The sequence below is a fragment of the Pseudoflavonifractor sp. genome, from assembly GCF_050943825.1.
GTDB lineage: Bacteria > Bacillota > Clostridia > Oscillospirales > Oscillospiraceae > Pseudoflavonifractor.
The window spans coordinates 114,306-226,880 of sequence record NZ_JBMNPX010000003.1 but is presented as its reverse complement, the minus strand read 5'-3'; the positions used below and the strand labels follow the sequence as shown (position 1 = coordinate 226,880).

General features: G+C 63.1%; 102 protein-coding genes, 1 tRNA gene, 3 riboswitches and 1 other annotated feature (1 of these 107 cut by a window edge). Of the genes, 42 read left to right on the top strand and 61 right to left on the bottom strand.

Translation table 11 applies throughout. From position 1 onward, the window contains the following. Window positions 1–79: 79 nt before the first annotated feature. The 20 genes from ACOX7T_RS05040 to ACOX7T_RS04945 form a co-directional block, all read right to left on the bottom strand. Complete coding sequence (locus ACOX7T_RS05040) at window positions 80–862, bottom strand: putative ABC transporter permease (RefSeq protein WP_433440495.1); 783 nt, start codon at window positions 860–862, stop codon at window positions 80–82. A gap of 217 nt (window positions 863–1,079) precedes the next feature. Beyond that, window positions 1,080–2,699, bottom strand: a complete 1,620-nt coding sequence (locus ACOX7T_RS05035) for a hypothetical protein (protein WP_433440493.1) — start codon at window positions 2,697–2,699, stop codon at window positions 1,080–1,082. Further along, on the bottom strand, window positions 2,692–3,405 hold the full coding sequence (locus ACOX7T_RS05030) for an ABC transporter ATP-binding protein (RefSeq protein WP_433440491.1): 714 nt from the start codon (window positions 3,403–3,405) through the stop codon (window positions 2,692–2,694). Before ACOX7T_RS05030 ends, ACOX7T_RS05035 begins: the two co-directional genes overlap by 8 nt. Before the next feature lie 43 nt (window positions 3,406–3,448). After that, window positions 3,449–3,886 carry a hypothetical protein gene (locus ACOX7T_RS05025; protein ID WP_433440489.1) on the bottom strand — a complete coding sequence of 146 codons (438 nt, stop codon included), beginning with the start codon at window positions 3,884–3,886 and terminating at the stop codon, window positions 3,449–3,451. Next, the gene (locus ACOX7T_RS05020) at window positions 3,864–4,070 is read right to left on the bottom strand and encodes a helix-turn-helix transcriptional regulator (RefSeq protein WP_433440487.1); all 207 of its coding nucleotides are present in this window, start codon (window positions 4,068–4,070) and stop codon (window positions 3,864–3,866) included. Before ACOX7T_RS05020 ends, ACOX7T_RS05025 begins: the two co-directional genes overlap by 23 nt. A 350-nt stretch (window positions 4,071–4,420) precedes the next feature. After that, complete coding sequence (gene ileS / locus ACOX7T_RS05015) at window positions 4,421–7,243, bottom strand: isoleucine--tRNA ligase (RefSeq protein ID WP_433440485.1); 2,823 nt, start codon at window positions 7,241–7,243, stop codon at window positions 4,421–4,423. Window positions 7,244–7,279: 36 nt separating this feature from the next. After that, window positions 7,280–7,546, bottom strand: coding sequence for a cell division protein SepF (gene sepF, locus ACOX7T_RS05010; RefSeq protein ID WP_148316211.1), 267 nt, complete (start codon window positions 7,544–7,546; stop codon window positions 7,280–7,282). Between the two features lie 49 nt (window positions 7,547–7,595). After that, window positions 7,596–7,825: a binding site (T-box leader), on the bottom strand. A 155-nt stretch (window positions 7,826–7,980) separates the two neighbouring features. After that, window positions 7,981–9,900: an S-layer homology domain-containing protein gene (locus tag ACOX7T_RS05005; protein ID WP_433440483.1), complete on the bottom strand. Its 1,920-nt coding sequence runs from the start codon at window positions 9,898–9,900 to the stop codon at window positions 7,981–7,983. A 116-nt stretch (window positions 9,901–10,016) separates the two neighbouring features. Then, on the bottom strand, window positions 10,017–10,814 hold the full coding sequence (locus ACOX7T_RS05000; RefSeq protein ID WP_433440481.1) for a DivIVA domain-containing protein: 798 nt from the start codon (window positions 10,812–10,814) through the stop codon (window positions 10,017–10,019). 87 nt (window positions 10,815–10,901) lie between these two features. Further along, on the bottom strand, window positions 10,902–11,387 hold the full coding sequence (locus ACOX7T_RS04995; RefSeq protein ID WP_006571878.1) for a cell division protein SepF: 486 nt from the start codon (window positions 11,385–11,387) through the stop codon (window positions 10,902–10,904). 19 nt (window positions 11,388–11,406) lie between these two features. Further along, complete coding sequence (locus ACOX7T_RS04990) at window positions 11,407–12,123, bottom strand: YggS family pyridoxal phosphate-dependent enzyme (protein ID WP_433440478.1); 717 nt, start codon at window positions 12,121–12,123, stop codon at window positions 11,407–11,409. A 32-nt stretch (window positions 12,124–12,155) separates the two neighbouring features. Further along, window positions 12,156–13,412 carry an HlyD family efflux transporter periplasmic adaptor subunit gene (locus ACOX7T_RS04985; RefSeq protein ID WP_433440476.1) on the bottom strand — a complete coding sequence of 419 codons (1,257 nt, stop codon included), beginning with the start codon at window positions 13,410–13,412 and terminating at the stop codon, window positions 12,156–12,158. Between the two features lie 82 nt (window positions 13,413–13,494). Further along, on the bottom strand, window positions 13,495–13,722 hold the full coding sequence (gene hfq, locus ACOX7T_RS04980) for an RNA chaperone Hfq (protein WP_433440474.1): 228 nt from the start codon (window positions 13,720–13,722) through the stop codon (window positions 13,495–13,497). Window positions 13,723–13,770: 48 nt separating this feature from the next. After that, entirely contained in the window at window positions 13,771–14,706 is a 936-nt protein-coding gene (gene miaA / locus ACOX7T_RS04975) for a tRNA (adenosine(37)-N6)-dimethylallyltransferase MiaA (RefSeq protein ID WP_433440472.1), read from the bottom strand. Between the two features lie 22 nt (window positions 14,707–14,728). Continuing rightward, window positions 14,729–16,747 (bottom strand): DNA mismatch repair endonuclease MutL, encoded by a 2,019-nt coding sequence (gene mutL, locus ACOX7T_RS04970; protein WP_433440470.1) that lies wholly within the window; start codon window positions 16,745–16,747, stop codon window positions 14,729–14,731. 17 nt (window positions 16,748–16,764) lie between these two features. Further along, complete coding sequence (locus tag ACOX7T_RS04965; protein ID WP_433440468.1) at window positions 16,765–17,475, bottom strand: lysostaphin resistance A-like protein; 711 nt, start codon at window positions 17,473–17,475, stop codon at window positions 16,765–16,767. A 267-nt stretch (window positions 17,476–17,742) separates the two neighbouring features. Further along, window positions 17,743–20,352 (bottom strand): DNA mismatch repair protein MutS, encoded by a 2,610-nt coding sequence (gene mutS, locus ACOX7T_RS04960; protein ID WP_433440466.1) that lies wholly within the window; start codon window positions 20,350–20,352, stop codon window positions 17,743–17,745. Window positions 20,353–20,561: 209 nt separating this feature from the next. Beyond that, the gene (miaB, locus tag ACOX7T_RS04955; protein ID WP_433440464.1) at window positions 20,562–21,977 is read right to left on the bottom strand and encodes a tRNA (N6-isopentenyl adenosine(37)-C2)-methylthiotransferase MiaB; all 1,416 of its coding nucleotides are present in this window, start codon (window positions 21,975–21,977) and stop codon (window positions 20,562–20,564) included. A 164-nt stretch (window positions 21,978–22,141) separates the two neighbouring features. Further along, on the bottom strand, window positions 22,142–22,762 hold the full coding sequence (locus ACOX7T_RS04950; protein WP_433440462.1) for a hypothetical protein: 621 nt from the start codon (window positions 22,760–22,762) through the stop codon (window positions 22,142–22,144). Between the two features lie 41 nt (window positions 22,763–22,803). Then, the gene (locus ACOX7T_RS04945) at window positions 22,804–23,271 is read right to left on the bottom strand and encodes a hypothetical protein (protein ID WP_433440461.1); all 468 of its coding nucleotides are present in this window, start codon (window positions 23,269–23,271) and stop codon (window positions 22,804–22,806) included. Window positions 23,272–23,463: 192 nt separating this feature from the next. On the opposite strand from ACOX7T_RS04945, the gene ACOX7T_RS04940 reads away from it, so the two are divergent. The 6 genes from ACOX7T_RS04940 (at window position 23,464) to ACOX7T_RS04915 (ending at window position 28,990) form a co-directional block, all read left to right on the top strand. Then, on the top strand, window positions 23,464–24,531 hold the full coding sequence (locus tag ACOX7T_RS04940; protein WP_433440459.1) for an alanine racemase: 1,068 nt from the start codon (window positions 23,464–23,466) through the stop codon (window positions 24,529–24,531). 28 nt (window positions 24,532–24,559) lie between these two features. Further along, window positions 24,560–25,003 carry a D-aminoacyl-tRNA deacylase gene (gene dtd / locus ACOX7T_RS04935; RefSeq protein ID WP_433440457.1) on the top strand — a complete coding sequence of 148 codons (444 nt, stop codon included), beginning with the start codon at window positions 24,560–24,562 and terminating at the stop codon, window positions 25,001–25,003. Between the two features lie 31 nt (window positions 25,004–25,034). Continuing rightward, window positions 25,035–25,640, top strand: coding sequence for an MBL fold metallo-hydrolase (locus tag ACOX7T_RS04930; RefSeq protein ID WP_433440455.1), 606 nt, complete (start codon window positions 25,035–25,037; stop codon window positions 25,638–25,640). 28 nt (window positions 25,641–25,668) lie between these two features. Further along, window positions 25,669–27,150 (top strand): coproporphyrinogen dehydrogenase HemZ, encoded by a 1,482-nt coding sequence (gene hemZ / locus ACOX7T_RS04925; protein WP_433440453.1) that lies wholly within the window; start codon window positions 25,669–25,671, stop codon window positions 27,148–27,150. A gap of 2 nt (window positions 27,151–27,152) precedes the next feature. Then, window positions 27,153–28,091, top strand: coding sequence for a uridine kinase family protein (locus ACOX7T_RS04920; RefSeq protein ID WP_433440451.1), 939 nt, complete (start codon window positions 27,153–27,155; stop codon window positions 28,089–28,091). A 77-nt stretch (window positions 28,092–28,168) separates the two neighbouring features. Then, window positions 28,169–28,990 carry a P-loop NTPase gene (locus ACOX7T_RS04915; protein ID WP_433440449.1) on the top strand — a complete coding sequence of 274 codons (822 nt, stop codon included), beginning with the start codon at window positions 28,169–28,171 and terminating at the stop codon, window positions 28,988–28,990. A gap of 342 nt (window positions 28,991–29,332) precedes the next feature. Here the strand turns inward: ACOX7T_RS04915 and ACOX7T_RS04910 are convergent, their stop codons facing one another. From ACOX7T_RS04910 to ytvI, 7 genes are all read right to left on the bottom strand, one after another. Next, on the bottom strand, window positions 29,333–30,085 hold the full coding sequence (locus ACOX7T_RS04910; protein WP_433440447.1) for an exodeoxyribonuclease III: 753 nt from the start codon (window positions 30,083–30,085) through the stop codon (window positions 29,333–29,335). Beyond that, the gene (locus ACOX7T_RS04905; RefSeq protein WP_433440445.1) at window positions 30,082–30,294 is read right to left on the bottom strand and encodes a DUF6440 family protein; all 213 of its coding nucleotides are present in this window, start codon (window positions 30,292–30,294) and stop codon (window positions 30,082–30,084) included. Before ACOX7T_RS04905 ends, ACOX7T_RS04910 begins: the two co-directional genes overlap by 4 nt. 4 nt (window positions 30,295–30,298) lie before the next feature. Next, window positions 30,299–30,529: a permease of phosphate ABC transporter gene (locus ACOX7T_RS04900; RefSeq protein ID WP_148316226.1), complete on the bottom strand. Its 231-nt coding sequence runs from the start codon at window positions 30,527–30,529 to the stop codon at window positions 30,299–30,301. A gap of 3 nt (window positions 30,530–30,532) precedes the next feature. Further along, window positions 30,533–31,009, bottom strand: coding sequence for a methylated-DNA--[protein]-cysteine S-methyltransferase (locus ACOX7T_RS04895; protein ID WP_433440442.1), 477 nt, complete (start codon window positions 31,007–31,009; stop codon window positions 30,533–30,535). 18 nt (window positions 31,010–31,027) lie between these two features. After that, complete coding sequence (gene lexA / locus ACOX7T_RS04890) at window positions 31,028–31,645, bottom strand: transcriptional repressor LexA (RefSeq protein ID WP_433440440.1); 618 nt, start codon at window positions 31,643–31,645, stop codon at window positions 31,028–31,030. 433 nt (window positions 31,646–32,078) lie between these two features. Then, entirely contained in the window at window positions 32,079–33,419 is a 1,341-nt protein-coding gene (locus ACOX7T_RS04885; protein ID WP_433440438.1) for a S1C family serine protease, read from the bottom strand. A gap of 203 nt (window positions 33,420–33,622) precedes the next feature. Further along, window positions 33,623–34,822, bottom strand: coding sequence for a sporulation integral membrane protein YtvI (gene ytvI / locus ACOX7T_RS04880; RefSeq protein ID WP_433440436.1), 1,200 nt, complete (start codon window positions 34,820–34,822; stop codon window positions 33,623–33,625). A 264-nt stretch (window positions 34,823–35,086) separates the two neighbouring features. Between ytvI and ACOX7T_RS04875 the strand changes: the two genes are divergently transcribed. The 3 genes from ACOX7T_RS04875 to ACOX7T_RS04865 all read left to right on the top strand — a co-directional run bounded on the left by ACOX7T_RS04875 (window position 35,087) and on the right by ACOX7T_RS04865 (window position 37,345). Next, window positions 35,087–35,554, top strand: a complete 468-nt coding sequence (locus ACOX7T_RS04875; RefSeq protein ID WP_433440434.1) for an RNA polymerase sigma factor — start codon at window positions 35,087–35,089, stop codon at window positions 35,552–35,554. Between the two features lie 2 nt (window positions 35,555–35,556). Beyond that, on the top strand, window positions 35,557–37,026 hold the full coding sequence (locus tag ACOX7T_RS04870) for a serpin family protein (RefSeq protein ID WP_433440432.1): 1,470 nt from the start codon (window positions 35,557–35,559) through the stop codon (window positions 37,024–37,026). Window positions 37,027–37,111: 85 nt separating this feature from the next. Continuing rightward, entirely contained in the window at window positions 37,112–37,345 is a 234-nt protein-coding gene (locus tag ACOX7T_RS04865) for a putative signal transducing protein (protein ID WP_433440430.1), read from the top strand. A gap of 71 nt (window positions 37,346–37,416) precedes the next feature. Here the strand turns inward: ACOX7T_RS04865 and ACOX7T_RS04860 are convergent, their stop codons facing one another. Further along, window positions 37,417–38,481, bottom strand: a complete 1,065-nt coding sequence (locus ACOX7T_RS04860) for a branched-chain amino acid aminotransferase (protein ID WP_433440428.1) — start codon at window positions 38,479–38,481, stop codon at window positions 37,417–37,419. 312 nt (window positions 38,482–38,793) lie between these two features. Between ACOX7T_RS04860 and ACOX7T_RS04855 the strand changes: the two genes are divergently transcribed. The 9 genes from ACOX7T_RS04855 (at window position 38,794) to ACOX7T_RS04815 (ending at window position 49,149) form a co-directional block, all read left to right on the top strand. After that, window positions 38,794–40,785, top strand: a complete 1,992-nt coding sequence (locus ACOX7T_RS04855) for a DHH family phosphoesterase (RefSeq protein WP_433440426.1) — start codon at window positions 38,794–38,796, stop codon at window positions 40,783–40,785. Window positions 40,786–40,821: 36 nt separating this feature from the next. Beyond that, window positions 40,822–41,268 carry a 50S ribosomal protein L9 gene (rplI, locus tag ACOX7T_RS04850; protein ID WP_433440424.1) on the top strand — a complete coding sequence of 149 codons (447 nt, stop codon included), beginning with the start codon at window positions 40,822–40,824 and terminating at the stop codon, window positions 41,266–41,268. 75 nt (window positions 41,269–41,343) lie between these two features. Then, complete coding sequence (dnaB, locus tag ACOX7T_RS04845) at window positions 41,344–42,693, top strand: replicative DNA helicase (RefSeq protein WP_433440422.1); 1,350 nt, start codon at window positions 41,344–41,346, stop codon at window positions 42,691–42,693. Between the two features lie 395 nt (window positions 42,694–43,088). Then, on the top strand, window positions 43,089–44,471 hold the full coding sequence (tilS, locus tag ACOX7T_RS04840; protein WP_433440420.1) for a tRNA lysidine(34) synthetase TilS: 1,383 nt from the start codon (window positions 43,089–43,091) through the stop codon (window positions 44,469–44,471). A 6-nt stretch (window positions 44,472–44,477) separates the two neighbouring features. After that, window positions 44,478–45,026 carry a hypoxanthine phosphoribosyltransferase gene (gene hpt / locus ACOX7T_RS04835; protein WP_433440418.1) on the top strand — a complete coding sequence of 183 codons (549 nt, stop codon included), beginning with the start codon at window positions 44,478–44,480 and terminating at the stop codon, window positions 45,024–45,026. 101 nt (window positions 45,027–45,127) lie between these two features. Then, the gene (gene ftsH / locus ACOX7T_RS04830) at window positions 45,128–47,131 is read left to right on the top strand and encodes an ATP-dependent zinc metalloprotease FtsH (protein WP_433440416.1); all 2,004 of its coding nucleotides are present in this window, start codon (window positions 45,128–45,130) and stop codon (window positions 47,129–47,131) included. Between the two features lie 161 nt (window positions 47,132–47,292). Continuing rightward, on the top strand, window positions 47,293–47,418 hold the full coding sequence (locus ACOX7T_RS04825) for a hypothetical protein (RefSeq protein WP_433440414.1): 126 nt from the start codon (window positions 47,293–47,295) through the stop codon (window positions 47,416–47,418). An 82-nt stretch (window positions 47,419–47,500) separates the two neighbouring features. Continuing rightward, the gene (locus ACOX7T_RS04820; protein ID WP_433440412.1) at window positions 47,501–48,418 is read left to right on the top strand and encodes a ribokinase; all 918 of its coding nucleotides are present in this window, start codon (window positions 47,501–47,503) and stop codon (window positions 48,416–48,418) included. A 152-nt stretch (window positions 48,419–48,570) separates the two neighbouring features. After that, window positions 48,571–49,149 carry a hypothetical protein gene (locus ACOX7T_RS04815; RefSeq protein ID WP_433440410.1) on the top strand — a complete coding sequence of 193 codons (579 nt, stop codon included), beginning with the start codon at window positions 48,571–48,573 and terminating at the stop codon, window positions 49,147–49,149. 58 nt (window positions 49,150–49,207) lie between these two features. Here the strand turns inward: ACOX7T_RS04815 and ACOX7T_RS04810 are convergent, their stop codons facing one another. Next, window positions 49,208–49,825: a TatD family nuclease-associated radical SAM protein gene (locus ACOX7T_RS04810; RefSeq protein ID WP_433440408.1), complete on the bottom strand. Its 618-nt coding sequence runs from the start codon at window positions 49,823–49,825 to the stop codon at window positions 49,208–49,210. Between the two features lie 15 nt (window positions 49,826–49,840). Beyond that, window positions 49,841–50,608: a TatD family hydrolase gene (locus ACOX7T_RS04805; protein WP_433440406.1), complete on the bottom strand. Its 768-nt coding sequence runs from the start codon at window positions 50,606–50,608 to the stop codon at window positions 49,841–49,843. Window positions 50,609–50,722: 114 nt separating this feature from the next. Further along, window positions 50,723–50,797, top strand: a riboswitch (Fluoride riboswitch). A gap of 55 nt (window positions 50,798–50,852) precedes the next feature. On the opposite strand from ACOX7T_RS04805, the gene ACOX7T_RS04800 reads away from it, so the two are divergent. Beyond that, window positions 50,853–52,034, top strand: coding sequence for a cation:proton antiporter domain-containing protein (locus ACOX7T_RS04800; RefSeq protein ID WP_433440404.1), 1,182 nt, complete (start codon window positions 50,853–50,855; stop codon window positions 52,032–52,034). A 64-nt stretch (window positions 52,035–52,098) separates the two neighbouring features. On the opposite strand, the gene ACOX7T_RS04795 is transcribed toward ACOX7T_RS04800, so the two are convergent. The 4 genes from ACOX7T_RS04795 to ACOX7T_RS04780 all read right to left on the bottom strand — a co-directional run bounded on the left by ACOX7T_RS04795 (window position 52,099) and on the right by ACOX7T_RS04780 (window position 57,944). Next, window positions 52,099–52,293 (bottom strand): DUF4177 domain-containing protein, encoded by a 195-nt coding sequence (locus tag ACOX7T_RS04795; protein WP_433440402.1) that lies wholly within the window; start codon window positions 52,291–52,293, stop codon window positions 52,099–52,101. A gap of 584 nt (window positions 52,294–52,877) precedes the next feature. After that, window positions 52,878–54,848: a methionine--tRNA ligase gene (gene metG, locus ACOX7T_RS04790; protein WP_433440400.1), complete on the bottom strand. Its 1,971-nt coding sequence runs from the start codon at window positions 54,846–54,848 to the stop codon at window positions 52,878–52,880. Beyond that, window positions 54,838–55,734 carry a hypothetical protein gene (locus ACOX7T_RS04785; protein ID WP_433440398.1) on the bottom strand — a complete coding sequence of 299 codons (897 nt, stop codon included), beginning with the start codon at window positions 55,732–55,734 and terminating at the stop codon, window positions 54,838–54,840. Before ACOX7T_RS04785 ends, metG begins: the two co-directional genes overlap by 11 nt. 611 nt (window positions 55,735–56,345) lie before the next feature. After that, a complete protein-coding gene (locus ACOX7T_RS04780) occupies window positions 56,346–57,944 on the bottom strand; it encodes an ABC-F family ATP-binding cassette domain-containing protein (RefSeq protein WP_433440396.1) in 1,599 nt (532 codons plus the stop codon). A 201-nt stretch (window positions 57,945–58,145) separates the two neighbouring features. Here ACOX7T_RS04780 and ACOX7T_RS04775 point away from each other — a divergent pair, with 201 nt between their 5' ends. From ACOX7T_RS04775 to ACOX7T_RS04760, 4 genes are all read left to right on the top strand, one after another. Next, the gene (locus tag ACOX7T_RS04775; protein WP_433440590.1) at window positions 58,146–58,505 is read left to right on the top strand and encodes a DUF1622 domain-containing protein; all 360 of its coding nucleotides are present in this window, start codon (window positions 58,146–58,148) and stop codon (window positions 58,503–58,505) included. Window positions 58,506–58,649: 144 nt separating this feature from the next. Beyond that, window positions 58,650–59,471 (top strand): putative RNA methyltransferase, encoded by an 822-nt coding sequence (locus ACOX7T_RS04770; RefSeq protein WP_433440394.1) that lies wholly within the window; start codon window positions 58,650–58,652, stop codon window positions 59,469–59,471. Window positions 59,472–59,543: 72 nt separating this feature from the next. Continuing rightward, a complete protein-coding gene (locus ACOX7T_RS04765; protein ID WP_433440392.1) occupies window positions 59,544–61,184 on the top strand; it encodes a potassium/proton antiporter in 1,641 nt (546 codons plus the stop codon). A gap of 43 nt (window positions 61,185–61,227) precedes the next feature. Then, complete coding sequence (locus ACOX7T_RS04760) at window positions 61,228–61,656, top strand: hypothetical protein (protein ID WP_433440390.1); 429 nt, start codon at window positions 61,228–61,230, stop codon at window positions 61,654–61,656. 43 nt (window positions 61,657–61,699) lie between these two features. Here ACOX7T_RS04760 and ACOX7T_RS04755 read toward each other — a convergent pair whose 3' ends face one another. Genes ACOX7T_RS04755 through ACOX7T_RS04745 form a run of 3 tightly spaced genes read right to left on the bottom strand, consistent with a single transcriptional unit; the run spans window position 61,700 to window position 64,514 of the window. Further along, window positions 61,700–62,182, bottom strand: a complete 483-nt coding sequence (locus tag ACOX7T_RS04755) for a GtrA family protein (RefSeq protein WP_006571840.1) — start codon at window positions 62,180–62,182, stop codon at window positions 61,700–61,702. Window positions 62,183–62,190: 8 nt separating this feature from the next. Further along, complete coding sequence (locus tag ACOX7T_RS04750; protein ID WP_433440388.1) at window positions 62,191–63,819, bottom strand: hypothetical protein; 1,629 nt, start codon at window positions 63,817–63,819, stop codon at window positions 62,191–62,193. Then, window positions 63,816–64,514 (bottom strand): glycosyltransferase, encoded by a 699-nt coding sequence (locus ACOX7T_RS04745; protein WP_433440386.1) that lies wholly within the window; start codon window positions 64,512–64,514, stop codon window positions 63,816–63,818. Before ACOX7T_RS04745 ends, ACOX7T_RS04750 begins: the two co-directional genes overlap by 4 nt. 266 nt (window positions 64,515–64,780) lie before the next feature. Here ACOX7T_RS04745 and ACOX7T_RS04740 point away from each other — a divergent pair, with 266 nt between their 5' ends. Next, on the top strand, window positions 64,781–65,983 hold the full coding sequence (locus tag ACOX7T_RS04740; RefSeq protein ID WP_433440384.1) for a DEAD/DEAH box helicase: 1,203 nt from the start codon (window positions 64,781–64,783) through the stop codon (window positions 65,981–65,983). A gap of 51 nt (window positions 65,984–66,034) precedes the next feature. Here the strand turns inward: ACOX7T_RS04740 and ACOX7T_RS04735 are convergent, their stop codons facing one another. Next, window positions 66,035–66,418 carry a hypothetical protein gene (locus ACOX7T_RS04735; RefSeq protein ID WP_433440382.1) on the bottom strand — a complete coding sequence of 128 codons (384 nt, stop codon included), beginning with the start codon at window positions 66,416–66,418 and terminating at the stop codon, window positions 66,035–66,037. A gap of 150 nt (window positions 66,419–66,568) precedes the next feature. On the opposite strand from ACOX7T_RS04735, the gene ACOX7T_RS04730 reads away from it, so the two are divergent. After that, entirely contained in the window at window positions 66,569–67,213 is a 645-nt protein-coding gene (locus ACOX7T_RS04730; RefSeq protein WP_433440380.1) for a DUF1847 domain-containing protein, read from the top strand. A 56-nt stretch (window positions 67,214–67,269) separates the two neighbouring features. On the opposite strand, the gene ACOX7T_RS04725 is transcribed toward ACOX7T_RS04730, so the two are convergent. From ACOX7T_RS04725 to ACOX7T_RS04715, 3 genes are all read right to left on the bottom strand, one after another. Next, window positions 67,270–67,599 (bottom strand): hypothetical protein, encoded by a 330-nt coding sequence (locus ACOX7T_RS04725; protein WP_433440378.1) that lies wholly within the window; start codon window positions 67,597–67,599, stop codon window positions 67,270–67,272. 16 nt (window positions 67,600–67,615) lie between these two features. Beyond that, window positions 67,616–68,398 (bottom strand): SDR family oxidoreductase, encoded by a 783-nt coding sequence (locus ACOX7T_RS04720; protein ID WP_433440376.1) that lies wholly within the window; start codon window positions 68,396–68,398, stop codon window positions 67,616–67,618. A gap of 350 nt (window positions 68,399–68,748) precedes the next feature. After that, window positions 68,749–69,789 (bottom strand): M42 family metallopeptidase, encoded by a 1,041-nt coding sequence (locus ACOX7T_RS04715; RefSeq protein WP_433440374.1) that lies wholly within the window; start codon window positions 69,787–69,789, stop codon window positions 68,749–68,751. Window positions 69,790–69,871: 82 nt separating this feature from the next. Between ACOX7T_RS04715 and ybaK the strand changes: the two genes are divergently transcribed. Then, entirely contained in the window at window positions 69,872–70,348 is a 477-nt protein-coding gene (ybaK, locus tag ACOX7T_RS04710; RefSeq protein ID WP_433440372.1) for a Cys-tRNA(Pro) deacylase, read from the top strand. A 53-nt stretch (window positions 70,349–70,401) separates the two neighbouring features. On the opposite strand, the gene ACOX7T_RS04705 is transcribed toward ybaK, so the two are convergent. After that, entirely contained in the window at window positions 70,402–71,286 is an 885-nt protein-coding gene (locus ACOX7T_RS04705; protein WP_433440370.1) for a putative ABC transporter permease, read from the bottom strand. A gap of 149 nt (window positions 71,287–71,435) precedes the next feature. Here ACOX7T_RS04705 and ACOX7T_RS04700 point away from each other — a divergent pair, with 149 nt between their 5' ends. Beyond that, a complete protein-coding gene (locus tag ACOX7T_RS04700; RefSeq protein ID WP_433440368.1) occupies window positions 71,436–72,272 on the top strand; it encodes a DUF4358 domain-containing protein in 837 nt (278 codons plus the stop codon). 68 nt (window positions 72,273–72,340) lie between these two features. Here the strand turns inward: ACOX7T_RS04700 and ftsH (ACOX7T_RS04695) are convergent, their stop codons facing one another. Then, window positions 72,341–74,206: an ATP-dependent zinc metalloprotease FtsH gene (gene ftsH, locus ACOX7T_RS04695; protein ID WP_433440366.1), complete on the bottom strand. Its 1,866-nt coding sequence runs from the start codon at window positions 74,204–74,206 to the stop codon at window positions 72,341–72,343. A 176-nt stretch (window positions 74,207–74,382) separates the two neighbouring features. On the opposite strand from ftsH (ACOX7T_RS04695), the gene ACOX7T_RS04690 reads away from it, so the two are divergent. From ACOX7T_RS04690 to ACOX7T_RS04665, 6 genes are all read left to right on the top strand, one after another. Further along, window positions 74,383–74,835 (top strand): low molecular weight protein-tyrosine-phosphatase, encoded by a 453-nt coding sequence (locus ACOX7T_RS04690; protein ID WP_433440364.1) that lies wholly within the window; start codon window positions 74,383–74,385, stop codon window positions 74,833–74,835. A 203-nt stretch (window positions 74,836–75,038) separates the two neighbouring features. Continuing rightward, the gene (locus ACOX7T_RS04685; RefSeq protein WP_433440362.1) at window positions 75,039–75,710 is read left to right on the top strand and encodes a hypothetical protein; all 672 of its coding nucleotides are present in this window, start codon (window positions 75,039–75,041) and stop codon (window positions 75,708–75,710) included. A 57-nt stretch (window positions 75,711–75,767) separates the two neighbouring features. Next, window positions 75,768–76,490, top strand: coding sequence for a zinc-ribbon domain-containing protein (locus tag ACOX7T_RS04680; RefSeq protein ID WP_433440360.1), 723 nt, complete (start codon window positions 75,768–75,770; stop codon window positions 76,488–76,490). A gap of 102 nt (window positions 76,491–76,592) precedes the next feature. Beyond that, window positions 76,593–76,898 carry a hypothetical protein gene (locus ACOX7T_RS04675; protein ID WP_433440358.1) on the top strand — a complete coding sequence of 102 codons (306 nt, stop codon included), beginning with the start codon at window positions 76,593–76,595 and terminating at the stop codon, window positions 76,896–76,898. 12 nt (window positions 76,899–76,910) lie between these two features. Further along, window positions 76,911–78,770 (top strand): hypothetical protein, encoded by a 1,860-nt coding sequence (locus tag ACOX7T_RS04670; RefSeq protein ID WP_433440356.1) that lies wholly within the window; start codon window positions 76,911–76,913, stop codon window positions 78,768–78,770. A 27-nt stretch (window positions 78,771–78,797) separates the two neighbouring features. Beyond that, the gene (locus tag ACOX7T_RS04665) at window positions 78,798–80,102 is read left to right on the top strand and encodes a type IV secretory system conjugative DNA transfer family protein (RefSeq protein WP_433440354.1); all 1,305 of its coding nucleotides are present in this window, start codon (window positions 78,798–78,800) and stop codon (window positions 80,100–80,102) included. Between the two features lie 78 nt (window positions 80,103–80,180). On the opposite strand, the gene ACOX7T_RS04660 is transcribed toward ACOX7T_RS04665, so the two are convergent. From ACOX7T_RS04660 to ACOX7T_RS04620, 9 genes are all read right to left on the bottom strand, one after another. Next, entirely contained in the window at window positions 80,181–80,570 is a 390-nt protein-coding gene (locus ACOX7T_RS04660; RefSeq protein ID WP_433440352.1) for a PRD domain-containing protein, read from the bottom strand. Window positions 80,571–80,583: 13 nt separating this feature from the next. After that, window positions 80,584–81,804 (bottom strand): phosphopentomutase, encoded by a 1,221-nt coding sequence (locus tag ACOX7T_RS04655; RefSeq protein WP_433440350.1) that lies wholly within the window; start codon window positions 81,802–81,804, stop codon window positions 80,584–80,586. A gap of 7 nt (window positions 81,805–81,811) precedes the next feature. Further along, window positions 81,812–82,966: an alanine racemase gene (locus tag ACOX7T_RS04650; RefSeq protein ID WP_433440348.1), complete on the bottom strand. Its 1,155-nt coding sequence runs from the start codon at window positions 82,964–82,966 to the stop codon at window positions 81,812–81,814. 3 nt (window positions 82,967–82,969) lie between these two features. After that, complete coding sequence (locus ACOX7T_RS04645) at window positions 82,970–84,085, bottom strand: aminotransferase class V-fold PLP-dependent enzyme (RefSeq protein ID WP_433440346.1); 1,116 nt, start codon at window positions 84,083–84,085, stop codon at window positions 82,970–82,972. A 46-nt stretch (window positions 84,086–84,131) separates the two neighbouring features. Then, window positions 84,132–84,269, bottom strand: coding sequence for a hypothetical protein (locus ACOX7T_RS04640; protein ID WP_433440344.1), 138 nt, complete (start codon window positions 84,267–84,269; stop codon window positions 84,132–84,134). A 53-nt stretch (window positions 84,270–84,322) separates the two neighbouring features. Then, window positions 84,323–85,186: a phosphotriesterase family protein gene (locus tag ACOX7T_RS04635; RefSeq protein ID WP_433440342.1), complete on the bottom strand. Its 864-nt coding sequence runs from the start codon at window positions 85,184–85,186 to the stop codon at window positions 84,323–84,325. A 66-nt stretch (window positions 85,187–85,252) separates the two neighbouring features. After that, entirely contained in the window at window positions 85,253–86,194 is a 942-nt protein-coding gene (gene yhfZ / locus ACOX7T_RS04630; protein WP_433440340.1) for a GntR family transcriptional regulator YhfZ, read from the bottom strand. 187 nt (window positions 86,195–86,381) lie between these two features. Beyond that, window positions 86,382–87,704 (bottom strand): YhfT family protein, encoded by a 1,323-nt coding sequence (locus tag ACOX7T_RS04625; RefSeq protein WP_433440338.1) that lies wholly within the window; start codon window positions 87,702–87,704, stop codon window positions 86,382–86,384. 71 nt (window positions 87,705–87,775) lie between these two features. Then, window positions 87,776–88,144, bottom strand: coding sequence for a DUF2620 domain-containing protein (locus ACOX7T_RS04620; RefSeq protein ID WP_433440336.1), 369 nt, complete (start codon window positions 88,142–88,144; stop codon window positions 87,776–87,778). Between the two features lie 627 nt (window positions 88,145–88,771). On the opposite strand from ACOX7T_RS04620, the gene ACOX7T_RS04615 reads away from it, so the two are divergent. Beyond that, complete coding sequence (locus ACOX7T_RS04615; protein ID WP_433440334.1) at window positions 88,772–92,965, top strand: serine hydrolase; 4,194 nt, start codon at window positions 88,772–88,774, stop codon at window positions 92,963–92,965. Between the two features lie 252 nt (window positions 92,966–93,217). Here the strand turns inward: ACOX7T_RS04615 and ACOX7T_RS04610 are convergent. Further along, window positions 93,218–93,294: transfer RNA gene (locus tag ACOX7T_RS04610), tRNA-Arg, on the bottom strand. 424 nt (window positions 93,295–93,718) lie between these two features. Here ACOX7T_RS04610 and typA point away from each other — a divergent pair. The 4 genes from typA to ACOX7T_RS04590 all read left to right on the top strand — a co-directional run bounded on the left by typA (window position 93,719) and on the right by ACOX7T_RS04590 (window position 97,342). Then, window positions 93,719–95,545: a translational GTPase TypA gene (gene typA / locus ACOX7T_RS04605; RefSeq protein ID WP_433440332.1), complete on the top strand. Its 1,827-nt coding sequence runs from the start codon at window positions 93,719–93,721 to the stop codon at window positions 95,543–95,545. Between the two features lie 127 nt (window positions 95,546–95,672). After that, on the top strand, window positions 95,673–95,888 hold the full coding sequence (locus ACOX7T_RS04600) for a hypothetical protein (RefSeq protein ID WP_433440330.1): 216 nt from the start codon (window positions 95,673–95,675) through the stop codon (window positions 95,886–95,888). 64 nt (window positions 95,889–95,952) lie between these two features. Next, window positions 95,953–96,453: a signal peptidase II gene (gene lspA, locus ACOX7T_RS04595; RefSeq protein WP_433440328.1), complete on the top strand. Its 501-nt coding sequence runs from the start codon at window positions 95,953–95,955 to the stop codon at window positions 96,451–96,453. Then, entirely contained in the window at window positions 96,428–97,342 is a 915-nt protein-coding gene (locus ACOX7T_RS04590; protein WP_433440326.1) for an RluA family pseudouridine synthase, read from the top strand. The genes lspA and ACOX7T_RS04590 overlap by 26 nt, the downstream gene beginning before the upstream one ends. Window positions 97,343–97,436: 94 nt before the next feature. On the opposite strand, the gene ACOX7T_RS04585 is transcribed toward ACOX7T_RS04590, so the two are convergent. Then, window positions 97,437–97,910 (bottom strand): GNAT family N-acetyltransferase, encoded by a 474-nt coding sequence (locus ACOX7T_RS04585; RefSeq protein WP_433440324.1) that lies wholly within the window; start codon window positions 97,908–97,910, stop codon window positions 97,437–97,439. Between the two features lie 118 nt (window positions 97,911–98,028). Next, window positions 98,029–98,146, top strand: a riboswitch (TPP riboswitch). Between the two features lie 69 nt (window positions 98,147–98,215). On the opposite strand from ACOX7T_RS04585, the gene thiT reads away from it, so the two are divergent. Together thiT and ACOX7T_RS04575 are read left to right on the top strand one after the other, a co-directional pair. Continuing rightward, the gene (gene thiT, locus ACOX7T_RS04580) at window positions 98,216–98,806 is read left to right on the top strand and encodes an energy-coupled thiamine transporter ThiT (RefSeq protein WP_433440322.1); all 591 of its coding nucleotides are present in this window, start codon (window positions 98,216–98,218) and stop codon (window positions 98,804–98,806) included. Between the two features lie 26 nt (window positions 98,807–98,832). Further along, entirely contained in the window at window positions 98,833–99,642 is an 810-nt protein-coding gene (locus ACOX7T_RS04575) for an HAD-IIB family hydrolase (RefSeq protein WP_433440320.1), read from the top strand. 88 nt (window positions 99,643–99,730) lie between these two features. Here ACOX7T_RS04575 and ACOX7T_RS04570 read toward each other — a convergent pair whose 3' ends face one another. The 4 genes from ACOX7T_RS04570 to ACOX7T_RS04555 all read right to left on the bottom strand — a co-directional run bounded on the left by ACOX7T_RS04570 (window position 99,731) and on the right by ACOX7T_RS04555 (window position 104,081). After that, window positions 99,731–101,203, bottom strand: a complete 1,473-nt coding sequence (locus tag ACOX7T_RS04570) for a M20/M25/M40 family metallo-hydrolase (protein ID WP_433440318.1) — start codon at window positions 101,201–101,203, stop codon at window positions 99,731–99,733. Between the two features lie 219 nt (window positions 101,204–101,422). Then, window positions 101,423–101,974, bottom strand: a complete 552-nt coding sequence (locus ACOX7T_RS04565; RefSeq protein ID WP_433440316.1) for a sporulation protein — start codon at window positions 101,972–101,974, stop codon at window positions 101,423–101,425. 137 nt (window positions 101,975–102,111) lie between these two features. After that, window positions 102,112–103,491 (bottom strand): MATE family efflux transporter, encoded by a 1,380-nt coding sequence (locus tag ACOX7T_RS04560; RefSeq protein ID WP_433440314.1) that lies wholly within the window; start codon window positions 103,489–103,491, stop codon window positions 102,112–102,114. 5 nt (window positions 103,492–103,496) lie between these two features. Continuing rightward, entirely contained in the window at window positions 103,497–104,081 is a 585-nt protein-coding gene (locus ACOX7T_RS04555) for a hydrolase (RefSeq protein ID WP_433440312.1), read from the bottom strand. 240 nt (window positions 104,082–104,321) lie between these two features. Here ACOX7T_RS04555 and ACOX7T_RS04550 point away from each other — a divergent pair, with 240 nt between their 5' ends. Next, a complete protein-coding gene (locus ACOX7T_RS04550) occupies window positions 104,322–105,743 on the top strand; it encodes a radical SAM protein (protein ID WP_433440310.1) in 1,422 nt (473 codons plus the stop codon). A 53-nt stretch (window positions 105,744–105,796) separates the two neighbouring features. Here ACOX7T_RS04550 and ACOX7T_RS04545 read toward each other — a convergent pair whose 3' ends face one another. Further along, window positions 105,797–107,128, bottom strand: coding sequence for an MATE family efflux transporter (locus tag ACOX7T_RS04545; RefSeq protein ID WP_433440308.1), 1,332 nt, complete (start codon window positions 107,126–107,128; stop codon window positions 105,797–105,799). 131 nt (window positions 107,129–107,259) lie between these two features. On the opposite strand from ACOX7T_RS04545, the gene ACOX7T_RS04540 reads away from it, so the two are divergent. Next, a complete protein-coding gene (locus tag ACOX7T_RS04540) occupies window positions 107,260–108,090 on the top strand; it encodes a MerR family transcriptional regulator (RefSeq protein WP_433440306.1) in 831 nt (276 codons plus the stop codon). A 91-nt stretch (window positions 108,091–108,181) separates the two neighbouring features. Here the strand turns inward: ACOX7T_RS04540 and ACOX7T_RS04535 are convergent, their stop codons facing one another. Beyond that, entirely contained in the window at window positions 108,182–111,319 is a 3,138-nt protein-coding gene (locus tag ACOX7T_RS04535) for a leucine-rich repeat protein (RefSeq protein WP_433440304.1), read from the bottom strand. A gap of 47 nt (window positions 111,320–111,366) precedes the next feature. Continuing rightward, a riboswitch (cyclic di-GMP riboswitch) is annotated at window positions 111,367–111,455 on the bottom strand. 210 nt (window positions 111,456–111,665) lie between these two features. Beyond that, on the bottom strand, window positions 111,666–112,575 hold the 3' end of the coding sequence (locus ACOX7T_RS04530; RefSeq protein ID WP_433440302.1) for a VWA domain-containing protein. It continues 3,053 nt past the right edge of the window; only the last 910 of its 3,963 coding nucleotides appear in the window; the start codon falls outside the window, past its right edge — the gene reads right to left on this strand; its stop codon occupies window positions 111,666–111,668.

Here is a 112,575-nt window from a genome sequence, read left to right as displayed (position 1 = left end):
TCTATCATATTTTGCCCACGCTGTAAAGGGAAAAATCACAATTTTCAGGGCTTTTGGCCCCGTTTTCCTCTGACAGGCATTACTGCCCGGGCAGGTCGTTGGGTTTGGGCACCCCGGCGGCCTCTCTGGCCTCGTCGGTGCCGATATAGGTCAGGTTGGTGAAGATGGCCTCCAGCTTCCGGTCGGGGTAGTGGGTATCCAGAAACTCCGCCACCGGCCCGGCGGCGGGCACATTGTGCTGCCGCTGGTTCATCCGGCCCAGAGCTGCGGAGGTGAGGGCCACGTCAAAGGCCATCAGCACCGCCAGCACCAGGGTGAGGGGGCGGCCGGCCCCGTTGGGGATTTTCCCAATCCAGCGGCACACCGCCGGATAGGCCCACTTGACCCACAGCACCGCCGCCACACCCCAGAACAGGGAGAACACCAGGTTCACCCGGCCGTTGATATTGAAGGGCAGATGGCTGTAATCCCAGAAGCAGGCGCCGAAGAGCACCTCCTGAAGCCAGGAACAGGCGTACTCGTACACAGCGCCCAGCACCGTGCCCGCCAGCAGGATGAGGAAGGAGCTGCGCCGGGCAAGGCGGTGGAAGCACAGGGTGAACAGTACCGCACCCAGACCCCACACCAGGGAGAAGGAGCCGTAAATGACCCCGCTGCGGTTCTGGAGCTCCCCACGGGTGAGGAGCATGAACACCGTCTCCACCAGACAGCCCAGGAAGGAAACGATGATAAACACCCAGAAGAGCTTGTAAAAGTTCACGCCCCGGGCAAAAAAGCCGGGGATATTCTCCGAAGAGACGGCCTCTGTCCGCTCCGCCCCGGAAAAGCCGGACTGCTGCCGTCCGTGCGCCAGTTCTGCCATAGGGTTCTCCTTTCTCTGTCCGTCACCTTGGAACAGTGGGTATCATACCACGGCACAGTGCACAATAACATGAAGGATATATTAAATTTTCATTTAACTTTTCCCCCCGAAATTCGAAATTTCGACCTCCGAAAGGGCTTCTTCCCACTGTCCGGCCGCAAAAAATGTCCCTGCCGCCCGAAATGGGCGGCAGGGACGGGCATTTTGACGGCAGGGTTTATTTAATGCGGAAGGTCTTCTCCGCCCGATTCCACACCACGGCCAGGGCGACGGCGCTGTACGCCACGGTGCATGCCACCACCAGCAGGGTGAACACGCTGGTGGGCTGCTTGATCTGGAGGCACATCCAGCACAGGAAGTAGACCACCCAGTTGAGGATGCCGAAGAAGGGGTTTTTCACCGCCAGCTGGGCGGTGTAGGGCTGGAAGATGTAGTAGAGGAACAGGGGATGGACCGAGAAGAACACCGCCAGGCTCAGCACCGCCAGGCAGAACAGGGCCAGGGCGCCGGTGAGGGGCGCGCCCGCGGCCAGGGTGACGGCGGCGGTGCCCACACAAATGGCGGCGGCCACCAGCAGGTTCCGCTTTGCCACCTCGCCCAGCCGGATGGTGAAGTTGCGCAGGAGCACCTTCCGCTCCCGGTACCAGCCGTACCGGAGGAGGGAGAGGTCGCAGTTGTAGAACATGGCCTTGCAGATGCGCTGACCCAGGCTGTTGCAGATGAGGTACATGATGAACACGAAGATGGGGAGGAACCGGACGGGGAACTCCGCCATCATCTCAGCCATGGTGTCCGGCACGAAGAGCACAGCTCCCAGGCCCAACAGCACCGCCGCGGCCACAATGCCCAAGGCGTACTTCACCGGCTTGTTGAGCAGCCGCCGGTGGCGCAGGAAGAACAGGCCGTTGAGATAGGCGTAGCCCTTCAGGGCGGCGATGCGGCCTCCGGCGTCCTCGGCGGCCAGGTCGGAGTCCTTCATCTGCACATCCCGGAAGGCGGCCTGAGCGGCGTTCTGCTTGGCGGCGGCGGTGGACACGTTCTCCGCCCGGCAGGTTTTCCACACCAGGGCCTGATAATGGGGATAACGGAGGAGCCAGATGCCCGCCCAGGCGCCGCAGCCCACCGACGCGATGTACACCGCCGGGTTGAACAGGAACCGCTCCATGGGCAGGGGGGTGGGCAGCAGCAAGGTGGCGTAGGCCCCCGCCAGGGACAGCACGGTGACTGCCATGATGTACCACACGCTCTTGCCCGGCTGCTTCTCCCAGCGGTCCCACACCCACACGTGGAACAGCTCGCCGATACACCGGACGGCGGCCAGCTGCATGGTAAGGAGCAGACCTTCCCACCAGCCGGGGCCGAAGAGGGCGGCAAAGACAATCAGAGCCGGGGTAAAGGTCACAAAGGACTGGAGGTGCTCACGCCCTGCGGTGGCCGCCAGGCTGGCCCGGGCGCTCATGCCCATCTGCCGCACACAGGTGTACTTGACCAGGCTGGCGGTGAGGATGTTGGACTGGAGAAAGGCCCCGCCGAAAAAGCTGAGGAAGAACAGGGCGGTGAGGAGGCTGAGCCACAGGGTCTCCCGGGGCGCGTCCTCCAGCAGCAGCATGGCGGGCAGCAGGCAGCAGAGGAACAGGTAGATGAACTTTCCGGCAAAGGCGCTGAGGATTTTCAGCACCTCCACCACGGCCATGAGCCGCTGCTTGGCCGCCGAGGCGGCGTACAGCCGGTCGGGGAACAGGCGGCGGATGAGGGGGATTTTTTTCAGCCAGAAGAGGAAGCGGTTGCAGCTCATGGCGGACTGCACCCGGAACACATTGCGCACGTCCTTAATCATGGCGTTCCTCTTCTTTCAGCAGCTCCACCACCCGGTTTTCAAATTCGGGCGTGTGGATGATGGACGGGTCCACCTCCTCCAGCTCGCCGTGATGGAGGAGGACAATCTCGTCGCACAGGTCGGCGGCCAGCTGGAGAATGTGGGTGGAGAAGAGGATGATGTGGTCCTCCTTCATCTCAATGAGCAGGTCCTTCATCTCCTTGGCGGCCACCACGTCGAAGGAGGTGAGGGGCTCGTCCAGCAGGATGACCGGCGGCCGGGCAATGAGGAAGCAGAGCATCTGCATCTTGTTCTTCATGCCGTGGGAGTAGTCCTTCATCAGGCGGTAGCGGTCCTCGGCGTCAATGCCCACCAGGTCCAGCCAGTCGTCGGGGGTGCGGCCGCTGGGGTCCTTGCCGGCGTTGATCTCCTGGAAGAACTTCACGAACTCCCAGCCCGTCAGGAACTCGGGCACCACCGGCGTGGACAGCACATAGCCCACGTCCCCCTCGGCCAGGGGACGGCGCTGGCCGTCCCCGTCCTCCACGCAGAAGGCGCCGCCGTCAGGCGGAAACTCTCCCGCCAGGCAGTTCATCAGGGTGGTCTTGCCCGCGCCGTTGCGGCCCAGCAGACCGTAGATCCGGCCTTGGTCAAAGGAGAAGGACGCCCCCTTGAGCACCTGCTTCTCCCCAAAATGCTTCTCGATTCCTTCCAAAATGAGCTTCATACGTCTCTCACTTTCCGCCGCCTTCCCGGGCGGCTTTCCCTTGTTACAGCTCCTTCTGGAGCCGCACCAGCTGATACATGTAAATCACGAAATGGGCCAGGTAGGCCAGCATCACCACAACCATCACCGCTATGGACACGTCCAGCGCCAGCAGGATGACCCACTGGATGATAAAGATGGGGGTGGTGGCCAGCAGACAGCGGTGGGCGGCGATACCCCGGAGCATCTGGTTGCGCTCGTCCTTCTCCTCCCGCTCCGCCGCCCTGCGGGCCTTCTCGTTGCGGCGGTAGTACCGGGCGAAGAGGGCCTTGACCGTCAGCAGCCCGCCCAGGGCACCCCCTGCGCCGGCCAGCAGGCCGCCCACCAGACGGGGCAGCTCCAGACCCAGCTTGTCCCCCACCAGCAGCAGAAGCAGCACCAGCCAGCTCACGCCTGCGCCGATCCAGTACAGAATTTCCTTACTCTGCTCCCTGTTCTTCATAGAGAAAGACCTCCTCAATGGTGGTTTCAAACAGCCGTGCAATCCTGAAGGCCAGCAGGATGGACGGGTTGTACCGCCCGTTCTCCAGGGAACCCACCGTCTGCCGGGATACCTCCAGCGCCTCGGCCAGCTCCTCCTGGGTCATGCCCCTGGCCTTCCGCAGCTCCTCCAGCCGGTTTTTCAAACCCTCGCCTCCTCCAAAATGGAAAGCTCGCTTTCCTTTCTGTGGCCCCAGTATAGTCCCACCGTCGCATTTTGTCAAGTTAACTTTCCATTAAAATCATCTTTACAAAAAAACAGGCGCCCGCAGAAGCGGGCGCCTGCTTGGCGGTGTTATGAGGATTTCTTACTGCTCCGCTTTCACAACAGCGGCGCAGCGGGGCAGCCCCACCGGGCCTTGGCCCGGCGGGGACCCCGGTTCTTTCATCTGCTCGGGGCAAGTGAATTGCCCCGGCATCAAGGTTTTGGGCCCATGGCCCAAAACGCTTGGACGCGCTGCCGCGCGGCCCCGCTTCGCGGGGGCTCTGCCCCGGGTTACTGCTCGGCTTTCACAACGGCTGCGCAGCGGGGGCAGAGCTCGGGGTGGTCGTGGTCCTCGCCCACGTGCTCGTTGTACATCCAGCAGCGGGCGCACTTGGCGCCGGAGGCCTGCTCCACCTGGACGGTCAGGCCGGGGACGGCCTCGCCCTTGTAGCCCTCGCCGGAGCCGATGACGGCGTCCACGTGGGAGACGATGCAGATGGTCTCCAGGTCCTTGGTGTCGAAGCCGCCCAGGGGGCCGCGCCACAGGGCCTGGGCCTCGTCGCCGTCAAAGTACAGCGTGACGGCGGCCTCCAGGCTCTTGCCGATGCGCTTCTCGCCGCGGGCAATCTCCAGGGCCTTGTTCACGTCGGTGCGCAGGGCCATGGCGGCGTCCCAGCGCTCGGCCTGGTCCTGGGGCAGGGCCAGAGCCTCGTCGAAGTCGGGCATCTCGTTGAAGAGGACGCACTCGGCATCGGCGGTCTTGTCGTGGGGCATGGCCTGCCAGATCTCCTCGCTGGTGAAGGCCAGGATGGGGGCCACCAGACGGGTCATGCCGTCCAGGATCCGGTACAGAGCGGTCTGGGCGGAGCGGCGGCCGGCCTCATCGCCGCAGTAGAGGCGGTCCTTGATGATGTCGAAGTAGAAGTTGGACAGGTCCACCACGCAGAAGTTGTACAGGCTGCGGTAGACGCCGTGGAACTCGTACTTGTTGTAGAAGTTACGCACGGTGCGGGCAAGCTCATTGAGGCGGGACAGGGCCCACTTGTCCAGGTCGGTCAGGTCGGCGTAGGCCACGGAATCGGCGTCCGGGTCAAAGCCGTTCAGGCTGCCCAGCATATAGCGGGCGGTGTTGCGGATCTTCAGGTAGGCGTCGGACAGCTGCTTCATGATCTCCTTGGAGATGCGCATGTCCTGGGTGTAGTCGGCGGAGGCCACCCACAGGCGGAGCAGGTCGGCGCCGTAGTCCTTGATGACCTCGTCGGGGGACACGGCGTTGCCCAGGGACTTGTGCATGGCCTTGCCCTCGCCGTCCACGGTCCAGCCGTGGGTGGTGATCTGCTTATAGGGGGCCACGCCGTTGACGGCGATGGAGGTGAGCATGGAGGACTGGAACCAGCCGCGGTACTGGTCGCCGCCCTCCAGATACAGGTCGGCGGGGTACTTCAGGTAGGGACGCTCGGCGGCCACAGCGGCCCAGGTAGAGCCGGAGTCGAACCACACGTCCATGATGTCGGTCTCCTTGGAGAAGTGGACCTTGCCGCACTTGGGGCACACGAAGCCCTCGGGCAGCAGATCCTTGGCCTCCCGCTCGAACCACACGTTGGAGCCGTGCTCACGGAACAGCTCGGCCACATGGGCGATGGTCTCGGGGGTGACGATATCAGCGCCGCAGTCGTCGCAGTAGAAGATGGGAATGGGCACGCCCCACACACGCTGACGGCTGATGCACCAGTCGTTGCGCTCCGAGATCATGGAGATCATGCGCTCCTTGCCCCACTCGGGCTTCCACTGGATCTCGTCGCAGGACTTGACGGCGGCGTCCTTGATGGCGTCCACGGAGCAGAACCACTGCTCGGTGGCGCGGTAGATGATGGGGTGCTTGCAGCGCCAGCAGTGGGGGTAGGAGTGGGTGATGGACTCCTTGGCAACCAGGAAGCCCTCGGCCTCCAGGTCGGCCACCACCATGTCGTTGCCCTTGGCGTAGAACTGACCGTTGTAGCGCTCGTCGGTCATGACGCCCTTGGCGTTGACGGGCACGGGGACGCCGATGTGGGTCAGGCCGGCCTTGTCGTACTGCTGGCAGATCTGGAAGTCCTCGGCGCCGAAGCCGGGAGCGGTGTGGACGCAGCCGGAGCCGGCGTCCAGGGTGACGTGCTCGCCGTTGAGGATGACGGACTCACGGTCGAACAGGGGGTGGGTGGCGGTCATCAGCTCGAACTCGCTGCCCTTCATCTCGGCCAGCACCTTGCAGGCGTCGTAGTCGATGTGGGCGGCCTTGCACACCTTCTCGGCCAGCTCCTTGGCCAGGACGTACACGTCGCCGGAGGGCACCTGGAGCAGGACATAGTCGAAGTCGGCGTTGAGGCAGATGGCGAAGTTGCCGGGGATGGTCCAGGGGGTGGTGGTCCAGATGACGAAATAGGTCTTGCTCAGGTCGGTGTACTGGGCCAGCTTGCCCTTGTCGTCCCGGACGGGGAATTTTACGAAGATGGTAGTACAGGGGTCGTCGGCGTACTCAATCTCGGCCTCGGCCAGAGCGGTCTGGTCGTGGGGGCACCAGTACACGGGCTTCATGCCCTTGTAGATGAGGCCCTTCTCGGCCATCTTGCCAAAAACCTCAATCTGCTTGGCCTCAAACTCGGGCAGCAGGGTGATATAGGGGTTCTCCCACTCGCCGATGACGCCCAGGCGCTGGAACTGGCCGGTCATCTTGGCGATATAGCCCTCGGCGTACTCCTTGCACTTGGTGCGGAACTGGGCGGTGGTCATCTCCTCCCGCTTCACGCTCTTGTCCTTGAGCACGGCGGACTCGATGGGCAGGCCGTGGGTATCCCAGCCGGGGACGTAGGGGGCGCACCAGCCGGTCATATTGCGGTGCTTGACGATCATGTCCTTGAGGATCTTGTTCAGGGCGGTGCCGATGTGGATGTTGCCGTTGGCGTAGGGAGGGCCGTCGTGGAGGACGAAGGTGGGCTTGCCCTCGTTCTTCTTGATCAGCTTGTGGTAGATGTCCTTCTCCTCCATGGCCTTGAGCATGTCGGGCTCACGCCGGGGCAGGCCGGCCCGCATGGGGAAGTCCGTCTTGGGGAGGTGGATGGTCTTGTTGTAGTCCATGGGTTGTTTCCTCCAGATATGATTGTTGTGGCCGGATCAGTCCTCCGGCGGGGTGATCAAATAGGTCCACGCAGACAGCTTGCGGATTCTGCCGCCGGCCAGCCAGACCGCGCCGCACAGGAAATCCAGGATACGCTGGGCAACCTCCGGTCCGGCCTCCTCCAGATCCGCCAGAAATGCGCCGCCGGCCCGGACCTGCTCCGCCAGTTCGGTTGCGTCCGAGAAGCCGCCGGCACGGTGCAGGGGCAGCTTGGCCAGCTCCTCCGGGTCGGGGGGCTCCAGCCAGTACAGTTCCTCTTTCATCCTGTCTCCTTTCCGGTGCCGAGGGAACAAAAAAGCGCCCCTGTCTCCAAAAAGAGACAAAGGCGCAAACCTCTGCGGTACCACTCTTCTTGCCGCAGGCATGCTGCGGCCACTCAAGCCGGCGGATAACGGCGCCGCCCGTCCCGGCTTAGTGGGGTCAGGCCCGTTCAGCCGGAGGCTCCGAGGTGATTTTCGTCCGTCCGCCTCTCCGCCTTTCACCAAAACGGCGGCTCTCTGGGCAGGTTGGGCCGGATTACTCTTCCTCTTCCTTGCGTTTGCTGTATGAAAAAAACACGGAGAAACACCTGTAAGGGCGTTTCTCCGTGTATCTTACCTGTTTTCCGCCAGTTTGTCAAGGGAGAGCGGGGCTCTTTCCCCCGCTTTCCTGCTTTTCAGCAATCTGTCAGGGGAAATGGCCCTTTTCTCCGCCCTGTTCAGGGATTGCGGGGCACAGTGAGGGAGAAGAGGGCCGCATGCTCCCGGCCGCCGTAGGTCTGGTAGAGCAGGCCGCCGTCATACATGACCCAATAGATGGTGTCACCCACCACCACCGGGTCGGCCACCGGAGCCTGGAATTCAGGCTTGGTCACGGTCTGGCCAATCTGACGGCCCGTGCCGTCAAAGACGGCATAGCAGAAGTCCCCAGGGGCGGAGTCCACCTGCTCACAGCTTTTGGCGCTCTGCCACATGGCCACAAAGGTGTTGTCATCCACCTGGACCAGCTTGGGGTTGGTCACCCATTCCGTCCCGCCGGTGAAGTGGGTCAGCTGCTGCACCTGGGGCGTGCCGTTGGGGAAGCCCGCCTTGGGCACCGAGATAAGCACCACGTTCTGGTCCTTCTCTCCCTCGCCGCTGCCCTGCTGGGGCGCCGAGCTGGCCAGGAAGAGGTAGTGGGTGGGGGAGACACCCAGTCCGCCCGGGTCGGCATTGGTGGTGTTGTCCCCCTCTGCGCCGGCAAAGGGGAAGATGTTCTGCCAGACCGGAATCTCGCCGGCCCCGCCCTTGGTGGAGAGAATGAAGCCTCTGGCCGGGTAGGCATCGCCCTGGTCCACATACACCATCTCCTCCCCGTCCCGGACCGCATACTGGGCGAAAGAGTGGCTCACATAGGTGGGCGAATCATTGGGCATGGATGCTGTCATGGTGGGGATATCCACCTCAAAGGTCAGGTTGGCCTGATGCCGGGTGCCGGCGGCATCGGGGTACATCTGGCGGGCGGTGTGGACGATCAGGGTGTCGCCCTGAATGGCCATGCCGGTATGGTTCAGCTGAGAGGGCGCGCTGGTATTGCTGGCTCCGCCGGTAACCGAGGCCGCGCCCAGCCGGTTCCACTGGTGGTCGTACTTTACCACCCGGTAGACCTCTTTATCGTCCTCCAGCTTCTGATTGGACTGGCTGAAGCAGATGAAATAGTACTCATCGCTCTGGCAGAAGGCGATGCAGTTCAGCAGCTCCTTGTCCAGCTGCCTGACCCCGGCGGAGGTGCCGTCAGCACGGAAGGTCTCCACCTTGGGTTTGGAGAAGAGGTAGAGCAGCTGGAGGCTGTCGCCGTCCATCAGGGGGTAGACCTCGGTGCCGTACACTCCGTAGGAGGGGGTGAGCTGCCCCTCCACGTCCAGCCAGCGGACACCCTCCTCAGCCGCCCGGTCCATCCGGGCCCGGTCGGCAGCCTGGTTGGCCCGGGCCGCCATAACGCAGGCCTCCTCCCAGGTCAGCTTGCCGGCGGGATTGAAGCGCTGGTTCTGGTCTCCCTTCATGATGCCGCAGGCGGAGGCCTTGGTCACCGATTCGGCCGCCCAGCTGCTGACCTGGTCCATGTCCGTGAAAGCAGTGGGCTCCCCCCGGGTATAGAGGCTCTGGCCGCTGTGCTCCTCCAGAAAATCCACCAGCGCGCACATCATCTTGGCCGCCTGCTCCCGGGTCAGCTCACTTCCGCAGTCGGCCACCCGGCCGCTGCCGTAGTCGGCGCCCTCCGTCAGGCCGTAGGCAGCGGCATAGTACATGTCGTATTCTCCGCCCGGCGTGTCCTCACTCACCGTGCGGGCAATATCCTGAAAATAGTCGGCGGGCTTGGGAGCAATGCTTTCAATAAGCGTCTGGGAGAACTCGCTCCGGGCCACGCCCACCAGCAGCTGGCAGAACTCTCCGCGGGTGATGGGGCTCTTGGAGTCGAGCCGTTCTGCATCAGGCAGCAGGTTGTACAGCAGCGCCTTGTGGTTGAGCATATCAATGCTGTCTGCCGCCCAGGAGGCCGGCTCGTTGCTGAAGGCCTGTCCTGCAGGGGTCAGCAGCAGCAGACCCGCCAGGCAAGCCCCGCCCATCCGGGCAAACGCCGTTTTTTCATCCCGATTCACCTTTCTTCTCTTTCTTTCCCTGAAAAATGCCCCCGGCCTGTGGCCGGGGGCATTCAGATCTGTTATTCCATGCAGGCATCCGAAGCTGGCTTGCGCGTAATAAGACTAACAGATATTTACTTGATCTCGTAATCCTTCCCGAACTTCAGGTTGCTGAAGTCGATGCGGCGGGTGGGGGAGTCGTCCTCATCCTCCTCGTCCGCATCGTGGCGGCGGGCCCGGCGGTCACTCCGGTCGCCCCGGTGCTCCCGGCGGGACTCAGGCTGCTCCTCCTTGTCCTTCCGGTCCATGCCCAGCAGCTCGGCGTACAGGCCGCCGTCCTCCTCCTGGACATCCTGCTCCGGCTCCTCCTCAGGCAGCTCGTCCTCCACCTGGGGCAGCTCACCGGTCTCCTCCTCCACAATCTTCTCCATGGAGGACTGGATGTCCCGGGCGGTCTGCTCAGTCTGGTTGGGGGCGGGCGCGGTCAGCTGGGACAGACCGTTGAGGTAGTCCATCTCGTGCTGATAGAGGTCCTTCAGCTTGGCCACATAGGCGGCGGTGGCCTCCTTGGCGGCGCTCAGGCGCAGCTGCTCATTCTCCAGCTCCTGGCGCAGGGCGTCAATCTTGGCACGGGCCTCACCCTCGGCGGTGCCGATGAGCTGGGCACGCTTCTCCTCCGCCTCGCGGACAATCTCATCCGCTGTCCGCTGGGCGGCCAGCAGGGCCTTGCGCATGCCCTCCTCGGTGGAACGGTACTCCTCCACCTTCTCCACCAGCACCTTCATCTTGCTCTTGAGCAGGGCGTTCTCCTTGTAGAGGGCGGTGTAGTCCTCGGTGAGCTGGTCCAGGAACTCGTCCACCATGGCCATATTGTAGCCGCCGAAGTTCGCCTTGGCAAACGCGTGCTGAGAGACTTCCTGTGGTGTCATCATATCCAATTCCCCCGTTTCTCTTTAAAAAAGGGCGCAAAAACCTTGTCCGCTACCCTGAGCTGGCGCTCAAGCGCGATTAAGTACAGCTTAGAAATACAGCCCGTTATTCTCCAGCTCGTCAATCAGGTCGCCGAGAATGTCCACGTTGTAGGGCGTGATGATGTAGGTGGAAATAGCCACCTTCTTGATCTTGCCCTCGTTGGCATAGGCCACGCCGGACAGGAAGTCCAGCAGGCGGCGGGCGATGTCCTTGTTGGTCTGCTCCAGATTGAGCACCACAGTGCGCTTCTCACGCAGGTGGTCGGCAATCTCGGCGGCGTTCTCGAAGCGGTCGGGCTTCACCAGCACCACCTGGAGCTGGGTGGTGGTGTGGATGTTGACCACCTTGTTGCTCCGGCGGGGCTCCTCCTGCTGGAAGATGCTGCCGGAATTGTCCATCTTGGCGGAGGCGCTCTTCTCCCGGCGCTCGGCCCGGTCGCCCCGGGTCACCGGCTCATAGTCCTCCTCATAATCCTCGTCATCCTCGTCCTCATAGGGACGGGCAAGGCGCTTCAGTTCGTCAATAAAACCCATGGTCGGTTACCCCCATTTATCAGCCTTGGCTCTGCTTTACCATGGGCGGCCGGGGGCCGAAAAGGGCGGTTCCCACCCGCACGTGGGTGGCACCCTCCCGCACGGCGTCCTCATAGTCGCCGCTCATTCCCATGGACAGGCAGTCCATATCAGTTCCATTATGGTCCAAAGCCGTTCTTATGTCAACATAAAGGTGATACATTTCTGCAAAAAAATGTCGGTTTTCTCCGGGAATCCGGGCAGCCGGAGGAATGGCCATCAGTCCCCGCAGGCGGATATGGGGCAGCTCCGCCGCCAGCCGGGCCAGCTCCATGGCCTCCTCCGGCGCCGCGCCGCTCTTGGACGCCTCGCCGCCCACGTTGATCTCCAGCAGGATGTCCTGCACGATACCCAGCTTGGCCGCCTGGGCCTCCACCGCCTCCAGCAGGCGGCGGGAGTCGATGGATTCTATCATATCCGCCCGGCCCACCACATACTTGACCTTATTGGTCTGGAGGTGGCCGATGAAGTGGAGGGCGGCGCCGTCATAGGCGTAGTCGTCCAGATGGGCGTTCATCTCCTGGACCCGGTTCTCACCGCACACCGTGATGCCCGCGGCAATGGCCTGCCGGATGGTATCCGAGGTCTGGACCTTGGTGGCGGCCACCAGGGTGACCTCCGCCGGGTCCCGGCCCACCTCCAAAGCGGCGGCGGCAATCTTTCTCTTTACAGCTTCCACACGTTCCGGCAGCGTCATCGCTCCGCACCTCCATATTCAGGCAAGGGGCCTCAGCCTCTTACCACTTTTCCGTCATACAGCTCTTCGCCGGAGAGGATAATCTCATCCCCGGCCCGGAGGGACCGCTTGGCCTCGTTGTTGTCTCCCGGCGCCACTGCCACCGCACGGACCAGGTAGTAGTCCTCCTCATCGTCCACAATGTCCACCGGCTTGAACTCCGCCCGGGCGCCTACAACGGCGTACACGCCCCACTGGCCTTCCTCATTCTGATAGAGGGCGTTCTTGGGGATGCGGATACCGGTGACACTGCTGTACACCAGGCTCACCGTCTGCTCCCGGAGCAGGGTGGTGTCCGACAAAAACTCCTTGCTGGAGAGCACCACCACTACCTTGCCGTTCTCCGGGTCGCTGATGCGCTCCACTGTCATGTCCACCTCTCCGGACCAGTCCCGGGAGAAGCGGACGGTGACTTTCTTGTTGGAGTCCCGCAGATTGGCCAGCTCTCCTGAGTCGGCCTCATCCATGACGCAGGCAAAGTACCACTTGGTGCTGGTAATGAGCTTGCCCACCGTCCCCTCCTCCGCTGTGACCGCAGAGCCCTCCAGCTGTGTCAGCTGGGAAGGGGTGAGAGTTTCCAACATGGCGGGGGTGAGCAGGCTCTCCCATCCGTCCACCATGCCGGAGAAGAGGCCGGACCTGTCGGCCACAACAGCGGTTGTATCCTGTCCGGCGGCGGTAGTCAGGGTCTGGAGCTGAGCCTCCAGCTCCGCTTTGGCGGTCTGGAGGGCGGTAATATCCCCGGTGGAGGAGTAGTCCCGCTTATAGACCAGGGTCCGCAGCTCCATGGTGTCGTCTTCCAGATTGGTGAAATCCCGGCTGGCCACGGAGGAGCGCAGGGCGGTAATCTGAGTGAGAATTTCCTCAGACAGCTTGGCATTGTCTGAGAGGTCATCACTGTGGCTCAGGGAGTAGTTAATCTGCTCCAGCTCCTGCGTGAGGGCGCTGATCTCCTGGCGACGCTCCAGGGCACCGGCGTCCTGGTAGAGATAGGCCACCGTCTGGCCCACGCCCACGCGTTCACCCTCAGCGGGCAGTACATCCGCCAGGCTGGACCGGGCGGGCAGCACATACTCGTCCCGCACCAGCACTCCCGTGGCTTCCATGGCCTGATCCAAGGTATAGGTATAGCAGGTCATGGTGACCATCCGGTTGGTAAAGCTCTTCCAGGCGTATACGAACAGATATGCCAGCACCGCGCCCAGCAGCACCAGCATGACCACTCGGTTGACGATTTTGCCCTCTTTCATGGGATGCTCCTCCAGGGAATTGAAAAATCTGTCTCTAACAATCGCATGGTGTCAAGGTAAGCCTTCCCCTATGGAAAGCCGCTCACTCCCCCTGGCTCATATCCACAGGCCGCTCGGGGGTAATGGTGGAAATTGCGTGCTTATAGATCATCTGCTGCTTGCCGTCGGTGATGAGAAACACCACAAAGGCGTCGAAGCCGGCCACCTGGCCCCGGAGCTGGTAGCCGTTCATCAAAAAGAAGGTGACATTGGCCCGGGTGCGGTTCAGGCGGGTGAGGAAGAGGTCCTGGAGATTGTTTGTCTTCTGCATACTAAGTACATTCCTTTCTCTCTGGTGGGACAGGCCCACGGAATGCCCTTATAGTAATCCAGTTTCTTCCAAATATGCTGTCGAATTTTGTAGTGCTATTGAAAAATCTGGTATTTTCTCCCAGGTGATCCACTTCACCGACGGCTCACGGCGGAACCAGGTCAGCTGCCGCTTGGCGTACTGCCGGGAGCGGAGCTTAATCTCCTCCGCGGCCTCGCTCACCGCTCGGCCCTCCCGCAGGGCGGCAACCATCTCCTTGTAGCCGATGGCCTGCATGGCGGTGCAGCTCTCCGGCACGCCGGAGGAGAGCAGGCCCTCCACCTCTTCCACCAGCCCGGCGGCCATCATTTGGTCCACCCGGCGGTCGATGCGCTCCCACATATCCGCCCGCTCGGCAAAGGTCAGGCCGATGCGCACCGCCTCATACCGGGGCGGCAGGGCGGCGGTGCGGCGGTCATGCTCGGTGATGGTCTCGCCGGTCTCGTGCCACACCTCCAGGGCCCGGATGATGCGCTTTTCGTCGGCCAGGTGGAGTTTGGCCGCCCGCTGGGGGTCCACCTGCTCCAGCTCCCGGTAGAGCACCTCGATGCCCTCCCGCTCGGCCCGGTCCTGGAGCTTCTGCCGCCACACTCCGGTGAAGGCGGCAAACTCCCGCCCGGCCAGCAGATTGTCGATATACAGCCCGGTTCCGCCCGCCACAATGGGCAGCTTTCCCCGGGAGAGAATGTCCTCCACGCAGGCGGTGGCATCGGCGACATAGCGGGCTACTGAGTAGTCCTCGCCGGGGTCGGCCACGTCCAGCATGTGGTGGGGTACCCCGTCCATCTCCTCCGCCGTGGGCTTGGCGGTGCCGATGTCCATGCGGCGGTAAATCTGCATGGAGTCGGCGCTCACCACCTCGCCCCCTGTCGCCTTGGCCAGCGCCACCGCCAGAGCGGTCTTGCCTGAGGCGGTGGGGCCGCAGATGACCAGCAGCTTGGCCACGGTCACAGCTCCTTTCTGTTTCTCATGCCCGCTTGAACTGCTTCTCCAGCTGTCCGCGGGTCATCTCAATGGCCACCGGGCGGCCGTGGGGACAGTACTTCACCTCTCCCCGCATCACCGCTCCGGCCACCTTCTCCAGCTCCTGGGGGCCGTTCTTCTGGCCGCCCTTGATGGCCGCCTTGCAGGCCATAGTGTGCATCAGCTCGTCCCGGGCGGCGTCCGGATTGGCCCGTCCGGTGGTCAGCAGCTTGGCCGCAATCTCCTCCAGGGTGGCGGGCACGTCCTCCGCGTCCACGTCCCCGGGGGCTGCCCGGACGATAATGGCCCCGCCGCCGAAATCCTCGGCGTCAAAGCCGAACTGGGCGAGCAGCGGCAGATTCTGGAGCAGCACTGCCCCCTCCTCGGCAGGCGGTGTGAACACCGCCGGGGTGAGCAGGTTCTGGACCATGGGCTGGTAGCCCTGGGCCTTGAGACGGTCGAAATTCATCCGCTCGTGAGCGGCGTGCTTGTCGATGAGCAGGACCTTGTCCCCCTGCTCCACGATGATATAGGTGTTGAGCACCTCGCCGGCCACCCGCCAGGGGATTTCCTCCTCCTGGGGCTGGACAGGGACGGGCTCAGGCTGAACCTCAGGCGCAGGAACCTTCTGAACCGGGGGAACCGGCTTCTCCTCGGGCAGCTCCACCGGCTCCGGGGGAATCATTTTCTCCTCCGGGACGGGCGCGGGTGTCCGCTCCGGCGCCGGAATGACTGTTTCCACAGGCTTTTCCGGTACAGGCCGTGGAATCTCCCGGACAGGCTCCCGGAAGACAGGCCTGCTCTCCGTGGGTCGCGCTTCCGGCTTGGGCCGGGAAATGGGGGCCGCAGGGGCGGCCGCTTTGGGAGCGGTAAAGTCGTGAAGCGGCAGCCCGCTCCGGGCACCGGCAGCGCTCTGGCGGTACTCCTGGGCCGTCATAGTGCGGAAGGTGGTCTGGTTGGGGGTGACGGTGTCGTGTCCGGCAGTGGGAGCCAGCCGCCCGGCGGGGCGGCCCACCTGGGCCTGGACGTGGCTCCTGTCCCCCTCCAGGGCGGAGAGGACGGCGTAGTACACGGCGGAGAACACCTGCCGCTCATTGCCGAACTTGACCTCCTGCTTGGTGGGGTGGACGTTCACATCCACGCTGCTCAGGCGGCAGGTCAGATGGAGCACGCAGGCGGGGAACTTGCCCACCATCTTCTGGTTCTGATAGGCCTCCTCCAGGGCGGCCATCATGGTGCGGCTCTTCACGTACCGGCCGTTGACAAAGAAGTGCTGGTAACCCCGGGTGGGGCGGCAGCAGGCGGGCAGGGAGGTGAAGCCGGTGACCGTCATGTCCTCCCCGGAGCCCTTCACCTCGATAAGGCCCAGGGCCAGGTCCCGGCCCAGCACCGAGTAGACGGCGCTTTTCATCTGGCCGTCGCCGGGGGTGAGCAGCTCCTGCTTGCCGTCCCGCAGGAATTTCACGGACACCTCCGGGTGGGCCAAAGCCAGCCGCTGGACCATGGCGAACACAGCGGCACCCTCGGCGGCGTCCTTTTTCATGAATTTGAGCCGGGCGGGGGTGTTGAAGAACAGGTCACGCACCACCATGGTGGTGCCCACGGGACAGCCCGCCTCTTCACGGCTGACCACCTCGCCTCCCTCCAGGCTGAGGGCGGCGCCCAGGTCCTCCTCCGCCGTGCGGGTGAGCAGGTCCACCCGGGACACGGCGGCGATGGCCGCCAGAGCCTCGCCCCGGAAGCCCAGGGTGCCGATGGCCTCCAGGTCGTGCTCGGTGCGGATTTTGCTGGTGGCGTGGCGGAGAAAGGCGGTCTCCGCCTCGTCGGCGGCAATGCCGCAGCCGTTGTCGGTGACCCGGATGAGGGACATGCCGCCCCGCTGAATCTCCACGGTGACGGTCTCCGCCCCGGCGTCAATGGCGTTCTCCACCAGCTCCTTTACCACGCTGGCGGGCCGCTCCACCACCTCACCGGCGGCAATCAGGTCGGCAACGTGGGGGTCAAGCTGTTGAATATGCGGCATAGAAAACTCCTTTTCCATCAGGACGATACCCCCCGGACAATGGTGATGAGCTGTGCGGCGTTGAGGACCATGTGCAGGCCCACGGCGCTCCAGATGGAGCCGCCGTTGTCGTAGCACCAGCACAGGGCCAGGGACATGGGCAGGTACTCCACCGCCAGCAACAGGTACCGCAGGTCCACCCCGGTGGGCTGGAACACATACCGCCACACGCAGGCAAGGGCGTACACCAGGACGGTGACCACATAGGCCAGCGCCCGGCTCTCCCGGCGGAGTGTGCCGAAGAGCAGTCCCCGGAACAGGGTCTCTTCAATAAGGGGCATGAGCACCACCAGCAGCACGGTGGTGGCGGTGGGGGAGAGCAGATACTCCTGGAGGTACTGGATGGGGATGGGGTTTTCCACCGGCATGGGCAGCAGGCCCGCCAAGAAGCCCAGCACCAGTGCCCCCACCAGGCCGGTGACAAAGGCGAAGCAGTTTTCCGGCAGCCAATCCACCAGCAGGGAGAGGCCGTGGCGCAGGAAGGACCAGAACACCAGCAGGGCCAGGGCGAAGAGAAGGGCGTAGTACACCACGTTGCTCTCCGCCGCCGGGGCCTCCGCGTCCCCCAGCAGCACCCGCTGGGCCCAGGCGTTGAGATAGGGGAACACCAGGAGGTACAGGGCGAAGAACACCCACCCCCGCTTCCGCTCGGAGCCGGTCATCTGGGGCCGCCAGGCTCTCTTTGTCACAATATGTCCCTCCTCTCTGCGGTTTGATAAACAAGCGGTACCAAAACCTTTCCCCTGCGGCGGCCCCATCTTCTCAAAAGCGCCTCGCAGAGTTCGCGCCCGCAGGCGCGAATAAAGTAAAATCTTTTTTCTCCGGCGACATGCGCGTCGGAGAAAACACTTCTCAGCCCGCAAGTGTGGAATCTGCCTGCCAATGGCGGGCAGATTATGCGCGCGGCGGGCTGCATCCTGCTCGAAAAAACGGCAAAGCCGTTTTTTCGACTGTTTTTACAGTTTCTGCTTGAGCTCGTAAATCAGGTTCATGGCCTCAATGGGGGTGAGGGTGTTGATGTCCACCATGCGCAGGCGGTCCAGCACCTCGCCGCCCCCCATGTCGGTGAGGGAGATCTGGCCGTCGTCCGCCTTGAGCGCGGCGGCAGGGGCGGCACAGGGGCCCTGGCCGCTCTCCAGCTCCTCCAGAATCTCCCGGGCGCGGGTGATGACCCGCTCGGGCACACCCGCCAGCTTGGCCACCTCCACGCCGTAGCTCTGGTCGGCGCCGCCCCGGACAATCTTCCGCAGGAAAATCACGTCGCCCTTCCGCTTCTTGGCGGCGATGTTGTAGTTCTTCACGCCCGGGATCTGTCCCTCCAGGCAGGTAATCTCGTGGTAGTGGGTGGCGAAGAGGGTCTTGGCCCCCAGCCGCTTCTTGTCGGCGCAGTACTCCAGCACCGCCCGGGCGATGGACATGCCGTCGTAGGTGGAGGTGCCCCGGCCAATCTCGTCCAGAATCAGCAGGGATTTGGCGGTGGCGTTCTTGAGCAGCTCGGCCACCTCGGTCATCTCCACCATGAAGGTGGACTGTCCGGCGGACAGGTCGTCGCTGGCGCCGATGCGGGTGAACACCCGGTCCACAATGCCGATATGGGCCGACTTGGCGGGCACAAAAGAGCCCATCTGGGCCATGAGGGCGATGAGGGCCACCTGGCGCATGTAGGTGGACTTGCCCGCCATGTTGGGGCCGGTGATGATGGCCACCAGGTTCTCCCCGCCGTCCATGTGGGTGTCGTTGGGGACAAAGAGGGCGTTTTTCAGCATCTTCTCCACCACCGGGTGGCGGCCCTCCTCAATGTCCAGCCGGTCGGACAGGTCCACCACCGGCATGCAGTAGTGGTTGTCCGCCGCCACGCAGGCGAAGGAGGTGAGCACGTCCAGGGCGGCCACGGCCCGGGCGGAGCGCTGAATCTCCTGGACCCGGGCCGCCGTCTTCTCCCGCACGTCGCAGAAAAGCTGGTACTCCAGGGCTACCACCCGGTCCTGGGCGGAGAGGATGGTGTGCTCCATGTCCTTGAGCTCCTGGGTGATGTACCGCTCACAGTTGGCCAGGGTCTGCTTGCGGATGTAGGTGTCGGGCACCTGGTCGTAGTAGGACTTGGACACCTCGATGTAGTAGCCGAAGACCTTGTTGTAGCCCACCTTCAGGCTCTTGATGCCGGTCTTCTCCTTCTCCCGGGCCTCCACCTCGGCCACCATGCCCTTGCCGTTGGTCATGATGTTGCGCAGGTAGTCCACGTCGGCGTTGTAGCCTGCCCGGATGAAGCCCCCCTCCCGGACGGAGAAGGGCGGGTCGTCGTCAATGGCGGAGGTGATGAGCCCCCGCAGGTCGGCCAGGTCGTCCAGCTCCTGGCGCAGAGTGGGCAGCAGCCCGGCGGAGAAGGGCTCCAGCAGGGCCCGCAGGTCGGGCAGATGCCCCAGGCCGGCCGCCAGAGCGGCCAAATCCCGGCCGCCGGCAGTGCCGTACACAATGCGGCCGATGAGCCGCTCCAGGTCGGTGATCTCCCGCAGGCACAGGACAATCTCGTCCCGGGCGATGGGGTCGTCCACCAGGGCCTTCACCGCCTCCAGCCGCCGGTTGATGGCCACAGGGGAGAGAAGGGGCTGCTCCAGCCAGGTGCGGATGAGGCGGTGGCCCATGGCGGTCCTGGTCTTGTCCAGCACCCAGAGAAGGCTGCCCCGCTTCTCCTTGCCCCGCATGGTCTCGGTCAGCTCCAGGGTGCGCCGTGCGGTCAGGTCCAGCTCCATGGAGGGCCGGGAGGCGGAGGAGTGGATGGTGAGGGCGGCGATGTGGGACAGGTCGGTCTTCTGGGTCTCGTAGAGGTAGGAGAGCAGGCCCCCAGCGGCCTGGACGGCCAGCTCCACCGTGGCGTCCCCATCAGGGGGCAGCTCAGCGATGGTGCGGGACAGGGTCTCCCGGGCCATGTCGGAGCGGAACCGGGCCTCTCCGCCGTTTTCACAGCGGCACTCCAGCTTTTTGGTCAGGAAGTCGGTGAGGGCGGCGTCGGCAAAGGCCCCGTCGGACAGCACTGCCTCCCGGGGCTTGTAGGCGCCCAGGTCGTTGAACAGATGCTCGGCCCGGGCGGAATCGGTGTAAGGGGTGGCGGAGAACTCGCCGGTGGACAGGTCGCACACCGCCAGAGCCGCGCCGTTGGAGTCGGCGTACACGGCGCAGATGTAGTTGTTGCGGCCCTCCTCCAGCATGGAGGCGTCCATGAGGGTGCCGGGGGTGACAATACGGATGATGTCCCGGTCCACCAGGCCCTTGGCGGTGGCGGGGTCCTCCATCTGCTCGCAGATGGCCACCTTGTACCCCTTGGCGATGAGCCGGGCAATATAGGCGTCGGCGCTGTGGTAGGGCACGCCGCACATGGGGGTGCGCTCCTCGGCGGGCTTGCTCCGGTCACGGGAGGTGAGGGTCAGCTCCAGCTCTTTGGAGGCTACCTTGGCGTCCTCGTTGAACATCTCGTAGAAGTCGCCCAGCCGGAAGAAGAGCAGGCAGTCCGGGTGAAGCTCCTTCATGCGGATGTACTGGCGCATCATGGGGGTGGTTTCAGCGGGCATGGGTACGCGCTCCTTTTCTCTCTGAGAGTTTCGCAGCAGCGGCAGAGCCGCCGCTGCGAGTGGGCTGCAGCCCGCCGCGCGCATGCTTTGGCCCAGAGAGCCAAAGCCCACACTTGCGGGCTGAGCTGTGTTTTCCCCGACGCGCATGTCGCCGTGGAAAACCGATTGCACTTCATTCGCGCCTGCGGGCGCGAACTCTGCGAGGCTGCTTACTCCGCCGTTTCTCCGAAGAGGGCCCAGGTGGAGCAGCCGGTGATGGTCAGATTCTGATAGGTGCCGATGAGCTTCTCGTCCCCGGTGAAGTGGACCAGCCGTCCGCCGGGCGTACGGGCGGTCAGGTTGTTGCGGGGGTCGTCGCTGCGGCCGTCCACCAGGCAGCGGATGGTCTTGCCCACATAGGCCTGGTGCTTTTTCAGGGAGATCTCGTTCTGCAGGTCCACCAGCCGCTGGAAGTTGGCCGACTTCTCCTCGCGGGTCTGCGGGTCGGGCATCTTGGCGGCGGGGGTACCCTCACGGGGAGAGTAGATGAAGGTGAACAGGGCGTCGTACTCCACCTCCCGCAGCAGGGACATGGTGTCCTCAAACTCCTCGGTGGTCTCGCCGGGGAAGCCCACGATGATGTCGCTGGTGAGGACGATATCGGGGATGCGGGCGCGGAGCTGGCGCACCTTTTCCAGGTAGATTTCCCGGGTGTAGACCCGGTTCATGGCCTTGAGCACCCGGTTGTTGCCCGCCTGGACGGGCAGATGGATGACGGGGGCCACCTTCTCGCACTCGGCCATGGCGTCAAAGAGCTTCTCGGTGGCGTCCTTGGGGTGGCTGGTCATAAAACGGATGAGGAAGTCGCCGGGGACGGCGTTCACCTTCCGCAGCAGGTCGGCAAAGTCTATGGGCTCGGGCAGGTCCTTGCCGTAGGAGTTGACATTCTGGCCCAGGAGGGTGATCTCCTTGTATCCGGCCCTGGCCAGCTCCTCCACCTCGGCGAGAATGACCTCCGGGTCACGGCTGCGCTCCCGGCCCCGGACGTAGGGCACGATGCAGTAGGAGCAGAAGTTGTTGCACCCGTACATGATGGACACCCAGGCCTTCACCCCGTTCTGCCGCACCACCGGGATGCCCTCGGCGATACTGCCGGGGTCGTCGGCGGTCTCAAAGATGCGGCCCCGGCGGGTGAGGATGCGGTAGAGGAACTCGGGGAACCGCCACAGGGCGTGGGGGCCGAAGACCATGTCCACATGCCGGTAGGAGGAGCGGATTTTGGCCGCGTTGTGGGGCTCCTGCACCATGCAGCCGCACAGGCAGATGATCTGGTTGGGGTTCTTCCGCTTGGTATGCACCAGGGCGCCCACGTTGCCCAGCACCCGCTGCTCGGCGTGCTCCCGGATGGCGCAGGTGTTGATGACGATGACGGCGGCCTCCTTCTCGTCCTGGGTGAAGCCGTAGCCCATCTCCTTCAGGTAGCCCCGGATGCGCTCCGAGTCGGCCTCGTTCTGCTGGCAGCCGTAGGTGTCCACGAAGGCCAGGGGGGCCTTGGCGAAGCGGGAATTGATCTCTCTGATGGCCCCGCAGTACTCCCGCTGGCGGGCGATGTCCTCGGGGGGGATATGGGTGGTCTTTCGCTCCACGGTACTTCCTCCAAATCATAGTGTCTGAATATAGAATTATAGCATTTTCCTGCCCTGAAAACAAGGACGCGCCCTGTTTTTTTACAAAGGGTACAGGAAAAGGGACCGCCTGCCGTTTCGTCAGGCGGTCCCCCATATTTCCTCTTCTCAGTGGATTTCTGCTGTCACCACTCCGGCGGCTGGATGCCGTACCGGACGGCCAGGTCCCGGATATACGCCACCAGCGGCTCCGCGCCGTAGACCCGGCTGTAGGCGCTCTCGATGCAGTGAATGCCGCCGTAGTCGCCAAAGCCCTTCTCCCCCAGGGCGCAGGTGACGGCCAGATCCGGCCCGTTGGGGCGGGAGATCCGCACGCGGATGTACTCATTTTCCGGCGAGGTGTACACGCCCGGTCTCACCGGCGGGAAGTTCAGGTCGCTGTCCCCGGAAATCTCGAACATGCTCCGGCGGAACAGCAGGCCGTTGCTCAGCTCCACAATCTCCCGGGCCTCCTCCTCGGTGATCTCCAGATCATCCCCGCCCTCCGGCGACACATCGACAAACACAGGCATCTGGTCCTCCGTGTAAACATTTTCTATCTGCACCCGCTCCGGGTCGGCGGGGAATCGGTAGGGAAAGTAGAACCAGACCAGGTAGGCCGCGCACAGGACCATGCACCCACCGGAGATGAGCCGCTTTTTCCTCTCCCCCTTGTGGAGCAGGAAATAGAGCAGGGCGATGCAGATGGCCACCACCGCGCCCATGGCGATGTAGACAATCATGGGGACGGAAGCATTGAGTGTCATTTCACATCTCCTCCTTCACAGCAGCTCGTACCTGCGCCGCCCTATCCGGCCGGCTCCAGGGGCAGACCCTCGGGCATGCCGCCCGGGGGGACCTCCTCCGCCGGGCTGACCAGCTCCGCCCACACCGCCTTCAGATCCAGGCCGGAGACCGCCAGCCACACCGTGCCGTCGGTGTAATACCCGCTGTCGCCGGCGGTCTGGCAGTAGGTGCACTGCCATGTCTCCCCGCTGTCCAGGGTGATGAACACGTCAAAGCTCTGCCCCCCGGTGGGAATACGCTGATATCCGCCCTCCGGCATAAGCCCGCCCAGCGCGCCGGTCAGCCGGGCCACATCTTCCGGGTCGGTGAGTGTCTTTTTCTGGAGCGCGTTGAAATAGCAGATCTCCGCATTTGAGACCTCCTGGGCGGAAAAGGGAAGGCGGTACCCCCGCCCGCCCCGCCAGAGGAGTAACACCCCACAGACCACCGTCAGCAGGACGGCCCCGCAGATAAGGACCCGTTTTTTCATTTTCTTTCCCTCTCCCCACTGTTTCTGCCGTTTTCTCCGGGGCTTTCTTCATAATTATAATACCATATTGCACAGCGGGCCTCAATAGCCCCGGACCCTTTTCTCCACCCCAAAGCCGCCCCTCCGGCGTTGACGCTTCCGCTTTTCAAGGGTATAATAAATTAAATATTATGTTGGAAAGGCGGCGCGGACATGAAAACCCTGGTGATAGAGAGACAGGCCGTCAAGCAGAACATCGCCGTGGTCAGGGAGCGGGCGGGCCGGGCCGCCGTCTACGCCGCCCTCACCGGGGACGCGGGGGGCGCCGGGCTGGTGGACATGGCCAAGCTCCTGCGGGACGAGGGCATTGGCCGTTTTGCCGTGTCCGAGCCGGCGGACGCCGCCGCATTGCGCAAGGCGGGCTTTGTGGACGAGGAGATCCTCATGCTCCGCTCCACCGCCGACCGGGAGGAGCTGGAGCAGCTGGTGGACGTAAACGCGGTGTGCACCATCGGCTCCATCGACGCGGGTCTGGCCCTCAACGGCCTGGCCGAGAGCCGCTCCACCGTGGCCGAGGCCCACATCCAGGTGGACACCGGCCTGGGCTTCGGGGGCTTTCTGTGCGCCGAGCCGGAGAAGGTGCTCTCCGCCTACCGCAACCTGCCCAACGTGGCCATTTCGGGCATCTACACCCAGCTCCACTCTGTAAAGGCCGACGGCAAGGAGGCCGCCGCTCAAATCCAGTCCTTCCAGAATCTTCTGGAGGCCATCCGCGCCGCCGGGTTTGAGACGGGCACCGTCCACGCCGCAGGCTCCTTCGCCCTGCTCCACTACGACGGCGCCCTGCTGGACGCGGTGCGGGCGGGCTCGGTGCTGCTGGGCCGGTGCCGCCGCACCAAGGGGGACGGCCTCCAGCGGGTGGGGTACGGCGAGGCCTCCCTGGAGGAGGTCCGCTGGCTCCCTGCGGGCCACACCGTGGGCAGCGAGCAGCCCGTCACCCTCAGGCGGCCCACCCGGGTGGGGGTGCTGCCGGTGGGGTACCAGAACGGCTTCGGCGTGGCCCGTGTGCGGGACCCCGGCTTCTGGGCCGCCATCCGCCGGTGGCTGCGGGGCAGGCGGATCACTGTCCGCATTGACGGGCAGAAGGTGAAGGTCATCGGCCGCATCGGCGCCATGGAGACCCTGCTGGACGTGACCGACATGAAGTGCTCCTCCGGCGACCTGGTCCACTTCGACATTGACCCCATGTACGCCCGGGGCTTTACTCGGGAGTACCGCTGATTTCAGATAAAGAGAGGATTTTGACGGCATGCGCGCAGTCGTTACCAGAGTACGAAACGCCTCGGTGGAGATCGAGGGAAAGATAAACGGACAGATCGGCCAGGGCTTTCTGGTGCTGCTGGGGGTGGCCCCGGAGGACACCATGGCCCAGGCCGAGAAGATGGCCGACAAGGTGTGCGGCCTGCGGATCTTTGAGGACGAGAACGAGAAGATGAACCTGAACCTGGCCACCGTGGGCGGCAGCCTGCTGGTGGTGAGCCAGTTCACCCTGTACGCCGACACCAGGAGCCGCCGCCCCGGCTTTACCGGCGCGGCCAGGCCCGACGTGGCCATCCCCCTCTACGAGGGCTTCATGGACGCCTGCCGCGCCCGGGGCTTTCATGTTGAACACGGCGAATTTGGGGCAGATATGCAGGTGTTCTCTCAGAACGACGGCCCCGTCACCATCCTCCTGGACACCGACCATATGTGACACCCCCATCAACCCAAGTGAGGTGCTGAACATGATTTTCAAACATCTGACCGTGCCCCCCATCGGCACAAACTGCTACATCTTCGGCGACGCCGCCTCGGAGCGCTGCGCCATCGTGGACCCGGGCGGGGATGCCGCCGGCATTCTGGCCGCCGTGGAGGAGCTGGGCCTGACGGTTTCCGCTATCTTCCTCACCCACGGCCACTACGACCACGTGGGTGCCCTGCCCGAGCTGCGCAGGGCCCTGTCCGACGTGCCGGTGTATCTCCACCCGGCGGACAAGGCCGCCCGGGACGGCGCCCTCATCCCCGACCCCGGCCCCACGGAGGACTACGGGGACGGGGACCGGATTCTGGTGGGCGGCCTGACGGTGGAGGTCCTCCACACCCCCGGCCACACCCCCGGCGGCGTGTGCCTGAAGGTGGGGGACACCCTCTTCACCGGGGACACCCTGTTTCGGGGCTCCATGGGGCGCACCGACCTGCCCGGCGGCAGCTACGACGCCATTATGAACTCCCTCAAGCGGCTGGCCGCTCTGCCAGGGGACTGCAGGGTCTGCCCCGGCCACGACGCGCTCTCCACCCTGGAGGCGGAGCGTAAGGGCAACTACTACATGCGGGAGGCCGCGGGCCAGTGACCCCCTCCCGCCGGAAAGGTACGCATCCATGAAACTCTATCTCACCGGCCACGATTACAAATACGCCTGCGAGCAGATTATGCTCACCCTGTTCCCCGGCCAGCGGCCCCTCTACCCGGAGGAGCCGGCGGAGGAGAGGGAGGACCAGGCCCACATCACCCTCTTCCGGGGGGAGCAGTGGGCCACCGGCCGCACCGCCCTCACCTGGGCGGGAAAATCTGCCGTGGGCTCCTGCCGGGTGAAGACCGTTGGCATCACCGGCCAGGTGGAGCTGGACCGGGCGCTGCAGAAGGCCCTGAAGCTGTCCTTCTACCGTGCGGCGGTGGCGGTGCTGGGGAAGGAGCCCCCCTGGGGCGCCCTCACCGGCGTGCGGCCGGTGAAGATTCCCACAAAGGCTCTGCTGCGGGGAGAGACCCCGGCCCAGGCCGAGGCTCTGCTGCGGGACACCTACCATGTGACCGCCGTCCGCCGCAAGCTGGCCATGGACTGTGCCAGGGCCAGTCTGGCCGCCCTGGACAGCCTGAAGGAGGACGAGATCTCCCTCTATGTGGGCATCCCCTTCTGCCCCACCCGCTGCGCCTACTGCTCCTTTGTGTCCGCCGACGTGGGCAAGGCCCTCAAGCTGCTGCCCCCCTACCTGGAGGCCCTGTTCCGGGAGGTGGAGGCCGCCGGGGACCTGCTGAAACGTCAGCGGCTGTATGTCCGCACGGTGTACATCGGCGGCGGCACCCCCACCACATTGTCGGCGGAGCAGCTCTCCGCCCTGATGGGCCACATCCGGGCACACATCGACCTGTCCCGCTGCACCGAGTACACCGTGGAGGCCGGACGGCCGGACACCATCACGGCGGAAAAGCTGGCCGCTCTGAAGGAAAACGGGGCCGACCGGGTGTCGGTGAACCCCCAGTCCATGAGTGACCAGGTACTCCGTGCCATGGGGCGCTCCCACACGGCGGCGGACATTCTCCGGGCCTATGAGCTGGTACAAAACTCCGGCATCCCCTGCGTGAACATGGACCTGATTGCCGGTCTGCCCGAGGACAGCCCGGCGGGCTTCCGCGCCACCCTGGACCAGGTTCTCTCCATGGACCCGGCCAACATCACCGTCCACACCCTGGCGCTGAAAAAGGGCTCCCGGCTCATGACCGAGGGGGGACACCTGCCCACGGCGGAGGATGTGGCGGACATGCTGGACTACGCCTGGACCACCCTGCGGGGCGCGGGCTATGTGCCCTACTACCTGTACCGGCAGAAGTACATGTCCGGTTCCTTTGAGAACGTGGGCTGGACCAGGCCCGGGTTTGAGAACCTCTACAACATCTGCATGATGGAGGAGCTGCACTCGGTGCTGGCTCTGGGCGGCGGCGGCGTCACCAAGCTGGTGGACCGGACTGCCGGGCGCATTGAGCGCATCTCCGACCCCAAGTACCCATATGAGTATATCAACACCATTGACAGGATTATCGCCGACAAGGAGAAGCTGGCGGACTTTTACGCCGCAAGGAGGTAACCATGGCATATTCCCTGCATGAGATCAACGACCGCATCCGGGCCGACGCCGCCGGATTCCTGGCCGAGTGCGACGAGAACTTCCACCGCCGGGTGGTCTCCGCCGCCGACACCATCGCCAAGCGGGCCAAGGTGAGCCCCATTGTGCTGCTGTCCGGGCCCTCCGGCTCGGGCAAGACCACCACTGCCCTCAAGCTGGAGGAGGAGCTGGAGAAGCGGGGTATCTCCACCCACACCATCTCCATGGACAACTACTTCAAGACCATGAACCCCCGCACCGCGCCCCGTACCCCCGAGGGGGATATCGACTACGAGTCCCCCCTGTGCCTGGACATGGAGCTGCTGGGGGACACCTTCACCAAGCTGTCCAAGGGTGAGGAGGTCATCATCCCCAAGTTTGAGTTCGCCCGCCAGATGCGCAACGACGCCCGTGGCCTGCCCCTGCGGCTGAAGGAGAACGAGATCGCCATCTTCGAGGGTATTCACGCCCTCAACGACGACATCGCCGGCCGCCACCCCCAGGCCACCAAGCTGTACATCTCCGCCCGCAGCAACGTGTGCGACGGAGACAAGCTGGTATTCAAGGGCACCTGGATGCGGCTGACCCGCCGTGCCGTCCGGGACTACAACTTCCGGGGCACCGACATCGCCGCCACCCTGGACATGTGGGCCAACGTCCGCCGGGGCGAGAAGCTGTACATCTCCCCCTTCAAGAACAAGGCGGACGTCATCATCGACTCCTCCCTGCGCTATGAGGTGTCCGTCATGAAGAACTACGCCCTGCCCATGCTCCAGGCCGTACCCGAGGAGAACCAGCGCCGGAGCGAGCTGCTGGACCTGATCCGGGCCTTTGACGCCTTTGAGGCGGTGGACCCGGCCATGGTGGCCAAGGACTCCCTGCTGCGGGAGTTCATCGGCGGCGGCAGCTACAAATACCGCTGAGCGGCAGCGGATTCCCGCTGTTTTCTCATATATCAACCGAGACAATGAACTTTTAAAGATGAAGGAAGGATTTTCCAATGTCTGAGTGTACGCACAACTGCTCCTCCTGCGGCGAGAACTGCGGGGAGCGCACCGCACCCCAGAGCCTGCTGGCGCCCGCCAACGCCCTGTCCAAGATCGGCAAGATCATCGCCGTGGTCAGCGGCAAGGGCGGCGTGGGCAAGAGCCTGGTGACCTCCTCCCTGGCTGTGGCCATGCGCCGCCGGGGCAAGAAGGTGGCCATCCTGGACGCCGACATCACCGGCCCCTCCATCCCCACCGCCTTCAACCTCCACGAGCGCGCCACCGGCTCCGACCTGGGCATCAACCCCGCCGTGTCCGAGACCGGCATTGAGGTCATGAGCCTGAACCTGCTGGTAGAGCACGAGACCGACCCCGTTGTGTGGCGCGGCCCCGTCATCGCCGGCACCGTGAAGCAGTTCTGGACCGATGTGGTCTGGGGCGACGTGGACTACATGTTCGTGGATATGCCGCCCGGAACCGGCGACGTGCCCCTGACCGTGTTCCAGTCCCTGCCCGTGGACGGCATCATCGTGGTCACCTCCCCCCAGGACCTGGTGAGCATGATTGTCACCAAGGCCGTGAAGATGGCCGGCCTGATGGACATCCCCGTGCTGGGTCTGGTGGAGAACTACAGCTACTTCAAGTGCCCCGACTGCGGCAAGGAGCACGCCGTCTTCGGTGAGAGCCGCATCAACCAGGTGGCCGACGAGCTGGGCCTGAAGGTGCTGGCCCGTCTGCCCATCGACCCCGCTGTGGCCGCCGCCTGCGACCGGGGCGAGATCGAGAAGTTCGAGCCCAACTATATGACCGGCGTGGCCGAGGCTCTGGACCAGTAAGTTTTCCACATCCGGCCGCAAAAATGGGGATAGCACCCCCATTTCCCGGGAAACAGAACACAAAACGCCCTGCTGTGATTTCCACAGCAGGGCGTTTTTGTCTGTCACAGCGGAGGTTGCCGCAGGAAGAGGACTGCCTCCGACCTGTAAAAGAGCCCTCGGCAGAGTTTTGCCGCCCGCAGGCGGCAAAATAGAGTGAAATCTGTTTTTCCGGCGACATGCGCGTCGGAAAAACACATCTCAGGCCGCAAGTGTGGAATCCGGCCGCCCTGCGGCCGGATTATGCGCGCAGCGGCCTGCAATCCCCCTCGAAAAAGGCGTCTCACGCCTTTTTCGAAGTTTTTAGAAAATATCCAGCTCCACCGGACAGTGGTCGCTGCCCATAATTTCGGGGTGAATAATGCTGTCGCCGATTTTGTCCGCAATGGACCTGGAGACAATAAAATAGTCGATACGCCACCCCGCGTTCTTCTCCCGGGCGTGGAACATGTAGCTCCACCAGGAGTAGGCGCCGGTCCTGTCGGGGTACAGGTGGCGGAAGGAGTCCACAAATCCGGCCTCCAGCAGCTCCGTCATCTTGGCCCGTTCCTCATCGGTAAAGCCCGCGTTGCCACGGTTGGACTTGGCGTTCTTCAGGTCGATCTCCTGGTGGGCCACGTTCAGGTCGCCGCAGTAGATGACCGGCTTTCTGCTGTCCAGCTCCAGCAGGTATGCCCGCAGGGCATCCTCCCACTCCATGCGCCAGTCCAGCCGGGTCAGCTCCCGCTGGGCGTTGGGCACGTAGCAGTTGACCAGGTAGAAGTCCTCAAACTCCAGGGTGATGGCCCGGCCCTCTCTGTCGTGCTCCTCGGAGCCGATGCCGTAGGTCACATTCAGGGGCTCCAGCCGGGTAAACACCGCCGTGCCCGAGTAGCCCTTCTTCTCGGCGCTGTTCCAGTACTGCTTATAGCCGGGCAGGTCCAGCTCCGCCTGGCCGGGCTGCATCTTGGTCTCCTGGATGGAGAAGATGTCCGCGTCCAGGGCGGCGAAGGACTCCAGAAAGCCCTTGCCCAGACAGGCCCGCAGGCCGTTTACATTCCACGATACCAGTTTCAATCCAGTTCCTCCAGAGGCTGGGCGCTGTCCCAGATCACCGGCCTGCCGTCCCGGTCCAGCAGGGGGGTGAGCCCGCCGCCGTACCCGTTGACCACCTGGAGGTAGAGCACGCCGGTGAGCGTGTCCAGCAAAATGACCGTCTCCATTGCAAAGCCGCCCGCCGGGGCCTCCCGGCGGATCACCTGAAACCGCTTGTCCGTTTTTGCCATTCTCTTATTCCTCCCCGTCCCCGGTCACGATGGCACGGAAGAACCGGCCCATCAGGGGCACATAGGTCAGGCAGAACACCAGCCCCGCCAGCACGCCGGCGCTTTTCCGGTGCTTTTTGGCGGCGCCCAGGCCGATGAGCACGCCCAGGGCACCCAGACACAGCTTGAGCAGGGCGATGTCAAACAGGTCCATCTTTTTCAGGTACAGATTTCCCGCCGCGATGAGCTTTTTCATGGCTTAATGCTCCTTTCCTTCCACCACCCCGGCCTCCAGCCGGAGCAGACGTTCCTTCAGGTCCAGCCCGCCGCCGTAGCCGGTCAGGCTGCCGTTGGCCCCCACCACCCGGTGGCAGGGGATGATGATGGGGATGGGGTTGTTGTGGTTGGCCTGCCCCACTGCCCGGACGGCCTTAGGCCGTCCCACCACCTGGGCAATGTCCCGGTAGCTCCTGGTCTCCCCGTAGGGGATTTCCTCCAGCGCCTGCCACACGGAGCGGTAAAACTCCGTCCCCTTCGGGGCCAGAGGCAGGTCAAACACCCGCCGTGCTCCGGCCAGGTACTCCAGCACCTGCCGTTTTCCCTCCGTGAGCAGCGGGGTCTCATGGCAGGCGATTCTGGGCACAGGCGCCCCCGGCAGCAGCAGCCGCACAATGGCGCCGTCCTCTTCCTCCAGCCCCATAAGGCCCAGGGGTGTGTCAAACAAAGTCAGGTTCATATCTGTATCTCATGGGCCTCAGTACTTGCGCACCACAGCCACAACCTTGCCCAGAATCTCGGCACCTGCGCCGTCGATGGGCTGGTAGTCCGGGTTCTCGGGCATGAGCCAGGGGTGTCCGTCCTTCCAGCGGAGGGTCTTGACGGTGGCCTCGTCCTCAAAGAGGGCCACCACAATCTCGCCGCTGTGGGCCTCGGGCTGGCGGTGGACCACCACCAGGTCCCCGGGCAGGATGCCCGCCCCCAGCATGGACTCGCCCCGCACCTTCAGGGCGAAGTGCTCACCGGACAGACCGCCGGTGTCAAAGGTCAGGTAGTCCTCAATGCACTCCTCGGCCAGGATGGGGGACCCGGCGGCCACGTTGCCCACCACGGGCACCCGGTTGGCGCTGGGATTCTCCTCCTCGGCGATGGACCGTCCGGCGGAGCCGCTGACGGTGATGGCACGGGTCTTGCCCTCGGCCTTGATAATGAGCCCCTTCTCCTCCAGCCCCTTCAGGTGGAAGTGGACCGTGGAGGGGGACTTGAGCCCCACCGCCTCGCCGATCTCCCGGACGGAGGGGGGATAGCCGTGGTCGGCCTGGAAGGACACGATATAGTCGTAAATCTGCTGCTGCTTGGGAGAGAGTACCCTCATTGCGAGCCCTCCTTGTCTGGCCTGCCGGCGGCAGGCGGGCGCGGCCCCATAAAGGGGACTGTACGCCGTTTTTTTCTCTCGGTCTCGGTGTACGCTATTATATCACACCCTCCGCCAAAACGCAAACATTCGTTCTAAAAACCCGCCATTTTTCTTTCTCCTTCGCACCGGCATAGAAAAAGGGCGCGGCAAGCAATTGCCGCGCCCGCTCAGACTATCGATAAGCCCTTCGGCCAAAGGTTTCGGAGGGAAAGATAGTGTGAAAGAAAACCGTCAGGGTTGTCTTTCGCGTGCAATCAAACCACTTTTTCGAGCTTTTCAAAGTTCGAAAAAGTGCGGCAGCCTGTCGAAAAGCCTTTTTCGACAGGCTGAGGGCGCGGCAAGCAATTGCCGCGCCCGTCCAGGCTGTCTGATGAATTTGTACCGGGTTGGTTTACCAGCCGAAGGGCCAGCCGTAGCCATAGCCGCCGTAGCCGTTGCCGTACTGCTGGCCGTACTGCTGGTTCTGCTCCTCCTCAAGCTGGTCATGGAGCTCCTGGGAGGCGGCCACCCGCTCGTCGGTGCGCTCGTCAAAGGTGATGGTCAGGGTCTGGGTCTGACCGGAACGGCTCACCGTCAGGGTGGCGGTGTCGCCGGCCCGGTACTCGGCCAGGGCGTTCTGAAGGTCATCGGAGGAGGTGATGTCGGTATCATCAATCTTGGTGATAATATCCTCCACCTGAAGGCCGGCCTTGGCGGCACAGGAATCCTCCACCACGCCCAGGACATAGGCTCCGGCGGACACGCCGTAGCGCTGGGCCTCGCCGCTGACGTTGGTGTTGATGATGCCCATATAGGGCTTGCCGGTGACGTAGCCGTACTCCATGATGTCGGTGATCATGCTCCACACGTTGTCAATGGGGATGGCGAAGCCGATGCCCTCCACAGAAGCCTCGGAGGAGTCGCCGTTGTTGGACAGCTTGGCGGACACAATGCCCACCACCTGGCCGTACTGGTCAAAGAGGGCGCCGCCGGAGTTGCCGGAGTTGATGGCGGCATCGGTCTGGATATAGTTCATACGGCGGCCGTCGCTCATGGTCACGTTCCGGTCCAGGGCGGAGACATAGCCGCCGGTGAGGGAGTAGGTCAGCTCGCCCAGGGGGTTGCCGATGGCGTAGACCTGATCGCCCACCACCAGATTGTCGCTGCTGCCGATGACCACGGTGGCCAGGCCGGTGGCATCAATCTTCAGCACGGCGATGTCGTTCTCCTCGTCGCCGCCCACCAGGGTGGCGTCGTAGCTCTTGCCGTCCACGAAGGTGACGGTAATCTTGCTGGCGTCCTCAATGACGTGGTAGTTGGTGACGATGTAGCCGTCCTGGCTGATGACAAAGCCAGAGCCGGAGGCGGCGGTCTGAACCACCTGGCCGTAGACGTTGGTGTTGATCTCGGTGGTGATACCCACGGTGGCGTTGACGTAGGTGGCGTAAATCTGAGCGGCGGTCAGGGGCTCCTTGGTGGTCACGTTGGACACGTTGACCACCGTGGGGGCGTGGTCGCCCTGGTAGACGGTGGTGCTGCCCTTCACGCCGCCGGTGAGGGCCATGACCCCCGCTCCGGCGCCGCCGCCCAGCAGAGCGCACACCAGGCACAGGGCGGTAATCTTGGGCCAAACCCGCTTCTTCTTTTTGGTGGGACGGACGTCGTCCTCAATGCGATAAGAGGTCGCCTCAAAGGTCTGCTGGGGCTGCTGCTCCTCGGGGCGGTTCTCAGGGTTAAAATCGCTGTAATACATAACTGTCGCTCCTTCTATCACGAGATACTCTCTCGGCGGGTTTCGTACCCGTTTCCTTTTTACGGGTCTAAGCATAACCGGAATTTATGTCCAAAGCGTGAAGAAAGATAAAATGAAATTTGAACTTTCACCGGGTGCCGTAATATTTTCCCCCGGAGCAGCAGCTTTTTCGCATCAGTCTTAAAAAAGTTTAAGAAAACCGCTCAGTCACGCCGTTCTGCATCTTTATCCTCACGTTTTGTTTCCAGTGCAGGACGGTTTTTCAGGATGGCAGTCAGGTCTCCGGCGGCCAGGCGCAGGTCGGAGAGCACCCCGTCCAGCACCCCCAGGCGGCCGATGTTGATGACCACCATGCACAGCACCGGGCCCAGAATCATGCCCGCCACACCGGCGATTTTCATGCCCACATAGATGCTGATGAGGGAGAGAATGGGGGACAGGCCGGTCTGGTCGCCCACCACCTTGGGCTCGGCTCCACGGCGGAACAGGGCAATGATGCCCCAGATGACCATCAGCTCCACGGCGTGGCGGTACTCACCCAGGAACAGGTCGGCCACCGCCCAGGGGACGATGACGGTGCCCGAGCCCACGATGGGGATAAAGTCCAGCACCGCCAGCAGGAAGGCCAGCAGCACCGAGTAGGGCTGGCGGATGACCACAAAGCCGACGAGCAGGATAAAGAAGATGACCACCGACAAAATCAGCTGGGCCTTCACATAGCCGCCGAAGGCCGCCACCGCCGTGCGCTTGACGCTGCCGAAGAAGTCCCGGACGCTGGGGGAGAGGCGGTCGGTGACCATGAGGCGGAGCCGGGGATAGTCGGAGGCGATAAAATAGGTGGCCATGACGAAGATGACCAGCGCCACCGCGAAGGAGGGGATGCTGAAGGCAAAGGAGCCTGCCGCACTGCCCGCATGGCTGAGCAGGCTGGGGATCATCTCATTGAGCCAGGCCACCAGCTTGTCCAGCGCGGCCGTGGCCCCCTGGCTCACCTGGTCCGGCAGGCCGATAAACAGGCCGGAGAGGAATTCCTCCAGGCCTACAATGGCGGGCTGTAAGCTGTCCGCCCAGATAGAGGGCCAGTTCATCACCAGGGAGGCCACCTCGCTGACAATGCTGTACACCAGCGCCGCCAGTATGCCCCCCGCTATGGTGAAAATCAGAATCAGCATCACCAGGGACAGCGCCTTTCGTGACCCGCCGAACCGCCGCTGTACCTTTACGATGGCCGGATTGAGAATCCAGGTGAGCACCAGCGCCAGCACAAAGGGCATCAGCAGCCCCAGTAAAGGCGGTGCGCCGTACACCAGAAACAGCACCACCAGAATCGTCCCGGCCAGCCGGATGCCCAGCCGCAGCCACAGCCGCCCCCGTTCCCGCCAGGTCAGCTCTTTCCCATTCACAGCAATTCCTCCCCGCGCATCTCCGGGTGCGCTCAATGCCGCCCCGTTTTTCTGCGCCGCAATTTATGATCATTGTAGCACGGGTCCGGTGGGATAGCATCAAGAATCCATGAATATTTTTAAAAATTCACAAAAGTTCCCCCGGCCCGCAACCTTCCTGCCTCTCTTCTGGTATTATAAATGCAAGAGGTCCCGGAGGGCGGCCCGCTGGGGGCATGGCAGGTGGTCTCCGGGACAGAGGATGCCCAAAAGAGGTGAGGGAATATGACGGACGAGAGGACCGCCCGGGCTCAGGTGGAGCGCTGGGGCGGCATGGTGTGGCGGCTGGCCCTGGCCCGCACCCGCCACATCCAGGACAGTGAGGACGTATTTCAGGAGGTATTCGCCCGCTTTTTCCGCCACGAGGGGGAGCTGAGCAGCGACGAGCACCGGAAGGCCTGGCTCATCCGCTGCACCCTCAACTGCACCAGGACTCTGCTCTCCGCCCCCTGGCGGAGGAGCCTGCCCCTGGAAGAGGCGCTGACCAAGGCCGTGCCGGAGGAGGACCGGACGGTATACCAGGCGGTACTGGCCCTGCCCAGGCCCTACCGGACCGCCATCCACCTCCACTACTGTGAGGGGTACTCGGTGGCGGAGATTGCCTCCCTGACCGGCGCCCGGGAGGGTACGGTGAAGAGCTGGCTGGCCCGGGGGCGGGGCAGGCTGGCCGCGGAATTGAAAGGAGACGATTAACCATGATGGACAGATATAAGGCGGCCAATGACGCCCTCCGGCCTTCGGCGGAGCTGGTGGAGCGGGCCGTGACAGGGGCAGGGCGCAAAAAGCGCCGCCGCCCCCTCATTCCCGCCGCGGCGGCTGCGGTGCTGGCTGCGGTGCTGCTCTTCACCGGCATTCCCGGCCTGACCGGCCCCGCATCGGGCGGCAGCGCCTACGCCCTGGCGGTGCCGGAGTATCCGGAGCTGGCCAAGGTCCCCGCCGAGCCCTCCATCCTGGCCGACCAGCAGGCCTGGGACGACTGGAACGACGCCTATGACGCCTATTGGGACGACTGGCGCACCTTCCGGGACGCCGCCCCGGCCCTGGAGGATCAGCCCGGCCTGCCGGAGGCATTGGCGGACTTCTCCGCCCGCAGCGCCGCCCTGGCCCTGGCGGGGGAGAACAACCGGATTTACTCTCCCATCTCCCTGTGGTTTGCCCTGGCCATGCTGGCCGAGACCACGGCGGGGGAGAGCCGCCAGCAGGTGCTGGCCTCCCTGGGGGCGGAGGACCTGGAGCAGCTGCGCAGCTGGGCGGACAGCCTGTGGCACGCGCTGTACACCGACGACGGCACCGCGTCCCTGCTGCCGGGCAGCTCCATCTGGCTGGGGGAGGGCATGGCGTTTCACCAGGACGTGCCGGACACTCTGGCGGAGGACTACTACGCCGCCTCTTACCGGGTGCCCATGGGCACCGACAAGGCGGACAATGCTCTGTCCGCCTGGGTGGCGGAGCAGACCAGGGGGCTCATCGGCGGGGACGGAAAGGTGCTGGAGACCACCCCGGACACCCTGGCGGTACTGGCCTCCACCCTGTACTACCAGGCGGGCTGGCGGGACGAGTTTCTCCCTGAAAACACCAGCGAGGACGCCTTCACCACCGCCGCCGGTGAAGAATTGACAGTGGACTTCATGCACCGCACGGACAGGAACGTGCATTTCCTGCGCCGGGAGGGGTATGAGGCCGCCGCCCTGTCCACCTATCTGGGGCAGATGGTCTTTGTGCTGCCCGAGGAGGGGGTCACCCCCAATGACCTGCTCTCCGACCCGGACTTCCTCTCCGGCCTGGACATGGACAGTGACGACGCCATCCAGGGCGAGGTCCGCTGGTCCGTGCCCAAGTTTGACGTCAGCTCCGACCTGGACCTGAAGCCCACCCTGGAGGGTCTGGGCATCACCGACGCCCTGGACCGGGAATCCGCCGACTTCTCCCCCCTCACCGACACGGAGCCGGTGTGGGTGGACCAGGTCAAGCAGATTGCCCGGGTGACAGTGGATGAGCAGGGGGTGGAGGCCGCAGCCGTCACCCTGATGCCCGCCGCCGGCGCCGGCGCCCCGCCCGAGGACCCCACCATCTGCGTCATGGACCTGGACCGGCCCTTCCTCTTCCTCATCAGGACGGGGGACACGGTGCTCTTTGTGGGCGTGGTGGAGAGCCCAAAGGCATAAATTTCCCGCTTTATTGACATCTTCTCCCCGTATTTTATATAATCAATACAGAAGGATATATCCAGCAGCGGGAGAGGAGGTCCCCATGATCGCCTTCTGGAACAGGAAAGAGGTGCTCTCCACCTACGACACCCCCCTCCAGGCCAAGGCACGCACCATTCTGGCCGGTGAGGGCATTCCCTATCAGGTCAAGCTCAAGGGCCTGGCCAGCATGGACCGGGGCGGCATCCCCGACCTGCCGGTACAGATGGTAATCTATGTGAAAAAGCAGGACTATGACCGGGCCTGCGGTGCGCTCTCCAGGGCGCTCTACCGATGAACCGCTTTTTATGAAAAATACCCCCCCGGGACAGTACATGGCGCTGTCCCGGGGGGTATTGCTTATTCTGCTCAGAGCTTGACTACCCAGCCGTGGGGATCGGGGATGGTGCCCCACTGGATACCGGTGAGGGTGTCGTACAGCTTCTGGGTCACGGCGCCAATCTTGCCGCCGTTGACCACAGTGTGCTTGTCCTCCCAGCCCATCTCGCCGATGGGGGAGACGACGGCGGCGGTGCCGGTGCCCCAGGCCTCCTCCAGCTTGCCCTCAGCGGCAGCGTCAAAGAGCTCCTGGGCGGTGATGAGCCGCTCCTGGACGGGGTAGCCCCAGTCACGCAGCAGCTCCAGGCAGGAGCGGCGGGTGATGCCGGGCAGCACGGAGCCGGTGAGCTCGGGGGTGATGATCTCGCCGTTCACCTTGAACATGACGTTCATGGAGCCCACTTCCTCGATATACTTCCGGTGCACGCCGTCCAGCCACAGGACCTGGGCGTAGCCCTGACCCTCGGCCCGCTCGCCGGCCCGGATGGAGGCGGCGTAGTTGCCGCCGCACTTGGTGTAGCCGGTGCCGCCGCGGACGGCGCGGACGTCCTCATTCTCCACATAGATGCGCACCGGATTAATGCCCTCGGCGTAGTAGGCGCCCACGGGGCAGCAGATGACGCAGAACAGGTAGGTGTGGGAGGCGTGGACGCCCAGGCTGGCGTCGGTGGCGATGATGAAGGGACGGATATACAGAGAGGTGCCGGGCTCGCTGGGCACCCAGTCGGCCTCGGTCTTGACCAGGGCCTTGATGCCGTCCAGGGCCAGGTCCTCGGGCAGCTTGGGGATGCACAGGCGCTCGCAGGAGTCGTTCATCCGGCGGACGTTGTCCAGGGGGCGGAACAGCTGCACGCCGCCCTCGGGGTTGCGGTAGGCCTTCATGCCCTCAAAGACCTCCTGGGCGTAGTGGAACACCATGGCGGAGGGCTCCAGGGCGATGGGGGCGTAGGGGACAATGCGCCCGTCGTGCCAGCCCTGCTCGGGGTTGTAGTTCATCAGGAACATGTAGTCGGTAAAGACCTTGCCGAAGGAAAGGGTCTTGGGGTCGGGCTTGGGCTTGAGCTGCGCGGCCCGGGTGATGGGAAATTCATGCATGGAGACGGCCTCCTTACCTCATAAAAGATATTGGGATACCCTTTAGTATAGCAGTCGGACGGGATGGCCGCAAGGGAAACGGACACCCGGGCTGTTTGCATTATTATGGCACGGCGGCCGGGGGAAGAATGTAACGTGAGATACAATTTCCTGGGAAAAGGAGCGGCAAAAAGGTCCGCAGCGCCCGGGAAAAAACACCGGACCGTCAAAAGCCCTTCTCTTCAAAAATTACCGTGCGGCTTGTATTGAAAAGGGTTTTTTGATATAATAATTTCTCTCATTATGTGCTGTGTGTGCCGAGGTGAGAACGCCGTGAAAAAGAAAAACAAGCTCAGCCATCTGCTGGAGCCCAGTCTGCGGCTCTATTTTATCGCCCTGGTGTGCTTCACCGTGGCCTCCGCCTTCTTCAACCTCTATCTGGGGCTGGCTGAGGCGGTGGTGGTGCTCATGCTCTACTGCTACTTCCGCCGGGCCAACAACCTGCGCCGCCGGGAGATCCTCAAGTATATCGACAACGTCACCTGCAACATCGACGTGGCCACCAAGGACACCATGGTCAACGCCCCTCTGCCCATGGTCATCTTCAAGCCGGAGACCGATGAGGTCATCTGGTCCAACGAGCGCTTCCTCCAGCTCACCGGCGAGCGGGAGCACCTGTTTGACACCAAGCTGTCCGCCGCGGTGCCCGACTTCAACTCCCGCTGGCTCATGGAGGGCAAGAGCCAGTGCCCCAACGAGGTGCGGATCGGGGACAGGCGGTTCCTGGTGTACGGCCATTTGGTGCGCACCGACGACCGGGGCCGTCAGAGCTTCCTGGCCACCACCTACTGGGTGGACGTGACCGAGTTCTCCAACGTGAAGGAGGAGTTCTACGACTCCCGGCCCGTGGTGGCCATCCTCCTGCTGGACAACTACGAGGAGATCCTCAAGGGCCTGTCGGACAACGCCAGCTCCGCCCTGCTCAGCGAGATCAACGCCAAGCTGGACGAGTGGGCAGCCCCGGTGGGCGGCATCTTCTGCCGCTACAGCCGGGACCACTACCTCTTCATCTTTGAGGAGCGCCACCTTCAGGCCTATCAGGACGGGAAGTACGCCGTGCTGGACGCGGTCCACGCCATCACCAGCCCCAACGGCATCCCCGCCACGCTGTCCATCGGCATCGGCAAGGACGGCGACAGCCTGGAGGAGCTGTTCCAGTTCGCCAACCTGTCCATCGATATGGCCCTGTCCCGGGGCGGCGACCAGGCGGTGGTGAAGAACAAGTTCACCTTTGAGTTCTACGGCGGCCGCTCCAAGGAGACCGAGAAGCGCACCAAGGTGAAGAGCCGGGTTATGGCCAACGCCCTCTCCGAGCTCATCAGCTCGGCGTCCATGGTGTTCGTCATGGGCCACAAGTACCCCGACCTGGACTGCATGGGCGCTGCGGCGGGCGTCATCTCCCTGTGCCGCAAGCGGGGCGTGAACGCCCACATCATCAAGGAGAGCGGCCAGAACCCGGCCAGCGGCATGGCCGAGCGGCTTGCCGCCCTGCCCGAGTACCGGGATGTGTTCCTCTCCGCCCAGGACGCCCTCATCATGGCCGACGCCAACGCCCTGCTGGTGGTGGTGGATACCAACCGGCCCGAGCAGGTGTCCGCCCAGGAGGTGCTGCTCTCCTGCAACAAGGTGGCGGTCATCGACCACCACCGCCGGGCCGCCACCTACATCGCCAACGCCGCCCTCAACTTCCACGAGCCCTACGCCTCCTCCGCCAGCGAGCTGGTCACCGAGCTGCTCCAGTACGCCATGGAGCCCGCCGACCTGCTGCGGGCCGAGGCGGAGGCCCTGCTGGCCGGCATTGTGCTGGACACCAAGCAGTTCACCATGCGCACCGGCGGCCGCACCTTTGAGGCGGCGGCCTACCTGCGCCGTGCGGGCGCCGACACCGGCGACGTGAAGAAGCTCTTCCAGAACGACCTGGAGGGCACCATCGCCAAGTACGACATCATCCAGAACGCCAAAATGTACCGCAACAACATCGCCGTGGCCCGGGTGGACCACACCGTGGGCCGTGTCACCGCCGCCCAGGCCGCAGACGAGCTGCTCAACATCGCGGGCATCGACGCGTCCTTCGTCCTCTTCCCCGACGGGGAGCGGGTCATCATCTCGGCCCGCAGCATGGGGGACACCAACGTCCAGGTGGTGCTGGAGAAGCTGGGCGGCGGCGGCAACGCCGCTACCGCAGGCGCCCAGGTGCCCGGTACGCTGGACCAGGTCACACGGGACCTCATCCGGTCCATTGACCAGTATTTTGAGGATGAATAAAACAAACACCTTATTTTCAGAAAGGAACGATATAACATGAAGGTTATTTTACAGCAGGACGTCAAGGGACAGGGCAAGAAGGGCCAGATGATTGAGGCCAGCGACGGCTACGCCCGCAACTTCCTCCTGCCCCGGAAGCTGGCCGTGCCCGCCACGGCGGAGAACATCAACACCATGAAGATGCAGGAGAAGGCCAAGAAGGCCCAGGAGGCCGCCGAAAAGGCCGAGGCCCAGGCCATCGCCGAGAAGCTCGCCGGCATCACCGTGAAAGTGGTGGCCAAGGGCGGCAACGGCGGCCGTCTCTTCGGTGCCGTCACCTCCAAGGAGATCTCCGACGCCCTCAAGGCCCAGTTCGGCCTGGACATCGCCAAGACCAAGATCGTCCAGGAGGAGCCCATCAAGGCCTTCGGCGGCTACAAGCTCAAGGTCAAGCTGGGTTATGAGATTACCGGCACCCTCAGCGTCATGGTGGTGGAGGAGTAAGGAAACCTTCTCCCTGCGAACAGCCTTTTCTCCCACGACAGAAAAGCGTTTGATTTTTACCCAGGAGGTGAGAATATGGATGAAGCGCTGCTGACCCGGCAGATGCCCCACTCGGTGGAGGCCGAGCAGGCGGTGCTGGGCTCCATGCTCATCGATTCACGATGCGTGCCCGAGGTGGTGGAGGAGCTGCGGGGTGAGGACTTCTACCTGCGGCAGAACCGGGAGATCTACGAGACCATCTACTCCATGTTCAACTTCTCCCTGACCATCGACCCGGTGACCGTGCTGGACCACATGCGCCAGAACGGCGTATATGACGAGAACACCTCCCGGAGCTATCTGCTCCAGCTGATGGAGATCACCCCCACGGCGGCCAACGTGAAGGAATATGTGTCCATTGTGAAGGACAAGTCCCTGCTGCGGCGCATCGCCGAGACGGCGGGGGATCTGACCGCCCTCATCCAGGAGGGCACCAGCACGGCCCAGAATGTGCTGAACGTGGCGGAGCAGCGGATTTACGCCATCCGCCAGGGCCGGGCCGCTCAGGGCCTGGAGCACATCTCCACGGTCATCCTCAGCGTGTACGAGCGGCTCAACGAGCTGGCCGCCCAGGACAGCGAGGTGCCCGGCCTGAGTACTGGCATGCCCGACGTGGACCGGGCCATCGCGGGTCTGAACAAGTCCGACCTTATCCTGCTGGCCGCCCGTCCCGGCATGGGCAAGACCTCCTTCGCCCTCAACGTGCTGCTCCACGCGGGCAAGTTCTCGGGCAAGACGGTGGTCTTTTTCTCCCTGGAGATGAGCCGGGAGCAGCTGGCCATGCGTCTGATCTCCGGCGAGAGCTTTGTGGACAACAAGAAACTGGTCACCGGCCGGCTCAGCGAGGAGGACTGGACCAAAATTGCCGCCGCCTCGGCCGCCCTCAACCGGACCCAGATTCTCATTGACGACAACCCGGCCCTGTCGGTGGCCGACATGAACGCCAAATGCCGCCGGGTGGACAACCTGGGGCTGGTGGTCATCGACTACCTGCAGCTGATGACCTCCGCCGGAGGCCCCCAGCGCAGCAGCGGCGAGAACCGGCAGCAGATTGTCTCCGACATCTCCCGCGCGCTGAAAATCATGGCCAAGGAGCTCAACGTGCCGGTGGTCTGCCTGTCCCAGCTGTCCCGTGGCCCCGAGAGCCGCAGCGACAAGCGCCCCATGCTCTCCGACCTGCGTGAGTCGGGCGCCATCGAGCAGGACGCCGACATCGTCATGTTCCTGTACCGCGACGACTACTACAACGACAACGACGAGAACCACAACCTGGCCGAGTGTATCATCGCCAAGAACCGACACGGCGAGACCGGCACGGTGGAGCTGCAGTGGCTGCCCGAGTACACCACCTTCTCCTCCATCGACCGGCGGCACGAGGAATATTAAGCGACCGAGCCGTCATGCGCCGCGCGGAGAAACCGGGGCCCCCGGGAAAGCGCGAAGCGCTTTTCTGGGGAGAGGACGAGCAGCGGAGTGAGCGAGCCCTGGCATTTATGCCGGGGCGAGTGATATGCAGCTTGCGAGGACGACGCGAGGCGTGATATCTTCCAGGGGGGACGCTGTCCCCCCTGGATACGCGGGCACCGCGCCGCTAGGGCGGCACAATGCCCGCGATACCCCCCTCACCCCCGCACGGCGGGGGTGGTTGCCCGCCGGTGGCGGAGCAAGCAGTGGTGTGCTGCGCAGGCCATGTCCTGTTCCGCACCTCCTTGAATTTTCTTTCCGCCGCACAGCGGCGGAAACTCTGCGAGGCTTTTCCCCTGTTTTCATAAGGAGAATCTATGACAGACGCCCTGAATACCCTTGCAATGGAATACGACATGCTCCCCCGTGGGGGCACGGTGCTGTGCGCCGTGTCCGGGGGCGCCGACTCGGTGTACCTGCTCCACCGGCTGTGGCTGCTGCGGGACATCCTGGGATTCAATCTGATTGCCGCCCACTACAACCACTGCCTTCGTGGTGAGGAGTCCGACCGGGACGAGGCCTTTGTCCGGGACTTTGTGGCCAAGTGGTGCGGCCCCCAGCGCTTTGACGGCCCCGACGGGGAACGCACTCTGCCCGCCGTGGAGCTGGTGGTGGGCCGCGGCGACGTGGCCGCTGAGGCCGCCCGGCAGGGCCGCGGGCTGGAAGAGACCGCCCGGGACATGCGGTACGCCTTCCTGCGGGAGACGGCCCAGCGCCTGGGCTGTGACCGCATTGCCACCGCCCACAATGCCGACGACAACGCCGAGACCCTGCTGCTCCACCTCATCCGGGGCACCGGGCTCCAGGGCATGGCAGGCATCGCGCCCCGGCGCGGGGACCTGGTACGGCCCATGCTCACCACCACCCGCCGGGAGGTGGAGGAGTACCTGGCGCTGTACAGCATCCCCCACGTGGAGGACAGCTCCAACTCCGACGAGCGCTTTACCCGCAACCGCATCCGCCGCCAGGTGGTGCCCCTGCTGGAGGAGCTCAACCCCGGCTTTGTCCGGCGCATGACGGACACCACCCGCTACCTGCGCTCTGACAACGACTTTCTCAACGCCCAGGCCGCCCAGGTGTGCGCCCACGCCCGCTGGGCGGAGGACGACCTGGTCATCGAGGCCCACTACCTGGCCGACGCACCCACCGCCATCGCCCCCCGGGCCGCCCGGCGGCTGCTGGAGATGATGGGTGACGGGGATACTGACTGCTCCGCCGCCCACCTGGAGGCCATTGTGAACCTGTGCCGGGGGGATGACCCGTCGGCGGTGGCCTTTCTGCCCGGCGGACGTCTGGCCCAGCGGGTGTACGGCGAGCTGCTCCTCACCACCCAGGACGACCCCCGGCCTCCCTTTGAGCCGGTGACCCCGGTGCGGGGCGAGAACCCCATCCCTGGCACCGACTGGAAGCTGGTGCTGGAGGAGGAGCCCTGGCCAGGGCTGATTGTGCGCCCCCGGCAGCAGGGGGACGAGCTGACCCGTCCCGGCCGCAGAAGCAGGACGGTGAAAAAGCTGATGATAGACGAAAAAATTCCCCGGCGGGACCGGGAGCGGGTCCCCGTAGCCGCCGACGGCGACGGTGTCATCGCCGTGGCCGGGCTGGGCGAGAACGGAGAGCACCCCCGCTTCGGCGCGGCGCTGCGCTTTGTCCGGCGGGCGAGAGAATACAACCCTACAGAAACAGAGAAAATGGAAGGATGAGCGATTATGCTGGAACAGGACATTGAACGGGTACTTTTTTCTGAGGAAGAGCTGAATAAGCGTGTGAATGAGATTGCCGCCCAAATCAACCGGGACTACGCCGGCAAGGAGCCCATGCTCATCTCGGTGCTCCGCGGCTCCTTTGTGTTCATGGCCGACCTGACCCGGAAGATTGAGGTGCCCTGCACCATCGACTTTATGTCCGTGTCCTCCTACGGCAGAGGCACCACCTCCTCCGGCCAGGTGCAGATCACCAAGGACCTGTCCGACGACATCGAGGGTAAGGACATCATCGTGGTGGAGGACATTCTGGACTCGGGCAACACCCTGGCCTATCTGCTGCAGCTGCTCCAGGCCCGGAAGCCCGCGTCCATGAAGCTGTGCACCCTGCTGGATAAGCCCGACCGCCGGGTGAAGGAGGTCCACGTGGACTACACCGGCTTCACCATTCCCGACGAGTTCGTGGTGGGCTACGGCCTGGACTACGCCGAGAAGTACCGCAACCTGCCCTACATCGGCATCCTCAAGCCCCGGGTGTACGGCGGCGAGGGCTGAGCACAGCCCCTGTCCATCCCGGCCTTCCGGCGGTGTATCATAAGCTGTGAAATGAAACGGGCCCGCCCTCATGGGGCGCCCCGTGGAGGGAGAGGTCCGTATTGAAGAAGAAAATTTCCGGCCGCGACCTGGTGTTCTACCTGTTTATTTTCCTCATTTTGCTCTCCACCGTGTACGCACTGATGGGGCTGAACGCCGGGAAAGCGGTCTACTACTCCGAAATCCACGACCTGCTGGACAATCAGCAGGTCAAGACCGTCCAGGTCAAGGACGACACCCTGACCATGGAGCTGTGGGAGCCCTACCAGGGCAGCTATACTGTCACCTACAAGCTGCCCAGCTTTGAGCTGTTCTACCAGGACTTCAACGATACCATCGTCAAGCAGCACGCCAACGGCATCATTCAGGCCTTTGACTACCCGGTGGGCTTCCGCCTGCCCGCCTGGGCCACCGCCCTGCTGCCCACGCTGGTGATTGTGGTCATTTTCTTTGCCATGTGGTATATCATGTTCCAGCGCCAGGCCGGCGGTGGGGGCGGCGGAGCCGACAAGACCAGCCGCTACTCCCGGGCCCGCACCCGCACCGTCTCCGACGAGGGCAAGAAGGTCACCTTTGCCGACGTGGCCGGTGCCGACGAGGAGAAGGAGGAGCTGCGGGAGGTGGTAGAGTTCCTGCGGGACCCCAAGCGCTTCCTGGCCCTGGGCGCCCGCATCCCCAAGGGCATCCTGCTGGTAGGCCCTCCGGGCACCGGTAAGACCCTGCTGGCCAAGGCTGTGGCCGGTGAGGCCGGTGTCCACTTCCTGTCCATCTCCGGCTCCGACTTTGTGGAGCTGTATGTGGGCGTGGGCGCAAGCCGTGTCCGCGACCTGTTTGACCAGGCCAAGAAAAACTCCCCCGCCATTGTGTTCATCGACGAGATTGACGCCGTGGGCCGCCAGAGAGGCACCGGTCTGGGCGGCGGCCACGATGAGCGGGAGCAGACGCTGAACCAGCTGCTGGTGGAGATGGACGGCTTTGCCGCCAACGAGGGGGTCATCGTCATGGCCGCCACCAACCGGCAGGACATTCTGGACCCCGCCCTCCTGCGCCCCGGCCGGTTTGACCGGCAGATCTACGTGGGCGCGCCCGACATCAAGGGCCGGGAGGAGATTCTGAAAATCCACGCCCGCAACAAGCCCCTGTCCGAGGATGTGGACCTGAAGGACGTGGCCAAGGCCACCGGCGGCTTTACCGGCGCCGACCTGGAGAACCTGATGAACGAGGCCGCCCTGCTGGCTGCCCGCCGCGGAGAGCGGTTCATCACCATGCCCGACCTCCACGAGGCGGTGATCAAGGTCATCGCCGGACCGGAGAAGAAGAGCCGGGTGGTCATTGAGCGGGAGCGCAAGCTCACCGCCTACCACGAGGCGGGCCACGCCATTGTCAGCCACGCCCTGGAGACCGCCGACCCGGTCCACCAGATCACCATCGTGCCCCGTGGCCGTGCCGGCGGCATGACCATCTCCCTGCCCCAGGAGGACAAGAGCTTCCTCTCCCGCACCGAGCTGGAGGAGCGCATCGCCTCCCTGCTGGGCGGCCGCGTGGCCGAGCAGCTGGTGCTGGGTGATATCTCCACCGGCGCGGGCAACGACCTGCAGCGGGCCTCCTCCATCGCCCGCAACATGGTCATGCGGTACGGCATGAGCGAGAAGCTGGGCAGCGTGGTCTTTGATTCCGGCCACGACGAGATCTTCATCGGCCGCTCCATGGCCCAGGCCAAGAGCTATTCCGAGGAGACCGCCGACCTCATCGACCAGGAGGTCAAGGCCATCATTGACAAGGCCTATGAGCGCTGCCGCGCCATTCTCACCGAGCAGCGCGCCCAGCTGGAGCTGACAGCCGAGTACCTGCTGGAGAACGAGACCATGGACGCCGCCGCCTTCGAGCAGGTCTTTACCGACCCGGACGCCCTCCGGGAGCCCGACGGCCGCATCAAGAGCCGCCCGGACAGGACACCCTCCATCCGCAGCCAGCGCAGTGAGCTGACCCCCGAGGGCAAGCGGATGTCCCCTGAGGACATCGACGTCCCCGCCCCCGACGAGGATAAGCCGGAGGACAAGAAGTAAAAGCTGAAAAACATCCCCGGACGGAGTTTCCGTCCGGGGATGTTTTTTTGCGCCCTTCTTAAAAGTCCGGTTTATAGTACTTCTTATTTGCTATACTGTGCATGTAAGGAAAAGAACAGACAGCCCGCCAGGGCGGGACAGACAGAAAGGAGCGTCCGGTTATGAAGGAATATTCCATGCGGTGGGTCCATGGTCATGTGGAGGTGTATGACGCCTGCGGGCGCTTCCGCTTCTCCGCCGACAGCGAGTGGGAGGCACTGGCCGAGCTGGCTGAGGAGGCCGCCTGACCTCTTGCCATTCCGCCCCGGTTCAGGCTATAATATAGAAAAAAACACCGCAACCGGGCGGAAACAACAGGGAGGAATGGCCATGCGGCTGCTGAATTTTGGTTCCATGAATGTAGACCATGTGTATCAGGTGGAGCACTTCGTCCGGCCGGGCGAGACCATCTCCGCCCGCAGGCTGGACCACTTCTGCGGCGGAAAGGGGCTCAACCAGTCGGTGGCCCTGGCCCGGGCGGGGGCGGAGACCTACCACGCCGGTATGCTGGGCAAGGGCGGCGAGGAGCTGGAGCAGATGCTGGTCCGGAGCGGCGTACGCATGGACCACATAGGTGCGTCCGCCGAGCTGACCGGCCACGCCATCATCCAGGTGGATACCTCCGGCCAGAACAACATCATCATCTACGGCGGCTCCAACCAGGCCGTCACGCCGGAATATATCGACAGCGTGCTCTCCCACTTCGGGCCGGAGGACATGGTGCTCACCCAGAACGAAATCAGCAATATCAGCTATCTGGCCCGCCGCTGCGGTGAGCTGGGTATCCCCCTGGTGTTCAATCCCTCTCCCATCACCCAGGGGCTGCTGGAGGAGTTTCCCTTTGAACAGGTGTCTCTCTTCCTCATCAATGAGGTGGAGGGTCAGGCTCTCACCGGAGAGACCGAGCCCGGTGCCATCCTGGACGCCCTGCTTACCCGCTGGCCCCAGGCCAAGGTGGTACTCACGCTGGGCCAGCGGGGCGTGGTGTACCGGGACCGTGCGCACACCTGCTCCCACGGGGCCTACAAGGTGAAGGCGGTGGACACCACCGCCGCCGGGGACACCTTCACCGGCTTCTTCCTGGCCTCCCTGGCCCGGGGCGAGGACATCCCCCGCTGCCTGGAAAACGCCTCCCTGGCCTCCGCTCTGGCGGTGTCCCGGCCCGGGGCGGCCCCCTCCATCCCCACCATGGCGGAGGTGGACGCCGCAAGAGGCACCCTCACAGCCTCCCCCGCGCCTGAGCTGTGAGACAAATAATGGCCCCTTCCCGATTGGAAGGGGCCATTTCTGCACAAAAAAGCAACATGCTATTGTTTTTTTGTGTGAAAGCTGTACAATGTGGTTGAGGAATGAGGCCGACGCACAGAGGCGGTCTGCCGCCGGAAAGGGAGGGAAACAGGATGAAGCTGTATACCATAGGGCTGCTGCTGGCCCTGCTGTTCTGCCTGTCTGGGTGTACGCCCGGAGAGCCCAATTTGCCCACAGACTCTCAGTCACTCCCGCCAACCGGCACGGAGCAGCAATCGCCCGCCCCATCTCCCTCCGCGCCGGAGGAGACGGAGGAGCAGACCGGCCTGGCAGCGGGAGAGGAGCTGCGCACCTGCACCATAGAGCGGGCCGCCGGCGGCATCGACGGGCCGGACGGATACAGCCAGAACGTGAATCTGTGGGTGGCGCTGGAGTATGTCTACGACACAGAGGCCGGCAAAGCGGTCCGTTTTACAGATGCAATCCCGTTGGAGCTGACCCTGCCCGGTGTGGAGGATGCGGCGTTTGACACCGGCGGCTTCAATGTGGAAGTGAGCGACAATGAGGTGCGGATCAGCGCCACCGGCCGCGTCAGCTATACGGTGCCCGACGCGGCGCTGTCCGAGGGGGGCGACCTGTCCGCCGTGACCGTGGAGAACGGGGACAGTGCGGTCACCACAGCCGTCAAAACCTATGTATTGGAGCTGGAGCTGAGCGATTTGGAGGAGTAAACAGCGCCGCCCCGGCGGGCCAGGGCCCGCCGGGGCGGCTTTGTGCTCAGAGAGGAATTCAGTCGGGGATATAGGTCCTCACCCGCAGGGTGACCCCCAGGTCCATGGTGAGACGGCGGCACCGCTCAATCTCCTCGGGAGTCTTGTCCTTGTTCACGATGGTCATAATCACGTGGGGCACATACTCCCGGCACCGGGCGGCAAAGTCCAGCATGGCCTTCCAGGCGGCGGGGCCGTCCTTGGGCTGGGTGACGGCGCAGTACTCCTCCGCCGTGGAACCGTTGAGGGAGATGGACACCGTGTCCACCCGGCCGGACAGCTCATGGGCCACGTCCCGGCCCAGGAACAATGCCGCGTGGCCGTTGGTGTTGATGCGCACCGGGGGCAGGTTGGGGCACTTGGCCTTCAGGGCGTCGATGAGCCAGGCGATGTCGTCCCAGCGGTACATGGGCTCGCCGAAGCCGCAGAACACAATCTCCCGGTAGCTGGGCAGGTCCCGGCGCAGGAAGTCGGCCAGAGCCTCCTCCCGGGTGGGCTCATGGTCCAGCCACAGGTCGTCGGCGTAGATGCTGCCCTTGTGGCCGTTGTGCCGCAGGCAGAACACGCAGGCACAGTCGCAGCGGTTGGTCAGGTTCACGTACAGCCCGCCCTCGTACTCATAGGTGATGGTCTCCATACAGTTCGCCTCCTGTCAGGGAATGTTGAAAAATCGCTTGCCGTTTTCCATGGTGATGCGCCCCACCTCTTCGGCGGTCAGGCCCTTCACCTGGGCGATGGCCTCGGCCACCCGGAACACGTTGCGGGAATCGTTCCGCTTGCCCCGGAAGGGAACAGGGGAGAGGTAGGGTGCGTCGGTCTCAATCATGATCCGGTCTATGGGCAGCCAGTCAATGACCTCCAGGCATTTGCGGGCGTTCTTGTAGGTGACCACACCGGTAAAGGACACCATCCAGCCCATGATGACCAGGGTCTTGGCGTCCTCCACCGCGCCGGAGTAGCAGTGGAACACGCCGTGGGCGTTGGGGTGGGCGCGCACCATGTCCAGGCTGTCCTTGTGGGCCTCCCGGTCGTGGAAAATGACGGGCAGGTCCAGCTTCTCTGCCAGGGAGAGCTGGGCGGAGCAGAAGTCCTGCTGGAGCTTCCGCTTGCCCGGGTCCTTCTCCCAGTAGTAGTCCAGGCCAATCTCCCCGATAGCCTTCACCTTGGGGTGGGTTGCCATGGCCTCAATCTCCGAGAGCTGGTCCAGGGAGGCCCCCTCCAGATTCTCGGGGTGGAAGCCCACGGCGGCGTACAGGTGGGGGTACCGCTCCGCCAGGGCCACCGACTGCCGGGAGCTCTCCAGGTCACAGCCGGGACACAGGGCCAGCTCCACCCCGGCGGCGGGCAGGGCGGACAGGACTTCGTCCCGGTCGGCGTCAAAGGCGTCGTCATAGTAGTGGGCGTGGGTGTCGAAGTACATAGATGCTCTCCTTATCAGCGCATTTTCTACCCCTATGATATCCCTTTCCCGGGGAATTTGCAAGGCTGGCCGGGGTTGACAGGGGACGGAGAATGTGGTATCATTCCTCCGCAAGTGAATCAGGGGAATGAAGTGCTCCCCGGGGCGTGGCCCCGAACCGCGTTTGACGCTGATGACTTCTGCATTTTGTGTGATGCAGGGGTTATCAGATTTTTTTTGCCCCTGCGGAAGGGATGGAAGTACCATGTTGACAAGTCTGGCCTATATCCTGCTCCTGGGATTGCTCCTGGGGGCGCTGGCGGGGAAGCTGCGGCTCCCCCCGCTCATCGGCATGATTGCCGCCGGCATCCTGCTGGGGCCCTCCTGCCTGAATCTGCTCTCCGACAGCCTGCTGAACATCTCCGCCGACCTGCGGCAGCTGGCCCTTATCATCATCCTCACCCGTGCGGGCCTGACCCTGGACGTGGCCGCCCTGAAGCGGGTGGACCGTCCGGCGGTGCTCATGTGCTTCCTGCCCGCCTGCTTTGAGATTGCAGGCATGGTGCTGCTGGCGCCCCGTCTGCTGGGGGTCAGCGTGCTGGATGCGGCCATCATCGGCGCGGTGGTGGGCGCCGTGTCCCCCGCCGTCATTGTCCCCCGGATGATCAAGGTCACCGAGGAGGGCTGGGGTACGGACAAGGGCATCCCCCAGCTGGTGCTGGCAGGTGCCAGTGTGGATGACGTGTTTGTTATCGTCATGTTCACCATGTTCACCGGTCTGGCCTCGGGCCAGGGGGCCTCTCCCATCACCCTGGCCGGGGTACCCGTGTCCATTGTGTCGGGCGCCCTGGTGGGTCTGGGACTGGGCGCGGTGCTGGCCGCCTTCTTCAAAAAATTCCACATGCGGGACTCCGTGAAGGTGGTCATCCTGCTTTCCCTGGCCTTCCTGCTGGTGGCCGCCGAGGACGCTCTGGAGGGTCTGTTCCCCTTCTCCGGCCTGCTGGCCGTCATGGGCATGGGCGTTGGCCTCCAGCGGTTCCGGGGTGAGGTGGCCGTCCGCCTGTCCGCCAAGTTCTCCAAGCTGTGGGTGGCCGCTGAGGTGGCCCTCTTCGTGCTGGTGGGTGCCGCCGTGGACCTGAAGTACGCCGCCGCTGCGGGCGCCGCCGCTGTGCTGGCCGTGCTGGGCGCCCTGTGCTTCCGGGCCCTGGGCGTGGTGATCTGCGTGGCCGGGTCGGGCTTCAGCCGGAAGGAGAAGCTGTTCTGCGTCCTCAGCTATCTGCCCAAGGCCACTGTCCAGGCCGCCATCGGCGGCGTGCCTCTGGCCATGGGCCTGGGCTGCGGCCAGATTGTCCTCACCGTGGCGGTGGTGGCCATCCTGGTCACCGCACCTCTGGGTGCGCTGGCTATTGACGTGAGCTACAAGAAGCTCCTGACCAAGGCCCAGTGAGCCTGTTTTCCACAAAAATTGCGCCCCCGGCGGAAAACTCCGCCGGGGGCGCATTCTATTTTATTCAGTCCGCTTCCCGTTCAAAAATCAGCTCGATGGCCTTGGTGCCGCCGTTGCTGGTGAACTGAGTGGGAATATAGCCCACGTACCGCCAGCCCTGGGCGGCATACTGGTCGATGATCTCCCGGTGCTGGCAGTCGCTGTTGTTCATCCAGAAGCCGCCGCCGGTGTACAGAGGGACGTATTCGTAGCGGTACATGGACCTCTTCCTTTCTTTTTTCACATTTTGAGCGGATGATGTGGAAAACAAACCGGGCGGCCCGGACGGGCCGCCCGGTGAAAGACGGATGTGTTGGAAAATGCGCGTGACGGCTCGGACGCTTTGGTGAATCACGCCTCGCGTCGTCCTCACAAGCTGCGTATCACTCGCCCCGGCATAAATGCCAGGGCTCGCTCACTCCGCTGCTCGTCCTCTCCCCAGAAAAGTGCTTTGCGCTTTCCCGGGGGCCCCGGTTCCTCCGGGCTGCTCACGACGGCTCAGGCGCTTTAGCAGAATCACGCCTCGCGTCGTCCTCGCAAGCTGCGTATCACTCGCCCCGGCATAAATGCCAGGGCCCGCTCACTCCGCTGCTCGTCCTCTCCCCAGAAAAGCGCTTTGCGCTTTCCCGGGGGCCCCGGTTCCTCCGGGCGGCGCATGACGGCTCGGACGCTTTAGCGAATCACGCCTCGCCTATGCGCTGCGCCCGGCTTCGCTGCGACTCCGGCTGGTCTGCGGGCCGCACAGCGGCCCTCCGCTCGCCGTCGCTCCGCTCCATCCGGGCGGCGCATGACGGCTCGGACGCTTTAGCAGAGCTTGGCGCCGGCGGGGATGGCGTCGTCCACCATGAGCAGGTGGAGCTTCTCCTCGCCGTGCTCGGTGTGGACGGCGGAAATCAGCATGCCGCAGCTCTCCTGGCCCATCATCTTGCGGGGAGGCAGGTTGATGATGGCCACCAGGGTCTTGCCCAAGAGCTCCTCGGGCTTGTAGTACATGGCGATGCCGGAGAGAATCTGCCGGTCGGTGCCGGAACCGTCGTCCAGGGTAAACTTGAGCAGCTTGTTGCTCTTCTTCACGTTCTCGCAGGCCTTCACCTTCACGGCACGGAGGTCACTCTTGCAGAAGGTGTCGAAGTCCACGCTCTCCTCAGCGAAGGGCTCCACCTCCACGGCGGGCAGAGCGGCCTTGCGGGCCTGGGCCTCCAGCTCCTCCAGGGCGGCAAGCTCCTTCTCCATGTCGATGCGGGGGAACAGGTTGTCGCCCCGGCTGACGGTGACAGTGGCGCTCAGGGCGCCCCACTTGCCGGCGCTCTCCCACTGGGAGCAGCAGGGGCAGGCGCCAATCTGGTGCAGAATCTCGGCGGCGGTGGCGGGCATGAAGGGGGTGAGGAGCACGGCGGAGATGCGCAGGCTCTCCAGCAGGTTGTACATCACCCGGGCCAGGCGGGGCTTGTTGGCCTCGTCACGGGAGAGCACCCAGGGCGCGGTCTCGTCGATATACTTGTTGGCGCGGGAGATGAGCTTGAACACCTCGCTCAGGGCATCCTGGAAGGCAAAGCGCTCCATGGCGGCCTCGTACTTGTCCCGCAGGCCGGAGGCCAGGGCGATGAGCTCGTCGTCCAGACCGTCGGCGGTCTGCTCGGCGGGCAGGGTGCCGCCCTCAAAGTACTTGCCCACCATGGACACGGTGCGGCTGAGCAGATTGCCCAGGTCGTTGGCCAGGTCGGTGTTGATGGTGCCGATGAGGGCCTCGTTGGAGAAGTTGCCGTCGGAGCCGAAGGGGAAGGTGCGCAGCAGGAAGAAGCGCAGGGCGTCCACGCCGTACCGCTCGGAGAGCAGGTAGGGGTCCACCACGTTGCCCTTGCTCTTGCTCATCTTGCCGCCGTCCAGCAGGAGCCAGCCGTGGCCGAACACCTTCTTGGGCAGGGGCAGATTGAGGGCCATCAGGATGGCAGGCCAGATGATGGAGTGGAAGCGGACAATCTCCTTGCCCACAAAGTGGACGTCGGCGGGCCAGAACTTGTCATAGTCGTTGTACTTGTCGTTGTCGTAGCCCAGGGCGGTGATATAGTTGGACAGGGCGTCAATCCACACGTACACCACGTGGCCGGGGTCAAAGTCCACGGGCACACCCCAGGTGAAGCTGGTGCGGGACACGCACAGATCCTCCAGGCCGGGCTTGATGAAGTTGTTGATCATCTCGTTGACACGGCTGCGGGGCTCCAGGAAGTCGGTGTTCTCCAGCAGGTCCTGGATGCGCCCGGCGTACTTGGACAGACGGAAGAAGTAGGCCTCCTCCTCGGCGTCCTGCACCTCGCGGCCGCAGTCGGGGCACTTGCCGTCCACCAGCTGGCTCTCGGTCCAGAAGGACTCGCAGGGCTTGCAGTACTTGCCCTTGTAGGTGCCCTTGTAGATGTCGCCCTGCTCGTAGAGCTGCTTGAAGATCTTCTGCACGGCGGCCTCATGGTAGTCGTCGGTGGTGCGGATGAAGCGGTCGTTGGAGATGTTCATCAGCTTCCACAGGTCCAGAACACCCCGCTCGCCCTCCACGATGTTGTCCACATACTGCTTGGGGGTGACACCGGCGTCCTTGGCCTTGTCCTCAATCTTCTGGCCGTGCTCGTCGGTGCCGGTGAGGAACATGACGTCGTAGCCGGTCAGGCGCTTGTAGCGGGCCATCACGTCGGTGGCCACGGTGCAGTAGGCGTGGCCGATGTGAAGCTTGTCCGAGGGGTAGTAGATGGGGGTGGTGATATAGTATTTTCCTTTATTGCTCATCGGGGGTTACCTCCGTTTCAGAATCTTCAGGGTCTTCCGCCTGCCGGACGGGACGGGCCTTGGGCTCGGGCATGGCGTCGTTGGCCAGCAGGGCCGTCACGTTGGCGGTAAGGCTGAGAATGCAGAAGCCGTAGAGCAGCGTAATATAGAGCTCGTGGCCGTCGGCCAGGGTCACCAGGGAGAAGTACACGCCCAGCAGGGAGAACAGGGAGGAGCGGAACACCTTGGCCCGCTCAAAGGAGAAGCCCGCTGTGAAGTACAGCCCCAGCAGGGACGCGATGATGGCGAAGAGCTCATAGATATAGTCCTGCCGAACCGGGTCCCCTGCCCGGACCTGGTAGGCGGCGATGAGCCAGATGCAGCCCATGTAGGCCGGCGCCAGCAGGGGGAAGCTGAACTTGCCCTTGCCCTCACCCCGGTAGTTGTTCTTTCCGGTGGAGAGGACGCAGAAGAAGGAGATGGCGGAGAGCAGGCCCAGAATGGCCCGGGGCAGCACGTTGAACAGGGGCGTACCCTGGGCGTTGCCCGCCCGGGCAGCGGCCACTGCCTCCTGATAGGCGGCGGGGATGCCCATGTAGTTGAGCACAGCCGAGGCCAGCAGCAGGAAGCCGCCCAGCACCATGGCGGTGACGTACACCGTGTTGCCCTTGGCGGCAAAGGCGGCGTCATAGCCGCCGTGGAAGGGGCGATGCTTGCCCCGGCACAGCAGAATGAACACCACCGCCAGCGCCGCCGACCAGATGATCAGCGCCCAGGTGGAGGGCATGTTGGGGGTGACCAGACCAGTGTCCGCCTCAAAGGCGGTGGCCAGCTCCCAGCGGCGGAGAAAAAAGCCCACGATACCCCCGCCTACCGCCAGGGACGGGAGGACAATCTCTTTTCGCATTGCGGCAAGACCTCACTCAGGAAAATAAAGATAATAGCTAATATAGCAGTATATCACAAAAGAAGGAAATTTGCACCGTTTTTTCCGGCTGCGGCTGGGGCGGGGCCCCGAAGAACAGCCGCCTTTGCTCTGGGAGAAAGGCTTTTGTGCGGCAGACCCGCTCGAGCGGAGACCAGAGCACGGCGCAAAAACTTTGTGCGGCATTGAGATCGCCGATGAATTGCAGCGACTTACAAGTCTGGGCGGGTAACGCTGCTCGGGCGACGCAGGAACGATACGCAGAGCACCGAACCGGCAAGCAACTGCTTTCAAGTTTGGCGGGTCATTGAATTGCACCGCCGCGTCGTCCTCGCAAGCTGCGTATCGCTCAGCCTGCCGCTTGCGGCAGGCCTCGTTCACTCCGCTGCTCGTCCTCTCCCCACACGACCCGCTTCGCTGGGCTCGTGCGGGGGCCCCATATTGTCTCCGAAAGGGGTCCGGGGAAACGGGGGCGTTTGGCCCTAACAGGGCCCTCCGCCCCTGTGTCCCCGGCGGCTTTTGGGTACTTTTCGCCGGAGAAAAGTACCTCCCCGAAAGGCGTTCCCCTCTTATTTATCCCGGTGCATTTCCAATCAGCCGTTGGCGGCCATGGACTCCAGGTACTCGTCGTAGGTCATCTTGCGGTCGATGAGCTTGCCGTCGTCGGTGAAGTCAAAGATGCGGTTGCACACGGTCTGGACCAGCTGGTGGTCGTGGGAGGACACCAGCACGTTGCACTTGACGGCCTCCAGACCGTTGTTGACGGCAGCGATGGACTCCAGGTCCAGGTGGTTGGTGGGCTGGTCCAGCAGCAGCACGTTGGCGCCGGAGAGCATCATCCGGGAGAGCATGCAGCGCACCTTCTCGCCGCCGGAGAGCACCTTCACGGGCTTGTACACGTCGTCGCCGGAGAAGAGCATCCGGCCCAGGAAGCCCCGGAGATAGGCCTCGTGGGGGTCGGAGGACCACTGCCGCAGCCACTCCACCAGGTTGTCGTCACAGTCCTTGAAGAACTCGGTGTTGTCCTTGGGGAAGTAGGAGAAGGTGGCGGTCTGGCCCCACTTCACAGTGCCCTCGTCGGGCTCCAGCTCGCCGGTGAGAATCTTGAACAGAGCGGTGTGGGCGTTCTCGTTGTCGCCCACGAAGGCGATCTTGTCGCCGTGGCCCACGATGAAGCTGACGTGGTCCAGCACCTTCACGCCGTCGATGGTCTTGGACACATCGGTGACGAAGAGGATGTCCTTGCCCACCTCACGGTCAGGGCTGAAGGCCACCCAGGGATAGCGGCGGGAAGAGGCAGGGATCTCCTCCAGGGTGATCTTCTCCAGCAGCTTGCGGCGGGCAGTGGCCTGCTTGCTCTTGGACTTGTTGGCGGAGAAGCGGGAGATGAACTCCTTGAGCTCCTGGGCCTTCTCCTCGTTCTTCTTGTTCTGGTTCTTCATCAGGTTCTGCATCAGCTGGGAGGCATCGTACCAGAAGTCGTAGTTGCCCACGTACATCTTGATCTTGTTGTAGTCGATGTCCACGATGTGGGTGCAGATGGTGTTGAGGAAGTGGCGGTCATGGCTGACCACGATAACAGTGCCGGGGAAGTCCAGCAGGAAGTCCTCCAGCCAGTTGATGGCGTTGATGTCCAGGTTGTTGGTGGGCTCGTCCATCATCAGGATGTCAGGGTTACCGAACAGGGCCTGAGCCAGCAGCACCTTCACCTTCAGACGGCCATCCACGTTCTCCATCACGTCGTAGTGCATGGACACGGGGATGCCCAGACCCTGGAGAATGCGGGACGCGTCGCTCTCGGCCTCCCAGCCGCCCAGCTCGGCGTACTCCTCCTCCAGCTCGCAGGCCTTGATGCCGTCCTCCTCGGTCATCTCCTCCTTGGCGTAGAGGGCCTCCTTCTCCTTGCCGATGTCGTACAGCCGCTGGTTGCCCATGATGACAGTGTCCATGACGGTGTACTGGTTGTAGGCGTTCTGGTCCTGCTTGAGGATGGACATGCGGGTCTTGGGCAGGATGGACACCTCGCCGCTGGTGGGCTCCAGCTCGCCGGAGAGAATTTTCAGGAAGGTGGACTTGCCCGCGCCGTTTGCGCCGATGATGCCGTAGCAGTTGCCCTTGATGAACTGCAGGTCCACGTGAGAGAAGAGGGGCTGGCCGCTGTACGCCAGGCCCAGGTCAGAAACAGTGATCATGTCGCACTCCTTGAAATATAGTAAGAATTCAATACGCGGCAGACATTGTATCACATTTGCGGGAAAAAGGATAGAGAAACCACAAGAAAAATCTCCCGTCCCGGGGAAAATCCCTTGTGCAATTCCACTTCTCCGGGTATAATGGCGGAAAAGCCCCCGCCGTGGGCAATACGGGAAAAGCGAGGGAACAAAATGGAGTGGATGGAGTACCTGCACACCGCCCTGGAGGTGGCCGTGGAGCTTGGCATCATGCTGTTCGAGTGGGTGGGCGTGGCCGTGCTGGTGGTGTCCGGCGTGCTGGGCGTGGTGCACTACATCAGGCGGGACCCGGAGACCCGGCTCAAGCTGGCCCAGGGTCTGGCCATGGCCCTGGAATTCAAGCTGGGCGGCGAGATTCTCCGCACCGTGGTGGTGCGTGACCTGAGCGAGATTGCCCTGGTGGGCGCCATCATTTTGCTGCGGGCCGCCCTCACCTTCCTCATCCACTGGGAGATTAAGAACGAGGAGGCTGCCCTGCCCGAGGCCGGGCATGGACCCCGCAGTCACGAAGAGAGGAAATAAGACGAAAAGACCGGCGGCGGGCACTTGCCCGCCGCCGGTCTTTTGCCGGTGAGATGCCGCCGTCTTGCGGCCTGTCCCGATGGCATGCTATAATGAAGAAAAAAGCGCATCCCGGCCTCAGTGCCGCCGGAAAAGAGGAGTTTTATGGAGAGTATGTTCCGCTGTCCCGTATGCGCCGCCCCGCTGGAGCGGCGGGACGGGACCTATGCCTGCCCCAGGGGGCACAGCTTTGATATTTCCCGGGAGGGGTACGTCCACCTGCTCCCCGCCAACCAGAAGCACTCCAAGGCCCCCGGGGATGACAAGGAGATGGCCGCCGCCCGGAACCGTTTCCTCTCCGCCGGGTACTACGGCCACCTGCGGGAGACCCTGGAGCAGCTGGCCCTCCGATATGCCGGGGACACTCCCCGCGTGCTGGACTCGGGCTGCGGCGAGGGGTACTACACCGCCGGAATCCACGCCGCACTCACCGCCGCCGGACGGAGCGTAACCATGGCAGGGGTGGATATCTCCAAGTTCTGCCTGCGCTGGGCGGCCAAGCGGACAAAGGATGTGGAGTTCGCCGTGGCCTCGGCCTACCACCTGCCGGTGGCGGATAGCCGGGTCAATCTGCTGGTGAACTGCTTCTCCCCGCTGGCTGCGGAGGAGTTCTACCGGGTTCTGGTCCCCGGCGGGGTGTTTCTCTACGTGGTGCCCGCCGCCGACCACCTGTGGGAGCTGAAGGAAGTGCTCTACGACAAGCCCTATCTGAATCCCGAGGAGGCCATCCCCTACGAGGGCTTTGACTACCTGGACATTGTGAAGGCCGAGGGGGTCATCACACCCCGCGGTCAGGACCTCTCCGACCTGTTCCGCATGACCCCCTACTACTGGAAGACCCCGAAGGAGGGCGGCGAGCGGCTCTCCGCGCTGGAGGAGCTGACCGTCCGGGCCAATTTCCGTGTCCACATATTCCGCCGCCGGTGAGCATGCCCCGGCTCCGGCAGGCATACACTCTCCCAGCGGGGCCGGAGATATCACACACTGCGAGGTTTTGGAATGAATGCTGCCTTTCTCCTGATTGGCGTTGTCATCGTCATCTGTATCCTGTTGGACCGCTTTCTGGAAAAGCTGCCCATCCCTCCCCTGCTGTTCTTTATCGCCCTGGGCATGTGCTTCGGGGAGAACGGCCTGCTGCGCATCCCCTTTGACGACTACGAGGCCGTCAACCTGATCTGCTCGGCCAGCCTGGTGTTCATCATGTTCTACGGCGGCTTCGGCACCAACCTGAAGGCAGCCCGGCCGGTGGCGGCTCCGGCAGTGGTGCTGTCCACCCTGGGCGTGGCGGGCACCGCCGGGGCGGTGGGCCTCTTCGCCCACTTCGCCCTCAAGCTGCCCTGGCTGGAGAGTCTGCTCATCGGCTCGGTGGTCTCCTCCACCGACGCGGCCACCGTGTTCAACATCCTCCGGTCCAAGAAACTGGCCCTCAAGAACCACACCGACTCCCTGCTGGAGGTGGAGTCGGGCTCCAACGACCCCATGTCCTACATGCTGACCACCGTCCTCATCGCCCTCATGTCCGGGCAGCAGGTGTCCATCCCCCTGCTGCTGGCCCAGCAGCTGGTGCTGGGAGCCGCCGCCGGGCTGCTGGTGGGCCGTCTGGCGGTGTGGCTCCTGGGCAAAAACCTGTTTACCTCCCAGCAGAGCCGCACCGTGTTCCTCTTCGGCGTGGTGCTTCTCGCCTACGCCCTGCCCGCCATGTGGGGCGGAAACGGATACCTGAGCGTGTACCTGTGCGGCATTATGCTGGGCAACGCCAGAATGGCCCAAAAAAAGTACCTGGTCCACTTCTTCGACGTGGTCACCGGTGTGGCCCAGGTGATCATTTTCTTCCTGCTGGGCTTGCTGGTGACGCCGGTGGAGCTGCCCCAGGTGCTGCTGCCCGCTTTGGCCGTCATGCTCTTCCTTACGGTTGCTGCGCGGCCCCTGGTGACCAGTGCGCTGCTGCTGCCCTTCCGTCCTTCGCTGGGACAGGTGGGGGTGGTATCCTGGGCCGGTCTGCGGGGCGCGGCCTCCATCGTGTTTGCCATCTCGGCGGTACTCAGCGGCGTTGAGACAACCTATAACCTCTACAACCTGGTGTTCTGCATTGTCCTGCTGTCCATGCTCATCCAGGGCACCCTGCTGCCCCGGGTGGCGGGCAAGCTGTCCATGATTGACGAGCAGGGGGACATCAGCAAGACCTTCACCGACTACCAGGAGGAGCGGGATATCAGCTTTATCAAAATCCACCTGGAACCCGGCCACCCCTGGCGGGGCAGGACGCTGCGGGAGCTGATGCCCCTGAAGGACCTGCTGATTGTCATGGTGGTCCGGGGGGAGGACACCATTGTGCCCAACGGGGACACCAGGCTGGAGGAGGGGGACCTGCTGGTGCTGGCGGCCTATCCCTTTGAGGAGCGGGAGAATCTGAGCCTGAGTGAGCTGACGGTGAAGCGTGGCCACCGGCTGGCAAACCGGACCCTGGCGGACATTGCCTCCGCCCCCAACGGCCCCAAGTACCTCATTGTACTTATCCAGCGTGGGCAGGAGACGGTGATTCCCACGGGGAGCACGGTCATTCTGCCCGGAGATGTGCTGATTCTGGCCCAGTCGGAGGGCGCCAAGCCCAGAGCCCAGGCCGGAGCGGCAGAAGAATAGGACGCCGGGCGAAAGGCCCGGGAAAAGGAAAGGAGGACCCAGCATGAAGAGAAGAACTGTCCTGCCCATCCGGGCGGCCTGCGCCGCAGCTCTGGTGCTGGTGCTGGCCGCCGCGGCCCTGATGCTCTTCCCCGGCAGCGTCACCATGACCTTTGCCGCGGGGCCGGATGAGGTGACCTACCGGACCTGTTCCTGGTTTGATGACACGGTGTGGGGGTACGGCCTGTTCCTGGTCCCCCTGGCCGGGGTGCTGGCCGTGGGTTCCCTCTCCGGCCTGGCGGCGGCGCTGGGCAAGAGCGGCGCCTTCCCCGGCACGGCCTGGGGCTTCCTCATGGCCGCCGGGTGTCTGTCCCTCATCCCCCTGTGGCTGGGTCTGACCCCAGAAGGCCCCAACTGGCTGTCCATCCTCATCACCTTGTTCCTGTGGGCGGCGGCGGGGCTGCTGTGGCTGGCCCGTCCAAAGGCAAAATAGCATGAAAAAAGTCCCTCCGGCTGAGCCGGAGGGACTTTTTTGTTTACTTGAACACCCAGAACTTGTTCATCAGGTAATTGTAGAACATGGTGACGCAGGTGTTGGGGATTTTGGCGGCCAGGGGGATGAGCCCGGCGGGAATGACCGCCGCAAAGGCGGGCAGCTTGAAGAAGGACATGAAGATGGACAGGCCGATGGAGGAGATGATGAGGAATCCGCAGCTGGTCACCACGTACCGGCCCACCTCACGGCGGGTGAGGGGCTCCTTCTTCTGAAACGTCCAGAACTTGTTCCAGATAAAGCTGTGGATGTTGGCCACCACATAGGAGATGGCGTTGGAGATATAGGGGCCTGCCACGATGGTCACGCCCAGCAGCACCACGGTGGGGCCGCTCTTGATGACAAACCGGTTGAGCAGGTAGAACACCACAAAGTCCACCAGGGTGTTGAGCACGCCGATGAGGCCGAATTTGATAAACCGCTTCAGGTCAAAGACCTCAATAAGATGGAGAATTTTTTCTTTCATGATTCACCTTAGCTGTCGGCGGGCATCAGGCTGCCGGCTCCGTTTTCTTCTTGGGCGACGGCCAGTACGGTGCCGCCTGCCGTCTGGATTTCATAGGTGCCCTCCCCAGCGGGCACAGCCATCACCGACTGGACGGTGCCCGTCCTGGCGTCGTACCACAGCAGGGCGCCGAACTCGGTAAGGCTGCCGGTGTACCGTCCGCCCATGGGCACGGGGGTGGCGGCGGGGAAATAGGGGTTGTCGGCGGCACAGGACAGCAGGCCGGCCAGGGCCCAGGTGCTCTCGGTGGCGCCGTGGATGTGTTCATGGTAGAGGAAGTTCTGCTCGCTCAGGTAGTTGGGCTCCAGGTTGAGGACGGCGATGGTGCCCTCGTCTCCCTCCACGGCGGACACAATGGCCCGGGCGGCCCGCTGGTCGGCCTGGGTGGTGGCACGGTAGTCGTGGAGCTCACTGACCGCCGCCACGGAGAACACCACTGCGCAGGCGGCGCACACCGCCCCGGTAACAACGCCCCGGACAGAGCATTTGGTCAGCAGCATGCTCCACACCGCGTCCAGGAACAGGGCGATGCCGCAGAAGGAGAATACCGTGTTCCGCAGGGCCACCGACGGGTTGGATAGCACGAAGAACAGCGTCACCGGCGCCAGGGCCATGAGGAAGCCCACCAGCAGCGCCCAGGGTCTGGGCAGGGCGGCCTCTCCTGTGGGCCGCTGGGCGGTGAAGCGCCGGGCAAACAGGAACAGCACCACGCACAGGGCAATAAGCACCAGCACCCACAGAATGTTGAAGTTCTCGACGATGCACATGATTCCCCGGCGGAAGCCCCGGAAGAGGGTCTTGTACCCGCCGATGAGGAAGGACTCGCCGGTCTGACCGGCAGCGGAGAAGAACACCTTGTCCCACCCCTCCTGCCAGGGCAGGGTCAGCTTCAGGCGGCTGCCCAGCTGTCCGGTGGAGGTGGAGAAGTATCCGGTGAATGCGAAGTAGATGCCCGCATTGACAAAGGTGAGCAGGGAGAAGAGGCTCTTCTTTCGGTTGCCCCGGAAAAACTCGATGATACCCACCAGCAGCACCCCGGTCACCGACAGCACCAGACCCTGCTCGTAGAAGCAGAAGGAGATGAGCTGAGTGACAAAGTACAGGGGCAGCCAGAAAACCCTGCCGGTCCGGCACCACTTCTGGAACAGGTACATGGCCAGGGCCACGAAGAACAGGGAGGGCACCACCCGGTTGGAGGCGGAAATCCAATAGGTTCCCTCCATGCCCAGAGGCAGCAGGGCGTACACCACCAGGAACAGATACCCGGTGCCGAAGTACTCTCCCCACACCCGGTGGAACAGGCAGGCCGAGGCGGCGTACATGGCGGAGATGAGGGCCACCGCCGCCATGAGGAAGGGCCAGAAATTGGACCAGAAGAAGTAGTCCATCACCGAGGCCAGAGGCCGGGAGGACAGCAGGCCCATGTCCAGAATGACCGCCTTGGCGGAGTAGTAGGCGGCCTGGTTGTGGAGCTGGATGTAGTCGTCCAGCTGGGGGTAGTAGGTGAAGCCGTAGTAGCAGAAGCGGAGCAGCACCAGGGCGAAGATCAGGGCAAAGACCAGCCAGGGCCGCTCCCTGTGGAACAGGCGCCCCCTCATGAGCGCCCCACCAGCCGCCGGATGCGGAAGATATCCCGGAACATGCGGGCGCTGTCCCGGAGGATGTTGACCTTGGACTCCCTGTGGTTCACCACGTGGACCGCCTCCTGGTCCACCTTCAGGCCCAGCTTCCGGGCCCGGAGGAGCACCTCAAAGTCAAAGGCGAAGCCGTCGGTGGAGCAGCGGGAGAAGATGGCCTGGGCGGCGTCATGGCGGTAGCCCTTGATGCCGCACTGGGTATCGTAGGGCAGGCCGGAGAAGAGCCGCACCAGCACGCCGAAGACCTTGGAGGTCAGCAGACGGATGGGGGGATAGCCCTGGTAGCCTAGAGCGTCCAGCCGCCGGGAGCCGATGCACAGGTCAGCCCCTGCCGCCAGCTTGTCCAGCATGGGCGGGATGTTCTCCAGGCCGTAGGCCAGGTCGGCGTCGGTGCAGAACACGTAGTCGCCCCTGGCCTCCAGCATGCCCACCCGGACGGCCTTGCCCTTGCCGCCGTTGGGGTGGTAGCCGGTGAGGCGGACGTGGCTGTCGGCAAAGGAGCGGACCAGATCGGCCATATTGTCCGTGCTGCCGTCGTCCACAATGAGCAGCTCATAGTCCGGGTCCATGTCCGCCAGCCGTGCCGTGACGGTGCGGAGGGTGGCCTCAATGATGCTGCTCTCATTATAGGCGGGGATCACCAGTGAAAGCTTCAATCTCCCGCGCCTCCTTCCTGATATTCATACGATTACAGGGTAACATTGTATCCGCTCCCACCGGGAATGTCAAGGAACATAGCCGCCAATATCCGTTGCATATTTTCTTTGTATATGATACACTATGGACCGAATACGGGAGAAAAATCAGAATTTCTCTGTGGATTTAGGGTCGCGTCCCCCGGGCCGGGCGGGCGTTGGGGCTGAAAGGATTCTTTTCGCCTTGTGGGGACCTTGAATCAGTGCGAAAAGAAAGGAATATCAGCATGGAAATCAACGGCGAACAGGTAAATGAGGTTGTGAACTACGCGGACCTGGGCCTCTCGGCCGAGGTGATGAAGGCCATCGACAAGAAGGGCTACGTCCGGGCCACCCCGGTCCAGGCGGGCGCCATCCCCTACTTCATGGAGTGGAAGGACGTCATCGCCAAGGCTCCCACCGGCACGGGCAAGACCTTTGCCTTCGGCATCCCCATGGTGGAGCACATCGACCCGGAGAGCGACGCAGTGCAGGCCCTGGTGCTGGCCCCCACCCGTGAGCTGGCCCTCCAGATTCAGGACGAGCTGCGGGACCTGTGTGAGTTCAAGGAGGGTGTGCGCTCGGTGTGCCTCTACGGCGGCGCCCCCATTGAGAAGCAGATTACCACCCTGAAAAAGCACCCCCAGATTGTGGTGGCCACCCCCGGCCGCCTCATGGACCACATGAAGCGGCGCACGGTGAAGCTGGACAAGGTGGAGACCGTGGTGCTGGACGAGGCCGACCGGATGCTGGACATGGGCTTCATCCATGACGTGACCCGGATTCTGGACCAGATCAAGTCCCGGAAAAACCTGGGTCTCTTCTCCGCCACCATCTCCCGTGAGGTGATGGATATCTCCTGGGTGTACCAGCGTGACCCGGTGGAGATTGTGGTGCGGCCCGACGAGGAGAACAAGCCGGACATCCAGCAGTACCGCATCGACCTGGAGGGCCGGGGGGACAAGCTGGAGACCATGGTGGCCCTGCTTACCCACGGCGGATACGAGCGGGCCATCGCCTTCTGCAACACCAAGAACATGACCGACCGGCTCTCCGGCCTGCTCCAGATGAAGGGCATCACCGCCCAGGCCATCCACGGCGACATCCAGCAGCGCATCCGGGAAAAGACCCTCCAGGCCTTCCGGGAGGGCAAGATGCGGGTGCTGGTGGCCACCGACGTGGCCGCCCGGGGCCTGGATATCGACGACGTGGACGTGGTGTTCAACTACGACGTGCCCGACGAGATTGAGTACTACATCCACCGCATCGGCCGTACCGGCCGTGCCAAGCGCCACGGCGTGGCCTACTCCCTGGTGGTGGGCATCACCGAGCAGATGAAGATGGAGCAGATCGCCAAGAACACCAAGGCGGATATCACCGTCCTCAAGTACGACAAGGACGGCTGCCTCCTTCCCGCTGACGGCAGCCCCGTCCAGGACCCCAGAAAATAAAGGCAGAAAAAGCCCGGCGCGAAGCAGTTCGCGCCGGGCCATTTGACTTGCCTACGGAGAGAGCATCACAATTTTAAAGCGGGTTTCAAATGTTGTTACAGGCTCGTAATACACAAGATTATGCGCGGTGACCCGGATGGGCTGACCGGCCTTCAGCTCCACGCCTTCGGTCAGGTCCAGCTTCCGACCGTCCCCGTCGGTGATTCTGGTGTCTTGCCTGATGCAGAGACTCTGTTCTTCTCCGTCCTCCCTCAGGATAGAAAGGTACTCCAGATTCTCATCCACCAGAAGAAGCGTGTCCTCCTTCACCACAGCGTCAAAGGTGACGGCCTCAAACCAGCCCGGAGGGAGCAAAAACGTTACGGCGGCGGACGCCAGCAGCAGGACAGCCACAGCGAGGAGCACAAACAGTTCCTTGGAAAACCGTATCTTCATACCGGAACTCCTTTCTGGCACGGAGGCACGTTGTTTCAGGGCGTTTCTTCAAATATATTATACAGAAAACATGGGAAAGTGTAAATCTTTTGCCTGATTTTATATCTCCTGAATTGAGTTTACGGAGAATTTTGAGAGGAGTGCTGCGCAATGGAAAAGGAAATTATTCGCTCCTGCGCCGACTGCGGTGTGGCGGGCTGCAAGCGTCAGACCCCGGAGGGGCGCCCCCCCTTCTGCCTGACCGAGCACATGGATCAGCAGGCCATGGACGAGGCCATGGAGGCCTACCACGAAGAGGTCAACCACAAGGTCATGACCACGGCGGCCGACGTGGAGTATGAGGGCTACTGCCACTGGACCCGCATCCAGGAGATTGTGGAGTTTGCCAAGCGGATGGGCTATCACAAGCTGGGCATCGCCACCTGTGTGGGCCTGCTCCACGAGGCCCGGATTGCCGCGAAAATCCTCCGCAGCCACGGCTTTGAGGTGTACGGCGCGGCCTGCAAGGCGGGCGCAGTGCGCAAGACGGCGGTGGGCATTGACCCCAAGTGCGAGTCCATCGGCGCCAACATGTGCAACCCCATTCTCCAGGCCAAGCTGCTCAACAGGCAGGGCACGGAGCTGAACATTGTGGTGGGCCTGTGCGTGGGCCACGACAGCCTGTTCTACAAGTACTCCGACGCCCTGTGCACCACCCTGGTGACCAAGGACCGGGTCACCGGCCACAACCCCGCCGCCGCACTGTACACGGCGGAGTCCTACTACAAGAGCCTCTACGGCCCTGAAAAGGAGTAAACGACAGAACCCCCGCTCCGGAAGCTCCGGAGCGGGGGTTTTCTGTATCTTCGGTTTTATGCGGGCCGGATGACCAGCTCCTTGATGAGGCCGGTGGAGGAGTCGTAGCTCTCGATGTTGGCCACGGCGTGGTTGATGATGCCGCCGTAGTTGATGTAGAAGTTGACGGTGCGCTCGTCCACGATGCGGGGGCTGGACACGGACAGACCGCCCAGAATGAACTTGTTGTGGTAGAACATGTCCATGGCACGGCGGCCGTAGACGAAGAAGTTGGGCGTACCCTCGGGCGTGCAGTAGTCAAACAGCCGGCACTGGCTGGCAAAGCACTGGGACATGGCCTTGTAGTCCTTTTTCTCCATGGCGTGGATGAAATCCGCAATCAGCATATCAGTAAACCCCCTCTTAATAGACCTTTTCGGAATTGAGCAGCGCGTCGGTGCCGCCGTCCACAAAGAGCACCACGCCGTTGATGCCGTGGGCCAGAGGCGAGGAGAGGAAGATGATGGCGTTGGCGATGTCCTCGGGGCTCATCAGCGGGTCGTTGGTGCCGTAGTTAATGGGCACGGGCAGGGCCTCCACCGCCACCATGTGCTGGGGCGTCAGCTTGGCGGTCATGGCGGTGCGCACGTTGCCGGGCGCCACCGCGTTGATGCGCACGCCGTGGGCACCCCAGTCGGCGCTCATGCGGCGGGCCCAGCGGGCCAGGGCGTACTTGGTGGCGGCGTAGAAGGAGTGGGCGGTCTTGGGGTCGTAGTCCTTTACCAGGGCCAGGATGCGCTCCTCGTCAGCCTGGTTGTTCAGCATACCGACCACGTCCATGCGGGCGGCGCCCTGGGCCAGGGTGTTGGAGGAGGTGACCACGCAGGAGCCGCGCTTCTTCTGGAGCAGCTCCAGGGCGCCGGAGGCCATGGCGGTGGCGCCGAAGTAGTTCAGGGAGATGATGAGGGGGATGTTGCCGCTGGCGGCAGACACGCCTGCGTTGCAGATCATGGCGTCAATGCCGTCGGGGTAGCGGTCGTACAGCTCCCGCAGGGCGGAGTCCCGGCCCTCCTTGGTGGCCAGGTTGGCGGAGATGTCGCCGTCCTTCAGGTCGATGTTGACGGTCTCGTGTCCCTGCTCCTTCAGCTTGGACACGATCTGGGCTCCGATACCGCTGGAGCCGCCGGTTACCACGTAAATACCCATGTTCAACGCCTCACTCTTTCATATTTTGCCGGTTCGGTGGGTGGATGGTTTTATATGAAAATCCTTCCACCTGTTCTTGATTTGAGTATACATGTCTTTCAGAAAAAGTCAACACCTGTTCAATAAGTTTATTTTTTAACTTATAATTGAGAAAAATTAGACAATTTAAAACAAAAAAGTGATATATGTGATAGATATTTCACAAACGAAAAAGCAGGGCCGCGGGCGGGGTCCGGAGCGCCTGACTGCGGGCAAAAACAGCGTCCCCCTGGGACCCGTTTTGCGGGTCCCAGGGGGACGCTGAATCATAGTACGATTGATGGCCTGTAAGGCCGCACACCCACCAGTGCTTACTCTGCCTCCAGATACAGCAGACACAGGGCCATGGTGTTCTTCATACCTTCCCAATGCGTGCGCTCCATGCCGTGGGAGGCGTGGACGCCGGGGCCGATGAGGGCAGCACGCACGTCGGCGCCCGCACGCCAGGCCACGGTGGCATCCGAGCTGTAATGGGGGTAGATATCCACGGCGTAGTCCAGCCCGTTGTCCCGGGCCAGATTCATCAGCCGGGTGGTCATGCCGTAGTCGTAGGGCCCGCCGCTGTCCTTGGCGCAGATGGACACCTGGTACTCGGTGCAGGTCAGGTCCAGGCCCACACAGCCCATGTCCACGATGAGCAGCTCATCCAGGTCGCGGGGGATGGTGGCGCCGCCGTGGCCCACCTCCTCGTGGACGGAGAAGATGAGTCGGGTGTCATACATGGGCTTCAGGCCCTTGTCGCTGAGTACCTGCATCAGGGTGAGCAGACAGGCGGCGGAGCCCTTGTCGTCGATAAAGCGGGACTTGAGGAAGCCGCTGCCGGTCACCACGGTCTTGGGGTCAATGCAGACATAGTCCCCGGCCCGGATGCCCAGAGCCTCCACGTCCTCCCTGGACTTGACCACCTCGTCAATGCGCACGGCCAGACCGTCCTCGTCGCGGGGGCGGGTGGCGGCGTCGTCATAGACGTGGGAGGCGGGGGAGAGGGAGAGGATGGTGCCGGTATAGCTGCGGCCGTCCCGGGTACGGATGGTGCAGTACTCGCCGTCCAGGGTAGGAAGGATGGGGCCGCCCACCCGGGTAATCTTCAGCTGGCCGTCGGCGGTGATGGACCGGACCATCAGGCCCAGAGTGTCCACGTGGGCGCAGAGGGTCACCTTTTTTCCACTTTCCCGGCCGGGAATGTGGACAATCACGTTGCCCTTGTTGGTCATCTCGGTCTCATAGCCCAGCCGGGCGGCAAAGCCGGACAGGAAGGCGGCCGCGGCCTGGGTGAAGCCGCTGGGGCTGTCAATGCACAACAGCTCCTGTGCGTTTTTCATCAACTGACTCTGATATGCGGAAATATCCATTGAAATCAGCTCCTCTGCTGTGATATTCTTACCAGTACAGCATAGCGTTAAGACGCGGAAATTTCAAGTGAGGCGACGTTCCATGGCAGAAGAAAAGACCAATGTGATGCGGGTTCTGGACCAGAAGAAGATCCGCTACACCCCCCACACCTACCCCTACTCCGGCGGCGCAGTGGACGGCCCCAATGTAGCGGCTCTCATCGGCGTGGAGCCGGAGCGGGCCTTCAAGACCCTGGTGACCCGGGGCGCCAGCAAGCAGAACTATGTGTTTGTGGTGCCGGTGATGAAGTCCCTGAACCTGAAGGCGGCGGCCAAGGCGGTGGGGGAGAAGTCCATTGAGATGATCCACCAGGCCGAGCTGCTGCCTCTGACCGGCTATGTCCACGGCGGCTGCTCCCCGGTGGGCATGAAGAAGCAGCTCAAGACCGTCATTGACGACAGCGCCCAGGGCCTGGAGACCATGGTGGTCAGCGCGGGAAAGATCGGCTTCCAGGTGGAGCTCTCTCCCGCTGACCTGGCGGGCCTGGTACGGGCCCGGTTTGCCCCCATCAGCGGCTGAGCGTATTTTGCCCGAAAAAGGAGGCCTGCGGCTGTGCCGCAGGCCTCCTTTTGTCATTTTTCGTTCTTCCGGGCGGTCAGCCGGGCCTTGATCTGCTCCAGAGCCTCGCTGTGGCGGACCGACTTCATGTCGGGGAAGGCCTTGAGCAGGCGCTTTTGGCCGAAGCGGTAGGTGGACAGCAGGGCTTCGTTGGCGGAGCGCAGCTCGGCCAGCGCGGCCTCCCGGCGGCGGAGGGCCTCCTCCCGGGCAGTGCGCAGCTTAGCCTGCTCCTCCTCCCGCTGGGCCCGGCGCTCTCCGGCGGACTCCTTCAGGGCCTCCCCCTTCTCGGAGACGGCCAGGGTGGTGTCTGCCAGCCGCTCGCCCAGGCTGTCCGACACCTCGTGGATTTTGGCGGCCAGCTCCTCCAGCTGCCGCAGGCGCTTGTTCAGGCCCACCACCGTGGCCACGGTGGCCGCCAGGTCGGCCAGGGCCAGGACGGTGAACACCGCCAGCAGCACCACCCCCAGGGTGTGGGGGATGGCAGCCACAAAGCCCGCCACCATGGGGTGGATGACGTCCATAATCAACAGGCAGGCCAGGCCCCACATGAGGGAGAAGAGGAGGCATACGTATCCGTTCAGGTTAAAGGGCATTCTGGAGTAGTCCCACCACTTCTGGTGAAAGGCCTTCTCCAGCACAAAGCCGGTGAGCCACTCCAGGGCGGTGGTGAGGAGCACCGAGCACAAAAAGAGAAGGAATACATTCTCCTTCACCGGCGTAAGCAGGCCCACCACCAGCACCACGCCGAAGCCGTAGATGGGACAGAGGGGGCCGTTGAGGAAGCCCCGGTTGACAAATTTCCCCGACTTGCCCGCCGCAAAGCACACCTCGCAGCACCAGCCCAGGAAGGCGTAGAGGAAAAAGTACCATATGTATTCATAGCAGATGTCCCAGGACATATTGTTCCTACTTTCCCCGGGGCACCGCCCGGCAAAAATTTTTTCGCCCGATTTTCCTTTTTCGGGAACCTTTGGTTTTTTTCTTCGTCTATATGGCTGTGAAACGGGACGGCGCGTCCCTGATAACAACGCAAAGGAGCATTACGAGAATGAAAAAAGCTGCCGCTCTGGGCCTGTCCCTGGCCCTCACCGCATCCATGACCCTGCCCGCTCTGGCCGTGGAGGTCGTTCCCATCTCCGCCAAGGTGGGCTATGACACCGCCATCACCCTCAACGGCAAGGAGCTGGACACCAGCGCCATCCCCGCCGTGGACGGCGAGGGCCTGATCCCCATGCGCCTGGTGGCCGAGAACGACTACGGCTCCGCCAGCTGGTTCCCCGAGGACAACACCGGCTGGTTCTACCTGGACGGCGGCAACATCACCATCAACTTCGCCGACAACAGCGTCACCGTGGGCGACGAGCTGGTGAAGGGCAAGGCTGAGGTTGTGGACGGCGTGACCTTCCTGTCCGCCAGCGTGCTGGAGCTCTTTGAGGGCTACGACGTGACCGAGGCCGAGGACGGCTCCCTCACCATCACCACCCCCAACGGCGATCCCTTCGTCCAGGGCGCCTACGCCATCCGTGAGGCCGCCGGCGTGACCATGGGTATGAAGACCGGCATGGACGTGCTGGTGGAGAACTACGGCGTGCCCGAGGGCGCACTGGAGGAGGCCGTGGCCTTCTTCCCCATGATCACCTCTCCCGACACCATCATCCTGGGCAAGCTGGCCGGGGGCGCCGATGTGGAGGCCGTGAAGGCCGCCTTTGAGACCTACCGTCAGAACCAGGAGGACACCTTCTCCTGGTACCTGAGCCAGAACCTGCCCAAGGTGCAGAACGCCCGCACCGTGGTGGACGGCGACTACATCCTCTTCGTCATCGCTGAGGACCCCGACGCCGCCGAGGAGGCCTTCCACACCTTCGTGGCCGCCCAGAACGCCTGATTTCTCTCCTCTCCTGACTCTGCCCCCGCCGGTTATCAACACCGGCGGGGGCATTTTTTTGCTGTTTTTTACTTCTCGCTGAGCAGCGCCATAAACTCCTCGCCGGTGATGGTCTCCTTCTCCAGCAGGTAGGCGGCCAGCTTGTGGAGCTGGTCCTCGTGCTCCCTGAGCAGACGGCGGGCCTTGTCGTGGGCGTTCTTCACCGTCTCCACCACCAGGGCGTCCACCCGGGAGGCGGTGTCCGCCGCGCAGGCCAGAGAGGTGTCGCCCCCCAGGTACTGGTTCTGCACCGTCTCCAGGGCCACCATGTCAAACTCGTCGGTCATGCCGTACCGGGTCACCATGGCCCGGGACAGCTTGGTGGCCTGCTCGATGTCGTTGGACGCGCCGGTGGTCATGTTGTCCGGCCCGAAGACCAGCTCCTCGGCGGCGCGGCCGCCGGTGAGGGTGGCAATCTTGTTGGTCAGCTCGGTGCGGCTCATGAGGGCCTTCTCCCCCTGCTCCACCTGCATGGTGTAGCCCAGCGCGCCGGAGGTGCGGGGGATAATGGTGATCTTGGTCACCGGGGCCGAGTGGGTCTGGAGGGCGGCCACCAGGGCGTGGCCAATCTCGTGGTAGGCCACAATCTTCTTCTCCTCGGGGGAGATAACCGCGTTCTTCCGCTGTGCGCCCGCAATGACGGTCTCCACGCTCTCCTCCAGGTCGGCCTGGGTCACGGTCCTGCGGCCCATGCGCACCGCCCGCAGGGCGCCCTCGTTGACGATGTTGGCCAGCTCAGCGCCCGAAGCGCCCGCGGTGGCCCGGGCGATGGCGTCCCAGTCCACGTCGGCGTCCAGATGGACGTCCCTGCCGTGGACCTTCAGGATGGCGATACGGCCCTGGAGGTCGGGCAGCTCCACTCTCACCCGCCGGTCAAACCGGCCGGGCCGCAGCAGGGCCGGGTCAAGAGACTCGGGCCGGTTGGTGGCCGCCAGCAGCACCACGCCCTTCCGGCCGTCAAAGCCGTCCATCTCGGCCAGCAGCTGGTTCAGGGTCTGCTCCCGCTCGTCGTTGCCGCCCACACCGGCGCCGTCACGCTTCTTGCCGATGGCGTCAATCTCGTCGATGAACACAATACAGGGGGCCTTCTCGTTGGCCTGCTTGAACAGGTCCCGCACCTTGGCCGCGCCCATGCCCACGAACATCTCCACAAACTCCGAGCCGGAGATGGAGAAGAAGGGCACTTTGGCCTCACCGGCCACGGCCTTGGCCAGCAGGGTCTTACCGGTACCCGGAGGGCCCACCAGCAGCACGCCCTTGGGCAGCTTGGCGCCGATGGCGGCGTACTTCTCCGGCTCGTGGAGGAAGTCCACCACCTCCATCAGGGACTCCTTGGCCTCGTCCTGACCGGCCACGTCGGCAAAGGTGACGCCGGTGGCCTTCTCCTCCACGTAGATTTTGGCGCCCGACTTGCCGAAGGTCATGGCGTTGCCCATGCCGCCGCCCATCCGCTTGACCATCCACTTGGAGAGCAGCTCGCCGATGGCGATAAAGAACAGAATGGGCAGCACCCAGGTGACCACAAAGCTGAGCAGGGGGGAGGCCTGGGTGGGGATGGAGGCAGCGAACTGGATATCCGGGTCGCTGCGCAGCTGCTCAAGCAGCCGCTGGCCGTCGTCGGGCCAGACGCCGGTCCTGTAATAGCCCTCCCGGCCGTCGTCGCCCTGGGCAATAAAGACAATCTGTTCCTCTTCCTTTTCCCAGGCCACCTGGCTGACCTGTCCCTCATCCACCATGGTGAGGAACTGGTCATAGCTGACCTCCACCACCTGCTTCTCCATGACCGAGGGGAAGAGCAGGGCGTTGAGCAGCATGACCACCACCATGGCAATGAGATAGTAGAATATCAGGGGTTTTTTCGGGGGTGTGGGCTTGGTGTCCTTCACTTCCTGCATTGCGCTCACTCCTTAATTTGCATGGAATATATTCTTACGCGAAATAAAATACTATTTTTATCTCCTCAATTCAATAAAAAAGTGTGAACAATCCCCGTTTTTTGTGTTACAATATTTCCACTTTGGGCAAAAGAGCGCCGCAGCAGGCCTCCGGCGCCCCGCGTGAGGTGTCAAGCATGACCAAAATACTTTTTGTATGTCACGGCAATATCTGCCGTTCCCCCATGGCGGAATTTCTCTTCCGCCATATGGCAGAGGAGCAGGGGAGAGGGTCGGAATTTTTCGTGGCCTCCGCCGCCACCAGCCGGGAGGAGATAGGCAACGGCGTCCACCCCGGCACCCGGCGGGTGCTCGCCCGGTACGGCATCGACCCGGCGGGCAAGCGGGCCGTCCAGCTCACCGCCCGGGACTACGGCAAATACGACCTGCTGCTGGGGATGGACAGCGCCAATGTGCGCAACATGCTGCGCATTCTGGGGGGCGACCCGGAGGGCAAGGTGTGCCGCCTGCTGGACCTGACCGATCATCCCCGGGACATTGCCGACCCCTGGTACACCGGCAACTTTGACGTGACCAGGGACGACATTCTGGAGGGCTGCACTGCCCTTCTGGCCCGGTACACCGGATAATCATTCCCTTTCCTCCGGCCCTTTGGGGCCGGAGGAAACTTTTTTATACGGTTTTTCTGCCGTTTCCGCAGGCGTGTATTTTTTCTTCCGCTTTCGATTTATTTTTCCTTGTGTTTACATATTTGGTTGCGCCGTACTTTTTCCGGTGCTAAAATGTGATAAATCATCCTGTGTGTGGGATTTACTGCAAAGGAGTTGGTTTTATGGCAAATTTCTGCAGAAATTGCGGGCGGCCCCTGGAAAACGGCCGCTGCCCTGTCTGCGACGGACCGGCAGAGGACCATTTCACGCCCCCTGCTGCTCCCGCGTCCGGCGGAGCCGCCTTTTTCTCCGAGCTGTCGGGCGAGCTGAAGGCCCTCTTCTCCTCCGGGGACCCCTTCCGCATCGCTCCGGCGGCGGGCTTTGCCCTGCTGGCCCTGGTCTGTCTGCTGCGGGCTTTCTTCTCCCTGGCTGACGGCATCTCCTACGGCCTGTATCTGGCCCTCTCCTGGCTGGATCTGATCGGCTGCATCGCCGTGGGTCTGACCGCTGTCGGGCTGGTGAAAAAGGGCACGGCGGCGGGCTGCGGACTGCTGGCCGGCTGCGTGTCCGCCCTGCTGGGGCTTACCGGCGTGCTCAATGTGCTGGGCGTGCTGGTACAGCACTACTTCCCCTTCAGCTACCTGCGGCCCTGTCTGTTTCTCCTGATGCTGGGCCTGGGTCTGGCGGTCAGGGACAACCTGCTCCGCCTGTTCTGCCTGGGCGGCGCCGGTGCGCTGGCTCTCATTATGCTGGTGGAGACCTTCACCGGCCTGCCCTTCCTGCCCCAGCTGGCCCTGTGCTGGTGCTGTCTGTGCGCCGCCCTGGCCGTGGTAAAAAAACAGATCCAGGTGTGACAATCTCATCCGGCCAACGTTATCTCTTGTATAAAAAGAAAAGGGAGGATTCTTACTATGGCTTTTTGTGAAGAATGCGGCAGCCGCATCCCTGACGGCGCTGCCAAGTGCCCCGCCTGCGGCGCGTCTGTGTCCGCCGCCCAGCCCCAGGCCCCCGTCCACGACCAGCAGTCCAACAGCTATGCCCGCCAGAGCGCCCCGTCCTACCGTCCCGCCCCGGGCGGCCGGGTGGACAACCTGGTGCTGGCCGAGAACGAGAAAATCGTGCGGCAGTACCAGTGCAGCAACGTCAAGCAGCCCCGCTGTGTGGGCTACCTGACCGTCACCAACAAGCGCGTCCTCTTCCAGGGCAAGGCGGCCACCAGCCGCATCGCCAAGGAGGTTGTGCTGGACTCTGTCTCCGGCCTGGACTGCTACTACGGCCTGAATGTCAACAGCCTCACCCTCCTTCTGGGCATCATCCTGTTCCTGGGCAGCCTGTTCATGATCGCAGGCGACGGTGATATGATGCCCGTGGGCCTGCTGGGCATCCTCCTGGGCGTGGTCCTGATCGCCCTCTCCTTCCAGAAGAGCTTCTTCCTGTCCATCTTCTCCTCCAAGGCCAACGGCTCGCCCATCAGCATCGGCGCGGGCGCCCGCTCCCTGGCCGGCAACGGCGCCCTCTACTCCCTGGTCAGCGCCCCCACCGCCGACACCGACCGCATGCTCAACGAGCTGGGCGCCCTGGTGCAGGACCTCCAGACCCTGGGCGACCACGCCATCGAGAAGTGGAGCAAGTAACCGCTCCCCAGCCCCTTCCGCTCCGGCCTGACGGGCGGCCGCGCAGTGCCGCGGCCGCCCGCTTTGTTATATATCCAGATTTTTTAACAGGAGGTAATCATTATGCTGCTCTCTTCCCTTGCCGCCCAGCTGATCACCCGTGAGTTGGCCGCCCCCGCCCAGGGCTGGGCCTGGGCCTGGCGCATCCAGAACGAATACCCCGCCCCCCTCCGCGAGGCCGCTGAGGCCTGGGTGGAGAACCGTCCCCTGCCCAATCCCCAGGGGGGCGGCTGCTCTCTGGAGGAGGTCATGGAGGCCACCGGCGCCACCGCCCCCCAGGCCCTGGAGCTGCTCTATGTGCTGGAGCGCAGCCCCTCCGACGGGCTGACCCTGCTGGCCCGCTGCACCCGCCGGGACCGCCTCCGCTGACGGAGGTGTGCCATGGGATGGTTTTCCAATCTCTTCCGCCGGGAACAGACCCAGGCGGAACAGGCCCAGGCAGACCAATACCAGCAGCTCTTCTCCTCCTTTGACCGCGCCAGCATGCTTAACGCCACCCCGGAGCAGCTCTCCGCCAACCGGGCCCAGCTCCACGACCTCTTTTCCTCCAGGACCTGGAATTCCCTGGACTACGACACCAAATGCCAGGCGGTCCAGGCTCTGGAGAACGACTTTGCCTATCAGCAGGGCCGTCCGGCCAAGACCGTGGAGGTCACCTCCCTGCGGGACGGCTGCTTCGGCGGCTGGAATGCGGGACGGGACACCATCCGCCTCAATGAAAACCTGCTGAAAAGCGGTACCCTGTCCAGCAATCCCAATGCCCAACCCATGCCCGACGCCAACATGCAGATTTTCGACACCGTAGCCCACGAGGGCTACCACGCTTATCAGAGCTATGCCCTGGAGCATCCGGAGGTCCACGCCGACAAGACCCAACTGCGGGAGTGGGCCCTCAACGAGGGCAAGTACTACGGCAACGGGGACAAATATCTCATCCAGCCCCAGGAGCGGGACGCCTGGCAGTACGGGTACAGCTCCACTACCCAGGCCTTCCAGGGCATTGAGGCCCGTAACGGCCCCGAGCCGGAGCTGCCCAAGGCCGAGTATGAAAACAACGCGCTGGCCAGCTCTTACAATGCCGCCCTGGCCCGGGAGCAGCGCCGGGACCCCCAGGTGCTCCAGACCATGGAGAAGGAGATGGAGACCGCCTGCCAGCAGCAGGGCATAAAGTATGACTTCACCGGCCAGAGCCAGACCGCCGCCAACGCCCCCCAGCCCCAGGCACAGGGCGTCCAGCAGGGTCAGGCCCCGCCTGATATGGCGCAGGCGGCAGCCGTCCAGGCTGCGCAGGCTCCGGACGGACAGCTGAGGCAGGATGCCCAGCAGGAACAGACTCAGGCCGAAAACCAGGAGCAAGCTCAGGGCGAAAACCAGGAGCAGGCTCAGGACGAAAACCAGGAGCAGGCTCAGGACGAGAGCCAGGAGCAGGCCCAGGATGAAAACCAGGAGCAGGCTCAGGGCGAAAACCAGGAGCAGGCTCAGGACGAGAGCCAGGAGCAGGCCCAGGATGAAAACCAGGAGCAGGCTCAGGACGAGAACCAGGAGCAAGTTCAGGGCGAGAGCCAGGAGCAGGCTCAGGACGAGAGCCAAGAGCAGGCTCAGGGCGAGAGCCAGGAGCAGGCTCAGGACGAGAGCCAGGAGCAGGCTCAGGGCGAGAGCCAGGAGCAGGCTCAGAACGAAAACCAGGAGCAGGCTCAGGACGAAAACCAGGAGCAGGCTCAGGGCGAAAACCAGGAGCAGGCTCAGGACGAAAACCAGGAGCAAGTTCAGGGCGAGAGCCAGGAACAGACTCAGAGGGAAAGCCAGGAGCAAGCCCAGAGCGAAAGCCAGGAGCAAGTTCAGGGCGAAAACCAGGAGCAAGTTCAGGGCGAGAGCCAAGAACAGACTCAGGCCGAGGAACAAGAGCAAGCTCCCCAGGAGGAACAGTCCCAGACCGACGACCTCTCCATGGACCAGGCCGCCGAGCAGACGCCCCAAGAGGAGCAGGCCCAGACCGATGACCTCTCCATGGACCAGGCTGCTGAGCAGACGCCCCAAGAGGAGCAGGCTCAGACCGATGACCTCTCCATGGACCAGGCTGCTGAGCAGACGCCCCAGGAGGAGCAGGCTCAGAGCGACGACCTCTCCATGGACCAGGCCGCCGGGGAGGATGTCTCCGCCGACCAGGGTCAGGACAGCTCCGCCGGAGAGGAGCAGAGCTCCGGCGAGGAGGAGGACCAGTCCCAGGGGTACTCCTATTAATTTTTCATCAGAAGGAGGTTTTTGGTCATGCAGACCTATTCTCAGGAGGTATTCTCCGGCAACCGGCTGTTTGATACCTGCCAGTACCAGGAGAAGGACCCCCACTTCTTTCTCATGGGCCACAACGCCCTGGGAGAGCCCATGCGCATCCCGGTGGGGGAGCAGATGCTCTCCCGGCACCTGCTGCTGCTGGGCGGCATCGGCACGGGCAAATCCAACGCCTTCAACTTCCTCATCCGCAATGTACGCAGCAGCCTGACCGACCGGGACGTGGTCATCATCTTCGACACCAAGGGCGACTTCTACCGGGAGTTCTACCAGCCCGGGGACGTGGTCATCAGCAACGACAGCCGGGCCGACGGCGGCAGCGGTCCCGACTACTGGAACCTGTTCGGTGAGGTGACCATTGACGACCGTGTGGAGGAGAACATTCTGGAGATTGCCAAGAGCTTCTTCTCCGAAAAGCTGGCCCACACCACCCAGCCCTTTTTTCCCAACGCAGCCAAGGACCTGTTCTCCGCCCTGCTGCTCCACATGGTCCGGTCCGACCAGTTCGCCTCCTCCCGCAATAACCAGGCACTCCGCTCCCTGTTTGACACCTTCTCCGTGCCCGCCATGAAGCGCATCCTCCAGTCCCACCAGGACCTGAAGGCCATGACCTCCTACATCGAGGACGAGAAGTCGGGCCAGACCCTGGGCGTGGTGGCCGAGCTGCAGCAGATGGTGCGCGAGATTTTTGTGGGCAACTTCCGCAAAAAGGGCGGCCTGTCCATGCGGCAGCTGGTGCGGCAGAAGGGCGGCCGGGTCATCTTCGTGGAGTACGACCTGGGCATCGGCGCCATGCTGACGCCGGTATACCGGCTGCTCATCGACCTGGCGGTGAAGGAGGCCCTGTGCCGCACCTCCAACGAGGGCAGCGTCTACTTCTTCATCGACGAGTTTCGCCTCCTGCCCCACCTGGAGCACATTGACGATGGCGTCAACTTCGGGCGCAGCCTGGGCGCCAAATTCTTTGTGGGCATCCAGAACATCGACCAGATCGCCGCCGCCTACGGCCAGAACCTGGCCCGCAGCATCCTCTCCGGCTTCGGCACCACCCTGGCCTTCCGGGTCAACGACGCCGGCTCCCGAGAGTACATCAAGGGCCTGTTCGGCCGGAACATCAAGCTCCAGACCTACCTCTCCGCCATCCAGAACCGGGGCGTGTCCGAGCAGATCCGGGAGGGCTTTGTGGTGGAGGACGAGGACATCACCAACCTGCCCGTGGGCCAGGCCATCATCGGCGCGCCGGGCTGCCAGCCCTTCCGCTTCCAGTTCAAGCGGTACGGATAATATCAGCCCCTTTTACAAACCAGCGGCCCCCGCACCGGTCAGACCGGTGCGGGGGCCGCGCTGTTGTTCTGCCGGGGGTTACTCCCCCAGAATCTCTTTGTCGTACGCCTCCCGGACCTTCCCCAGGAGTACAATGAGGTGCACCAGGATGTAGCCCCGCTCCCAGTCAGGGAGGGCCACCACGGACTGCTGTATCTCGTCGGCCACAAAGCAGGCGTTGTCATAGTCGGCTTCATCCTGAATCTCGTCCTGAATCACCTCGTCTACCGGGTCAATCCGCTCGTCGGTCTCCAGCCGGTGGAGGGCCATGCAGAAGTGGGTGAAAAAGGCTCCGGCATTCTCCTCGGTGAGGGTAATGCCGTACCGCTTGGAGAAAAACTCCCGCAGGAGGGCGGCATCCTTTGCGTGCTGGTCGGACAGCATGCCGGCCTGGTGCAGAATCTGAAGGCGCTGATCCAAAGCATCCATAGAAACGGGCTCCTTATTTCAGAATTTCCCCCAGGAAGCTCTTCCCGTTTTCCGGCGCCGGGGCGTGGAAATAGTCGGCTACGGTGGCGCCCACGTCGGAGAGGGTACCGCGGACAGGGAAGGGGCCGGGGCGGACCTGTCCGCCCCGCACCATGAGAGGCACATACTCCCGGGTGTGGTGGGGATGGCCGATGGTGGGGTCGTTGCCGTGGTCAGCCATGACCACCAGAATGTCCTCCGGCGCCAGAGCCTCCAGAATGGGTGTCAGGCCTGCGTCGGCCTCCCGCAGGATGCGGACGTATTCGCCCACATTCTCCCGGTGGCCGCACAGGTCGGTCTCCTGCACATTGGTGCAGATAAAGGCGTTGGGGTTGTCCCGGATGAGCTGCAGGGTCTTTTCCATCACCTCGGGGGTGGGCACGATGGAAAAGCTGTGTCCGGGCTGGGGGTTCTCCACAATGTCGGCCACCTTGCCCACCAGGAACACGTCGGTGCCGTTTTGGGGCAGGATGGTGGCCACCTGGGTGGCGGGGTCCACACCGTAGCCCATGTGGACGCAGTGGTAGTCGTCGTTGTAGACGCCGGAGGCGGGGGCGTTGACGCCGATGAGCCCGGCCTCCGGGTTCTCCTCAATGGCGGCGAGCAGGTTGGGCAGGTGTACCCCCCGGCCGCCGAAGGTGATGACCCGGGAGACAAAGACCTGTCCCCGGACCACCCGTCCGATCTTCAGCACATCCTCAAAAGGGATGTCGTCAATGGCGGCGGTCACGTTCACCGCCTGGCCGGGGTCGCACTCAATGTTGTCGGCCACGGTCACCGCGCCGTTGACCACCAGGAGCCGTCCGCCCTGGGGTCCGGTGTGGACCTGAACCTGGAACCCGGCCTCCTCCAGGGCGGCCTTTGCGGCCTCCAGGCGGATGGCGAAGGGCTCCTCTCTGGGCTTGCGGGGGCGGGTACCCATAATCTCCTGGTGTCCCCAGAAGGTGTCCGCCCCAAAGTGGGTGAGGGCGGCACGGGACCAGGTGGCGGCGGGGCTTTTGTGCATGGTGTCCGTCTCAAAGTCCGCAATGTTCATCAGTCCCAGCGCCTCCAGGTTGGGCAGGCGCAGGCCGGGGGTTGCCTGGGCGATGTGCTTCCAGGTGTGGGCCCCCATATCCGCCGGACGGACCTGGGGTACATCCTCCATGCAGCCAGCCCCAAAGCCGTCCAGAACAATGACAATAAATCTTCCCATAGCTTGGTTACACCTTTCTGTTGCCCAGCGCGTCGTAGACAGCGGTAATTCTGGGCGTGCCGGTGGAGAGGCCCTCCACAAGGGCCATATCGCTGCGGGTAACAAAGATCTGGGTGCGGAAGGACATTACCACCGCATCGCCTACCCGGCAGGGGCGCTCCAGGGTAAAGTGGTAGTCAATACTGTCCATGGTGGGGGCCTCCACCCCCATCAGCTCGGCCTGCTCTCCGGAGCGGCCCACCAGGGCGCCCGACATGTGGCCCCGGCGGTAGTGGCCGCCGCCGTAGCAGTAGCCCTTGCCGTCAAAGTTGTGGGACACCTCGGACAGGTAGACCAGGGCCAGCTGCTCCCCGGAGTGGGTGAGATGCCAGGGGGTGGTGCCGGTCAGGCCGTGACCCGGCTCGGCGTGGGTGCCGCCGGCGGCCGCCACCATGGGGATGGAGCGGGCGCAGGAGGTGGAGGGCACGTTCACCTGCTCAATGGGGAAGCCCATGCCCCGCAGCAGCTCCGCCGCCTTGACGACGGTGCCGGCGTTGGGGGTGGGGGCAATGTCCTGCGCGGCCTCGTCATAGAGGAAGCAGGGGAAGGCGCACACACCCGCCAGGCGGATGTTGGGCAGCTTGGCCAGCTCCTCCGCGGCGGCGGCCAGGTCCTCCAGGGGGAAGCCCGCCAGCTGGCCGGAGTAGAGCATATCCTCCTTGCCCACCACACGGAGCATGACATCCTGCACCATGCCCCGCTCTGCTGCCAGGGCGGAGATGGTCCGGGCCTTGTCCACGGAGTAGATGGTGATGATCTGGGGCCGGGCGTCCAGCAGGGTGGGGAGGGCGCCGTCGGGAATCTGGACCAGATGGCCGATATTGCCCAGAGGGATGCCGTGCTGCTTGTAGCACAGGGCCTCCCGGGCCTCCACGGCCACCGCGCCGGAGAAGCCCAGGTCGGTCAGCCTGCGGGCCACCTCCGGATTGCTCCCCAGCTGTTTGAGCATAAAGTAGAGGGACACGCCGTTTTTGCCCGCCGCGTCCAGCATCATCCGGGCGTTAGCGGTGAGGGCGTCCATGTCCAGCAGATAGGTGTTGGGCAGCAGCTCACCCCGGCGGTGGGCAGAGAAGGCGAAATCCACCAGGGGCCGGTTGTTTTCCAGAGCCTTTTGGAGAAACATCCGTTAATCCTCCTTCCCGACCTGTGCCAGCGCCTCCCTCAGGATGCGGATGACAGTGTCCGCGCCGCTGCGCAGGGGGTTGATGCGGATCATACGGTGCTCCAGAGTGGGGTCCTGGGCCCGGAAGGTGCCGCTGACGCGGTAAATCATGGGTGCGAACTCATAGATGGACTCGCAGCCCACGGGGTGGGAGGCGGCGCCCAGGCTGGGGGTCACCTTCAGCACCTGGGCGGCGCAGTCGGTGTCGAACTCCACCAGCAGCACCTTGCTCTGGGCGTTGGCCAGGAAGGCCCGCTTGACGCCGGGCACCTCGCCGGCGTTGAGCCGGACCACCAGCTCCTCATTGACTTCGGACTGGACGGCCAGGGCCACGGGGGCGTAGATGAGGCCCCGCAGCACCGCCATGGCCTGATAGCCCTGGATCTGGCTGCCGCCGGAGTACTGGCATTTCTCCACCCGGTCCACATACTTCTTTTTGCCGATGACCACGCCCACGCCCTCGGGACCCAGGGTCTTGAAGCAGGAGAAGGAGGCCAGATCGGCGCCTGCCTGGCAGCCAATCTTCTTCACCTTCAGGGCGGCGTAGTTGTCGTCGGTGACCACGGGCACGTCGGGCAGGAGGGACTTAATCTGGGTGATGACGGTCTCCAGGTCATAGCGGTCGTCAATTTTCTGCCGGGTGTGCTGCACCAGCACGCCCTTGATCTCGTCCTTATGGGCGGCAATGACGGCGGCAATGGAGGCCGGGTCGTTGTAGTCGGCGCGGATGGACCGCAGGCTCATGCTCTCCACCGACGCCTGGGTGGTGGGGTAGATGGGCGCCTCGTGGACCAGGATGGCGTCCCCGGGCTTTACGGTGGACATGAGGGCCCAGCGGAGGGCGCCGGTGCCCGAGCCCCAGACCAGCTGGGCACGCTCGGCGCCGAAGACCTCGGCAATGACCTCCTCCACCTTCTTTGTGGTGGTGGGCTTGTTGAGTCCGGGCACCACGCCCAGGTCGCCCAGGGAGAGAACCTCCCGGCCGTCAAAGTGGCGGGTGATAACATCTATAATTTTAAATTGAAGGGCCTTCGCCTCCTCCAGGGAAATGGAGTGGAGGGGATAAGTCGTGACTTCCATAGGCAACTCCTTATGATAATGTCTGCTGAATAAACCGCAAATCGGTTTATTCGCGCGGCGGCAGCCGCGCGATTTCATAAAAACGGCGCAAAGGAGCCGCTTTTATGAAATTCAGCCATTGCCGCAATGCGTAGTCCGCTGGTGCATTGAAATGCATCAGCGGAAGGTGCAGGGGGTGGACCATTTGGTCCAATCCCCTGCACCAGAACAAGGCCATTTGGCCTTGTTCGGTACGCATTATGATATGGCGTAGATACGGCGGGGATTCTCCACCAGCAGGGCATCAAGCCAGGTCTGGCGGAACCCACGGGCCAGGAGGGCAGGTACAAAATTGGTGAGCAGATAGTCGTAGCCCAGCTGCTTCACGTTGGAGACGCGGGTCAGATCCATGGACAGAACAATCTGGGACTGGTAGCCCCGCTCACACAGGGCGGTCAGCCAGTCCATGCGGCCCTGGTCGGGCTGGTAGTTGTTCTTGCCCACCGTGTCAAAGGCGATGTTGACCCCGCTGTCCAGCAGGCGGAGCATGTAGTCCACATCCCCCGAGAGGTCGATGTGGCTCAGCACCACTCTGGACAGGTCCACGCCGTAGGCGCGGAAAATCTCCAGCTGCTCCAGGCCCAGGGTACCCAGCGTGGTGTGGGTGCAGATGGGCGCGCCCGTCTCCCGGTGGGCCATGGACGCGGCCTCAAAGATCTGGCGCTCTATGGGGGCAATCTGCCCCTTGCCGGTGCCGATCTCACCGATGAGTCCCGCCTTCAGCGACGTACCCTCCATACCCTGGGTCAGCTCTTTCACAAACAGGGCGGCCATATCCTCCCTGGACATGGAGTAGCACTCCTTCGGGAGGAAGGGCTCCTTATAATAGCCCGTGCTGTGGATGACCCGCAGGCCCGCCTCGTCGGCCACGCCCTGGGTATAGTCAGGATTGCGGCCCATGCCGCGGCAGGTCTGGTCTACCACAGCCGCCGCGCCTGCGGCGGCCAGCCGCTTCATCTCGCCCAGCACCAGGTCCCGGTCGTCCATTCGGCAGTCGGCGTCGCCCTTCACGCCGGACAGATCGATGGTCAGATGCTCGTGGGCATAGATCGTATTCTTCAAGCAGATCACCTCAGAATCCGCACAGCCAGACCCTGGACGCAGCATCCCCGCCGCCGGAGTGCCTGCTCAGTAGTTGGGGTACCGCTCGTGAGCCACCACCTGGCGCTGCTGCTCCAGAATGGTGTCCACGTCCAGATACTCGTCCAGCACCGCGCGGATGGCGGGGCGCTGGGAGCTCACCACCAGCACGGCGGTGTTCTCGTCGTTGTTGACGAAGTCCAGCCGCCGGTAGTTCAGGTTGGGGCGGTGCTCCAGCACGGTGTCCAGGTTCCACACCGCCGCGTCAATCTCGCCCTGCTCCAAAAGGTTGAAAATCTGGCTGTAATTGATGTGCACCCGTTGGACGGGGGTGTCCCCCACCAGGGTGTCGGTCAGTTCAATGTGGTCCAGGGAGGTGTCGTCCACGCCCACCCGCATGCCGGGGGTGATCTCCGTGGCGTCCTTGTCCCGGAAAATCAGGCTCTGGCCCTTCAGATAGCTCTCAGGGCCGAAGTCCCGCAGGAGTTCTATCTCCATGCCCTGCTCCAGGGCCTTTTTGGCCGACAGGCGGGAGGTGACGGCAAAGTCGTACCGCCCGGCAATCACGGCCTGGATACGCTTTTCCGAGCCGCGCATGTACGCGATGTCCACAGACATGCTGCTGCGCTCGGTGATGGTGTTGAACAGCCCCGTGGCCAGTCCCTCGTAACACTTTGTATAGGGAAGGGGCATAATGCCGGACACATAGCGCACGCCCAGGCACTCCAGGAGCAGTTCCGTCTTTTTCATGGTCAGGATGGTACCCATGTGCCCGTGCTTTTCCAGGGACACGGCCCCCATCTTCTCCAGCGCCGCCATGGCGTTCTGGAGGGTTCCCCGGGAAAACTCCCGGCCCTCGGCAAACTGAGAAAAGGTGGGAATCCGTTCTCCGACCTCAATTTCCAGCAGGCCGCCTGCCAAAAAGGACACCGCCTGGCCGGATTTTTTCATCAGCAGGTCCCTGACCTGCGTGCTTTCTGTCCGTTTCATTGCATTTCCCCCTAACTGGGGCTCTGCCGCACTTTCCCCTCCCGGCCTGGGGCCGGTCATGTATGGAGAAAGCAGCTTTCCGCGCTGTCCCCACGATCGCCCTTTTTCAGGCGGTTAAAGTGCTTTTTTTGATAAGAGCCCACACCGAGATTAACACCGGTGTGGACTCTTGTCAAATATTAGCTAATTACGCAGCCACCGGGAAAAGTCCGATTACATGGAGAATATTTACGATGATGCCCAGCAGGATGGCGCCGATGGGGCCGATGGCCATGGTGGGCACGGGCTTCTTGGCGGACTGGTTGAGGAAGTACAGGCCGAAGATCCAGATGTAGCCCAGGGAGGGAGCGATGGCGTTGGCCGCCAGGCAGCCGCCCAGCAGGAGGGCCAGATCCAGGACCTTGCTCATGGCGGTACGGGTGTTGTCGCCCATCTCCTTCATGCCGGGGAACTTGTCCAGGCCCTTGGCGATGAAGCCCAGGAGGAGAACCTCGATGACCATGATGAGGGCGCCCACCACAAAGGAGCCCACCAGGCCCACAATGCCCATATTGATGAAGAGGATGGCGGGCACGTGCAGGGCCTTGGTACCGGCGGGGCTGTACACGCCGGAGATAATGGCGGTGGTCATGACCAGGGGGATGAAGCCCAGGCAGCGGCCCAGGGACACAATGGCAGCCTCGCTGTAATTACCCTGAGCGGTGAGGGTCAGGGAAGCGGGGCCCTCAGCGATGAGCATCAGGGTGGTGGCCAGGGCCACGATGCCGCCGGCCAGGGCCAGGAAAATGATGTTCTTCTGAATCTTCTTGATGTTGTCGCCGAAAGCGGAGAAGGCGGCAGCGGCGCTGCCCTCCACCTTCTTGCTGTGCATCATGGCGCAGACAACCATGGCGAGGATGGAGAACAGCAGGGCCATGCCGTCGGCGTTCAGGGTGACGGTCACATCACCAATGGTAAAGGTGCCGAAGACCACGGTGATCTGCTTGACCAGCATGGTCAGGGCAAAGACCACGATACCGGTCCAGAAGCCGGACTGATAGGCCACGGCCATGGCGGGGAACACACAGAAGGTGACGATGATCAGGTCGCCCACGGTGGACAGGTTGCCCAGGAAGTCGATGGGCATGAGGGCGAAGATATTGATGATGCCCTGCATGCCGAACATGAGGATGACACCGAACACGGCGCCCACCAGAGCGGAGACCCACTTATAGACGCCCTTGTCGGAGAAGGCCGCGCCGATGATGTCGCAGGCCAGCATGATGGTGTGCACGATGATGATGCCGCCGGCAATGGACGTGGGCAGGCCGAAGCCGATGACCAGTCCGAAGGAAAGGGCAAAGCTGGTGGCAAAGAGGCTCTTGCGGTCCATGGTGCCGTTGAAGTACTGGGGGTACACAGGCCGCATACCGTCGTTGAAGACGGCGATGTTCTGGTTGGCCAGATAGGCACACACAGCGCCCAACAAGGCCATGACGGTAATCGTCAGCGCATTAATTTCAAATACCATGACGTTCTCTCCTTATCACGATCACACATTTGCTTCTCTTTCTGCTTCTCTTACACACTGCGCGAGGGGATTCAGGAATTCGCTTTGAGAATGGCGTCCATGAGGACGGGCAGCTGGCGCTCCACGTTGCCAACCACCATTCCGAAGGCGCGCTTGCCCTCCTGGACCTGGGCACGGATCTCCTCTTCGGTCATGACCTTGCCCGGCGTGCTGATGGAGACGCACAGCTTGGGACCAAGCAGCCCCACGGCCAGGCCCAGTGCGCCGCCGGCTCCTGTGTTGCAGGCGCCCACATAGTACTGCGCCTGTCCGGTCTGGATGGCCAGAGCTCCGTCCAGGTCACTCTTCACGGAGACGGTGACCTTTCCCTGCCCCAGCTGCTCCACCTGTTTGGCAATGGACTGCTTGTCCATCTGCCCGCCCACTACGATGGAAATCATGTTGTGGACCTCCTTGTCACATTCTGAATATACAATATTTTGTACATTCGATGACTATATTGTACGCCATAATATCAGAAAAGTCAACCCGCCCTCTCATTTTTTTGTTCAAAGTGACAGCAGGTGCGAATTGTGTGTAAAAATTTTATAAAATTCTAGTCTATTGAGGAATTTTTACGTAATTTTGTCTCAACTTATTCTTTTTTGCCATGTCGCTTCCAAAATTTTCTGCACTTCTATTTTTTAATTTTTATTCGAGCTTTCAATTTATATAAAATTCGGTTTTATCTTGCTTGACTTTTTTACATTTAGAGCATACAATATGGTTATCCCTCCGAGAGTACAAAAAATTGTATTTTCAATCCAGAATAACGCTCACTTTCCCAGGGCCGCAGCTTGATTTCCCAGAAAGACAGACGGAAGGAGGCATACATGGATTTAAATGCGACCCCGGGCTGACAGACGATGCCGCAACAAGCGGCTCGTTATTTTAAAGCTACCTTTTGGGGAGGTGTTCTGTCGTATCTTAGAAATTCTTGCAGAAATATGCCATTTTAACGGGAATAGAATGGAAGGGGATTTTATATGCGCAAAAAATGGATCAGTACTTTGCTCGCGGCAGCTCTTATGCTGTCAATGGTCCCGGCGGTCCCCGCTTCAGCTGTACAGGCTCAGTCAGCAGGCGGGCCCCTCACTCGCGAAATCGACGAGGGTCTTCAGGCCGCTATCGACGCGGTAGTGGAGCCCTATATCTCCGACTCCTTCAACGCCCGGGCTATCCCCGGCGCTGTGGTGCTGGTTGCCAAGGATGGCAAAATCATTGCCGAGAAGGCCTATGGCTACTCCTACCTGACCGACCCGCCCACTGAGGGCCCCCTGTCCCACCTGAGCGAAGGCGCCCTGGCCGTCAACGCCGCCAGAAATGAGGCCGCCTCCACTGAGCCGGAAAACGGCACCAGAGTGGCTGACCCCGTGCCCATGACCACCGACACCCTCTTTGACCTGGCCTCCATCACCAAGGTCATGGCCACCACACAGGCTGTCATGAAGCTGGTCAGCGAGGGTAAAATCGCCAGCGTAGACGACACTGTGGCCAAGTATATCCCCGAATTTGCCCAGAACGGCAAGGAAAACGTCACCCTCAAGCAGCTGCTCACCCACACCTCCGGCCTCTCCCAGTGGGAGCCCGACTACCTGCTCTTTGAGAATGACAGACAGGCTGTGCTGGACTACTACTGCACGCTGCCTCTGACCTATCCCGGAGGCAAAAACGAGGAGGAGAACAGAGGCAAGTACTCCTACAGCGACATCAACTTCCGTATGCTCGCTTATGTCGTGGAAGCTGTCTCCGGAAAGACCATTGACGAGTACGTCAAGACCGAAATCTATCAGCCTCTGGGCTTGACCCGCACCACCTTCAAGCCGCTGGAGAACGGCTTTACCCAGGACGACTGCGCCGCCACTTCCTGGGGCGACATGTACGAGATGGCCATGGTGGACGAGGTCAACCTGCCCGGCTTCTCCTACGACTGCTCTGCCGAGAACTACGCCGCAGGTCTGCTCAAGCGGGATGCCGGTGAGCTGGGCCACTGGCGGGACTACACCCTCCGCGGCGAGGTCAACGACGGCAACACTGCCCTGGCCAGCGGCGGCGTCTCCGGTGCGGCCGGCCTGTTCTCCACCGCCTCCGACCTGGCCGTGCTGGGCCAGCTCATGCTCAACGGCGGCGTGTACAACGGCGTGCGCATCTACGACGAGTCTGTTGTGGACGAGTTCACCACCCCCCGCCTCACCGAAGAGGACCAGGGCTACGGCTTCAAGCTCTGGTGGGGCTTTATGGGCGATAAGGAGAATGATATCCGTCTGGGCAGTACCTTCGGCCACGACGGCTTCACCGGTACCCAGGTCTGGATGGACAAGGACACCAACATGACCGTGGTGGTCCTCACCAACAAGATGAACGTGGGCTCCGGCATCAGCTACAGCTCCTCCACCGGCCAGTACCGCCCCACCTTCAGCAACACCCTCTCCAATTCCTCCAGCAATCCTGCCATCAGCCCCGCTGTCAGCTATGCCATCTATGACTACTTCGGCGGCCGGGACAACATGCTCTCCTACACCGTCAAGTTTGACTCCAACGGCGGCAGCACCGTGGACCTGCAGCATGTGGAGCCCGGACAGCAGGCGGTTGAGCCTGAAGACCCCACCAGAAGCGGCTATACCTTCGCTGGCTGGTACACCGACAGCGATTTCACCACCCGCTACGACTTCAACACCGAAGTTTCCGGCAATATCACCCTCTACGCCAAGTGGAATGCCCTTTATCTCACTTACGAAATCGACGAGGGGCTTCAGGCCGCTATCGACGCGGTAGTAGAGCCCTATATCTCCGACTCCTTCAACGACCGGGCTATCCCCGGCGCTGTGGTGCTGGTTGCCAAGGATGGCAAAATCATTGCCGAGAAGGCCTATGGCTACTCCTACCTGACCGACCCGCCCACTGAGGGCCCCCTGTCCCACCTGAGCGAAGGCGCCCTGGCCGTCAACGCCGCCAGAAATGAGGCCGCCTCCACTGAGCCGGAAAACGGCACCAGAGTGGCTGACCCCGTGCCCATGACCACCGACACCCTCTTTGACCTGGCCTCCATCACCAAGGTCATGGCCACCACACAGGCTGTCATGAAGCTGGTCAGCGAGGGTAAAATCGCCAGCGTAGACGACACTGTGGCCAAGTATATCCCCGAATTTGCCCAGAACGGCAAGGAAAACGTCACCCTCAAGCAGCTGCTCACCCACACCTCCGGCCTCTCCCAGTGGGAGCCCGACTACCTGCTCTTTGAGAATGACAGACAGGCTGTGCTGGACTACTACTGCACGCTGCCTCTGACCTATCCCGGAGGCAAAAACGAGGAGGAGAACAGAGGCAAGTACTCCTACAGCGACATCAACTTCCGTATGCTCGCTTATGTCGTGGAAGCTGTCTCCGGAAAGACCATTGACGAGTACGTCAAGACCGAAATCTATCAGCCTCTGGGCTTGACCCGCACCACCTTCAAGCCGCTGGAGAACGGCTTTACCCAGGACGACTGCGCCGCCACTTCCTGGGGCGACATGTACGAGATGGCCATGGTGGACGAGGTCAACCTGCCCGGCTTCTCCTACGACTGCTCTGCCGAGAACTACGCCGCAGGTCTGCTCAAGCGGGATGCCGGTGAGCTGGGCCACTGGCGGGACTACACCCTCCGCGGCGAGGTCAACGACGGCAACACTGCCCTGGCCAGCGGCGGCGTCTCCGGTGCGGCCGGCCTGTTCTCCACCGCCTCCGACCTGGCCGTGCTGGGCCAGCTCATGCTCAACGGCGGCGTGTACAACGGCGTGCGCATCTACGACGAGTCTGTTGTGGACGAGTTCACCACCCCCCGCCTCACCGAAGAGGACCAGGGCTACGGCTTCAAGCTCTGGTGGGGCTTTATGGGCGATAAGGAGAATGATATCCGTCTGGGCAGTACCTTCGGCCACGACGGCTTCACCGGTACCCAGGTCTGGATGGACAAGGACACCAACATGACCGTGGTGGTCCTCACCAACAAGATGAACGTGGGCTCCGGCATCAGCTACAGCTCCTCCACCGGCCAGTACCGCCCCACCTTCAGCAACACCCTCTCCAATTCCTCCAGCAATCCTGCCATCAGCCCCGCTGTCAGCTATGCCATCTATGACTACTTCGGCGGCCGGGACAACATGCTCTCCTACACCGTCAAGTTTGACTCCAACGGCGGCAGCACCGTGGACCTGCAGCATGTGGAGCCCGGACAGCAGGCGGTTGAGCCTGAAGACCCCACCAGAAGCGGCTATACCTTCGCTGGCTGGTACACCGACAGCGACTTTACCACCCGCTACGACTTCAACGCTGAAGTTTCCGGCAATATCACCCTCTACGCCAAGTGGGAGAGCGAGTATGTCCCCACTCCCGGCGGCGGCTCTTCCACCACCACTGAGACCGTGAAGAATGAGGACGGGTCCACCACCAAGATCGTCACGGACAAAAAGACCGGCACCGTAACGGAGACTACCACATGGCCGGACGGCACTGTGATTACCACCACTACCCCCAAGGATGGCACCCCTGTCAGCAATGTCACTGTCCCTGCCGGCAAGGACGAGGTCACTGTCACTATCCCCACTGCCGAGCCGCCCACCTCCGGTCAGGTCGCTGTCATTGTAAATGAGGACGGCAGCCGCGAAATTGTCAAGACCTCTGTCGCCACTGAAGACGGCCTGCGTGTCACGCTTACTGAGAGTGCCAAGCTGGAGATCATGGACAACAGCAAGCATTTCTCCGATGTGGACAGCGGAAGCTGGTCGGCCGACGCCATTCAGTTTGTTGCCAGCCGAGAGCTCTTCCAGGGTACCAGCGACAGCATGTTCAGCCCCGCAGGCAGCATGACTCGTGGAATGCTTATGACAGTTCTGGCCCGACTCAGCGGCCAGGACACCACTGGAGGCGAGACCTGGTACTCTGTCGGCATGGAATGGGCCAAGAAGGCAGGCATCTCGGACGGCACTGCCCCTGAGGCGAATGTAACCCGTGAGCAGCTGGCTGTCATGCTCTACCGCTTTGCCGGTGCAGAGGGCGGAGAGGCTGCAGCGCTCACTTCCTTCCCTGATAACAGCACAGTCAGCAGCTGGGCTCAGGATGCCATGGGCTGGGCGGTTCAAAACGGTATTATTACCGGAACCGGTTCCGGCACCCTCAATCCTGCAGGAAATGCCAGCCGGGCTGAGGTTGCTGTAATGCTGCAGCGGTTTATTTCCCTGTAACACTGCTTTTAACTCCAGTATCGTTTCATCCGGACGGGAGGTCTCATGGATCATGAGGCCTCCCGTTTTAACATGGCTGCTTTTTCAGGGCAAAAACAGCAGTATGGCCACTGATTCTTATGGAAAAACGGCAAGCACCGTTCAGATGCTTGCCGTTTTTCCATTTTTCCGTTAAGTAGAGGCCCAGTCACATGAGCGCCCGCTGACTGATAAAACAAGCCGGAGCAAGCGATATGACGCTTGCTCCGGCCATGGCACGCCTGAGGGGATTCGAACCTCCGACCTACCGCTTAGGAGGCGGTCGCTCTATCCTGCTGAGCTACAGGCGCATATGAAATTGTGGGAGAGTGAACGCCTCCCCGCCGGTTTTCCGGCGTCCCGAGCGTTTTGCGAAGCAAAACCTCGATGTCGGGGGAATTCACTTCCCCCGCGCAGATAAAAATCGGGTCCCCAAAACCGGTTTTCCGGTTTTGGGCTGCGGTCGCTCCATCCTGCTGAGCGACTGGCGCATATAAATGTAAAAAACGTACCTTAATCCGTCCTGCCAACCTAGGCTGTCCGGCTGCGCTACGGAGTGTATTTTACCCTATCCCCGCTGCGCTGTCAACTTTGACGGAAAAATCCCCTGTGTTTTTGGGCAAAATATTTTCAAAACAAAAGGCTAAAAAAGTTGCCTTTTTCACCTTTGTACGCTATAATAAGTGGTTGTCTCTGATACTGTATTTGTGAAAGAAAGATTTGAGGTGCATCCCTGTGCAGAACGAAAAATTGCGCAACGTAGCCATCATCGCCCACGTCGACCACGGTAAGACCACCCTGGTGGACGAAATGCTCAAGCAGGGCGGCATTTTCCGTGAGAATCAGGCCCCGGTGGAGCGCGTGATGGACTCCAACGACCTGGAACGTGAGCGGGGCATCACCATTCTGGCCAAGAATACCGCCGTCCACTACAAGGACGTGAAAATCAACATCGTGGACACCCCGGGCCACGCCGACTTCGGCGGCGAGGTGGAGCGTATCCTGAAGATGGTCAACGGCGTCATCCTGCTGGTGGACGCCGCCGAGGGCCCCATGCCCCAGACCCGCTTCGTACTGTCCAAGGCCCTGGAACTGGGCCACCGGGTCATCGTGGTGGTCAACAAGATCGACCGCCCCGACCAGCGCATCCACGAGGTCATGGACGAGGTGCTGGAGCTGCTGCTGGACCTGAACGCCACCGACGAGCAGTTTGAGTCTCCCACCCTGTTCTGCTCCGGCCGCCAGGGCACCGCTTCCTACTCTCCCGACGTGCCCGGCACCGACCTGACCCCCCTCTTCGAGACCATTATCAACTATATCCCCGCCCCCGAGGCGGACACCACCGCCCCCTTCCAGATGCTGGTCAGCTCCATCGACTACAACGAGTTCGTGGGCCGTATCGCCATCGGCCGCATTGAGCGGGGCACCGTGAAGCAGAACCAGGAGATTGTGGTGTGCAACTACCACAACGCCGACCAGGCCCCCAAGAAGGCCAAGGCTACCGCCCTCTACCAGTTTGACGGTCTGGCCAAGGTGCCCGTCACCGAGGCTGACGCCGGCAACATCATCGCCATGAGCGGCATCGGCGACATCACCATCGGCGACACCATCTGCGCTCCCGACTGCGTGGAGCCCATGGAGTTCGTCAAAATCTCCGCTCCCACCATTGAGATGACCTTCTCCGTCAACGACTCCCCCTTCGCCGGCAAGGAGGGCAAGTTCGTCACCTCCCGCCAGCTGCGTGAGCGTCTGTTCCGCGAGACCCTGAAGGACGTGTCCCTCCGGGTCACCGAGACCGACAACACCGACTCCTTCAACGTGGCCGGCCGCGGCGAGATGAGCCTGTCCATCCTCATTGAGACCATGCGCCGTGAAGGCTATGAGTTCCAGGTCTCCCCGCCCCGTGTGCTCTTCCAGGAGATTGACGGCGTCAAGTGCGAGCCTGTGGAGCGCCTGGTGGTGGACGTGCCTGCCGACAACGTGGGCGCGGTCATCGAGAAGATCGGCGCCCGCAAGGGCGACCTGCTGGAGATGAATCCGGTGGGCAGCCGCATGAAGCTGGAGTTCCTGGTGCCCGCCCGGGGCCTGTTCGGCTACCGGAACGAGTTCCTCACCGACACCAAGGGCGAGGGCATCATGGCCAGCGTGTTCGACTCCTACGCCCCCATGAAGGGCGAGATTGCCCGCCGGAACACCGGCTCCCTGGTGTCCTTCGAGACCGGCGAGAGCGTGACCTACGGTCTGTTCAACGCCCAGGAGCGCGGCGTGCTGTTCATCGGCGCGGGCGTGCCCGTCTACGCCGGCATGATCGTGGGCGAGACCCCCAAGCAGGAGGACATCTCCGTCAACGTCTGCAAGAAGAAGCAGCTGACCAACATGCGCGCTTCCGGCTCTGACGACGCCCTCCGCCTGACCCCGCCCCGCCAGCTGTCCCTGGAGCAGTGCCTGGAGTTCCTGGCCGACGACGAGCTGCTGGAGGTCACCCCCGAGAACCTTCGCCTGCGTAAGCGTCTGCTGGACCACGCCGCCCGTATGCGCGAGGCCTCCAAGAAAAAGCAGTAAAAATTTGAAAAGGACGGACACAGCTCCTGTGTCCGTCCTTTTTTCCACCTCAGCCGTTGTGAGGGGTGGAAAACCGTGCTATAATGTATCGCGGCAGCCAGGCCTGTAAGGCCTAGGAATGGGAGCTATGGGAATGGGTAAATGGGTCATGATACTGTCGGCCGCTGTTTTGGCACTCATCTTCTGTGCTGCCGGCGTACTCTTCCGGAAAAAGGACCTCTTTTCCGCTCTGAACCACCCCCTTGCGAAAAAGCATCCCAATATCTCAAAGCGCTTCGGCACAATTATGATATGCTTTGCCCTCATATGGTTTTTTCTCGTTCTTGCGCTGATATCTTCCTGATTCCCGCCCTTTGGGGTCAGAAATCCCCGCACGTCCACACTGAATATCAAAGGAGATTCCGACTATGCCCTATGCCATTCTCGCCGTGGTGCTGGTCATCGCGGACCAGGTGGTCAAGTTCCTCATCCGGTCCAACCTGGAGCTGGGGGAGAGCGTGCCCTTCATCCCCCACGTCCTCAACCTGACCTACTACCAGAACACCGGCGCCGCCTTCTCCCTCTTCCGGGAGCATACCTGGATTCTGGCCCTTATCTCCGCCGTGGTGTCCGTGGCCCTGGTGGTAGTCATGGTCAAGCGGGTGTTCCGCCACCCGGTGGGACAGGTCATCCTGGCCGTCATCCTGGCCGGCGCCGTGGGCAACCTCATCGACCGGGTGCTCTTCGGCTACGTGACCGATATGTTCCAGACCATTTTCATCAACTTCGCCGTGTTCAACGTGGCCGACTGCTGCCTGGTGTGCGGCGTCATCGCCATGATGGTGTACGTGCTCTTCTTCCATGAGAAGCTGGAGAAGGCCCCGGCGGGACAGGAGGCAGGCCATGACGCCGCTGACCCTGAGGGCTGACCGGGCAGGGGAGAGGGTGGACCAGTTCCTCTCCCGGCAGCTGCCCCAGCTGTCCCGCTCGGCGGCCCAGAAGCTGCTGGAGGAGGGGGCCGTCACCCTCAAGGGCCTGCCGGTGAAGAAGAACTACAAGACCAACCAGGGGGATGAGCTGGTGCTCTCCCTGCCCGACCCGGTGGAGGTGGATGTGGTCCCCCAGGACATTCCCCTGGACGTGGTGTACGAGGACGGCGACGTCATTGTCATCAACAAGCCGGTGGGCATGGTGGTCCACCCGGCGGCAGGCCATCCCGACGGCACTTTGGTCAACGCGCTGTTATATCACTGTGGAAAATCACTCTCCGGCATCAACGGAGAGCTGCGGCCCGGCATTGTCCACCGCATCGACCGGGATACCTCCGGCCTGATTATTGCCGCCAAGAGCGACTTTGCCCATCTGGCCCTGGCCGAACAGCTCCAGGACCACTCCCTGTACCGGGAGTATGAGGCGGTGGCGGTGGGCGGCTTCAAGGAGGACGAGGGCACCGTCCGGGCCCCCATCGCCCGGCACCCCACCGACCGGAAAAAGATGGCGGTCAACTTCCTCCAGGGCCGGGAGGCCGTGACCCACTGGACCGTGCTGGAGCGGTTTTCCGGCTACACCCACCTCCAGTGCCGTCTGGAGACCGGCCGCACCCACCAGATCCGGGTCCACATGGCCCACATCGGCCACCCCCTGCTGGGGGACACGGTGTATGGCTCCAAAAAGCCCTATCCCGGTCTGGCCGGTCAGTGTCTCCACGCCCGGCGGCTCTCCTTCGTCCACCCCCGCACCGGGGAGCGCATGACCGTGGAATGCCCTCTGCCCGACTGGTTTGAGGCCGTGCTGGACAAGCTACGGCGCATGAGCTGAACCTTTTCCACAAAAGAACACCATCATGTGGATACAAAAGCCCCCGCATGGGTCTCTTCGGAGAGACCCATGCGGGGGCTTTATTGTCCGCTCTTCATACGGCAGGCTTTTGCGCCGGAAGCCTCTCCATCACATAGTTGTTCAGGGTGACGCCCCGGCGCTCCACGGTCTGCTCCTTTACCACCCGCCAGCCACGGGCCAGGAAAAAGGGAAGGGCGGTGCGGGAGGCGTGGGTGGTGTACCGCTGAGCAGGCACCGCCTGCTCCAGAGCGGCGCACAGGGCGGAGGCCACCCCCCGGCGCAGATGAGTGCGGGCCACATAGAGCCGGTCCAGATACCCGTCCGGGGCCATATCTCCAAAGCCCACAATTTCTCCGTTTTCCACCGCCACCAGGGTAACATGGGCGGAAAAGCTCTCATGCCAGGCCGCCAGGTCCACCCCCTCCGGCGGCGCCCAGGCGTCCAGCTGGCGGGGGTTGTACTCCCCGGTGCAGACCGTGTGCACCGTGTCGTAAAACAGCGCCCCCATGGCCGGACAGTCCTCCGGCCGGTATGCTCTCAGTTCCATGGCAAATCTGCTCCTTTTTTCGGCCCCAACAGGCCGTCATTTCGTCATCTGTCCTGTTTTTCCCCCGCGCCTTGACAAGGGATTCCCAACTGGTATAAAATAATGCCCGACCGCAGACAATCGAACACAGGGGCGCTGGACGCAAGTCCGGCTGAGATGCGGGGGATAGCGCTCCCCCCGGTCCCTTGAACCTGATCCGGGTAATGCCGGCGTAGGAAGATGATTCGGCTATGACTGTCGTTTCTCCCGTACCGCATTGCGCCCGTTCGGCCTGCGGTACATATTTTTTCGGGAGGAACGAAATCATGCCTGTCGTCACATCAAGCAAAGGAAACAAGTCCACAAAAGCACGTCTCTACACCAGAATGCTCTGCGAGGGCGCCATTATGGTGGCCCTGGCCCTGGTGCTCAACCAGCTGAAGATCTTCCGCCTGCCCAACGGCGGCTCCATCACCCTGGAGATGCTGCCCATCTTCTTCTTTGCCGTCCGCTGGGGCGTGGGCCCCGGCCTGCTGGCCGGCTTCGCCTTCGGCCTGCTCCAGATGTTCATCGACGGCGCCGTGGCCTGGGGCTGGCAGTCCCTGCTGCTGGACTACCTGGTGGCCTTCACGCCTCTGGGTCTGGCCGGTCTCTTTAAGGGTAAGGACTGGGGCATCTTCGCCGGCACCGTGCTGGGCTCTGTGGTCCGTTTCATCGTCCACTTCATCAGCGGCATCACCATCTACGCCATTGTGGCCCCCACGGAGCTGTTCAACATGACCTTCACCAGCCCCTGGATGTACTCCCTGGCCTACAACGGCAGCTACATGGCCATCGACATGGCCCTGTGCCTGGTGGTGTTCGGCCTGCTGTACAAGCCCCTGAAGAGATACTTCCTGGGCACTGATATCCGGTAAATCACACCATGTAAGGGGGAAGGAAATTGGGTAAATTTGACCGCGTGCTGCTGGCCAGCGACTTCGACGACACGCTCTACAACTCCCGCCTGGAGGTGTCCGCCGAGAATGTGGCCGCCATCGAGTACTTCATCCGGGAGGGCGGATACTTCACCGTGTCCACCGGCCGGGCCCACCGCACCTTCTCCCCCTACGTGCATCTCGCCCCCATCAACGCGCCCGTCATCCTGTCCAACGGGGCCCTGCTCTACGACTATTCTACGGATCAGGTGGTCTGCGAGCTGCCCCTGCCGCCCCAGGCGGCGGAGGATCTGGCGGTGCTGTCGGCGGAAATGCCGTCCATCGGCATGGAGACCTACCACGGGGACGACGTGTATATCCACCACCCCAACGCCTTTACCGACCGCCATGTGAAGCGGGTGGGCACCACCTGGACCCCCTGCGACCTGGCCGACATGCCCACGCCCTGGAGCAAGGCGGTCATTCAGGACGAGTACCAGACCCTGCTCTCCGCCCAGAAGTTCCTGCTGGACCGGTGGGGGGACAAGTACGAGGTCATCTTCTCCAGCTCCGCCCTGCTGGAGATTACCGCCAAGGGCGCCACCAAGGGAGGCATGGTCCTCCGCCTGGCGGAGCACCTGGGTGTGGAGCGGAAGGACATTTACTGCGTGGGGGACAACCAGAACGACATCCCCATGCTGGCTGTGTCCGCCATCCCCTTCGCCCCCGCCAACTGCGCCGACCCGGTCCGGGACTTCGGTCCGGTCATCGTCAAGTCCAGCGACGACCACTGCATCGCCGACATCATCCGCATCCTGGATGAGCGGTACAGCTGAATCAGAACCATTTTCAATGCCCGCCGGAATTCCGGCGGGCATTGTTTTTTCCACATTGGCAGCGCTTTTTGTGGACAGGCTCAGGCCCTTATCCCTGCTGGCGGCCAATCTCCTCCAGGGTACCCGCCAGAAGGGCGGCGTAGGCGGGCAGGGAGGAGAGAGGCGCCCGCTCGTCGGGGGAGTGGGCATCCAGAATGTCCGGCCCGGTGACCGCCATCACCAGTTCCGGTGCCTTGACGTGGAACAGGGAGGGCTCCAGCCCCACGTGGACGGCGGAGATGGTCATACCCCGGCCCGTCTCCCGGCGGAACACTTTGTCCAGCAGCAGGGCGAGGGGGTTGTCCGGCCTGCCCTGCCAGGCGGGGTAGCCGGTGGCAGTAACCCCAAAGCCGTTCTCCTCCGCCAGAAGGCGGTGGGCATTGGCCAGCGCTTCCTCGTCCGCCGGGTCGGCGCAGCGAAGGAATTCCGCCACCTTCACCGCGCCGTCCTCCGTCCACACCCGGCCCAGATTGGCAGACGCGGACACCACGCCGGGAAAGTCCGTGTGCCAGCGCTGTACGCCGTGGGTCAGGCCGCCGGTGAGGTCCAGCAGGGCATCCCGGCAGAGGTCATCCCACACCAGTTTGGGCAAGGCAGTCTCCTCCAGTGCCGCCTTGAACTCCGGGTCGGTGGTCCGGTGGGCCGCCTCCAGCTCTGCTGCCCAGGCCTCAAAGGCCGCCGTCAGCTGGGGGACATGGTCAGGGGAGAGGACCACCACCGCCGACGCCCCGGTGGGGATGGCGTTGTGGGCCTGTCCGCCGGAGAAATCCGCCAGCGCCCAGGGGAAGGGCAGGGCGGACAGCAGGGTGGTGAGGGCCTTGATGGGGTTGCCCCGGCCCCGGTGGATGTCGTCCCCCGAGTGGCCGCCGGAAAAGCCGGACAGAGTGACGGCAAAGGCCGCGCCCTCTTCCGCCGGGCAGAGGGCCAGGGGGCGGGAGAAGGTCTCCCGCCGCCCGCCAGCCGAGCCCACCACGGCGGTGCCCAGGTGGAAGCCGTCGGTGTTGAGCAGGTACTTTGCCCCCGCCAGCCAGACCGGGTCCACCTCCCGTGCCCCCGCCAGGCCCACCTCCTCGGCCACCGTAAGGATGACCCGCACCGGCCCACGGTCCAGCTTCTGCCCCAGCAGCCAGAGGACGGCGGCATTGCCCAGGCCGTTGTCCGCCCCCAGGGAGGACCGACCGTCCGACCGGAGAAAGCCGTCCGCCGTCACCGTGCGGATGGGGTCCCGCTCCGGCACATAGCCGCTGCCCGGACGGACCGCGCACACCATGTCCATATGTCCCTGGAGGATGGTGAGGGGCGCGCCCTCACACCCCGGAGCGGCAGGCAGGTCGGCGGTCAGGTTGCCGGCGGCGTCCATGACCGGCACGCCGCCCAGCGCCTCCAGCCGCCGGGAGAGCAGCTCCCCCACCGCCTTCTCCCCGTGGGAGGGGTGGGAGACGGTGCACATCCCCTGAAATTCCGCCACAATTCCCGCAGTGATGGCCTCCGGGCCACCCAGCCGCGCCGTCAGCTCTGTCATAACGCAAGCCCCCTGTGTCTATGTATTATCTGTATTGTACCATAGCTGCAAGCCATTTTGGCTTGCCCGCCGCAGAGCGGCGGAAAACCGGCCCCGCCGGTTTTGGGCTATGGTGCAACAAGCGCAACGCGCGGCGATTTCGCCGAGCCGGGCCGCCCAAAGGGCGGCCGCAAACAGCAAAACTGTTTGTATTGCGGTTATTGTACCACAGTTCGCCCCTCAGAGAAAGGCCTCGGCGCATCCCAGCAGCACCAGCAGCAGCCCGGACAGGGGCAGGGCGTATTTCCCCAGCAGACGGCCTGAAGGACCGGCCCCCAGCCAGCCGCCCAGGGGGATAAAGAGCAGCGTCACACCGAAATTGCACACCGCCGCCCCCAGGGGGGACAGCCCGCTGATGCCCGCCGCCACGCCCGCACCGGCGTTGTTCACCGCCAGCGCCGCCGCCAGGGGCACCCAGGCCCGCACCGGCGGCAGGGGCTCCGTGCCCTCCACGGGGGAGCGCAGCCAGTCCAGCAGGAACCACAGCCCGATGCCCAGCAGCACCAGGCCGCCCAGCATGTCGGCCAGTCCGGCGGGCAGGAACTGCCCCGCCGACGCCCCCAGCGCCAGGGACAGCCAGGTCACCACTGTGGTCACCCCCGCCAGAATCAGGCACCCCCCGGGGGACACCGTCAGCCCACGGACCGCGTACCCCATGGAGAGGAGAATGGTATCCAGATTACAGGCCATAGTAAAGACCAGTATGGCCCCGATGGAAGAGAGAATCTCCAACCTTCCACCTCCCTTCCGGCCATCCTATGCCGGAGGCAGGGAGGGGGTGAAAACTGCCTCCCCCTCAGAAGAAGGTATAAAAACGCAGGGCTGCCGCAAATGCGGCAGCCCTGCGGGCGTTTTTGTTCGGAATTTGGTCAGGCCATGCCCAGCTCCTGTTCCCGGCGGCGGAGAATCCGGGGGAACTTCCAGGCGAACATGAGCCCGGTGGTGGTGGCGGCCAGGGCGTCGGCCACCGGCTCGGCCAGATACACCGCGAAGACCTGATCCCCGGTGATGATGTGGGGCAGGATATAGATGAGGGGAATCAGAAGGATAATCTTCCGCAGCAGGGCCAGGAACAGGGACACCTTGGCCTGGCCCAGGGCCACAAAGGTCTGCTGGCAGGAGAACTGCACGCCCAGCATGAAGAAGCAGGCCAGGTAAATCCGCAGGGCCCACACAGCGGCCTCCACCAGCTCGGGCTTGTCGTTGAAGAGGGCCACAAAGGCGTGGGGGAAGAGCTGGATAAGCAGCCAGCCGGTGATGGAGTAGATAACGCCTACCGTAATCAGCAGCCGGAAGGTCTTGCGGACCCGGTCCAGGTTACCCGCGCCGTAGTTGTAGCCCACAATGGGCTGGGCCCCCTGGGTCATACCCTGAAAAATCATGGACAGCACCTGCATGATGGAGGAGCAGATGGTCATGGCGCCCACATAGGTGTTGCCGCCGTATTTGAGCAGGGAGGCGTTGAAGGAGATGTTCACCAGGCTCTCGGTGGACTGCATGATAAAGGGAGACACGCCGATGGATACCACGGGCAAAACAATCTGGGGCTTGAGCCTGAGGTATTTGAGGCGGATTTTCAGTCTGGTGCGCTTGCCGGTGAGGAAGGCCAGCACCCAGATGGCAGACACCGCCTGGGCGATGATGGTGGCCAGCGCCGCACCCTGGACGCCCATGTCCATGCCGAAGATAAAGATGGGGTCCAGCACGATATTGGTCACCGCGCCGATAACCACCGTGAGCATGGAGGTGGTGGAGAAGCCCTGGGTGGTAATAAAGTTGTTCAGCGCCAGGGAAATCTGGACGAACACGGTGCCGCAGAGGTAGATGGTCAGGTAGTCCACGGCGTAGCCGATGGTCTCCCCGTCGGCCCCCATCATCAGCAGCATGGGCCGCTGGAGGGGGAGGAACACCGCCATGACTACCGCCGAGATGAGGAGAATCAGCAGCGTACAGTTGCCCAGAATCTCCTCGGCCTGGTCGGGACGGCCCTCGCCGGTGCGGATAGCCGCCCGGGAGCCGCCGCCCACGCCCACCAGGGCAGACAGGGCGGAGATGAACATGATGATGGCGAAGGCCACGCCCACGCCGGTGATGGCCAGGTCGCCGTCCGGCTTCATGTGGCCCAGGTACATCCGGTCCACAATGTTGTACAGGGCGTTGACCACCTGGGCGGTGACGGCAGGCACCGCCAGCCGCAGCAGCAGCTGGGGTACCGGGTCATTGCCCAGGTCATTGGTGCGCTTTGCCACGGCAGTTACGCCTCCTCATTTTCCAGGAAATAAGTCGCTTCCATGTCCGCGGTGGCCAGGGCAAAGGCCAGCGGGAACTGCTGGAGGGCCTGGCCCACGGTGCGAGGGTCCTCGGTACCCGAGAAGCCCATGTGCCAGCGGATGGCCATGGCCTCCTCCCGGGTCAGGCGGAGGAAGCCGTTGACGATGTACACGCTCTTCTCCCCGTGGCCGTAGGGCAGGGGGTCCTCAAAGGAGTAGGTGGGCACGCTCTGCCACTTGCCGTCCGGGCCCTTCACGTTGCGGGTGCCCTGCTTGTAGCACCCCACCTTGCACACGTCGTGGAGCAGGGCCACCAGAGCCACCGTCTCCTCGCTGTACTCCAGGCCGTAGAGCTCCTGGACCCGGGGCCGGGACAGGTAGTCCACCAGGCAGTGGTACACGTTCAGGCTGTGGTCGCACAGGCCGCCGGCGTAGGCCCCGTGGAACCGGGCGGAGGCGGGGGCGGTGAAGAAATCGCTCTTGTTCTCCAGGTAATCCAGCAGGGCGGCAGCTCCGTCCCGGTGGATTTTGTCCTTGAAAATCTCAATAAATTCCTCTCGGGCGCTCATAGCAATCCTCTTTTCCTGTTCATATTCTTCTATACGGTAAAATATAATTTTAGCATATGCACATAGAAAAATCCAGACGTTTTCCTCCCCGGCGTCTGTGCAAAGCCTATTCTATTTGGACAGTTTCGCGGTTTTGTTCCCAAATTTGACACTTTTCCCACTCTGTCCGTTGAGAAACAGCGGCGATCGGAATAATTTAGTATCAAAGATTGTGTTATTGTCGGACAAGGAGTGATTTTTATGCATATCCCCAACAGTTTGAAGCAATTCGGCATCGAGCAGGCCGTGGACTACATCGCCAAGGACCCAGAGAAAAACCTGCCCACTCTGATGACCTGGGTGGACAAGTTCTCCCGGGGCAATTTCCCCGCCCAGCGCGCCGCCGTGCGGGACGCGGTCACCAACCCGGACAACCCCTATCACCAGCTCATCCTCCACATCGTGCGGGACATCGACACAGAGGTGCTCAAGACCACCTTCGTCAACTTCTTCCTCAACGCCAACCTCATCGGCTGGGACAAGCAGGAGGCCGCCCGGGCCAAGTACCACTGCAACATCCCCTGGGCCATCCTGCTGGACCCCACCAGCGCCTGCAACCTGCACTGCACCGGCTGCTGGGCCGCCGAGTACGGCAACAAGCTCAACCTGTCCTTTGACGAGATTGACGACATCATCCGCCAGGGCAAGGAGCTGGGCGTGTACATGTATATCTACACCGGCGGCGAGCCGCTGGTCCGCAAGGCCGACCTCATCCGCCTGTGCGAGAAGCACAACGACTGCCAGTTCCTGTGCTTCACCAACGCCACCCTCATCGACGAGGCCTTTGCCGACGAGATGCTGCGGGTGAAGAACTTCATCCCCGCCATCAGCCTGGAGGGCTTCGAGGAGGCCACCGACGGCCGCCGGGGCGACGGCGTGTATCAGAAGGTCATCGCCGCCATGGAGCTGCTCAAGCGCAAGCGCCTGCCCTACGGCATCTCCTGCTGCTACACCAGCGCCAACTTCGAGTCCATCACCAGCGAGGCCTACTACGACAAGATGATTGACCTGGGCGCCCTGTTTGTCTGGTACTTCCACTACATGCCCGTGGGCAACGACGCCGTGCCCGAGCTGCTGCCCACCCCCGAGCAGCGTACTGAGATGTACCGCCGTATCCGGGACTACCGGACCCGCAAGCCCCTGTTCGCCATGGACTTCCAGAACGACGCCGAGTTTGTGGGCGGCTGTATCGCCGGCGGCCGCCGCTATCTCCACATCAACGCCAACGGCGATGTGGACCCCTGCGTGTTCATCCACTACTCGGACACCAACATCCGGGAAAAGTCCCTGCTGGACGCCCTCCGCGGCCCTCTGTTCATGGCCTATCACGACGGCCAGCCCTTCAACGAGAACATGCTCCAGCCCTGCCCCATGCTGGAGAATCCCCACAAGCTGCGTGAGATGGTCTCCCGCACCGGCGCCCACTCCACCGACCCCCAGTCCCCTGAGTCGGCCGAGCATCTGTGCGCCAAGTGCGACAGCTACGCCGCCTGCTGGGCCCCTGCTGCCAAGAAAATCTGGGAGGACAGCCAGGCCAGCAAACACCCGGACCGCTATCTGTCCGAGGAGGACCGGGTGGCCCGGGAAAATCTCCAGGACCCCAGAGAGACCATCGGCCAGTAAAACGCAAAAATTCCCGCCGCATACGCGGCGGGAATTTTTTGTTGTCTGTGCGCTTATCCGGCGTAGCCGTACCGCTTTCCGCCCCAGCGGAAAAACCACAGGCTCACCGCAAAGGACAGCAGCTCGGCCACCGGCACAGCCAGCCACACGCCGTCCACCCCCAGGACCCTGGGGAGGAGGAGCAGACCGGCGGTCAGGAAGCCGAAGGTCCGCAGGAAGGAGAGTAGGGCGGACACCGGGCCGTTGGACAATGCGGTGAACAGGGCGGAGGCGAAAATATTCACCCCGGAGAAGAGAATCATGGGGGCGAAGAGCCGGAAGCCGTGGACGGCCAGGCCGTACACCTCAGAGCCCCTGGGGGAGAATACGGCCACCACCCCTTCGGCGATAAACAGAGATACGAGAAGCAGCACCGCCGACGACACCCCCACAAAGAGCATGCAGGACCGGAACAGGGAGCGGAGCCGGGGCCGGTTGTCGGCGCCGTAGTTAAAGCTGAACACCGGCGCCACGCCGATGGAGAAGCCGATATACAGGGCGGTGAGGAGGAACTGGGCGTAGAGCACAATGGTGATGGCGGACACGCCGGGCGGGCCCAGCAGCTCCAGCATGGTCAGGTTGAACAGCAGGGTGACCACCGCGCTGGACAGGTTGGACACCATCTCGGAGGAGCCGTTGAAGCAGGCGTTGCCCAGCATCCGGCCGTCCCACCTGGGCCGGGTGAACCGGAGCCCCTGCCGCCGCAGAGCGAAGAACACCACCCCCGCCACCGCCGGGATACAGTAGCCGGTGACCGTGGCCAGGGCGGCGCCCGCCACTCCCAGGTCCAACGGCACGATGAACACATAGTCCAGCACCATGTTGGCCACGCCGGCGGCCACCGTCAGGCCCAGGCCCAGCCCGGGCCGGCCGGCGGTGACGAAAAAGCTCTGGAACATGAACTGGAGCATGTACATGGGCCCGAAGAGCATGATGATCCGCAGATAGGGCACGCAGTAGGCCATCAACTCCTCCTCGCCGCCCAGCAGGCGGCAGATGGGCTCCACCGCCGCCAGGCCCAGCAGTGCAAACACAATGCCCGCCGCCACGCTCACCGCAATCAGCAGAGAGAAGCCCTCCAGAGCGGACTGCTCCTCTCCGGCGCCCATCCGCCGGGCCACAATTGCGCTGCCGCCGGTGGCCAGCATGATTCCCACCGCCATCATCAGGCACATGGCGGGGAAGACAATATTCAGCGCCGCCAGGGCGTCCTCGCCCACAAAGCGGGAGACAAACATGCCGTCTACAATGGAGTAGAGGGAGGTGAAGATCATCATCACCACGCTGGGCAGCGCAAAACGGAGCAGGGAGAAAAAGCTGAAATCCCTGTCCAGACGGTTTTCCATGGGAGGCACCGGCCTTTCTTGACAAAATCTTGATGCGTCAGATATTATAAACTATCGGGTAACCCGATAGTCAAGGAGGAAATTTCCGTCCGCTTCGGGCGGCTGTTTTTGTCAGAAAGGAGGCCTCAACCATGGCCGCGGTACCCCGGGGATATCTCACCACAGGCGACTTTGCCCACCTGTGCGGCACCACCAAGCACACCCTGTTCCACTATGACCAGCTGGGTATCTTCTCCCCGGCCATCAAGGGAGAGAACGGCTACCGGTACTATACCTTTCCCCAGATGGAGGTCTTTTACGTCATCTCCACCCTCAAGGAGCTGGACATGCCCCTGGCGGACATCAAGGCCTACCTGGACCGGCGCAGCCCGGAGGAGCTGGTGGCCCTGCTGGAGGGGGAGGCGGAGCAGCTGGAGGGGAAAATCCGCCGCCTGCGGCAGATGCTGGCCCTCATCCGCCGCAAGGCGGAGCTGACCCGGGCGGCCATGGCGGAGAAGCGGAAGGACATCCGGGTGGTTGAGCAGCCCGAGATGCTGTTCATCACAACACCCCGCCAGCCGGGAGAGAGCCTGAATCTGGCCTTTGTGGCCCACATGCAGTACCGGGAGGCCAGGAATATTGTCAGCCCCTATTCAGTGGGGGCCACCATGCGCCTGGAGCAGGCCGGACAGGAGGGCACCGAGGGGTACAGCGCCTTCTACACCCAGGTGGACCGCCGCCCCAGAGGGGTGCCTGTCACCGTCCGGCCCGCAGGGCGCTATCTCACCGCCCGCCACGCCGGCGGGTACGACACCGCATGGTGTACCTACCGCCGGATGCTCACCCACGCCCGGGAGCAGGGCCTGACCCTCACCGGCCCCTTCTACGAGGACGCCCTGCTGGACGAGCTGTCGGTGGACGGTTACGACAACTATGTGCTCCAGATGTCCATTCTCATCTCCGCCCCGAAAAACAGGCCTTAACGCAGAAAAACGCCCCGCCTCTTCTTCAGAGGCGGGGCGTTTTCTATGCTTCGGTATTACGGATATCCGGTCTTGAGGTCAGGTGGAAGCCTCAGGCCTGCTCCCGCTCCTTGCGGATCAGAACCACAGTCACACCGCCGAAGAACACGGCCAGGCACAGGAACACGCCGCTCATAACACGCAGAACCACGGTGTTGCTGGTGGTACCGGTCTGGGGCAGGTTGCCGGTGGGCACGCCGCCCTCGCCGATGTCCACTTCCTCGCCGCCCTCGTCAGGCAGGTCGGGCAGGTCGGTGGTGGGGGTGTCGCCCTCGCCGATGTCCACGTCCTCGCCGCCCTCGTCGGGCAGGTCGGGCAGGTCGGTGGTGGGGGTGTCGCCCTCGTCAATGTCGGTCTCGTCGGCCGTGTAGTACACGTTGACCACCTTGTTGCTGTTGAGCACGCCGGTCAGGGGGTCGCCGCCGGTGCTGTCGTAGGTGTAGCCGTCGATGGCGATGGCGTCGTACTCACTCACGTCGTACCGGCTGCCCTCAATCCGGCTGGGGGCGGTGTAGCTGTCGGCAATCTTCTCGCCGGTGGCCTTGTCCAGATAGTTCACCGTCACGGTGTAGTAGTCGTAGGTGACCACGGGGGTGGTGGTGCGGGTCAGCTCGGGGGTCTCCACGCCGTTGACGGGGTCGTCGCCCAGCTTCAGCTCGGCGTCGCCCTTGTTGGTGTCAAAGGTGCCGTAGGGGTAGCTGCCGTCCACCTGCTTGAGCTGCTCCTGGAAGGTCAGGGTGTGGACGGTGTAGGGCATGCCGGTGATGGTCCAGGTGATGGTGCGGGTGTCCTCGTCATAGACGGCGGTGCCGGCGGAGGTCCGGATGCTGCCGTCCACCAGGTCAAAGTCGTCGCCGACCACGTCGGTCAGGGTGTAGGTGGTGTAGGCCGCGCCGATGGCGTTGTTCACCGCGGCGCTGAAGCTCTCGGTGTCGGTGGAGGTAAAGACCATGTTCTCGGTGCACACCTGAGCCATGACGTCCCGGGCGGCCTCGGCGGCCTCGCCGGTGACGGACTGGAGCACGCCGTAAATCTGCACGCCGCTGTTCTGGATGGCCTGGGCGGCGGCGGTGATGGCGGGCAGGATGGTGCTGACGCTTTCCACCTTTCCGCCGTCGGCGTCGGTGTTGGGCTGGCCGTCGGAGAGGAAGATGACGGTGGTGTTGCGGCCGGTGTTGCTGTCCACCAGGGCCTTGGCGTTGTTCAGGCCCAGGATGTAGTTGGTGTTCTCATAGTAGGTGTTGATGTTCTCCACAAAGGCGGTCACGTCGTCCATGCTGCTGAGGAAGCCGCCGCTGGAGCTGGTGCTGGTGGCGCCGAAGGTGGTGAAGGCCACCTTGCAGTCGTAGCCGTCGGTGGTGAGCAGGGCCTCGCTGACGTCCATGAGCTTGGACTGCATGTCGTACAGCCGGGCGTTCAGGTCGTAGCCGCTGCCGGACTGGGTGATGGAGTTGGAGGTGTCGATGAGGAACACGAAGTCCATCTGGGCCTCGTCGGTGTAGTAGGCCTGGAGGAGGACGTCGGCCACGGTGTCGCTGGCCCAGCGGGCCTCCTTGGTGATCTGGGTGCCGCCATCATAGCTGGTGGTGTCGTTGCTCCGGCCCACCTTGGAGGAGGTCCAGCCCTGGGGCTCCACCGCCTCAATGACGGTCTCGTCCAGCTGGAACTTGCCGTCCAGGATGGCCAGCATGCGGCCCTCCCAGCCCTGGAGCACGCCGCTGTCGCCGCTGAAGATGCTGCTGTGCTCCACAATGGCGCCGTCGGACACGGTGACGGAGGTGACGCCGGTGCAGCCGGTGAAGGCGTTCCAGCCCACCAGGGACAGGCCGGTCAGGTCAAAGTCGCCGGTGAGGGAGGCGCAGTTCATGAAGGCCTCCTGCTCGATGCGGTCCAGGCTGGCGGGGATGTTGATGGTCTCCAGGCCGGCGCCCTTGAAGGCCATGTTGCCGATGGAGGTCACGCCCTCGGGCAGGGTGACGGTCTTGAGGGCGGTGTCCTGATAGAAGGCGTAGGGGCCGATGGCGGTCATGCCCGTCAGGGTCACGTCGGTCAGGGCGGTGCACTCACGGAAGATGTTCTTCTCCATGCACTCGCCGCTGACGGTGGCCTTGGTCAGGGCCTTGTTCTGGTAGAAGAAGGCACCCTCGGCGTAGAGCTCCGCGCCGTCGGCCACGCTGAAGGTGACCTCGGTGAGGGTGGGGCACTGGATGAAGGCCTGGTTGCCCACGGCGGTCAGGTCGGTGGCCACCAGGGTGTCGATGTTGGCCTTGCGGAAGGCGGTGTTGCCCACGGCGGCGCCGTCCAGGACGATGTCCACGTCGGCGGCGGCGTCAAAGGCGCCGTAGAACGCACTCGCTCCGATGGTCTTGACGTTGGACAGGTCGATGGAGACCAGGCCGGTGCAGCTGGAGAAGGCGCTGTCGCCGATGGAGGTCAGGCTCTCGGGCAGCACCACTTCCGTCAGCGTGCGCCAGCTGCTGAAGGTGACGCCGGCAATGCCGGTGAAGCCGTCGCCCAGCACCACCTTGGTCACGTTGTCCTGGATATTGGAGGCGTATACGCTGCTGTAGGTGCCCCGGCTGCCCTCGCTGTCCTGCATGACGAAGTAGCCCTCAAACACGGCCTCGGCCCCCTCGGGCATGTCGCCGGACACCGCGATGGTCAGGGTCTTGTTCTCCGCATCCAGTACGCCGGTGTAGGGGTAGTTGGCCTCAGCCAGCTCCAGGTAGTCGCTGTAATGGCCGTTGGTCTGGGTCACAAGGGCGGTATACGCGTCGTAGGCTTCCTGGTTGGCGGTGCGGGCGGTCTCTTCGGCGGACTTCGCCGTATCCCAGGCGGCCTCCAGGCCGGCCACCTCGGCGGCCTTGGCGGCATAGCCCTCGTCCGTCTCCTCCATGGCGTCCAGCTCCGCCTTGGCGGCGTCATAGGCGGCCTTGGCGGCCTCCGTCGCTTTCTTGGCGGTGTCCAGGGCGTCGTAGGCGGCGTCCCACTGGTCATAGGCGGCCTGTTCCGCTTCCATACTGGCCTCGTAGGCCTCGTAGGCTTCCTGGGCCTCGCCGGTGGTGTCCCACCACCACTTGCCGCTGCCGCTGTCGCCCTCCAGCGCCACAGCGCCGGTGCCCAGCATTCCTGTCACCATACACAGGGTGAGGAAGAGGGCTGTGAGCTTCTTACATCTTCTTGCCAGCATCTTTCATTTCTCCTTTCCTGCTCCTTTGCGGAGCTGGGCATGAAATCTGCGGCGGCCGGACTGGCGTGGCGGGTGGCGTCCGCTTTAGCCCCTGGCTTTGCGTCCCGGCCTTTCGGCCGGTTTGCCTTTTTCATCAGAGCCTTTTGTCCGACTGGGTCGGACAAAAAACAGGCATGCCTGTTTTCGCTTTTTACTGTACCATATATTGGTTACATTTCGGTCACATTTCCAAATTTCATTTTTTCTTCTGTATCTATTTTTTCGTAAAAATTCCCCGCCTCCGGTAAATGCCGGAGGCGGGGAACATTGCCTTTATACCTTGTGTCTTATAAACGGGACTTTTCTCTTAGTCCTCCCGCTCCTTGCGGAACAGAACCACAGTCACGCCGCCGAAGAACACAGCCAGGCACAGGAACACGCCGCTCATAGCACGCAGAACCACGGTGTTGCTGGTGGTACCGGTCTGAGGCAGGTTGCCGGTGGGCGTCTCGCCGTCGCCGATGTCCACTTCCTCGCCGGGGTCGGTCGGATCGGTCGGGTCAGTGGGATCGGTGGGGTCGGTAGGATCAGTGGGATCAGTCGGGATGTCAGGGTCACCGCCGCCGGGGGTCTGGCCATCATCGATGTCGGTCTCCTCGGCCACGTAGTACACGTTGATGACCTTGTTGCTGTTGAGAATGCCGCTCAGCGCGTCGCCGCTGGTGCTGTCGTAGGTGTAGCCGTCGATGGCAATGGCGTCGTACTCGCTCACATCGTAGCGGCTGCCCTCAATCCGGCTGGGGCTGACGTAGCTGGTGGCAATCTTCTCACCGCTGTCCTTGTCCAGATAGTTCACAGTCACGGTGTAGTAATCGTAGCTGGAGCCGCCGCCGCTCACAGTATAAGACACCGTGGGCTTGGCAAAGCGCTCGGGGAAGCCCTGAACACCGTTGGAGTCAATGGGGTACAGCGTGGCGCTGTTGTTGGTGTACAGGCCGCCATAACCCTTGCTGCCGTCGGCATCATACTGGCCGTAGGTACCGGGGGCGGTCTTGGGCTCGGCCAGCTTTACGGAGTAGGTCAGCTCCACGGGGGCGTCCTTGGTGACGGGCACGTTGATGTCCCACACGAAACACTCGTCGCTCTTGCCGTCCTGACCATTTTCATAGTAGGTGACCACAAAGTCGTAGTCGTCGCCGGTGCCGCCAAAGCCGTAGGAGGTAGCGCTGATGGCAGTCTTCGCAAGTTCCTTACCGTTCACGGTCAGGGTCAGCTCG

What these genes read in the sequence shown, in the direction of transcription:
- ACOX7T_RS04620 (WP_433440336.1), bottom strand. Translation starts at nt 88,144, where the DNA reads ATGATTTCCATCGTAGTGGGCGGGCAGATGGACAAGCAGTCCATTGCC.
- ACOX7T_RS04540 (WP_433440306.1), top strand. Translation starts at nt 107,260, where the DNA reads ATGGCCGCGGTACCCCGGGGATATCTCACCACAGGCGACTTTGCCCAC.
- ACOX7T_RS04675 (WP_433440358.1), top strand. Translation starts at nt 76,593, where the DNA reads ATGCTGCTCTCTTCCCTTGCCGCCCAGCTGATCACCCGTGAGTTGGCC.
- ACOX7T_RS04885 (WP_433440438.1), bottom strand. Translation starts at nt 33,419, where the DNA reads ATGTATTACAGCGATTTTAACCCTGAGAACCGCCCCGAGGAGCAGCAG.
- ACOX7T_RS04550 (WP_433440310.1), top strand. Translation starts at nt 104,322, where the DNA reads ATGCATATCCCCAACAGTTTGAAGCAATTCGGCATCGAGCAGGCCGTG.
- rplI (WP_433440424.1), top strand. Translation starts at nt 40,822, where the DNA reads ATGAAGGTTATTTTACAGCAGGACGTCAAGGGACAGGGCAAGAAGGGC.
- ACOX7T_RS04920 (WP_433440451.1), top strand. Translation starts at nt 27,153, where the DNA reads ATGGCATATTCCCTGCATGAGATCAACGACCGCATCCGGGCCGACGCC.
- hemZ (WP_433440453.1), top strand. Translation starts at nt 25,669, where the DNA reads ATGAAACTCTATCTCACCGGCCACGATTACAAATACGCCTGCGAGCAG.
- hpt (WP_433440418.1), top strand. Translation starts at nt 44,478, where the DNA reads ATGCTGGAACAGGACATTGAACGGGTACTTTTTTCTGAGGAAGAGCTG.
- yhfZ (WP_433440340.1), bottom strand. Translation starts at nt 86,194, where the DNA reads ATGAAACGGACAGAAAGCACGCAGGTCAGGGACCTGCTGATGAAAAAA.
- ileS (WP_433440485.1), bottom strand. Translation starts at nt 7,243, where the DNA reads ATGGACTACAACAAGACCATCCACCTCCCCAAGACGGACTTCCCCATG.
- ACOX7T_RS04665 (WP_433440354.1), top strand. Translation starts at nt 78,798, where the DNA reads ATGCAGACCTATTCTCAGGAGGTATTCTCCGGCAACCGGCTGTTTGAT.
- metG (WP_433440400.1), bottom strand. Translation starts at nt 54,848, where the DNA reads ATGAGCAATAAAGGAAAATACTATATCACCACCCCCATCTACTACCCC.
- ACOX7T_RS04940 (WP_433440459.1), top strand. Translation starts at nt 23,464, where the DNA reads ATGAAAACCCTGGTGATAGAGAGACAGGCCGTCAAGCAGAACATCGCC.
- thiT (WP_433440322.1), top strand. Translation starts at nt 98,216, where the DNA reads ATGCCTGTCGTCACATCAAGCAAAGGAAACAAGTCCACAAAAGCACGT.
- ACOX7T_RS04810 (WP_433440408.1), bottom strand. Translation starts at nt 49,825, where the DNA reads ATGGAGACCATCACCTATGAGTACGAGGGCGGGCTGTACGTGAACCTG.
- ACOX7T_RS04585 (WP_433440324.1), bottom strand. Translation starts at nt 97,910, where the DNA reads ATGGAACTGAGAGCATACCGGCCGGAGGACTGTCCGGCCATGGGGGCG.
- ACOX7T_RS04770 (WP_433440394.1), top strand. Translation starts at nt 58,650, where the DNA reads ATGGAGAGTATGTTCCGCTGTCCCGTATGCGCCGCCCCGCTGGAGCGG.
- ACOX7T_RS04670 (WP_433440356.1), top strand. Translation starts at nt 76,911, where the DNA reads ATGGGATGGTTTTCCAATCTCTTCCGCCGGGAACAGACCCAGGCGGAA.
- ACOX7T_RS04645 (WP_433440346.1), bottom strand. Translation starts at nt 84,085, where the DNA reads ATGGAAGTCACGACTTATCCCCTCCACTCCATTTCCCTGGAGGAGGCG.
- ACOX7T_RS04775 (WP_433440590.1), top strand. Translation starts at nt 58,146, where the DNA reads ATGGAGTACCTGCACACCGCCCTGGAGGTGGCCGTGGAGCTTGGCATC.
- ACOX7T_RS04795 (WP_433440402.1), bottom strand. Translation starts at nt 52,293, where the DNA reads ATGTACCGCTACGAATACGTCCCTCTGTACACCGGCGGCGGCTTCTGG.
- ACOX7T_RS04945 (WP_433440461.1), bottom strand. Translation starts at nt 23,271, where the DNA reads ATGAAAAAACGGGTCCTTATCTGCGGGGCCGTCCTGCTGACGGTGGTC.
- tilS (WP_433440420.1), top strand. Translation starts at nt 43,089, where the DNA reads ATGACAGACGCCCTGAATACCCTTGCAATGGAATACGACATGCTCCCC.
- ACOX7T_RS04755 (WP_006571840.1), bottom strand. Translation starts at nt 62,182, where the DNA reads ATGAAAGAAAAAATTCTCCATCTTATTGAGGTCTTTGACCTGAAGCGG.
- ACOX7T_RS04650 (WP_433440348.1), bottom strand. Translation starts at nt 82,966, where the DNA reads ATGTTTCTCCAAAAGGCTCTGGAAAACAACCGGCCCCTGGTGGATTTC.
- ACOX7T_RS04535 (WP_433440304.1), bottom strand. Translation starts at nt 111,319, where the DNA reads ATGCTGGCAAGAAGATGTAAGAAGCTCACAGCCCTCTTCCTCACCCTG.
- ACOX7T_RS04660 (WP_433440352.1), bottom strand. Translation starts at nt 80,570, where the DNA reads ATGGATGCTTTGGATCAGCGCCTTCAGATTCTGCACCAGGCCGGCATG.
- ACOX7T_RS04900 (WP_148316226.1), bottom strand. Translation starts at nt 30,529, where the DNA reads ATGAAAAAGCTCATCGCGGCGGGAAATCTGTACCTGAAAAAGATGGAC.
- ACOX7T_RS04700 (WP_433440368.1), top strand. Translation starts at nt 71,436, where the DNA reads ATGAAAAAAGCTGCCGCTCTGGGCCTGTCCCTGGCCCTCACCGCATCC.
- ACOX7T_RS04865 (WP_433440430.1), top strand. Translation starts at nt 37,112, where the DNA reads ATGATCGCCTTCTGGAACAGGAAAGAGGTGCTCTCCACCTACGACACC.
- ACOX7T_RS04985 (WP_433440476.1), bottom strand. Translation starts at nt 13,412, where the DNA reads ATGAAAGAGGGCAAAATCGTCAACCGAGTGGTCATGCTGGTGCTGCTG.
- ACOX7T_RS04820 (WP_433440412.1), top strand. Translation starts at nt 47,501, where the DNA reads ATGCGGCTGCTGAATTTTGGTTCCATGAATGTAGACCATGTGTATCAG.
- ACOX7T_RS04545 (WP_433440308.1), bottom strand. Translation starts at nt 107,128, where the DNA reads ATGGAAAACCGTCTGGACAGGGATTTCAGCTTTTTCTCCCTGCTCCGT.
- sepF (WP_148316211.1), bottom strand. Translation starts at nt 7,546, where the DNA reads ATGAAAGAGGAACTGTACTGGCTGGAGCCCCCCGACCCGGAGGAGCTG.
- ACOX7T_RS04555 (WP_433440312.1), bottom strand. Translation starts at nt 104,081, where the DNA reads ATGAGCGCCCGAGAGGAATTTATTGAGATTTTCAAGGACAAAATCCAC.
- ACOX7T_RS04590 (WP_433440326.1), top strand. Translation starts at nt 96,428, where the DNA reads ATGACGCCGCTGACCCTGAGGGCTGACCGGGCAGGGGAGAGGGTGGAC.
- ACOX7T_RS04870 (WP_433440432.1), top strand. Translation starts at nt 35,557, where the DNA reads ATGATGGACAGATATAAGGCGGCCAATGACGCCCTCCGGCCTTCGGCG.
- ACOX7T_RS04780 (WP_433440396.1), bottom strand. Translation starts at nt 57,944, where the DNA reads ATGATCACTGTTTCTGACCTGGGCCTGGCGTACAGCGGCCAGCCCCTC.
- hfq (WP_433440474.1), bottom strand. Translation starts at nt 13,722, where the DNA reads ATGCAGAAGACAAACAATCTCCAGGACCTCTTCCTCACCCGCCTGAAC.
- ACOX7T_RS04990 (WP_433440478.1), bottom strand. Translation starts at nt 12,123, where the DNA reads ATGACGCTGCCGGAACGTGTGGAAGCTGTAAAGAGAAAGATTGCCGCC.
- ACOX7T_RS04740 (WP_433440384.1), top strand. Translation starts at nt 64,781, where the DNA reads ATGGAAATCAACGGCGAACAGGTAAATGAGGTTGTGAACTACGCGGAC.
- ACOX7T_RS05025 (WP_433440489.1), bottom strand. Translation starts at nt 3,886, where the DNA reads ATGAAGAACAGGGAGCAGAGTAAGGAAATTCTGTACTGGATCGGCGCA.
- ACOX7T_RS04860 (WP_433440428.1), bottom strand. Translation starts at nt 38,481, where the DNA reads ATGCATGAATTTCCCATCACCCGGGCCGCGCAGCTCAAGCCCAAGCCC.
- ACOX7T_RS05035 (WP_433440493.1), bottom strand. Translation starts at nt 2,699, where the DNA reads ATGATTAAGGACGTGCGCAATGTGTTCCGGGTGCAGTCCGCCATGAGC.
- ACOX7T_RS04615 (WP_433440334.1), top strand. Translation starts at nt 88,772, where the DNA reads ATGCTGTCAATGGTCCCGGCGGTCCCCGCTTCAGCTGTACAGGCTCAG.
- ACOX7T_RS04895 (WP_433440442.1), bottom strand. Translation starts at nt 31,009, where the DNA reads ATGAACCTGACTTTGTTTGACACACCCCTGGGCCTTATGGGGCTGGAG.
- ACOX7T_RS04995 (WP_006571878.1), bottom strand. Translation starts at nt 11,387, where the DNA reads ATGGGTTTTATTGACGAACTGAAGCGCCTTGCCCGTCCCTATGAGGAC.
- ACOX7T_RS04875 (WP_433440434.1), top strand. Translation starts at nt 35,087, where the DNA reads ATGACGGACGAGAGGACCGCCCGGGCTCAGGTGGAGCGCTGGGGCGGC.
- ACOX7T_RS04765 (WP_433440392.1), top strand. Translation starts at nt 59,544, where the DNA reads ATGAATGCTGCCTTTCTCCTGATTGGCGTTGTCATCGTCATCTGTATC.
- mutL (WP_433440470.1), bottom strand. Translation starts at nt 16,747, where the DNA reads ATGCCGCATATTCAACAGCTTGACCCCCACGTTGCCGACCTGATTGCC.
- ACOX7T_RS04805 (WP_433440406.1), bottom strand. Translation starts at nt 50,608, where the DNA reads ATGTACTTCGACACCCACGCCCACTACTATGACGACGCCTTTGACGCC.
- ACOX7T_RS04570 (WP_433440318.1), bottom strand. Translation starts at nt 101,203, where the DNA reads ATGACAGAGCTGACGGCGCGGCTGGGTGGCCCGGAGGCCATCACTGCG.
- ACOX7T_RS04655 (WP_433440350.1), bottom strand. Translation starts at nt 81,804, where the DNA reads ATGGGAAGATTTATTGTCATTGTTCTGGACGGCTTTGGGGCTGGCTGC.
- ACOX7T_RS04725 (WP_433440378.1), bottom strand. Translation starts at nt 67,599, where the DNA reads ATGCTGATTGCGGATTTCATCCACGCCATGGAGAAAAAGGACTACAAG.
- dtd (WP_433440457.1), top strand. Translation starts at nt 24,560, where the DNA reads ATGCGCGCAGTCGTTACCAGAGTACGAAACGCCTCGGTGGAGATCGAG.
- lexA (WP_433440440.1), bottom strand. Translation starts at nt 31,645, where the DNA reads ATGAGGGTACTCTCTCCCAAGCAGCAGCAGATTTACGACTATATCGTG.
- ybaK (WP_433440372.1), top strand. Translation starts at nt 69,872, where the DNA reads ATGGCAGAAGAAAAGACCAATGTGATGCGGGTTCTGGACCAGAAGAAG.
- ACOX7T_RS05000 (WP_433440481.1), bottom strand. Translation starts at nt 10,814, where the DNA reads ATGATGACACCACAGGAAGTCTCTCAGCACGCGTTTGCCAAGGCGAAC.
- ACOX7T_RS04680 (WP_433440360.1), top strand. Translation starts at nt 75,768, where the DNA reads ATGGCTTTTTGTGAAGAATGCGGCAGCCGCATCCCTGACGGCGCTGCC.
- ACOX7T_RS04625 (WP_433440338.1), bottom strand. Translation starts at nt 87,704, where the DNA reads ATGGTATTTGAAATTAATGCGCTGACGATTACCGTCATGGCCTTGTTG.
- ACOX7T_RS04800 (WP_433440404.1), top strand. Translation starts at nt 50,853, where the DNA reads ATGTTGACAAGTCTGGCCTATATCCTGCTCCTGGGATTGCTCCTGGGG.
- ACOX7T_RS04905 (WP_433440445.1), bottom strand. Translation starts at nt 30,294, where the DNA reads ATGGCAAAAACGGACAAGCGGTTTCAGGTGATCCGCCGGGAGGCCCCG.
- ACOX7T_RS04730 (WP_433440380.1), top strand. Translation starts at nt 66,569, where the DNA reads ATGGAAAAGGAAATTATTCGCTCCTGCGCCGACTGCGGTGTGGCGGGC.
- ftsH (WP_433440366.1), bottom strand. Translation starts at nt 74,206, where the DNA reads ATGCAGGAAGTGAAGGACACCAAGCCCACACCCCCGAAAAAACCCCTG.
- ACOX7T_RS04930 (WP_433440455.1), top strand. Translation starts at nt 25,035, where the DNA reads ATGATTTTCAAACATCTGACCGTGCCCCCCATCGGCACAAACTGCTAC.
- ACOX7T_RS04720 (WP_433440376.1), bottom strand. Translation starts at nt 68,398, where the DNA reads ATGGGTATTTACGTGGTAACCGGCGGCTCCAGCGGTATCGGAGCCCAG.
- ACOX7T_RS04600 (WP_433440330.1), top strand. Translation starts at nt 95,673, where the DNA reads ATGGGAATGGGTAAATGGGTCATGATACTGTCGGCCGCTGTTTTGGCA.
- ACOX7T_RS05030 (WP_433440491.1), bottom strand. Translation starts at nt 3,405, where the DNA reads ATGAAGCTCATTTTGGAAGGAATCGAGAAGCATTTTGGGGAGAAGCAG.
- ACOX7T_RS04785 (WP_433440398.1), bottom strand. Translation starts at nt 55,734, where the DNA reads ATGCGAAAAGAGATTGTCCTCCCGTCCCTGGCGGTAGGCGGGGGTATC.
- ACOX7T_RS04735 (WP_433440382.1), bottom strand. Translation starts at nt 66,418, where the DNA reads ATGAAGATACGGTTTTCCAAGGAACTGTTTGTGCTCCTCGCTGTGGCT.
- ACOX7T_RS04640 (WP_433440344.1), bottom strand. Translation starts at nt 84,269, where the DNA reads ATGGTCCACCCCCTGCACCTTCCGCTGATGCATTTCAATGCACCAGCG.
- ACOX7T_RS04815 (WP_433440410.1), top strand. Translation starts at nt 48,571, where the DNA reads ATGAAGCTGTATACCATAGGGCTGCTGCTGGCCCTGCTGTTCTGCCTG.
- lspA (WP_433440328.1), top strand. Translation starts at nt 95,953, where the DNA reads ATGCCCTATGCCATTCTCGCCGTGGTGCTGGTCATCGCGGACCAGGTG.
- ACOX7T_RS04715 (WP_433440374.1), bottom strand. Translation starts at nt 69,789, where the DNA reads ATGGATATTTCCGCATATCAGAGTCAGTTGATGAAAAACGCACAGGAG.
- ACOX7T_RS04825 (WP_433440414.1), top strand. Translation starts at nt 47,293, where the DNA reads ATGAAGGAATATTCCATGCGGTGGGTCCATGGTCATGTGGAGGTGTAT.
- ACOX7T_RS04685 (WP_433440362.1), top strand. Translation starts at nt 75,039, where the DNA reads ATGGCAAATTTCTGCAGAAATTGCGGGCGGCCCCTGGAAAACGGCCGC.
- ACOX7T_RS04915 (WP_433440449.1), top strand. Translation starts at nt 28,169, where the DNA reads ATGTCTGAGTGTACGCACAACTGCTCCTCCTGCGGCGAGAACTGCGGG.
- ACOX7T_RS04750 (WP_433440388.1), bottom strand. Translation starts at nt 63,819, where the DNA reads ATGAGGGGGCGCCTGTTCCACAGGGAGCGGCCCTGGCTGGTCTTTGCC.
- mutS (WP_433440466.1), bottom strand. Translation starts at nt 20,352, where the DNA reads ATGCCCGCTGAAACCACCCCCATGATGCGCCAGTACATCCGCATGAAG.
- ACOX7T_RS04950 (WP_433440462.1), bottom strand. Translation starts at nt 22,762, where the DNA reads ATGACACTCAATGCTTCCGTCCCCATGATTGTCTACATCGCCATGGGC.
- ACOX7T_RS04690 (WP_433440364.1), top strand. Translation starts at nt 74,383, where the DNA reads ATGACCAAAATACTTTTTGTATGTCACGGCAATATCTGCCGTTCCCCC.
- ACOX7T_RS04760 (WP_433440390.1), top strand. Translation starts at nt 61,228, where the DNA reads ATGAAGAGAAGAACTGTCCTGCCCATCCGGGCGGCCTGCGCCGCAGCT.
- ACOX7T_RS05040 (WP_433440495.1), bottom strand. Translation starts at nt 862, where the DNA reads ATGGCAGAACTGGCGCACGGACGGCAGCAGTCCGGCTTTTCCGGGGCG.
- ACOX7T_RS04705 (WP_433440370.1), bottom strand. Translation starts at nt 71,286, where the DNA reads ATGTCCTGGGACATCTGCTATGAATACATATGGTACTTTTTCCTCTAC.
- dnaB (WP_433440422.1), top strand. Translation starts at nt 41,344, where the DNA reads ATGGATGAAGCGCTGCTGACCCGGCAGATGCCCCACTCGGTGGAGGCC.